General features: G+C 73.1%; 106 protein-coding genes and 3 pseudogenes (1 of these 109 only partly in view). 68 read left to right on the top strand and 41 right to left on the bottom strand.

Annotated features, from left to right (window positions below):
• Positions 1-1380 carry the 3' portion of a GAF domain-containing protein gene (locus V1634_RS12715; protein WP_331207975.1) on the top strand. Its footprint begins 345 nt before the window's first position, so the window shows 1380 of its 1725 coding nt (coding positions 346-1725); its start codon lies beyond the left edge, outside the window; its stop codon occupies positions 1378-1380.
• Between the two features lie 34 nt (positions 1381-1414).
• On the opposite strand, the gene V1634_RS12710 is transcribed toward V1634_RS12715, so the two are convergent.
• Positions 1415-2053, bottom strand: coding sequence for a response regulator (locus tag V1634_RS12710; RefSeq protein WP_203856750.1), 639 nt, complete (start codon positions 2051-2053; stop codon positions 1415-1417).
• A 165-nt stretch (positions 2054-2218) separates the two neighbouring features.
• Between V1634_RS12710 and V1634_RS12705 the strand changes: the two genes are divergently transcribed.
• The 10 genes and pseudogenes from V1634_RS12705 (at position 2219) to V1634_RS12665 (ending at position 8880) form a co-directional block, all read left to right on the top strand.
• Positions 2219-3247: an Acg family FMN-binding oxidoreductase gene (locus V1634_RS12705; protein WP_331207974.1), complete on the top strand. Its 1029-nt coding sequence runs from the start codon at positions 2219-2221 to the stop codon at positions 3245-3247.
• 328 nt (positions 3248-3575) lie between these two features.
• Positions 3576-4148 (top strand): hypothetical protein, encoded by a 573-nt coding sequence (locus tag V1634_RS12700; protein ID WP_331207973.1) that lies wholly within the window; start codon positions 3576-3578, stop codon positions 4146-4148.
• A gap of 131 nt (positions 4149-4279) precedes the next feature.
• Positions 4280-5080, top strand: a complete 801-nt coding sequence (locus tag V1634_RS12695) for an SDR family NAD(P)-dependent oxidoreductase (protein ID WP_331207972.1) — start codon at positions 4280-4282, stop codon at positions 5078-5080.
• A gap of 187 nt (positions 5081-5267) precedes the next feature.
• Positions 5268-5879: a dihydrofolate reductase family protein gene (locus V1634_RS12690; protein WP_331207971.1), complete on the top strand. Its 612-nt coding sequence runs from the start codon at positions 5268-5270 to the stop codon at positions 5877-5879.
• A gap of 41 nt (positions 5880-5920) precedes the next feature.
• Positions 5921-6214 carry a putative quinol monooxygenase gene (locus V1634_RS12685; protein WP_331207970.1) on the top strand — a complete coding sequence of 98 codons (294 nt, stop codon included), beginning with the start codon at positions 5921-5923 and terminating at the stop codon, positions 6212-6214.
• 81 nt (positions 6215-6295) lie between these two features.
• Positions 6296-6481, top strand: a pseudogene (locus tag V1634_RS35455) (DNA glycosylase AlkZ-like family protein); the annotation flags it as partial.
• An 11-nt stretch (positions 6482-6492) separates the two neighbouring features.
• Positions 6493-6684, top strand: a complete 192-nt coding sequence (locus tag V1634_RS12680) for a hypothetical protein (protein WP_331207969.1) — start codon at positions 6493-6495, stop codon at positions 6682-6684.
• Between the two features lie 82 nt (positions 6685-6766).
• The gene (locus tag V1634_RS12675; protein ID WP_331207968.1) at positions 6767-7237 is read left to right on the top strand and encodes a DoxX family membrane protein; all 471 of its coding nucleotides are present in this window, start codon (positions 6767-6769) and stop codon (positions 7235-7237) included.
• Positions 7238-7369: 132 nt separating this feature from the next.
• Positions 7370-7822 (top strand): YbhB/YbcL family Raf kinase inhibitor-like protein, encoded by a 453-nt coding sequence (locus V1634_RS12670; RefSeq protein WP_331207967.1) that lies wholly within the window; start codon positions 7370-7372, stop codon positions 7820-7822.
• 83 nt (positions 7823-7905) lie between these two features.
• Complete coding sequence (locus tag V1634_RS12665) at positions 7906-8880, top strand: GNAT family N-acetyltransferase (protein ID WP_331207966.1); 975 nt, start codon at positions 7906-7908, stop codon at positions 8878-8880.
• Positions 8881-8889: 9 nt separating this feature from the next.
• On the opposite strand, the gene V1634_RS12660 is transcribed toward V1634_RS12665, so the two are convergent.
• Positions 8890-10422, bottom strand: a complete 1533-nt coding sequence (locus V1634_RS12660; RefSeq protein ID WP_331207965.1) for a glycoside hydrolase family 43 protein — start codon at positions 10420-10422, stop codon at positions 8890-8892.
• Positions 10423-10679: 257 nt separating this feature from the next.
• Here V1634_RS12660 and V1634_RS12655 point away from each other — a divergent pair, with 257 nt between their 5' ends.
• From V1634_RS12655 to V1634_RS12645, 3 genes are all read left to right on the top strand, one after another.
• Entirely contained in the window at positions 10680-11702 is a 1023-nt protein-coding gene (locus tag V1634_RS12655; RefSeq protein ID WP_101366091.1) for a LacI family DNA-binding transcriptional regulator, read from the top strand.
• 310 nt (positions 11703-12012) lie between these two features.
• On the top strand, positions 12013-12318 hold the full coding sequence (locus tag V1634_RS12650) for a hypothetical protein (protein WP_331207964.1): 306 nt from the start codon (positions 12013-12015) through the stop codon (positions 12316-12318).
• 9 nt (positions 12319-12327) lie between these two features.
• Positions 12328-13824 carry a cupin domain-containing protein gene (locus V1634_RS12645; protein ID WP_331207963.1) on the top strand — a complete coding sequence of 499 codons (1497 nt, stop codon included), beginning with the start codon at positions 12328-12330 and terminating at the stop codon, positions 13822-13824.
• A 53-nt stretch (positions 13825-13877) separates the two neighbouring features.
• On the opposite strand, the gene V1634_RS12640 is transcribed toward V1634_RS12645, so the two are convergent.
• The 6 genes and pseudogenes from V1634_RS12640 to V1634_RS12615 all read right to left on the bottom strand — a co-directional run bounded on the left by V1634_RS12640 (position 13878) and on the right by V1634_RS12615 (position 19146).
• Positions 13878-14552 carry a hypothetical protein gene (locus V1634_RS12640; protein ID WP_331207962.1) on the bottom strand — a complete coding sequence of 225 codons (675 nt, stop codon included), beginning with the start codon at positions 14550-14552 and terminating at the stop codon, positions 13878-13880.
• A pseudogene (locus V1634_RS12635) lies at positions 14549-15256 on the bottom strand (FtsK/SpoIIIE domain-containing protein); the annotation flags it as partial. The pseudogene V1634_RS12635 and the gene V1634_RS12640, both read right to left, overlap by 4 nt.
• Before the next feature lie 147 nt (positions 15257-15403).
• A pseudogene (locus V1634_RS12630) lies at positions 15404-17380 on the bottom strand (FtsK/SpoIIIE domain-containing protein); the annotation flags it as partial.
• Positions 17373-18239: a hypothetical protein gene (locus V1634_RS12625; protein ID WP_331207961.1), complete on the bottom strand. Its 867-nt coding sequence runs from the start codon at positions 18237-18239 to the stop codon at positions 17373-17375. The gene V1634_RS12625 and the pseudogene V1634_RS12630, both read right to left, overlap by 8 nt.
• An 8-nt stretch (positions 18240-18247) precedes the next feature.
• The gene (locus tag V1634_RS12620; protein WP_107259179.1) at positions 18248-18508 is read right to left on the bottom strand and encodes a hypothetical protein; all 261 of its coding nucleotides are present in this window, start codon (positions 18506-18508) and stop codon (positions 18248-18250) included.
• 236 nt (positions 18509-18744) lie between these two features.
• The gene (locus V1634_RS12615) at positions 18745-19146 is read right to left on the bottom strand and encodes a PIN domain-containing protein (RefSeq protein ID WP_331207960.1); all 402 of its coding nucleotides are present in this window, start codon (positions 19144-19146) and stop codon (positions 18745-18747) included.
• Between the two features lie 112 nt (positions 19147-19258).
• Here V1634_RS12615 and V1634_RS12610 point away from each other — a divergent pair, with 112 nt between their 5' ends.
• The 3 genes from V1634_RS12610 to V1634_RS12600 all read left to right on the top strand — a co-directional run bounded on the left by V1634_RS12610 (position 19259) and on the right by V1634_RS12600 (position 22532).
• Positions 19259-21826, top strand: a complete 2568-nt coding sequence (locus V1634_RS12610) for an ATP-dependent Clp protease ATP-binding subunit (protein WP_331207959.1) — start codon at positions 19259-19261, stop codon at positions 21824-21826.
• Between the two features lie 191 nt (positions 21827-22017).
• Positions 22018-22182 (top strand): hypothetical protein, encoded by a 165-nt coding sequence (locus tag V1634_RS12605; RefSeq protein ID WP_331207958.1) that lies wholly within the window; start codon positions 22018-22020, stop codon positions 22180-22182.
• Entirely contained in the window at positions 22182-22532 is a 351-nt protein-coding gene (locus tag V1634_RS12600; protein WP_331207957.1) for a DUF3140 domain-containing protein, read from the top strand. The genes V1634_RS12605 and V1634_RS12600 overlap by 1 nt, the downstream gene beginning before the upstream one ends.
• Before the next feature lie 71 nt (positions 22533-22603).
• On the opposite strand, the gene V1634_RS12595 is transcribed toward V1634_RS12600, so the two are convergent.
• A complete protein-coding gene (locus tag V1634_RS12595; protein ID WP_331207956.1) occupies positions 22604-22840 on the bottom strand; it encodes a hypothetical protein in 237 nt (78 codons plus the stop codon).
• 375 nt (positions 22841-23215) lie between these two features.
• Between V1634_RS12595 and V1634_RS12590 the strand changes: the two genes are divergently transcribed.
• Entirely contained in the window at positions 23216-24481 is a 1266-nt protein-coding gene (locus tag V1634_RS12590; protein ID WP_331207955.1) for an MFS transporter, read from the top strand.
• Positions 24482-24559: 78 nt separating this feature from the next.
• Here the strand turns inward: V1634_RS12590 and V1634_RS12585 are convergent, their stop codons facing one another.
• From V1634_RS12585 to V1634_RS12575, 3 genes are all read right to left on the bottom strand, one after another.
• Positions 24560-25531, bottom strand: coding sequence for a LysR family transcriptional regulator (locus tag V1634_RS12585; RefSeq protein ID WP_331207954.1), 972 nt, complete (start codon positions 25529-25531; stop codon positions 24560-24562).
• 94 nt (positions 25532-25625) lie between these two features.
• Positions 25626-26306, bottom strand: coding sequence for a ThuA domain-containing protein (locus V1634_RS12580; protein ID WP_331207953.1), 681 nt, complete (start codon positions 26304-26306; stop codon positions 25626-25628).
• Between the two features lie 85 nt (positions 26307-26391).
• Positions 26392-27051, bottom strand: coding sequence for a hemerythrin domain-containing protein (locus V1634_RS12575; RefSeq protein ID WP_331207952.1), 660 nt, complete (start codon positions 27049-27051; stop codon positions 26392-26394).
• A 155-nt stretch (positions 27052-27206) separates the two neighbouring features.
• Between V1634_RS12575 and V1634_RS12570 the strand changes: the two genes are divergently transcribed.
• Complete coding sequence (locus V1634_RS12570) at positions 27207-28535, top strand: M20/M25/M40 family metallo-hydrolase (RefSeq protein ID WP_331207951.1); 1329 nt, start codon at positions 27207-27209, stop codon at positions 28533-28535.
• Between the two features lie 177 nt (positions 28536-28712).
• The gene (locus V1634_RS12565) at positions 28713-29381 is read left to right on the top strand and encodes a hypothetical protein (protein ID WP_331207950.1); all 669 of its coding nucleotides are present in this window, start codon (positions 28713-28715) and stop codon (positions 29379-29381) included.
• Positions 29382-29388: 7 nt separating this feature from the next.
• Here V1634_RS12565 and V1634_RS12560 read toward each other — a convergent pair whose 3' ends face one another.
• Positions 29389-29580, bottom strand: coding sequence for a DUF5703 family protein (locus V1634_RS12560; protein ID WP_101366076.1), 192 nt, complete (start codon positions 29578-29580; stop codon positions 29389-29391).
• Positions 29581-29658: 78 nt separating this feature from the next.
• A complete protein-coding gene (locus V1634_RS12555) occupies positions 29659-30630 on the bottom strand; it encodes an aldo/keto reductase (RefSeq protein WP_331207949.1) in 972 nt (323 codons plus the stop codon).
• A gap of 181 nt (positions 30631-30811) precedes the next feature.
• Between V1634_RS12555 and V1634_RS12550 the strand changes: the two genes are divergently transcribed.
• The 6 genes from V1634_RS12550 to mshC all read left to right on the top strand — a co-directional run bounded on the left by V1634_RS12550 (position 30812) and on the right by mshC (position 36512).
• Positions 30812-31864 carry an LLM class F420-dependent oxidoreductase gene (locus V1634_RS12550; protein ID WP_331207948.1) on the top strand — a complete coding sequence of 351 codons (1053 nt, stop codon included), beginning with the start codon at positions 30812-30814 and terminating at the stop codon, positions 31862-31864.
• 64 nt (positions 31865-31928) lie between these two features.
• Complete coding sequence (locus tag V1634_RS12545; protein WP_331207947.1) at positions 31929-32762, top strand: undecaprenyl-diphosphate phosphatase; 834 nt, start codon at positions 31929-31931, stop codon at positions 32760-32762.
• Between the two features lie 139 nt (positions 32763-32901).
• Positions 32902-33636, top strand: coding sequence for a histidine phosphatase family protein (locus V1634_RS12540; protein ID WP_331207946.1), 735 nt, complete (start codon positions 32902-32904; stop codon positions 33634-33636).
• A gap of 94 nt (positions 33637-33730) precedes the next feature.
• Positions 33731-34306, top strand: coding sequence for a DUF3090 domain-containing protein (locus V1634_RS12535; protein ID WP_107259165.1), 576 nt, complete (start codon positions 33731-33733; stop codon positions 34304-34306).
• 31 nt (positions 34307-34337) lie between these two features.
• Positions 34338-35156, top strand: coding sequence for an SCO1664 family protein (locus V1634_RS12530; protein WP_331207945.1), 819 nt, complete (start codon positions 34338-34340; stop codon positions 35154-35156).
• A gap of 117 nt (positions 35157-35273) precedes the next feature.
• Positions 35274-36512 (top strand): cysteine--1-D-myo-inosityl 2-amino-2-deoxy-alpha-D-glucopyranoside ligase, encoded by a 1239-nt coding sequence (gene mshC, locus V1634_RS12525; RefSeq protein ID WP_331207944.1) that lies wholly within the window; start codon positions 35274-35276, stop codon positions 36510-36512.
• Positions 36513-36560: 48 nt separating this feature from the next.
• On the opposite strand, the gene V1634_RS12520 is transcribed toward mshC, so the two are convergent.
• Entirely contained in the window at positions 36561-37352 is a 792-nt protein-coding gene (locus tag V1634_RS12520; RefSeq protein WP_331207943.1) for a GntR family transcriptional regulator, read from the bottom strand.
• A 227-nt stretch (positions 37353-37579) separates the two neighbouring features.
• Positions 37580-38449 carry a PAC2 family protein gene (locus V1634_RS12515; RefSeq protein WP_101366070.1) on the bottom strand — a complete coding sequence of 290 codons (870 nt, stop codon included), beginning with the start codon at positions 38447-38449 and terminating at the stop codon, positions 37580-37582.
• A gap of 317 nt (positions 38450-38766) precedes the next feature.
• Between V1634_RS12515 and metH the strand changes: the two genes are divergently transcribed.
• Complete coding sequence (gene metH / locus V1634_RS12510) at positions 38767-42267, top strand: methionine synthase (RefSeq protein WP_331208388.1); 3501 nt, start codon at positions 38767-38769, stop codon at positions 42265-42267.
• A 159-nt stretch (positions 42268-42426) separates the two neighbouring features.
• Entirely contained in the window at positions 42427-44550 is a 2124-nt protein-coding gene (locus V1634_RS12505) for a helix-turn-helix transcriptional regulator (protein ID WP_331207942.1), read from the top strand.
• A 46-nt stretch (positions 44551-44596) separates the two neighbouring features.
• On the opposite strand, the gene V1634_RS12500 is transcribed toward V1634_RS12505, so the two are convergent.
• Positions 44597-45745, bottom strand: coding sequence for an oxalate decarboxylase family bicupin (locus V1634_RS12500; RefSeq protein ID WP_331207941.1), 1149 nt, complete (start codon positions 45743-45745; stop codon positions 44597-44599).
• Positions 45742-45984 (bottom strand): hypothetical protein, encoded by a 243-nt coding sequence (locus tag V1634_RS12495; RefSeq protein ID WP_331207940.1) that lies wholly within the window; start codon positions 45982-45984, stop codon positions 45742-45744. The genes V1634_RS12500 and V1634_RS12495 overlap by 4 nt, the downstream gene beginning before the upstream one ends.
• Positions 45985-46269: 285 nt before the next feature.
• Between V1634_RS12495 and V1634_RS12490 the strand changes: the two genes are divergently transcribed.
• Positions 46270-47007: a neutral zinc metallopeptidase gene (locus tag V1634_RS12490; protein WP_331208387.1), complete on the top strand. Its 738-nt coding sequence runs from the start codon at positions 46270-46272 to the stop codon at positions 47005-47007.
• Between the two features lie 183 nt (positions 47008-47190).
• A complete protein-coding gene (locus tag V1634_RS12485) occupies positions 47191-47844 on the top strand; it encodes an HAD family hydrolase (RefSeq protein WP_331207939.1) in 654 nt (217 codons plus the stop codon).
• 144 nt (positions 47845-47988) lie between these two features.
• On the opposite strand, the gene V1634_RS12480 is transcribed toward V1634_RS12485, so the two are convergent.
• From V1634_RS12480 to V1634_RS12460, 5 genes are all read right to left on the bottom strand, one after another.
• Positions 47989-50538, bottom strand: coding sequence for an ABC transporter permease (locus tag V1634_RS12480; RefSeq protein ID WP_331207938.1), 2550 nt, complete (start codon positions 50536-50538; stop codon positions 47989-47991).
• Positions 50538-51320: an ABC transporter ATP-binding protein gene (locus V1634_RS12475; RefSeq protein ID WP_331207937.1), complete on the bottom strand. Its 783-nt coding sequence runs from the start codon at positions 51318-51320 to the stop codon at positions 50538-50540. The genes V1634_RS12480 and V1634_RS12475 overlap by 1 nt, the downstream gene beginning before the upstream one ends.
• Positions 51321-52026: 706 nt before the next feature.
• Positions 52027-52713 carry a response regulator gene (locus V1634_RS12470; RefSeq protein WP_107259156.1) on the bottom strand — a complete coding sequence of 229 codons (687 nt, stop codon included), beginning with the start codon at positions 52711-52713 and terminating at the stop codon, positions 52027-52029.
• Positions 52714-52756: 43 nt separating this feature from the next.
• Positions 52757-54019: a sensor histidine kinase gene (locus V1634_RS12465; protein WP_331207936.1), complete on the bottom strand. Its 1263-nt coding sequence runs from the start codon at positions 54017-54019 to the stop codon at positions 52757-52759.
• 65 nt (positions 54020-54084) lie between these two features.
• Complete coding sequence (locus tag V1634_RS12460) at positions 54085-55203, bottom strand: RecB family exonuclease (protein ID WP_407951778.1); 1119 nt, start codon at positions 55201-55203, stop codon at positions 54085-54087.
• 136 nt (positions 55204-55339) lie between these two features.
• On the opposite strand from V1634_RS12460, the gene V1634_RS12455 reads away from it, so the two are divergent.
• From V1634_RS12455 to prcA, 8 genes are all read left to right on the top strand, one after another.
• A complete protein-coding gene (locus V1634_RS12455; RefSeq protein ID WP_407951777.1) occupies positions 55340-56494 on the top strand; it encodes a M50 family metallopeptidase in 1155 nt (384 codons plus the stop codon).
• On the top strand, positions 56491-57435 hold the full coding sequence (locus V1634_RS12450; RefSeq protein ID WP_331207935.1) for a tRNA (adenine-N1)-methyltransferase: 945 nt from the start codon (positions 56491-56493) through the stop codon (positions 57433-57435). The genes V1634_RS12455 and V1634_RS12450 overlap by 4 nt, the downstream gene beginning before the upstream one ends.
• A 196-nt stretch (positions 57436-57631) precedes the next feature.
• Positions 57632-58204, top strand: a complete 573-nt coding sequence (locus tag V1634_RS12445) for a hypothetical protein (RefSeq protein ID WP_331207934.1) — start codon at positions 57632-57634, stop codon at positions 58202-58204.
• Between the two features lie 397 nt (positions 58205-58601).
• Complete coding sequence (gene arc / locus V1634_RS12440) at positions 58602-60383, top strand: proteasome ATPase (RefSeq protein ID WP_331207933.1); 1782 nt, start codon at positions 58602-58604, stop codon at positions 60381-60383.
• 296 nt (positions 60384-60679) lie between these two features.
• Positions 60680-62197 (top strand): depupylase/deamidase Dop, encoded by a 1518-nt coding sequence (gene dop, locus V1634_RS12435; protein ID WP_407951776.1) that lies wholly within the window; start codon positions 60680-60682, stop codon positions 62195-62197.
• 96 nt (positions 62198-62293) lie between these two features.
• Complete coding sequence (locus V1634_RS12430) at positions 62294-62509, top strand: ubiquitin-like protein Pup (RefSeq protein WP_101366062.1); 216 nt, start codon at positions 62294-62296, stop codon at positions 62507-62509.
• 273 nt (positions 62510-62782) lie between these two features.
• Positions 62783-63622: a proteasome subunit beta gene (gene prcB, locus V1634_RS12425; RefSeq protein WP_331207932.1), complete on the top strand. Its 840-nt coding sequence runs from the start codon at positions 62783-62785 to the stop codon at positions 63620-63622.
• 61 nt (positions 63623-63683) lie between these two features.
• The gene (prcA, locus tag V1634_RS12420; protein ID WP_331207931.1) at positions 63684-64544 is read left to right on the top strand and encodes a proteasome subunit alpha; all 861 of its coding nucleotides are present in this window, start codon (positions 63684-63686) and stop codon (positions 64542-64544) included.
• An 8-nt stretch (positions 64545-64552) separates the two neighbouring features.
• Here the strand turns inward: prcA and rfbD are convergent, their stop codons facing one another.
• Positions 64553-65491, bottom strand: coding sequence for a dTDP-4-dehydrorhamnose reductase (gene rfbD / locus V1634_RS12415; RefSeq protein ID WP_331208384.1), 939 nt, complete (start codon positions 65489-65491; stop codon positions 64553-64555).
• Between the two features lie 86 nt (positions 65492-65577).
• Entirely contained in the window at positions 65578-66591 is a 1014-nt protein-coding gene (gene rfbB / locus V1634_RS12410; protein WP_331207930.1) for a dTDP-glucose 4,6-dehydratase, read from the bottom strand.
• A 97-nt stretch (positions 66592-66688) separates the two neighbouring features.
• Here rfbB and rfbA point away from each other — a divergent pair, with 97 nt between their 5' ends.
• The 3 genes from rfbA (at position 66689) to V1634_RS12395 (ending at position 69261) form a co-directional block, all read left to right on the top strand.
• Positions 66689-67561 carry a glucose-1-phosphate thymidylyltransferase RfbA gene (rfbA, locus tag V1634_RS12405; RefSeq protein WP_331207929.1) on the top strand — a complete coding sequence of 291 codons (873 nt, stop codon included), beginning with the start codon at positions 66689-66691 and terminating at the stop codon, positions 67559-67561.
• A 110-nt stretch (positions 67562-67671) separates the two neighbouring features.
• Positions 67672-69030, top strand: coding sequence for a Pup--protein ligase (gene pafA, locus V1634_RS12400; RefSeq protein WP_331207928.1), 1359 nt, complete (start codon positions 67672-67674; stop codon positions 69028-69030).
• Positions 69031-69057: 27 nt separating this feature from the next.
• On the top strand, positions 69058-69261 hold the full coding sequence (locus tag V1634_RS12395; RefSeq protein WP_331207927.1) for a hypothetical protein: 204 nt from the start codon (positions 69058-69060) through the stop codon (positions 69259-69261).
• 19 nt (positions 69262-69280) lie between these two features.
• On the opposite strand, the gene V1634_RS12390 is transcribed toward V1634_RS12395, so the two are convergent.
• Entirely contained in the window at positions 69281-70363 is a 1083-nt protein-coding gene (locus tag V1634_RS12390) for a DUF3866 family protein (RefSeq protein WP_331207926.1), read from the bottom strand.
• 18 nt (positions 70364-70381) lie between these two features.
• Positions 70382-71314 (bottom strand): cation diffusion facilitator family transporter, encoded by a 933-nt coding sequence (locus V1634_RS12385; RefSeq protein ID WP_331207925.1) that lies wholly within the window; start codon positions 71312-71314, stop codon positions 70382-70384.
• Between the two features lie 104 nt (positions 71315-71418).
• Here V1634_RS12385 and V1634_RS12380 point away from each other — a divergent pair, with 104 nt between their 5' ends.
• The 6 genes from V1634_RS12380 (at position 71419) to V1634_RS12355 (ending at position 76258) form a co-directional block, all read left to right on the top strand.
• Complete coding sequence (locus tag V1634_RS12380) at positions 71419-72420, top strand: helix-turn-helix transcriptional regulator (protein ID WP_331207924.1); 1002 nt, start codon at positions 71419-71421, stop codon at positions 72418-72420.
• Positions 72421-72476: 56 nt separating this feature from the next.
• The gene (locus V1634_RS12375; protein WP_331207923.1) at positions 72477-73562 is read left to right on the top strand and encodes a helix-turn-helix transcriptional regulator; all 1086 of its coding nucleotides are present in this window, start codon (positions 72477-72479) and stop codon (positions 73560-73562) included.
• 10 nt (positions 73563-73572) lie between these two features.
• Positions 73573-73830: a hypothetical protein gene (locus tag V1634_RS12370; protein WP_331207922.1), complete on the top strand. Its 258-nt coding sequence runs from the start codon at positions 73573-73575 to the stop codon at positions 73828-73830.
• 168 nt (positions 73831-73998) lie between these two features.
• A complete protein-coding gene (gene tatA, locus V1634_RS12365; RefSeq protein WP_331207921.1) occupies positions 73999-74298 on the top strand; it encodes a Sec-independent protein translocase subunit TatA in 300 nt (99 codons plus the stop codon).
• Between the two features lie 15 nt (positions 74299-74313).
• A complete protein-coding gene (tatC, locus tag V1634_RS12360; protein WP_331207920.1) occupies positions 74314-75264 on the top strand; it encodes a twin-arginine translocase subunit TatC in 951 nt (316 codons plus the stop codon).
• A gap of 49 nt (positions 75265-75313) precedes the next feature.
• Entirely contained in the window at positions 75314-76258 is a 945-nt protein-coding gene (locus V1634_RS12355; RefSeq protein WP_331207919.1) for a diacylglycerol kinase family protein, read from the top strand.
• Positions 76259-76290: 32 nt separating this feature from the next.
• Here the strand turns inward: V1634_RS12355 and V1634_RS12350 are convergent, their stop codons facing one another.
• On the bottom strand, positions 76291-77067 hold the full coding sequence (locus V1634_RS12350) for an HAD family hydrolase (RefSeq protein WP_407951775.1): 777 nt from the start codon (positions 77065-77067) through the stop codon (positions 76291-76293).
• 86 nt (positions 77068-77153) lie between these two features.
• Between V1634_RS12350 and V1634_RS12345 the strand changes: the two genes are divergently transcribed.
• Positions 77154-79940, top strand: a complete 2787-nt coding sequence (locus V1634_RS12345; RefSeq protein ID WP_331207917.1) for a DEAD/DEAH box helicase — start codon at positions 77154-77156, stop codon at positions 79938-79940.
• A gap of 186 nt (positions 79941-80126) precedes the next feature.
• Positions 80127-81047, top strand: a complete 921-nt coding sequence (locus V1634_RS12340) for an MHYT domain-containing protein (protein ID WP_331207916.1) — start codon at positions 80127-80129, stop codon at positions 81045-81047.
• 96 nt (positions 81048-81143) lie between these two features.
• On the opposite strand, the gene V1634_RS12335 is transcribed toward V1634_RS12340, so the two are convergent.
• Together V1634_RS12335 and V1634_RS12330 are read right to left on the bottom strand one after the other, a co-directional pair.
• Positions 81144-82073 (bottom strand): 5'-3' exonuclease, encoded by a 930-nt coding sequence (locus V1634_RS12335; RefSeq protein WP_331207915.1) that lies wholly within the window; start codon positions 82071-82073, stop codon positions 81144-81146.
• Between the two features lie 218 nt (positions 82074-82291).
• Entirely contained in the window at positions 82292-82744 is a 453-nt protein-coding gene (locus tag V1634_RS12330) for a DUF6069 family protein (protein WP_331207914.1), read from the bottom strand.
• Positions 82745-82958: 214 nt separating this feature from the next.
• Here V1634_RS12330 and V1634_RS12325 point away from each other — a divergent pair, with 214 nt between their 5' ends.
• The 3 genes from V1634_RS12325 to V1634_RS12315 all read left to right on the top strand — a co-directional run bounded on the left by V1634_RS12325 (position 82959) and on the right by V1634_RS12315 (position 86022).
• Positions 82959-84071 carry a M24 family metallopeptidase gene (locus V1634_RS12325; protein ID WP_407951774.1) on the top strand — a complete coding sequence of 371 codons (1113 nt, stop codon included), beginning with the start codon at positions 82959-82961 and terminating at the stop codon, positions 84069-84071.
• Positions 84072-84198: 127 nt separating this feature from the next.
• Complete coding sequence (locus tag V1634_RS12320; RefSeq protein ID WP_331207913.1) at positions 84199-85338, top strand: acyl-CoA dehydrogenase family protein; 1140 nt, start codon at positions 84199-84201, stop codon at positions 85336-85338.
• Positions 85339-85497: 159 nt separating this feature from the next.
• The gene (locus V1634_RS12315) at positions 85498-86022 is read left to right on the top strand and encodes an Lrp/AsnC family transcriptional regulator (protein ID WP_331207912.1); all 525 of its coding nucleotides are present in this window, start codon (positions 85498-85500) and stop codon (positions 86020-86022) included.
• Here the strand turns inward: V1634_RS12315 and V1634_RS12310 are convergent.
• The gene (locus V1634_RS12310; protein WP_331207911.1) at positions 85952-86563 is read right to left on the bottom strand and encodes a histidine phosphatase family protein; all 612 of its coding nucleotides are present in this window, start codon (positions 86561-86563) and stop codon (positions 85952-85954) included. The genes V1634_RS12315 and V1634_RS12310 overlap by 71 nt on opposite strands.
• 239 nt (positions 86564-86802) lie before the next feature.
• On the opposite strand from V1634_RS12310, the gene V1634_RS12305 reads away from it, so the two are divergent.
• Positions 86803-86997: a CsbD family protein gene (locus V1634_RS12305; protein ID WP_331207910.1), complete on the top strand. Its 195-nt coding sequence runs from the start codon at positions 86803-86805 to the stop codon at positions 86995-86997.
• A 13-nt stretch (positions 86998-87010) separates the two neighbouring features.
• Here the strand turns inward: V1634_RS12305 and V1634_RS12300 are convergent, their stop codons facing one another.
• Positions 87011-88417: a KamA family radical SAM protein gene (locus V1634_RS12300; protein ID WP_331208382.1), complete on the bottom strand. Its 1407-nt coding sequence runs from the start codon at positions 88415-88417 to the stop codon at positions 87011-87013.
• 202 nt (positions 88418-88619) lie between these two features.
• Here V1634_RS12300 and kdd point away from each other — a divergent pair, with 202 nt between their 5' ends.
• The 9 genes from kdd (at position 88620) to V1634_RS12255 (ending at position 99232) form a co-directional block, all read left to right on the top strand.
• Positions 88620-89678, top strand: a complete 1059-nt coding sequence (gene kdd, locus V1634_RS12295; protein WP_456238613.1) for an L-erythro-3,5-diaminohexanoate dehydrogenase — start codon at positions 88620-88622, stop codon at positions 89676-89678.
• 4 nt (positions 89679-89682) lie between these two features.
• Positions 89683-91281, top strand: coding sequence for an amidohydrolase (locus tag V1634_RS12290; protein ID WP_331207909.1), 1599 nt, complete (start codon positions 89683-89685; stop codon positions 91279-91281).
• A gap of 21 nt (positions 91282-91302) precedes the next feature.
• On the top strand, positions 91303-92904 hold the full coding sequence (gene kamD, locus V1634_RS12285) for a lysine 5,6-aminomutase subunit alpha (protein ID WP_331207908.1): 1602 nt from the start codon (positions 91303-91305) through the stop codon (positions 92902-92904).
• Positions 92901-93704 (top strand): lysine 5,6-aminomutase subunit beta, encoded by an 804-nt coding sequence (kamE, locus tag V1634_RS12280; protein ID WP_331207907.1) that lies wholly within the window; start codon positions 92901-92903, stop codon positions 93702-93704. The genes kamD and kamE overlap by 4 nt, the downstream gene beginning before the upstream one ends.
• Positions 93701-94147 (top strand): 3-aminobutyryl-CoA ammonia lyase, encoded by a 447-nt coding sequence (kal, locus tag V1634_RS12275; RefSeq protein ID WP_331207906.1) that lies wholly within the window; start codon positions 93701-93703, stop codon positions 94145-94147. Before kamE ends, kal begins: the two co-directional genes overlap by 4 nt.
• Before the next feature lie 2 nt (positions 94148-94149).
• A complete protein-coding gene (locus V1634_RS12270) occupies positions 94150-95493 on the top strand; it encodes a glutamate mutase L (protein ID WP_331207905.1) in 1344 nt (447 codons plus the stop codon).
• Between the two features lie 764 nt (positions 95494-96257).
• Positions 96258-97832: an apolipoprotein N-acyltransferase gene (lnt, locus tag V1634_RS12265; protein WP_331208380.1), complete on the top strand. Its 1575-nt coding sequence runs from the start codon at positions 96258-96260 to the stop codon at positions 97830-97832.
• On the top strand, positions 97829-98635 hold the full coding sequence (locus V1634_RS12260; RefSeq protein ID WP_331207904.1) for a polyprenol monophosphomannose synthase: 807 nt from the start codon (positions 97829-97831) through the stop codon (positions 98633-98635). The genes lnt and V1634_RS12260 overlap by 4 nt, the downstream gene beginning before the upstream one ends.
• 60 nt (positions 98636-98695) lie before the next feature.
• Positions 98696-99232, top strand: coding sequence for an FxsA family protein (locus V1634_RS12255; protein ID WP_331207903.1), 537 nt, complete (start codon positions 98696-98698; stop codon positions 99230-99232).
• Between the two features lie 106 nt (positions 99233-99338).
• Here V1634_RS12255 and V1634_RS12250 read toward each other — a convergent pair whose 3' ends face one another.
• From V1634_RS12250 to V1634_RS12240, 3 genes are all read right to left on the bottom strand, one after another.
• Positions 99339-99680 (bottom strand): RNA polymerase-binding protein RbpA, encoded by a 342-nt coding sequence (locus tag V1634_RS12250; RefSeq protein ID WP_101366032.1) that lies wholly within the window; start codon positions 99678-99680, stop codon positions 99339-99341.
• Positions 99681-99911: 231 nt separating this feature from the next.
• Positions 99912-101069 carry a coiled-coil domain-containing protein gene (locus tag V1634_RS12245; RefSeq protein ID WP_331207902.1) on the bottom strand — a complete coding sequence of 386 codons (1158 nt, stop codon included), beginning with the start codon at positions 101067-101069 and terminating at the stop codon, positions 99912-99914.
• Positions 101070-101342: 273 nt separating this feature from the next.
• Positions 101343-102230 (bottom strand): SAM-dependent methyltransferase, encoded by an 888-nt coding sequence (locus tag V1634_RS12240; RefSeq protein WP_331207901.1) that lies wholly within the window; start codon positions 102228-102230, stop codon positions 101343-101345.
• 241 nt (positions 102231-102471) lie between these two features.
• Here V1634_RS12240 and V1634_RS12235 point away from each other — a divergent pair, with 241 nt between their 5' ends.
• Positions 102472-103182, top strand: coding sequence for a class I SAM-dependent methyltransferase (locus V1634_RS12235; protein ID WP_331207900.1), 711 nt, complete (start codon positions 102472-102474; stop codon positions 103180-103182).
• A 31-nt stretch (positions 103183-103213) separates the two neighbouring features.
• Here the strand turns inward: V1634_RS12235 and V1634_RS12230 are convergent, their stop codons facing one another.
• Together V1634_RS12230 and V1634_RS12225 are read right to left on the bottom strand one after the other, a co-directional pair.
• Positions 103214-104218, bottom strand: coding sequence for an NAD(P)H-dependent glycerol-3-phosphate dehydrogenase (locus V1634_RS12230; protein ID WP_331207899.1), 1005 nt, complete (start codon positions 104216-104218; stop codon positions 103214-103216).
• Between the two features lie 117 nt (positions 104219-104335).
• Positions 104336-104980, bottom strand: coding sequence for a TetR/AcrR family transcriptional regulator (locus tag V1634_RS12225; protein WP_331207898.1), 645 nt, complete (start codon positions 104978-104980; stop codon positions 104336-104338).
• A 94-nt stretch (positions 104981-105074) separates the two neighbouring features.
• On the opposite strand from V1634_RS12225, the gene V1634_RS12220 reads away from it, so the two are divergent.
• Both V1634_RS12220 and V1634_RS12215 read left to right on the top strand, forming a co-directional pair.
• The gene (locus V1634_RS12220; RefSeq protein WP_331208379.1) at positions 105075-107486 is read left to right on the top strand and encodes a PEP/pyruvate-binding domain-containing protein; all 2412 of its coding nucleotides are present in this window, start codon (positions 105075-105077) and stop codon (positions 107484-107486) included.
• A gap of 183 nt (positions 107487-107669) precedes the next feature.
• Positions 107670-108563 (top strand): endonuclease/exonuclease/phosphatase family protein, encoded by an 894-nt coding sequence (locus V1634_RS12215; protein WP_407951773.1) that lies wholly within the window; start codon positions 107670-107672, stop codon positions 108561-108563.
• 90 nt (positions 108564-108653) lie between these two features.
• Here the strand turns inward: V1634_RS12215 and V1634_RS12210 are convergent, their stop codons facing one another.
• Positions 108654-109604, bottom strand: a complete 951-nt coding sequence (locus tag V1634_RS12210; protein WP_331207897.1) for a helix-turn-helix transcriptional regulator — start codon at positions 109602-109604, stop codon at positions 108654-108656.
• A gap of 88 nt (positions 109605-109692) precedes the next feature.
• Here V1634_RS12210 and V1634_RS12205 point away from each other — a divergent pair, with 88 nt between their 5' ends.
• Entirely contained in the window at positions 109693-110127 is a 435-nt protein-coding gene (locus V1634_RS12205) for a VOC family protein (RefSeq protein WP_331207896.1), read from the top strand.
• A gap of 38 nt (positions 110128-110165) precedes the next feature.
• Here the strand turns inward: V1634_RS12205 and V1634_RS12200 are convergent, their stop codons facing one another.
• Together V1634_RS12200 and V1634_RS12195 are read right to left on the bottom strand one after the other, a co-directional pair.
• Complete coding sequence (locus V1634_RS12200) at positions 110166-111380, bottom strand: hypothetical protein (protein WP_331207895.1); 1215 nt, start codon at positions 111378-111380, stop codon at positions 110166-110168.
• A gap of 130 nt (positions 111381-111510) precedes the next feature.
• Positions 111511-112170 (bottom strand): GbsR/MarR family transcriptional regulator, encoded by a 660-nt coding sequence (locus tag V1634_RS12195; protein WP_331207894.1) that lies wholly within the window; start codon positions 112168-112170, stop codon positions 111511-111513.
• A 199-nt stretch (positions 112171-112369) separates the two neighbouring features.
• On the opposite strand from V1634_RS12195, the gene V1634_RS12190 reads away from it, so the two are divergent.
• The gene (locus V1634_RS12190) at positions 112370-113575 is read left to right on the top strand and encodes a cytochrome P450 (RefSeq protein ID WP_331207893.1); all 1206 of its coding nucleotides are present in this window, start codon (positions 112370-112372) and stop codon (positions 113573-113575) included.
• Between the two features lie 4 nt (positions 113576-113579).
• Positions 113580-113780 (top strand): ferredoxin, encoded by a 201-nt coding sequence (locus V1634_RS12185; protein WP_331207892.1) that lies wholly within the window; start codon positions 113580-113582, stop codon positions 113778-113780.
• A gap of 131 nt (positions 113781-113911) precedes the next feature.
• Here the strand turns inward: V1634_RS12185 and V1634_RS12180 are convergent.
• Positions 113912-114369 (bottom strand): response regulator transcription factor (locus V1634_RS12180; protein ID WP_331207891.1); only part of this gene is annotated, 458 nt, incomplete at its 5' end.

The following is a 114369-nucleotide window of genomic DNA, read 5'->3' as shown; positions in this document are numbered from 1 at the left end:
CACGGTCGGGGCGTCCTCGGCCTGCTCATCGCCGACCCCCGTCCCGTACGGATGCCGGACATCACCCGGCACCCGCAGTCGTACGGCTTTCCGCCGAACCACCCGCCGATGCACAGCTTCCTGGGCGTGCCGATCCGGATCCGCGACCAGGTCTTCGGCAACCTCTACCTCGCGGAGAAGCAGGGCGCGACGGAGTTCACCGACGACGACGAGGAGATCGTCGTCGCGCTCGCCGCCGCCGCAGGGGTGATCATCGAGAACGCCCGCCTCTTCGCCATGGCGCACCGTCGGGAACGCTGGCTGGCCGCCGCCGCCGAGATCACCGGAGTGCTGCTCGGCGAGGTGCGCCGCACCGACGCGCTGCGGCTGATCGCCCGCCGGGCCCGGGAGGTCGCCGAGGCGGACATCGCCCTGGTGCTGCTCTACGACGAGGGCGCCGGAGAGTTCACCGTCGAGGTCGCCGACGGTGGCCGGGCCGCCGCCGAGCTGGTCGGCGCGGTACTGGCCGCCGACGACACCGCCTTCGTCGAGCCGGTGACGCACCGGCGGCAGGCGGTGGCGGAGAGCCTGGCGAAGGCGGCACCCTGGCCGGTACCGCTCAGTGCCGGCCCCGGCCTGATCTCCCCGCTGATCGTCGGCGACGCGCTGCACGGCGTACTGGTCGTCGGCTATCCGGCCGGGGAGCAGGCGGGTACGGACGTCGAGGGCACCCTGCTGGCGACGTTCGCCGGGCAGGCGGCGTTGGCCCTGGAGCGGGCCCGGGCGCAGGAGGAGCGGGAGTTGCTGGTGGTCCTGGAGGACCGGGAGCGGATCGCCCGGGACCTGCACGACGTGGTGATCCAGCGGCTGTTCGCGATGGGGCTCCAGTTGCAGACGGTGGCGCCGCTGGCCACCCGGCCCGACGTGCGGCAACGGCTCAACGCCACCGTCGACGACCTCGACTCCACCATCCGGGACATCCGGCGGGCGATCTTCGAACTGCGTACCCCGATGAGCGCGGCGCTGCGTACCGAGATCCGGGACCTGGTCGCCGGCTCCGCCGAGGCGCTCGGCTTCCGTCCCGGGCTGGAGATGACCGGGCCGGTGGACAGCGCCGTGCCGGACCGGATCCGCCCCGACCTGCTCGCGGTGCTCGGCGAGGCGCTCTCGAACGCGATCCGGCACGCCCGGGCGACCCGGGTGACGGTCACCATCGACGTGCGCGACGGTGAACTGTGCGTGGGTGTCGCCGACGACGGGGTGGGCACCGACCCGGCGCGGGCCCGGGGCGGCCTGGTCAACCTGCGGGAACGCGCGGAGCGTTACGGCGGCAGCTTCGAGGTCGCCCGGACCGAGCCGACCGGGACCACGGTCGTGTGGCGGGTGCCGCTGCGGGACTGAGCGCTCGGCCGAGCCAACCCGGGGCCGGGGTCAGTCAGTGCCGTTCGCCGAGCAGCCGGGTGGCGAGCACCGCCGCCTGGGTGCGCCGCTCCAGGCCGAGCTTGGCCAGCAGGCTGGAGACGTAGTTCTTCACGGTCTTCTCGGCCAGGAACATCTTGCCGGCGATCTCCCGGTTGGTCAGCCCTTCGGCCACGTACTCCAGGATCCGGCGCTCCTGCTCGGTCAGCGACTGGAACTCCCGAGGCTGCTCGACCCCGGTGCGGATCCGGTCCAGCACCCGGGCGGTGACCGCCGGGTCCAGCAGTGACTGGCCGGCGGCCACCCGGCGGACCGCGTCGACCAGGTCGGTGCCGCGGATCTGCTTGAGGACGTACCCGGCGGCGCCGGCCATGATCGCCGCGAACAGGGCCTCGTCGTCCTCGTACGAGGTCAGGATCAGCCCCTTGATCGTGGAGTCGACCGCCCGGACGTCCCGGCACACGTCGATGCCGTTGCCGTCCGGCAGCCGCGCGTCCAGGATCGCCACGTCCGGGCGGAGTGCCGGGATGCGGCGCGCCGCCTCCTGCGCCGAGCCGGACTCGCCGACCACCTCGATATCGCCGTCGCTCTGCAACAGCCCGGCCAGGCCGCGCCGCACCACCTCGTGGTCATCGAGCAGGAAGACCCTAATCACCCGTCCTTCCTACCCGGCCGCCGCCCCGACTGCCAGGGCCGAAGGTCCCGAACGCCGGTCGCCGGAGCGGGGACAGGGTCCCGGCGGAACGGGACCTGCGGCCCTGCCGGCGCGCCCCGGCGGCGGCGCACCGTGGAGGGAGACAGCGTACGAGGAGGAACTGCGATGAGCCCCATCCGGAGCGACGCGACGACGCCCGCCGACGGAACCGCCGTACCCGCCGCCGAGGTCCGGGCCGCGTTCGCTGCGGCCGCCGGGTACGCGCTGCTGGCGCCCTCGGTCTTCAACACCCAGCCGTGGCGTTGGCGGGTCGGCCCCGGCGCCGTACTGACCCTGCGGGCGGACCGCTCCCGTCAGGTGCACAGCGTCGACGAGGCTCGACGGCTGCTGCTGGTCAGCTGCGGCGCCGCCCTGCACCACGCACGGCTGGCGCTCGCCGTGGCCGGATACCGCACCGAGGTCGTCCGGTTTCCGGACGACGCCGACCCGGACACGTTGGCCAGGATCACGGTGACCGGTCGACAGGAGCCGGACCCGGAGCGGTCCCGACTGCACGCGGCCGGGGAGCGGCGACGCACCGACCGGCGGGCCTTCGACGACCGTCCGGTCGCCGAGCCGACCCTGCGCCGGCTCCGCCGTGTCGTCGAGGCCGAGGGGGCGTACCTGCACCTGGTCCGCGAGGACCAGATGCCGATGCTGGCCGTCGCGACCGCCAACGCGGCCGCCGCCGAACTGGAGGACCCGGCGTACCGGGCCGAGTTGCGACGCTGGACCAACCGCCCGGCGGGCAGCCGGGACGGCGTACCGGCCGCCTCGGCGGTGCGCGCGGGGCCGCGCCGGGTGCCGATCCGCGAGCACGCGTTCGGCGGCACGCCAGGCCTGGAGGCCGGCGGCGGCATGGATCGGGGCGCCGCCTACGCGATCCTGTTCGGCAACAGCGACGCCCCTGCCGACCTGCTCGCCGGCGGTGAGGCGCTCTCCGCCCTGTTGCTGACCGCCGTGGCGGAGGGGCTGGCCACGGCACCGCTGAGCGAGCCGATCGAGCTGGACTGGCCGCGCTGGCTGATGCGCAACCTGCTCGCCGAGATCGGTGAACCGTACGTGGTGGTCCGGCTCGGCTTCGTCACCGACCCGAGCCCGCTGCCGCCGGTGCTCCGGCTGGACCCGACCGACGTGATCGAGTACGCCGACTGAGGCGGGTGGTCCGGTCCGGCGCCACGGCGGCCGGGCTGACGACCTGCCTGCACACGCGGGTGATCGCGGTGCCGGCGGCCCGGGAGCAGCTCCGGCCGGCGCTCGGGCGGTTCGGCAGACCGCGAATGGTGCTGCGGATGGTGCTGCGGATCGGGCGTCGACCGGCGCACTGGGCATGCCGCCAGCGGTGGCTGACCCGAACCGGGCGTCCCGGGAAGACGGGTCCAAGGTCCCGGCGGCGAGCGGTCCGTCGGCCCTGCCCCACCCGGTGGTGCACGGCGTCGAATAGAGACAGCCGCGAGGGACAGCGCGGACGACACGAGAGGACGTGACGACGATGACGGCGACCAGCAACCAGCCCGTCGCCCGCCAGACCGCTGCGGCGGCCGACCCGGTGGGTGCGGAGACCGGCGCCCAGCGGGCCGCCCGGTACGTTTTCGCCGGCATCCGGCTCGCCCTGGGCTGGACCTTCCTGTGGGCGTTCCTGGACAAGATGTTCGGCTTCGGCTTCGCGACCGAGAGCAAGGCCGCCTGGGTCAACGGTGGCAGCCCCACCAGGGGCTTCCTGGCGTTCGGCGCGGAAGGACCGTTCAAGGCGTTCTACCAGGGCATCGCGGGCGCGGCCTGGGCCGACGCCCTGTTCATGGTCGGCCTGCTCGCCATCGGCATCGCCCTGCTGGCCGGGATCGGCCTCCGGGTCGCGGCGGTGGCCGGCGGTCTGCTGTACGTGCTGATGTGGACGGTCGTGCTGCCTCCGGCCAACAACCCCTTCCTGGACGAGCACCTGGTAAACGCCGCGCTGCTGGCCGGCCTGGCCCTGGTCGGCGCCGGCGACACCTGGGGACTCGGCCGGGCCTGGGCGAGGCTGCCGATCGTGCGGCGGCAGCCCTGGCTCAGGTGACGCCAGTTTCCCTGCGGCGGGCATCACCCCCCGGGTGGTGCCCGCCGCCGTCGTCCGGGTACGGCACTACGGTCTGATCTGTAGGGATACGTGCCGGTCCGCCCGGACCGCTCACCTTCTGGGGGAAGCTCATGACCGTGCAGATCGACCTGACCGGCCGGACCGCGTTGGTGACCGGATCGACCCAGGGTATCGGGGCGGCCATTGCCACCGGGCTGGCCAGGGCCGGGGCGCGGGTGGCCGTCAACGGCCGTACGCCGGAGAGCGTCGCGCGGGCCGCGACCGCGCTGCGGGCCGACGTGCCGGACGCCGAGGTGGTCGAGGTCCCGGCCGACGTGGCCACCGACGACGGCACGGCGCGGGCCCTCGAAGTCCTGCCCAGCGTCGACATCCTGGTCAACAACCTGGGCATCTTCGCCGCCCGACCGGCGCTGGAGATCGACGACCAGGAGTGGCGGCGCTACTTCGAGGTCAACGTGCTGGCGGCGGTTCGGCTGACCCGGAGCTACCTGCCGGGGATGATGGAACGCGGCTGGGGACGGATCCAGTACATCGCGAGCGACTCCGCGGTGGTCATCCCGGCCGAGATGATCCATTACGGGGTCTCCAAGACGGCGCTGCTCGGCGTCTCCCGGGGCTTCGCCAAGGCCGCTGCCGGGTCCGGGGTGACGGTCAACTCGGTGATCGCCGGCCCGACCCACACCGGTGGGGTGGAGGAGTTCGTCTACCAACTCGTCGACCGGAGCGTGCCGTGGGAGCGGGCGCAGCGCGAGTTCATGCGACTGCACCGGCCGCAGTCGCTGCTGCAACGGCTGATCGAGCCCGCCGAGATCGCCAACATGGTCACCTACCTGGCCTCACCGCTCGCCTCGGCGACCACGGGCGCGGCCGTCCGGGTCGACGGCGGGTACGTCGACGCCATCGTCCCGTAGCCGGCGCACCAGGCCTCCGGCAGCGCGTCGCCGCCCTCTCGTTGCCATCGCCGACTTTCCAACGCCGACAAGAACTCTATCCTTGACAAATATAGTTGTCGGTGTGAGAGTTGCTGGCAGGCGCGACGAGTGCGCCGACAACGACGGTCCGCCGCACAGCGGGGGCCCGATGGAGAGGACACCGACAATGCGGAAGCTGGTCGTGAGCACCTTCCTGACCCTCGACGGGGTCATGCAGGCCCCGGGCGGCCCTGGCGAGGACGACGACAACGGCTTCGCCCACGGCGGCTGGATGGTCAACTACTGGGACGACCAGGTGGCCGAGGCCATGGCGGACCTGATGGGCAAGCCGTTCGACCTCGTACTCGGGCGCCGGACCTACGACATCTTCGCCTCGTACTGGCCGCACGCCTCGGAGGAGGAGGGCGCGGGGCCACTCAACCGCGCCACCAAGTACGTCGCCTCCCGGGGCCGCCCCGCACTGGACTGGGACAGGTCGGTGCTGATCGAGGGTGACGTGGCCGAGGGCGTCGCGGCGCTCAAGCGGCAGGACGGACCCGAGTTGCAGGTGCACGGCAGTGGCAACCTGATCCAGACGCTGTTGCGGCACAATCTGGTCGACGAGTTCCGGTTGCTGGTCTTCCCGGTCGTCCTCGGCTCGGGCAAACGGCTCTTCGCCGACGGCACCGTCCCGGTCGGGCTGAAACTGGAGCGGAGCACGGTCTCGCCGAACGGGGTGATGATCGGCAGGTACGAGCCGGCCGGCGAGGTCGTCGTCGGCGCGTTCGGGCCGGAGTGACCGGCCGCACCGATCGGACGGGAACGCGAAGGAAAGGTGTCATGGCCGAACTGCTGGTGGTCGCCCACTGGACGATCGCTCCGGGCGCGGAGGAACAGGTCCGTTCGCTGTTGCCCGAATTCATCGAGGCGAGTCGCGCCGAGCCCGGATGCATCTCCTTCGTCGGCTACCAGCAGTTGGACGACGACCGGACCGTGGTGCTGCTCGAACGGTACGCGTCCCGCGAGGCGTTCGAGGCGCACCGCGACACACCCCACTTCCAGCGGCTCGCCCTCGAACAGATCGTGCCGCGCCTTGCGCGCCGCGTCGTGCAGACGTACGACGTACCCGGTTGACGCCGGACGCGGGTCGGGCCGGGCGGACGAGGAGGCAGGACGGTCACCCAGACGCGTCGGGCGCTCGCCGGGGTCGGGCCGGTGCAGGTGGAGTTGGACGGCGGCACCGGGCTGCTGCTCTCCGACGACCTCGAACCGGTGCCTCCGGTCGAGCCCTGGGCGGCCCTGCTGCCCGGCCTGGACCCGACCCCGATGGGCTGGTTCCGCCGGGAGTGGTTCCTGGGCGGGCACGGCCCCCGGCTCTTCGACCGGAACGGCAACATCGGCCCGACCGTGTGGTGGGACGGGCGGATCGTCGGCGGCTGGCACAGCGCAAGGACGGCGAAATCGTCTACCGGCTGCTCGAGGACGTCGGTGCCGAGGCGGTCGGCGCGGTGCGGGCGGCGGTGGCGGAGCTGGCCGGACGGCTCGGCGAGGCGCGGGTCACGCCGCAGTTCCGTACCCCGCTGGAGCAGGAACTCGCCGGCTGACCAGCCGGGACGTACCCGGTGTGCGGGCGGACTATCCGGGTAGGCGGGCCCGGACAGCGGTACCGGCAGAGCGGAGCGACCGATGAACGTGTCCCATCTTCCGCTGCGCGTCGCGATCGGCGCGTTCGTCCTGAACTCGGGCGTCTCCAAGTGGAACCTGGAGGGGGAGGAGGCGGCCGGCATGCACGGGATGGCGTCCGGGGCGATCCCGCCGATCAAGCAGATCCCGCCGGACCAGTTCGCCCGGCTGCTGGCCGGCACCGAGGTGGCGCTCGGCGCCGCCCTGCTCTTCCCGGTGGTCCCGTCCGCGCTGGTCGGGCTCGGCCTCCTCGCCTTCGGCGGCGGCCTGATGCGGCTGTACTGGGCCACGCCCGGCATGCACGAGCCCGGCAACCCCCGGCCGACCCAGCAGGGCGTACCGATCGCCAAGGACAGTTGGCTGGTCGGGGCCGGTCTCACCCTGCTCCTCGACGACCTGCTCAGCCGAGCCGCCGGCAAGCGACGCGGCGTGGGCCGGAAGATCGCGCGCCGGTGCGGCAAGCGTCGCGGCTGACGTGCGACGACCGGGCCGGCGGCTGTTTCGCCCTGCCCACCCCGGGTACGCCGGGAAGAAGAGCAGCGGCACCACCGGCATGGTCGGCCGGTGGCGTCCGCACGGGGTCCGAACCGGGAGGACGGTGACGCCATGGCCGGGATTCTGATGCGCAGCCGCGCTTTCAACGACCACGACCGGCTGCCGGACCGGTTCTCCCGGGACGGCGGCAACATCTCGCCACCGCTGGAGTGGTTCGACGTACCGGAGGAGGCGACCGAGCTGGTCCTGCTGGTCGAGGACCGGGACGCCGGACGTACGCCGTTCCTGCACTGGCTGGTGACCGGGATCGAGGCGACCTCCGGCGGTGTCGACGAGGGGCAGACCCCGCCGGGCGGCCGGGTCTGGGAGAACGGCTTCGGCACGGCGGGCTGGGGCGGCCCGCATCCGCCGACGAACGACGACCCGCACCGGTACTTCTTCCGGCTCTACGCGGTGAACCGGCCGCTGGAGCTGCCCGGCGCGCCGCAGGCGTCGGACGTGCACGCGGCGGTGCAGAGGCTGGAACTGGCCAGCGGCAACATGGTCGGGACCTTCGCCCGCTGACCCCTGGGGAAACCGCCGACACCCGGGGGAGGCCGCGACACCTGGGGAAAAATCGGCGGCGGACCACGGCCGGCCGGGGTTAGATGCTCGACATGCCCCTGCCGCCCGGCTGGTCGGTGCGCCGGCCCCGCCTCGCCGACGTGCCGGCGATCCTGGCCGTCGTACACGCCAGCGACGTCGCCGCGCTCGGCCACCCCGACTTCAGCGCCGACGACGTACGCGAGGTGTTGACCGCACCCGACCTCGACCCGGCCCGGGACAGCTGGCTCGCGGTCGACCCGGACGGCGAGGTGCGCGGCTGGTCCTATCTGGAGGACTCGAACCGGGGGCCACGGGAGACCGTCGAGGTCTACGTGCACCCGGAGCGGGGACTGCCGGCCCAGGTCCCGCTGCTGGAGATGCAGCTCGCCCGCTCCGCCGAGCGTGCCGCCGAGTTCGGTTTCGCCGCGATGACGGTACGGGCGCTCGCGCTGCCCACCGAGGAACGCTGGATCGGGGTACTCCGCGAGGCCGGCTTCGAGTTCGTCAAGCGGTACGCCCGGATGCGCCGGCCGCTGGCCGGGGTGGCCGCCGAGCCGCCGCCCCCGCCGCCCGGGGTGCTGGTCCGGCCGGTCCGGTCGACCGACGACGCGGAGCTGCGCTCCTTCCACCGGATCCTCGACTCGGCCTTCCGGGACACCCCGGACTACCAGCCGGCGAGCTACGAACAGTGGCGGGCCCAGGTGGCCGCGCTGCCCAGCGTCGCCTGGGACGAGTGGTTCGTCGCCGAGGTGGCCGGCGAGCCGGTCGGCATCCTCCAGTCCGCCGACCAGACCCTCGACCAGAACGAGGGCTGGGTGAAGCAGCTGGCGGTGCTCCGGGAACACCGGCGCCGGGGCATCGGCGCGGCGTTGCTGGCCCGGGCCTTCGCCTGCTATGCCGGCAAGGGCCGGGAGTACGCCGGGCTCGGTGTCGACCTGGCCAACCCGATCGGTCCGGTCCGGCTCTACCAGTCGGTGGGGATGACCCCGCGCTACGAGGCGGTCGTCTTCGAGCGGAACGTCGCCGCCGGGGGATAGTCGGGCGGGTCAGGCGTCGACCAGGTCGTCGTCGACCACCTCGGTCCGGTCCAGCGAGCTCAGGACCCGGTAGTCGTACCAGTCGACGCCGACGGCGTCGGCGGTCGCGTAGCAGCCGATCACCCGCCCGGTGAAACCGCCGGCGACCTCGGTGGAGAGGTAGCGCCCGTCGAGTTCGGCGAGGACGACGAACTCGCCGCCCGGGGCCTCGTAGCCGAGCCGCACCACGTCCGGCTCCTGCCGGGGATGGTCCATGCCCGGCCCGGAGGCCCAGGTCTCGACGCGCAACACGACCGGACCGGTCAGCGGACGGCTGCCGATCCGCTGGCAGAGCGGCCCGATCCGGGCCCGTACCCAGACCTCGCCGTCGCCCAGCTCGACCGAGTAGTGGTGGGCCTCGTCGAGGCGTACCGCCAGGCCGCCCCGGCCGACGCCGGGATCGACCAGGGCGCGTACCCGGACGTCGTGTTGCTCCTGCCGGCGGCCGACGAAGGTCACCGTCGGCTCGTCGAGCGAGTTGCCCCGGGACCGCAGGGTCAGCCAGCCGGGGCGCTCGATCAGCGAGACGTCCTCCGGCGGCCGGGCCCGGACCGAGATCCACCGAGGGTGCAGTTCGGTGGTGTCGAAGTCGTCCCGCACCGGCGCGGCACCCACCGGCGCGGGGGACAGGGTGGGGGTACGCGGCACCGCGCCGACCGGCCCGACCACCGGCCAGCCGTCGGACCAGGTCACCGGGGCGAGGAAGGTCTCCCGGCCGAGTACGTGCCAGCCGGGTGTGCCGCCGCGGGCGCGTACCCCGAGGAAGACCAGCCACCAGGAGCCGTCCGCGGCCCGCACCAGGTCGCCGTGGCCGGTGTTCTGGATCGGGTGGTCGGTGCTGCGGTGGCTGAGGATCGGGTTGGCCGGGCAGGGTTCGAAGGGCCCGTCCGGAGCCGGGGCCCGGGCCACCGAGATGCCGTGCCCGCGTTCGGTGCCGCCCTCGGCGATCAGCAGATACCACATGCCGTCGACCTGGTAGAGGTGCGGCGCCTCCGGTGCCTGCGCACCCGGGGTGCCGGACCAGATCCGCTTCGGCCGGCTCAGCGCCGTGCCCCGGACCGGGTCGATCCGCAGTTGGTCGATCCCGGCGACGGTGCACCAGCAGGTGCCGTCGTCGTCCCAGGCCAGGTCGGGGTCGATGCCGAGGACGTCGGGCAGGTGCACCGGCTCCGACCAGCGGCCGGCCGGGTCCTCGGCGGTGACCAGCAGGGTGCCGCCGTGCGGGACGTTCGAGGTGATCAGCCAGAACCGGCCGTCGTGGTGCCGCAGGGTGGGCGCGTAGACCCCGCCGGAGGAGGGGGTGCCGGGTGGCAGGACGAGTTGGCTGGGCCGGTCGAGGACGTTGCCGAGCTGGGTCCAGTTCACCAGGTCCCGGCTGTGGAAGATCGGCACGCCCGGGAAGTACTCGAAGCTCGAGCAGGCCAGGTAGTAGTCGTCGCCGACCCGGCAGATGCTCGGGTCCGGATGGAAGCCGGGGATGACCGGTGCGCCGGAGGGCGCCATCAGGACTCGATCCGGGCCAGGTCACCGGTCGCCCGAGCCGGAGGGACCGTGGGCGCGGCGGGACGGGGCATGGACGATCCTCTCCGGCGTAAACTTTCCGGAATTGTTCCGTAACTCGTTCGGAACGTTATGGCCCACCGTGCGGTCAGTCAACCCCGGATCCTGCGGCAAAATACTGGGAGGGCACGTGACCGACGCCGGTGCACCCTCGAAAGTGTTTCGGTCGTAGGCTGAACCCTCAACGAAGGAGCTGCCTCGTGACGGTCGATGAAGGACGCAGGATCACGATCACCGCCATCGCACAGGAGGCGGGTGTATCGGTGCCGACGGTCTCCCGGGTACTCAACGGCCGCAACGACGTGGCGCCGCAGACCCGGGAACGGGTGGAGGAACTCCTCCGCCGGCACGGCTACCGCCGACGGGCCACCCGACCGCGGGCCGGGGCCAGCCTGATCGACCTCATCTTCAACGACCTGGACAGCCCCTGGGCGGTCGAGATCATCCGAGGGGTGGAGGACGTGGCGCACGCCTCCGGCGTCGGCACCGTGGTCTCGGCGATCCACCGCCGCTCCACCTCGACCCGGCAGTGGTTGCAGAACCTGCGGACCAGGGCCACCGACGGGGTGATCCTGGTGGCCAGCGACCTCGCCCCGCCGGTGCACGCCGAGCTGCGCCGGCTCAACGTGCCGATGGTGCTGGTCGACCCCGCCGGAGTGCCCAACCTCGACATCCCGACCATCGGCGCGACGAACTGGGCCGGCGGGCTGCGCGCCACCGAGCACCTGCTCTCGCTCGGCCACCGCCGGATCGGCTTCATCGCCGGGCCGCCGCGACTGCTCTGTAGCCGGGCCCGGCTCGACGGCTACCGGGCAGCCCTGGACGCCGCCGGCATCCCGCTCCGCGACGAGCTGGTCATGCCGGGCGACTTCTACCACGAGTCCGGCTACTCCGGCGGGGCCGCACTGCTCGACCTCGACGAGCCGCCGACGGCGATCTTCGCCTCCAGCGACCAGATGGCGTTCGGGGCGTACGAGGCGGTCCGGCGGCGGGGTCTGCGGGTCCCCGACGACGTGAGCGTGGTCGGCTTCGACGACCTGCCGGAGGCGCGCTGGGCCTCGCCGCCGCTCACCACCGTGCGCCAGCCGCTGGCCGAGATGGGGCTGCTGGCCGCCCGGACGGTGCTACGGCTGGCCGGCGGCGAGCCGCTGGACACGCCCCGGGTCGAACTCTCCACCGACCTGGTGGTACGGGACAGTTCGGCGCCGTACGCACGCCGCTGACCCCGACGCGCTTCCGGCAACCACCGGGCGAACTTCCGGGAGATTTCCGGTAGCTGTCGCGGGCGGTTGGCCAGGTCTTCCAGGCCGTTTCCTCCAGGGCCGTTCGTCGGCTGCGGACGGATACGCGATTTGTTCCGAACCGCGCCGCCTGCCGTACCGGGTGACCGCGAGCGCTGCGCTGGGTGCCGAGTCACCCCCGCACGGGAGCGGACCGGTTTGCCGGGTTAGAGGTGATCGGGTGCGGGGTACCACCACCCGCGTAGCGACGCCCGGCCGGCGCGGCGGGGCGCTGACCCGAGGGAGCAACCCGATGAGACTCGACGACGACGACATCCGGACCACGGGCGGCGGCGGTGGGGAGGGGCCGGCCGACGGCGGAGCCAACCCGCTGGGCCGGGACGGCGGCGCGGACGGCGGCGCGGAAGGCCCGGCCGATACCGGAGCCACCCAGGGGCAGCACGACGGCGGTGCCGACGGCAGCGCCGAGGGTCCGGCTGACGGCGGCGCGACCCCCGGGCAGCACGACGGCGGGGCCGACGGTGCCGCCGAGGGTCCGGCCGACGCCGGCGCGACCCCCGGGCAGCAGGACGGCGGCGCCGACAGCTCCGCCCGGTAGCGCTCGACGATGACCGAGTACGACGGGACGACCGGCACGGTCGCGGCCCGGCACCGGCCGGAGACTTCCCCGGCGGGCCTGCCGGACGCTTCCCGGGCGGGCCTGCCGGACGCACCGCCGACCGGGCGGTCGACCGGGACACCCCGACGGTCGACCGGGACACCCCGACCGGTGGCAGCGACCGTCGCGGAATCCGATCCGGCGACCGGGGCGGGCGGCGACGGTCGCCCGGCCCGGTCCACCGGCTCGGCGGCCCGGCCCGACCCGACCAGCGGATCGGCGCTGACCCGCTGCGTGGCGGTCGAACCGGCGAAGTTCGCCGCCGCGTACTGGGGACGGGCCGCGCTGCTGTCCCGGGCCGCCGAACTCGGCAACCCGGACGGCTTCCGGGACCTGCTCAGCCCGGACGACGCCGACGAACTGCTCAGCCGGCGCGGACTGCGTACCCCGTTCCTGCGGGTGGCCAGGAACGGCCAGGTGCTGCCGAGCGGGCAGTACACCGGCGGCGGCGGTGCCGGGGCCGAGATCACCGACCAGGTGCTCGACGAGCGGGTCCTCGCGCTCTACGCCGACGGCGCCACCCTGGTGCTCCAGGGACTGCACCGGACCTGGCCGGCACTGGTCGACTTCACCCGCGAGCTGAGCCGGGAACTCGGCCAGCCACTCCAGGTGAACGCCTACCTGACGCCGCCGGGCAACCAGGGCTTCGCCACCCACTACGACACGCACGACGTCTTCGTACTCCAGGTCGACGGGCACAAGCACTGGCAGATCCACGAGCCGGTACTGCCCGACCCGCTGGAGCGGCAGCCGTGGGGCGGCCGGGCCGACGAGGTCGCCGCGGTCGCCGACGGCCCACCGGCCCTGGACGTGGTGCTGGGCCCCGGTGACGCGCTCTACCTGCCCCGGGGCTGGCTGCACAGCGCCCGGGCCCAGGACGAGAGCAGCCTGCACCTGACCGTCGGAGTTCGGGCGCTCACCCGGTACGCGATGGTCGAGGCGCTGCTGGAGTTGGCCGCCGAGGATCCGCGACTGCGCGCCACGCTGCCGTTCGGGATGGACGTGGCCGAACCCGACCAGGTCGAGCCGGAGCTGACCGAGACCGTCGAGGCGCTGCGGGACTGGCTGCTGCGGGCGGATCCGGCCGACGTCGCCGCCAGGCTGCGGGCCCGGGCCTGGCCGGCGACCCGCCCGGCGCCGATCCGGCCGCTGGCCCAGGCGGCGGCGATCGCGGCGGTCGACGCCGACACCCGGCTGCTGCCCCGCGACGGCCTGCGCTGGCGGTTGACGAGCCAACCGGCCGGCGAGGACGGCCGCCCCGGTCGGGTCGTGCTCTCCCTCTTCGACCGCACGGTGACCTTCCCCGCCCAGTGCGAACCGGCGCTGCGGGCGTTCCTCTCCGGCGGGGTGGAGCGGGTCGGCGACCTGCCCGGGCTGGACGACGACGCCGACCGGATCGTGCTGGCCCGCCGCCTGCTCCGCGAGGCGGTAGCGGTACCGGTGTAAGGAAGGGCCCCCGCATATCGCTTTTTGTATATGCGGGGGCCCTTCCTTACACCTCAGCGGAGCAGGGTGAACAGGGCGGCGGTGGTGACGAGGCCGGCGACCACGACCACCAGCGCGGAGCGTACGTCCAGGCCGGCGTGCCGCCGGTCGGCGAGTACCCGGGCCGGTGCCAGCCCGACGACCGGGCCGAGCAGTGTCACCAGCAGCCCGAGTACCGGCATCGCCACCGCCAGGTCACCGCCGTACCGGTCGCCGACGGTCCGGGCGGCCAGCCCGAGGGCGTACGCGGCGGCCGCGCCGAGCACCCCGAAGAGCGCCAGCAGCGGTCGGGTGGCGCTCGGCAGCTCGCCCGGTTTCCGGGTCCGGTCCAGCAGCTCCCGGACCCCGTCGAGCAGCGCCTCGACGTCGGCCGGTACGCCCACGCCGTTGCGCGGCACCGGCGGTTCGCCGATCCGCCGGTCCGCCGCGCCGAACTGTCCACGCAGGATGCTCCACAGGTGGATCGCCTCGGCCTCGGTGCGGTCCACCTCCTGCTGGGCGGCGGCCACCTCCGCCTCGGCCCGGCGTACCGCCTGCTCCGCGTCGCGTACGGCCCGCTCGGCGGCGGCGCACTGCCGCTCGTACCAGGCGTCCGCCTCGGCGCGCTCCGCCTCGGCCCGGCCGGTCAGTTCGGCGAGCCGCCGGATCGCCTGCGCGTAGCCGGCCTCCCGTTCCAGGTCGCCGCTCATCGGGACGGTCCATAGGGGATGATCACTTGACCGGTCCGGTGCACCGAGCGGTCGAAGAAGAGCCCGCGCCACGGCCGGGGGTACCAGTCCGGGCCACCGCCCGCCCCGGGATAGAGCGCGGAGGTCAGCTCCGCACCCTGTACGTCGAGCGCGACCCAGGCGCCGATCTGGTCGGTACGCGACGCCGGGCCGCCGAGATCCGCCCGCAGCCGGGCCACCCCCCGCCACCAGGCCAGTACGTGGGTACGCCGCTCCGGCCCGTTGTGCAGCACGTGCCGCAGGTGGTCCAGCCCGGAGCGCCGCCCGATGACGGTGCCGAGCTGGCCGGCGGCGGCGTCGACGGCGTAGAGCAGCAGGTAGTGCGGCTCGCCGGGAGCGCCTCCGGAGCCCAGCCCGTCGGCGGTCTCGGCCATCAGCTCGCCGATGTCCTCCTCGGAGTACCAGGCGGCGTCGGCGCCGAGCGCCTCGTAGAGCGACCGGGCGGCGGTGTCGGCGTCCGGGTCCAGGCAGGCGATGGAGAACCGGGCGGTACCGGGCCGGTGCTGGCGGCGCAGCGACCGGGCTGCCGCGTCCAGCACCGCGCAGGCCTCGTCGACCCCGGTGCCCAGCACGGCCAGATTCCGGCCCGGTGCCCGGGGCAGCCGCATCCCGGCCGAGCGCGCCTGCACGTCGATGATCTCGCCGAGCAGTGCCACCGGCCCCCGGGCCCCGCCACCGGTCCGTTCCGGGCCGCCCGGCCGGTCTCCGCCGGCCTGCGCCGGTGCGCCGCCGTTCGGCGCTCCGCTCCGCTCCGGCCCGACCCCCTCGGGCCAGATCGCACCGCCGGCCGCCCGGTCCCGGGAGGCTCCGACCGGGGTCGGTTCGCCCGGCGGCCGCAGCGCGACGAAGTCCGGCGCCTCGTCCAGCCGGGGGATCGCGTCGCCGTCGAAAAGCCGGGCCGGGGCCGCGTCCGGCGGGCGCATCCGCCACAGCCGGTGCTGGAGGTCACTCCAGGTGCCCCAGTCGCTGGCCGCCGGGATCCGGGCCACCTGGTTGCCCTCGGACATCCCCGACTCGGCGTTCACGATCGCGTGGTGCCGGGGCAGCACCTGGGCGGCGTCGTTGCGCTCGGCCAGGATGCGCAGCGCCTTGGGCAGCGCGATCCGCAGGGTGAACTGGGCGACCAGCGCGGGCCGGCCCCAGAGCGCCTCGATGCCCCGGACGTCCTGCGAGGCGAGTACCAGGTGGATGCCCTGGGAGCGGCCCCGCCGGGCGAGGTCCTCCAGCAGGTCGGCGGCCTCCCGGGCCACCGCGTCCCGGCCGGCCAGCAGCATCTGGAACTCGTCCACCACCGCGACGATCCTCGGCCAGCGGCCGGTGGGGTCCACCGCGCGCAGTTCGGCCAGCTTGGTCACCTCGTGCCGCTTGGCGGCGTCCGCGCGGCGGCGCAGTTCCTCGGCGAGGAACCGCAGCAGGGCCAGCCCGAACTCCCGGTCGGTGTTGACGTTGATCCCGACCAGCCGCATGTGCGGCAGCCAGCTCGGGTCGCGCCGGCCCTGGGCGAACCGGGCGAACGACACCCCCTCCTTGAAGTCGAGCAGGTAGAACTCCAGCTCGGCGGGGGAGTACCGGGCGGCGAGCGAGCCGATCCAGGCGAAGATCAGGTTGGTCTTGCCGGTACCGGAGGGTCCGCCGATCAGCGCGTGCGGCGGATAGTCGCCCAGGGTCAGCGTCACCGGCCGGCCCTGTGGACCGTCCCCGATCGGCGCGACCAGGCCGGCGGCCGAGTCCTCCCGCCACATCTGGTCGACCGGCGGGAGCAGGTCGGTGAAGGGCGTCGGCGGCGGACCGGCGTTGACCCGGGTCGCCACCTCCCGGCAGGTTTCGGTGACCAGCGCGGCCGGCGGGGCCGGGTCCGGGAGCACCGGCAGGTCGGGGCAGGCGTCCAGCCAGGCGGTGCCGTCGTCGACCACCACCCGGTGCACGTCCGGCCCGTCGGGCAGCTCGACGCCGCGTACCACCAGGTGCACGCCGCAGGCGGCGCCGGTCCGGGCCACCCGGTCGAGCTGGCCCCGCTCGTGCCGGGAGAGTTCGTCGCCGCCGAGCAGCACCGCGACCCGCCACGGCTCGGGGCGCCGGCCGGTCGCCGCGGCCAGCTCGCGCAGCGAGGCGTACTCGCCGGCCAGCACCGTCTCGTTGATCCGGCGGATCTGGTCGACGAGGTCGTCGAGGAGCCGCGCCAGGCCACCCGGCCCGACGAAGGTGAGCAGCCCGGCGGTGGAGAGCGGGGCGAAGCCTGCCAGCCCGCCACCGAGGTGCTCCGGGTCGTAGCCGACCAGCCGGAGCGCGCCGGGATCGGCCCGGCCCAGCGCCCGGAGCAGCAGCGCGGCGACCACCGCGTCGCAGCCACCCCGGTCGCCCCCGGAAAGGTGTACGTGGCCGACGTCGAGCAGCGGCACCAGCGCCGGTACGGGCACACTGCCGTCGACCCGTACGGTGCCGATCCGCAGCGGTCCCGGTGCCTCGCCCCGGATCACCGGGGTCGGTTGCCAGCCGGCCCAGTCCGTACCGGCGGCACCGGGCGCCTCGCGGGCGGCGGCCTCGGCGGCCCGGGTGGCGAGCCGGCCGATCTCCGCCGCGTACCGGTCGGAGAGTTCCACCACCCGGCGGTCCCGTTCCGCACCGACCCGGCCGGGTACCCGGGCGGCGGCGTCCCGGATCCGGCGCAGCCGGTCCTGTGCGCCGCCGAGTTCGGTCCGCGCCGCCGTCAGCCGGGCCCGGGACGCGCCCAGGGCGTGCGACAGCATGGTGCGGACCCGGTCGACGAGCTGGGTCCGTAGGTCAGGCATGGGTGTCCCGGGGTGCGCGAGCGGTGACGGGGCGCTGGTCGAGGCCGAGGCGGCGCATCAGCAGTCCGGTGAGGACTCCGGCGGCGACCGCCGGGTCGGCCGGGTGCGGCTGTTCGACCGGTTCCTTCGGCGGCGGCATCCGGCAGAGGCGGCTCAGCAGGGTGTCGAGCACCCCCGGTGGCAGGTTGGGCACCAGGTCCTGGACCCCGCCGGTGACCTCGCGGCGCAGCCTCGGCAGGTCCGCCGCCCGGGGCGGGTGGCCGAGCAGGGTGGTCGCCAGGTCCCGCAGCATCGGCGGGGCGACCGAGGCGAGGCCCAGCCCGACGTTCGCCTCCACGGCGCGCAGTTCGGTGTGCAGCCGGGTCCGGTCGCCGGAGCGGACCCCGCTGGTAACCCGGCGCAGCAACTCCTCCGGGTCGGTGATCTCACGGTCCGGCTTGGGCGCCGGGGTGTCCCGCCGGTCGAAGAGTTCGGCGACCCGGACCGACCACCAGCCGCCGGTCGCGGCGGGAGCGGCCCGCCGGACCGGACCGGACGAGTCGGTCGGGCCCCGGGTGCCGGGACGCCCCGCCGGCCGCTGCGGACCGGCGGCGGGCGGGCCGTCTCGGCCCAGCCCGATCGCGGCGAGGTACGTCGCGAACTGGTCCTGGGCGAGCCGCAGCGCGTGCCCGGCCGTCTCCAGGTGTTCGGTGGCGGCGGAGAGTTCGGGTACGCCCATCGGGTCGGCCGACTCCTGCCGGACCCAGCGCAGCCGCTCGGAGGCGAGTTTCAGGTGGTCGAGTGCCTTGATGACCAGCTCGACCGGCAGCTCGTCGGAGGCGGCCCGGACCCGGGCGCCCAACTCCTCGATGATGGACATCCGCTGCTCTACAGCGTCGAGACGTAGAGCTGGGCGTGTTCGACGGCGGCGAGGGTCGCGGCGAGGCACTCCTCCAGCTCCTGGGCGGCCTGCGACAGCGACGCCTGCGCCGCGTCGACAGTGGAGTGTCCACTCCCCTCCAGCGCCCCGGCCAGGGTCTGCTGGGCCTCGGCGAGCTTGTCGCTGGCGGCCTGTACCGCGGCCTGGCCGTCGCCGATCTGCTGTAGTGCGGCGTCGATGGCCGCTTTCAGCTCGGCGACACTCGCCACGGCGAAACCTCCTGGGGGCGGGAAGGCTCTAATTAGAGCTTATCCCGATCAGCGCGCTGCGGCGCCCTGGGCGTTTGCTGCCCCGCTGTCCGTTCCCAGGTGGTCCCGCCGGACCGGGGCACCCGCCCCGCTTCCTCCCACTTTGTGTCACCGAACGATTACTCAGTCGGATCTCCGACAGTTGTCTGGCGGCCACCGGCGAGCCCAGCACGCCGCAACTTCCAGGCCGTCCGGGGTCAGTTCTCCGTCACCGGCTCCGGCGGCGAGGTCAACCAGCGCGGTCCGCGTACCTGCGCACCGAGCGCGGTGACGCGGTCCCGCAGCGCCCGGTCGGCGGTGACCACCACGCAGCTCCGGCCGGTGCCCTCCGCACCGACCAGGTCGACGATGGCGTCGTCGCCGGAGCCCTCCGCGGCGACCACCCGGACGCCCTCGGCCGGCTCCACCCGGCGCGCCGCACCCTCCACCACCAGCACCACCGCCACCGGCGGGGCCAGCCCGGGCAGGCCGTGCCGGGCGATCGGGGCGAGCCGGTCCCGCAACCGTGCCGTCGCCCCGGCCCGGTCCCGCCACCAGCCGTCCGGACGGGAACCCACCACGTTGGCGGCGTCCACGACGAGGAGAGGTTCGACTGCCACCCGCCCAGCCTGCCACCACAGCCGCCCCACCTGTGGTTAGGGCGCGTTTGTCGGGCCTTCCGCCGGGTAGCCGAGGTGACGCCAGTGCCCGCGCCCGTGAGGGGGACAAGAGATGACGCAGGGACCCGGCGACTTCGGCCCCGATCCGTGGGACGAGTTCCTCGCCCGCTACTTCGGCCGGGGAGAAAGCCGCCGGCAGGGGCAGCGGGTCGACATCACCAGGCTGATGACCGCGGACGCCCGGGAGATGCTCGCGGACGCGGCACGCCGGGCGGCACAGGCGAACAGCAGCGACCTGGACACCGACCACCTGCTCTGGGCCGCACTGCAACGGGAACCCCTGCGCGACCTGCTCAGCCGGGCCGGTGCCGACCCGGAGGCGCTGCTCGGGGCGCTCGGCGGCGAGCAGCGGGTGGAGCGGCCGGCCAAGCACGGCCAGGTGCCGTCGAACATGTCCCTCACCCCGGCGGCCAAGCGGGCGCTGCTCGACGCGCACCAGCTCTCCCGGGCGATGGGCGCCTCGTACATCGGGCCGGAACACATCCTGATGGCCCTGCCACTGAACCCCGAGTCGCCGGCCGGCCGGATGCTGGCGGCGGGCCGGATCCAGCCGCAGTCGTTGCAGGCGGCCAGCGCCAGCGGCGGCGGGAACGGCGGCGCCAAGCCGGACCGGGGCACCCCGACCCTCGACCAGTACGGCCAGGACCTCACCGACCTGGCCCAGGCCGACGGGATCGACCCGGTGATCGGCCGGATGGACGAGATCGAGCAGGCGGTGGAGATCCTGTCCCGGCGTACCAAGAACAACCCGGTGCTGATCGGCGAGGCCGGGGTCGGCAAGACCGCGATCGTCGAGGGGCTCGCCGAGCGGATCTGCGACGGTGACGTGCCGCAGACGCTGATCGGCAAGCGGGTGGTCCAACTCGACCTCGCCGGCCTGGTCGCCGGCACCCGCTACCGGGGCGACTTCGAGGAGCGGCTGAAGAAGGTCATCGACGAGATCCGGGCACACGGCGACGAGCTGATCATCTTCCTGGACGAGCTGCACACCCTGGTCGGCGCGGGCGGAGCCGGTGCCGAGGGCGGGATGGACGCCAGCAACATGCTCAAGCCGGCGCTGGCCCGCGGCGACATGCGGGTGATCGGCGCGACGACGCTGAACGAGTACCGCCGGCACATCGAGAAGGACGCCGCGCTGGCCCGGCGGTTCCAGCCGGTACTGGTGCCGGAGCCCACCGTGGACGACACCGTCGCCATCCTGCGCGGGCTGCGGGACCGCTACGAGGCGCACCACCAGGTCCGGTTCACCGACGAGGCACTGGTCGCCGCCGCCGAACTCTCCGACCGGTACGTCACCGACCGGTTCCTGCCGGACAAGGCCATCGACCTGCTCGACCAGGCCGGTGCCCGGGTGCGGCTGCGTACCCGGACGCCGGCCGGGGACGTCCGGGAGCTGGAACGGGAGCTGGAGGAGGTACGCCGGGAGAAGGACCAGGCGGTCGCCGACGAACAGTACGAGCGCGCCTCCGAACTGCGCGACCGGCTCCAGGAGATCCGCGAGCGGCTGCACGTGGCGAACGGCAACGGCGACCAGCCGGCGGTGCCCGAGGTGGGGCCGCAGGAGATAGCCGAGGTGGTCTCCCGGGCCACCGGCATCCCGGTCAGCCAGCTCACCGAGGAGGAACGGGACCGGCTGCTCCGGCTGGAGGGGCACCTGCACGAGCGGGTGGTCGGCCAGGACGACGCGGTGAGCGCGGTCGCCGAGGCGGTACGGCGGTCCCGTACCGGGCTGGCCGACCCGGACCGGCCGATGGGCAGCTTCCTCTTCCTCGGCCCTACCGGGGTCGGCAAGACCGAGCTGGCCCGGGCGCTGGCCGAGGCGCTCTTCGGCGAGCAGGACCGGATGGTCCGGCTGGACATGAGCGAGTTCCAGGAGCGGCACACGGTGAGCCGGCTGGTCGGTGCCCCGCCCGGGTACGTCGGCTACGAGGAGGCGGGTCAGCTCACCGAGGCGGTCCGGCGCCGCCCGTACGCGGTGGTGCTGCTGGACGAGATCGAGAAGGCGCACCCGGACGTCTTCAACATCCTGTTGCAGGTACTCGACGACGGGCGGCTCACCGACAGCCAGGGCCGGACGGTGAACTTCCGGAACAGCGTACTGATCATGACCAGCAACCTCGGCTCCGAGCTGATCACCGGTACCCAGCGCAGCGTCGGTTTCGGCGGCGGAGCGGAAAACGCCGCCGAGGAGGAGAACAGCGAGCTGCGGGACCGGCTGATGCGCCGGTTGCAGGAGCAGTTCCGTCCCGAGTTCCTGAACCGGATCGACGAGGTGATCATCTTCCGTCGGCTGGAGGCGCAGCAGCTTCGGCAGATCACCGAGCTGCTGCTGAACGAGACCCGCCGGCGGCTGCACGCCCAGGACATCGGGGTCGAGTTCACCACGGAGGGGGTGGACTGGATCGCCGAGCACGGCTACGAACCGCAGTTCGGCGCCCGGCCGCTGCGCCGGACGATCCAGCGGGAGGTCGACAACCGCCTCTCCCGGATGCTGCTGGACGGGACCGTGGAGCCGGGGCAGCGGGTCACGGTCGGCGCCGTGGACGGCCAGTTGACCTTCGACGTGTCGGCGGAGCGGCCCGGCGGACGCAGCCCGGCCACCGCCACGCACCGCCGATGAGCCGACGGCCGGCCGGCGGCTCGCCCGGAGCGCGGACCTGCCGGGCCGGTGGGCCCGGCCGGAAACCGCGCCCGCTGGCCGGCAGCCTGGGACCCGCGCCCAGCCACCGCACCGGACTCCCGATGACCGCAGACCCGGACCCGCCGGTACGACCCGCCGGCCGGGGTCCGGGACGAGAGGAGGAGAACGACGTGAGCCAGCCCGAGGAGAACCGCGAGAAGAGCGCGAAGACCGACGCGGTACTGCGACCGCCGGCCGCCGGAGGCCCGGCGCGTCCCCAGCCGCCGCGGGGGAACCGGAACCGTACCGAGGAGGAGCCGGACCGAACCGCGTCGCCGTCGGCGGAGGAGGCGTGATGGCGCGGCAGCAACGGGTGGAGCCGGAGGTGGAGCAGCTGTGGCAGGACTTCCACAGCTGCGTCAACGTCACCTCGGAGCAGCTTCGTAGCTGGCTGCTGACCCAGGGCTCCGGCGAGCAGGCGTTCGGCGCCGACCCGGATCTCGGACTGCCGGAACCCGGCCGGCAGATCCTCAAAATCCTGGGCAAGCGCAAGGTCGACCTGACCGACGGCGACATCCAGTTGATGCGGGAGACGGTCGGGGAGATCCAGGACCTGATCGACACCCGACCGCCGAACGGCGCGACCGACGAGCAGTGGCGGCGGGCCCTGCTGGACCTCGGCCACGACCCGCTGATCGAGCGGTAGTCGGTACGACCCGACCGACCACGCCGGTCGCCCTCACACGGAGACCGGCGCGGTGGGTCGTGCCGGGCGGACTACGCGCCGCCGATCGACGGCACGTTCAGTCCGGCCGCGTCGGCGGCGTCGGCCCGCTCGGTGCGCAGCGCCTCCTCCCGGGCCAGCAGCGCCGCGTACTCGGCGATGTCCTCGGGACTCGGCAGCGCCGGTACCCGGCGAAGGAACGCCTCCACGTCGCGGGAGGCGGCGGTGTGCGCGGCGGCGATCCGGCGTACGGTCTCCCGGTCGTCCTCGGGCGGGATCATGTCGGTCATGCCGGTACCGGTACCCGCTCCCGGCCGCTTCGCACCAGTCCGTCGCAGGTGGCGGTGCCGATCGCGGCCGGTCGGGCCGTACGCCGTCCGGCCCGGAACCGGACGGCGCACGGTGGCGGGTGCCCCGCCGACCGGGGGTCAGTCCCGCCGGCCGGGGCGATGTCGACGGCCGCCTCGGTACCGGTGGTTCTGGGTCGGGCAGGGCATCGTCAAGGTATCCGGCCACGATCGACCGGGGTATATCCCGACTAGCTCATACCGCCCCCTGCCGGTGGGCCGGACGGATCTTCCGCTCCGTGCCGGCGCCTCGTAATCTTGGGCGCCCGATCGAACCGTCGACGCGCAGCGTGCACCGCAGGCCGCCGAGGAGCCCCCTTGCCCGTCACCCGCCCCGCCCGGCGGCCGGTGGTCCTGCTGGCCTACGCCGCCTTCGTCCTGGTCGGCCTGAGCGCCGGGGTCGGCGGCGTGCTGCTGCCGGCCCAGATCGACGACTACGGGGTCGACAAGGCCACCATCGGGATCACCTTCTTCACCTTCTCCGCCGGCTTCCTACTGGCCGGAATCACCACCGGCGGCCTGATCCACCGCCTCGGTACCCGGGCCGCGCTGGCCGTCGGCGGCGGGGCCTTCGTGCTCGCCGCCCTCTACACGGCGCTCCGGCCGCCGTTCCTGGCCCTGGTGGCCGTCCAGGTGCTCGCCGGCTACGGCATCGGGGTACTGGAGTCGGTACTCAACGCCCACCTCAGCGAGTTGCCCGGGGCGACGACACTGTTGAACCGGCTGCACGCGTTCTTCGGCGTCGGTGCGCTGCTCGCACCCGCGCTGGCCGCCTGGATGCTGCGCTCGCTGCCGTGGACGGCGGTGTGGCTGGTACTGGCCCTGGCCGGACTGCCGCTGGTCCTCGGCTTCCTCTGGGCGTACCCGCGTGGGCGCGGCCCGGACCACGGCCCGGCGCCGACGGCCGCCGACGGTGCCGAGGCGGTCGACGGCGGTGCGGTGGCGGTCGACGGCCCGCCGCCCGGCGGTGCCGCTCCGCCCGATCGTCCCGGCAGCGGCGGACTGCTGGGCGCGGCGCTGCGGCAGCCGGCGGTGGTACTGGCCGCGGTCTTCCTCGCCGTCTACGTCGGACTCGAGATCAGCGTCGGCAACTGGGGCTTCAGCCTGCTGGTCGACGGCTACGACCAGTCGACGGTGCTGGCCGGCTACGCGGTCAGCGGCTACTGGCTGGGCCTGACCGCCGGACGCTTCCTGATCAGTCCGCTGGCCACCCGGGCCGGCCTCACTCCGGCGGCCACCAGCGCCGGCTGCCTGCTCGGGGTCACGGCCAGTGCCCTGCTCGCCTGGGCGGTGCCGGTCGCGGCGGTGGCGAGCGTCGCACTGGTACTGCTCGGCTTCTTCCTCGGGCCGCTCTTCCCGACCGCGATGGCGATGGTGCCCCGGTTGACCGCCAGCCGTCTGGTGCCGACCGCGATCGGTGTGCTGAACGGGGTCTCGGTGATCGGCGGGGCGGTCTTCCCCTGGCTGGCCGGCGCCATCGCCCAGCGGGTGGGTGTCTGGACCCTGCTGCCGTTCGCCCTGGCCCTGGCGGTCGGCCAGCTCGGGATCTGGTGGCGGCTGACCCGGCGGGTCGCCCCCGGCTGACCTGCCCGGCCGGTACCGGCCGACGGGCCGGCCGCCAGGCGTCACGTGGCGGCCAGGCGGTCCGGCGGCGGCCGGCGGTCAGGCGGCGGCCAGGTCCTGCGGGCCGAAGTTCGGGTTCCGGGCCAACCAGGCGAGGTAGTTCGGGTTGCGGGACAGCGAGTCGGTGTAGGCGGCGATGGCGTGCCCGAGCACCCGGTCGGCGATGCCGGCCGCCGGGGCGTCCGGGTGCCAGCCGAGCAGCAGCCGCCAGCGCAGCGGTGTGTTCGCCAGCGGGCGGGTGACCAGCCCGGAGACCGGCCGGAAGGTGGCCTGGGCGAGCGCGATCGCCTCGCCCGCCTCCACCAGGTCGATGCAGCTGCGGATGTCGGTCTCGTAGATCTTCGCCGGGGTGAAGCCGGCCCGGGCGCAGGCCGCCACGAAGCAGTCGGCGAAGCAGCCGTCTCCGGGTGCCGCCGCCCAGCGCTCCCCGGCGAGCGCCGCCAGGTGCACCTCGTCGTTGGCGGCCAGCGGATGCGCCTCCGGCAGCAGTACGAAGACGGCGTCCATCGCCACGGCCCGCCAGGTCAGCCCGAACTCCGCCGACGGTACGGCGTCGCCGCAGACCCCGGAGAGCACGAAGTCGAGCCGGCCACTGAGCACCATCTGGGCCAGCTCGTCCACCGACCAGGACGCGTGGGTGCTGATCTGCGCGTGTGGCTGGTCGGCGGCGAGCCGGTGCACCAGTCCACCGAGGATCGGACTGTTCACGCCGCCGAACCGGAACCGGGTCATCGTGGTGCCGGTACCGGCCAACCGGGCCGCCTCGTCCTGCAACCCCTTCATCGCGGGCAGCAGCACCCGGGCCCGGGCCAGCACCAGCTCACCCAGCGCGGTCGGTCGGGCGCCGCGTCGATCCCGCTCGAACAGCGGGCCGCCGAGAGTCCGCTCGATGCGCTGGAGCTGTGCGGTGAGCGCGGGCTGTGCCAGGCCCAGGGTCGAGGCCGCCTTCGTCACGCTGCCCGTCTCCGCGATCGCGCAGACCACCTTGAGGTGCCGCAGCTCCAGGTTCATAGCGTGACGGTAGGACCCGAAAGGGATTCACGGCTAGACCTTTGACTAGTGAAAGATCCCCCAAAGGAAACCCAAACTGCAACCGAACGGACACCTAATTCTGACGGGCGGCCCAGAGCATGCCCCGTTCGGTGATCGTCCGGATCGGTGGCAGGGTCAGGTCGTCGAGCTTGTGCCCGACCGTCGAGACGAAGACCCGGCCCGCGCCCCAGGACCTGGTCCAGACCGCCGGCAGGGTGACCGACCGGTCCCACGGGGTACGCTCCGCCGCCCTCACCTCCGCAACCGGCTCCGGCTCGAACGTCACCGTCGCGAGTACGTCGTTGAGCGGATCGGTCAGCACCCAGTACTTCTCGGTGTGCAGCCGTACCGTCCCGATGCCACGGACAATCGGATGGTCGGCCCGCTCCGGCAGCACCGTCAGCTCGTGGTCGAGGAAGCCCGGCGGATGGTGCACGAAGACGCCGCCGGTGAGCTGGTGATAGGCGTTGTGGTGGAAGGCGCCGACGATCCCGCCGTGCCAGCCGGCGAACCCGGTACCGGCCCGGACCGCCGCGATCAGCCCGGCCGCCTGCTCGTCGCTGACCGTCCCGATCGACCAGCACTGCACCACCAGGTCGGCGGCGGCCATCCGGTCCGGGTCGGCGTAGACGGACAGGTCGTCGTGGACCTCCACCGTGAAGCCCGCGTCCCGGAGGAACGGCAGGAACACCTCCGTCGCGGCCACCGGGACGTGCCCCTCCCAGCCGCCCCGGACCACCAACGCGTCTCGCACCGCCGCACCTCCGTCCGGTAACGCAGCCCGGCCCGACGCGGGGTCCGCGCCGGGCCGAGCAGGATCATGCCATTCCGCCGGAGGTTCAGGTCGCCGCCGGGGGAGTCGCCGTGGCCGCCGGTGGCGTCAGGTCCTCGGCGTACGTCGGCCGGCCGCTCACCGCGTCGCGTACCTTGTCGACCACGCCGAGCGCGGGTTCGACCACCCGGTTCCACGGCGGCGTCGTCGGGGCGTCCGGGTGCGGCCGGGTCGGCGCGGCCTCCTCGGCGATCTCCACCCGGTTGCCGAGCCGGATCAGTTCGGCGGCACTGGCCGCCGCCCGCAGCGCCGGGAAGATCTCCGTCGACGCGGTCGACGCGTGCCGGCGGAGCTGCCCGGTGACCTCGTCGGCGAGTTCGGCGAACCGGGGCTCGGTCGGCGTGACCTGCGCGAGTTCCCGCAGCGTACGCAGCACGTCGGTGTCCGCCGCCAGCTCCCGGTCGGCCAGCGGTCCACCGTCGGGCAGGGCGCTGCGCACTGTCGGGTAGAGGTACTGCTCCTCGCCGGAGAGATGCCGGGCGACGGTCGCGGTCAGCACCTCGGCGACCTGGCTGCGCCGCTCCGGCGCGATCTCCCCGGTCAGCTCCCCGCAGAGTGCCGCGATCTGGTCGTGTTCCTCGGCGAGCAGTTCCACCATGCTGCGCCCGCCGGGCCGGTAGTCCTCCTCGTCACCGGTCGGGGGCAGCGGCGGCAGTGGCACGCTCACGGTTGGCCTCCTCACTCCAGGTCCGCCGGTCCGGTCCATCCATCGACCGGCGCTGTTCGGCGGACACCCGCAGGTACCCGCCGGCCCAGATGGCGAAACCCGACACCGGGTGGGGGCGGGACGCGCGGAGCCGCCCGGCTGGTATGAAGAACCGCATGACTAGCGAGTCCGCGTCCACCCACCCGAGCGCCGCCGACGAGGTCGTCGAACTCTGCCGGGACCTGCTCCGGATCGACAGCAGCAACACCGGCGACCCCGAGACCACGGTCGGGGAACGGGCCGCCGCGGAGTACGTGGCGGGCAAGCTCGCCGAGGTCGGCGTCGAGTCCCAGCTGCGCGAGTCCGCGCCCGGCCGGACCAGCCTGGTGGCCCGGATCCCCGGCACCGACCCGGGCCGGGGCGCGCTGCTGGTGCACGGGCACCTGGACGTCGTACCGGCCGACGCGAGCGAGTGGTCGGTGCACCCCTTCTCCGGCGAGATCGCCGACGGCTACCTCTGGGGCCGGGGCGCCATCGACATGAAGGACTTCGACGCGATGGTCCTCGCGGTGGTGCGCCAATGGCAGCGCACCGGGGTACGCCCGCCCCGCGACCTGGTGCTCGCCTTCACCGCCGACGAGGAGGCCGGCGGCGAGTACGGCGCGCACTTCCTGGTCGAACGCCATCCCGAGCTGCTGGAGGGCGCCACCGAGGCGATCGGCGAGGTCGGCGGCTTCTCCTACACGGTCAGCCCGGACCTGCGGCTCTATCTCATCGAGACCGCCGAGAAGGGCCTGGAGTGGCTGCGGCTGCACGCCCGGGGTCGCCCCGGACACGGCTCCATGGTGCACGACGACAACGCGGTCACCGCGCTGGCCGAGGCGGTGGCCCGGGTCGGCCGGCACCGCTTCCCGATCGTGGTCACCCCGACCGTACGGGCGTTCCTGGAGCAGGTCTCCGAGGCGCTCGGCATCGAACTCGACCCGGACGACCCGGAGCTGGCGATCGCCAAGCTGGGGCCGATCGCCAACCTGATCGGCGCGACGGTCCGGAACACCGCCAACCCGACCCGGCTGGCCGCCGGCTACAAGGACAACGTGATCCCGAGCCGGGCCAGCGCCACCATCGACTGCCGGAGCCTGCCCGGCCAGTCCGAGCTGCTGATGGAGCAGTTGCGCGAGGTGATCGGGCCGGACATCGAGATCGAGCACGTCCAGCGGCAGCCGGCGCTGGAGACAAGTTTCGACGGCGACCTGGTCGACGCGATGGCGGCGGCGTTGCGGGCCGAGGACCCGGGCGCCCGGCCGGTGCCGTACATGCTCTCCGGCGGCACCGACGCCAAGGCCTTCGCCAAGCTCGGCATCCGCTGTTTCGGCTTCGCGCCGCTGCGGCTGCCGGCCGATCTGAACTTTTCCGCGCTCTTCCACGGCATCGACGAGCGGGTGCCGGTCGACGGACTACAGTTCGGCGTGCGGGTGCTCGACCGGTTCCTCCGGCAGAGCTGACCACCCGTCCGCCTGGCACATCCGGCGGCACTCGTCTACGGTTCCCCGGTTGATCCATCTACTTCCGGTTCCACCCAGTCCCGGTCCACCCAGCCCCGGCCGCGTCGGCGTATCGACTCTCCGCCCGCGCCGGGCTCGGCGGGCCGGTGACATCGCAGCGAAGGGACAGGCCACACCATGACCGACCAGCACGCCGAGCTGGACGCCGCCCTGGAGCGGGTCATCGAGACCGCCCGGGCGCACCTCGCCGCCGTCCGGGCCGCCGAGGGCCGGATCGACGACGACGCCGTCTGGCAGGCGTACGTCGAGCTCAACAACGCGTCGTACGAGTACGACGAGCAACTGCTCGACGCCTTCGGCGAGGTCACGCCGTGGGACGTGGAGGCGATCGACCCGGACGAGGCGGACGAGCGCTTCGGGGTGGGTCTGGGCGGTGTCGACGGCGCCGAGCCGAGCGACCCGCACCCGCTGGTCCTCTCGGTACGCCACCGGCGCGACTACCGGGTGCCGAGCGTCGCCGCCCTGCTCCGGGTGGCCCAGGCCGCCCGGCGGGCCGCCGTTCCGGAGGACGAGGAGTCGCCGGTGGTGGAGGGTGTCGGCGAGGCCGTGCTGGAGCTGTTGCAGACCGGGGACGGGTCGCTCGGCGCCCTGGACATCCCGGAGCTGGAGCCGCTGGACGGCGTGGTGATGGTCAGCGAGGTATCCGTCCCGCTCGACCTGGAGTCCTTCGACGACGAGGACAGCAGCGGACCGTTCACGCCGGGGGCCGACGACCGGCTCGTCGGTCGGCTGGACGAGCACCCGTTCCTGTCGGACGCCGACGAGGAGACCGAGCGGGCCCGGTAGGGGTGGTTCAGTAGGAGAGGCCCGGTTGCGACTGGTTGGCCACCCGGCGGCGCAGCACCACCTGTCGGGTGCCGTCACGGAACAGTCGCACCCGGGCCAGCTCCCAGCCGGAGAACTCGGCCTGGATCGCCAGTTGCGCCATTGCGGTCTTCCGGTCGACATTCGGCGGTAACCGCAATGGCGCGTATTCGTAGTCCATGTCCTCTATCCTGCCCACGCTCGCGGGGCGACACCAGTCCTTCCCCGCGGGTGTGGCGTGCGGTGTCCCCCTCCGGGGTCAGCTGTCCCGTTCCGGGTAGCCGACCGGGACGGCCGAGACGTCGTCGAGGGCCCGGGTGATCTCCAGCGGCAGCGTCATCCGCTCCACCTGGAGCGCGCCGAGCAGTTGCCCCACGGTGCGGGCGCCGAGGATCGGCGCGACCACTCCGGGCCGGTCCCGGACCCAGGCCAGCGCCACCTCCAGCGGTGACACGCCCAGGCCGCCGGCCGCGGTCGCCACCGCCTCCACGATGCTGGAGCAGCGCGGCTCCAGGTAGCGGGCGACGAAGGGTTCGAAGTGCGCCGAGGCGGCCCGGGAGTCGGCCGGGCGGCCGTGCCGGTACTTCCCGGTCAGCACCCCGCGACCCAGCGGTGACCAGGGCAGCACGCCGAGCCCGAGTTCCTCGCAGGCGGGCAGCAGCTCCCGCTCGATGCCGCGCTCGAGCAGTGAATACTCCACCTGGGCGGCGACCACCGGCGTCCGGCCGGGGAACGCCGCCTGCCAGGTGGCGGCCCGGGCGGTCTGCCAGCCGGAGAAGTTGGAGACGCCGACGTACCGGACCCGGCCGCTGGTCACCGCGTGGTCCAGCGCGCCCAGCGTCTCCTCCAGCGGGGTGGCCGGGTCGTAGCCGTGCACCTGCCACAGGTCGACGTGGTCGGTGCCGAGCCGGCGCAGCGAGGCGTCCAGGGTGCGCAGCAGGTGGCCCCGGGAGGTGTCCCGGCGGCGGCCGGGACCGGGCCGCAGCCCCGCCTTGGTGGCGATCAGCAGGTCGTCCCGGGGGACCAGGGTGCCGAGCAGCGAGCCGATCACCGCCTCGGCGTCACCGTCGCCGTAGACGTCGGCCGTGTCGACGATGTTGCCCCCGGCGTCCAGGTAACTCTTCAGTTGGGCGGCAGCGTCGTCCGCATCGGTGTCCCGACCCCAGGTCATGGTGCCGAGCGCGAGCCGGGAAACCGCCAGCCCGCTTCGGCCGAGCGGTCGCTGTTGCATGGTTGAACCTTATTCAGAACATCGCTCCGCCGATATCCTCGCTCCCGCCATCCCGTTGCGGGTCGAGAGGTACAAAAACGACGCCCAGGCACGGGTCCGGCATCGGCGGGTCAGCGGAGGGCGGTCCGGGGTCATTGCGTACCCTGATGCGACTTGCGCCACGGATGGGGGAGAAGAAGCAGTGCGACTCGGGCTCAGCCTCGGATACCAGACGGCGTGGAGTACTCCGGCGGACCATCTCGCCCTCGCCCGCGAGGCGGACCGGCTCGGCTACTCGGTGGTCTGGGCGGCGGAGGCGTACGGCTCGGACTCGCCCAGCATGCTCGCCTGGCTGGCCGGGCAGACCGAGCGGATCGACGTCGGCTCGGCGGTGATGCAGATCCCGGCGCGCAGCCCGGCGGCGACCGCGATGACCGCCGCCACCATCGACGCGGTCTCCGGCGGCCGGTTCCGACTCGGTCTCGGCGTCTCCGGCCCGCAGGTTTCGGAGGGCTGGCACGGGGTGCGCTTCGCCAAGCCGCTGGCCCGGACCCGGGAGTACGTCGACATCGTCAAGCTGGCCATCGCCCGCAAGCCGGTGGAGTACGACGGCGTGCACTACCGTCTGCCGCTGCCGGACGGCCCCGGCAAGGCGCTCCGGCTCGGCTTCCATCCGCCGCGCGAGGAGATCCCGATCTACCTGGCCGCGGTCGGGCCGAAGAACCTCGAACTCGCCGGTGAGATCGCCGACGGCTGGCTGGCGATCTTCTACGCCCCGGAGTTCGCCGCCGAGCAGCTCGGCGCGGTGACCGCCGGGCGGGCGAAGGTCGGCAAGGAACTCGCCGGCTTCGACGTGGTGCCGAGCGTGCCGGTGGTGGTCGGTGACGACGTCGCCGCCTGCGCCGAACTGGTCCGCTGGTACGCCGCGCTCTACGTCGGCGGGATGGGCAGCCGCGAGCAGAACTTCTACAACCAGCTCGCCACCCGGATGGGCTACGGCGACGCCGCCCGCGAGGTGCAGGACCTCTACCTGGCGAAGCGGCAGCGCGACGCGGCTGCGGCCGTACCGCTGGAGTTCATCGACCGCACCTCCCTGCTCGGCCCGAAGGAGCGGATCGCCGACCGGATGCGCGAGTACGCCGCTGCCGGCGTCACCACGCTCTCGCTGACCCTCTTCGTCGCCGACGCGGAGAGCGGGATCGAGACCCTGCGTACCTGCGCCGAGGCGCTGGACCTCGCCGGGGTCGGCGAGTGAGCGGGCGCGGCGAGCACGGGCCGGCGGCGCGGCGGCGGGGTACGGGGACGAGCGGGGTGCGCGGGTGAGCTGGATCGAGGCAATCGTCCTGGGGATCGTCCAGGGCCTCACCGAGTTCCTGCCGGTCAGTTCGTCGGGTCATCTGCGGATCACCTCGGCGATCTTCTTCGACCAGGACGCCGGGGCGTCGTTCACCGCGGTCACCCAGCTCGGCACCGAGGCGGCCGTGCTGCTCTACTTCGCCAAGGACATCTGGCGGATCACCCGGGTCTGGGTGGTCGGGATCTGGGACTCCTCGGTCCGGTCGAGTCTCGACTACCGGATGGGCTGGTACGTGATCATCGGCTCGATCCCGATCGGCGTCTTCGGCTTCCTCTTCAAGGACCAGATCCGGACGGCGGCCCGGAACCTGTGGCTGGTCGCCACCACGTTGATCGTCTTCGCCTTCGTGCTCGCCTTCGCCGAGTACTGGGGCCGGCAGACCCGCCGGCTGGAGAACTTCACCATGCGGGACGGCATCGTGATGGGCTTCGCCCAGGCGATGGCGCTGATCCCCGGGGTGTCCCGGTCCGGCGGCACGCTGACCGCCGGGCTCTTCCTCAACCTGACCCGCGAGGCGGCGGCCCGGTACTCGTTCCTGCTGGCCATCCCGGCGGTGGTGATGTCCGGGGTCTTCAGCCTTCCCGACGTCTTCGACACCAGCGGCGGCGGCTCGATCCCGACCCCGGCGCAGATGATCGTGGCCACGGTGATCGCCTTCGGGGTCGGCTACGCCGCCATCGCCTGGCTGCTGCGCTATGTCGCGCACCACACCCTCTACGTCTTCGTCCTCTACCGGGTGGCGCTGGGCAGCCTGGTCCTGGCCCTGCTGCTGACCGGTACGATCAGCGCCACCTGACCCACCCCCGCCGACGGCTGCCGGCGGCCGGACCGCCGGCCGCCACCCGAGTCCGGCCCCGGGCGGCGGCTCTCGGGTCCGGCCGGTGGACCTGGCGGCTCGCGGAGGCTGCCGGACGGCCGGAACGTAGGGTGTGGTCGTGGCGACCCTTCTGCTCCTCCGACACGGCCGGACCACGGCGAACGCCGACGGCGGCCTGGCCGGACGGCAACCCGTGGAACTCGACGAGACCGGCCGGGCCCAGGCGACGGCGGTGGGCGGCCGGCTCCGGGTGATCCCGCTGGCGGCGGTGGTGACCAGCCCGCTGATCCGGTGCCGGCAGACGCTGGAGCTGGCGCTGCCCGACGCCGTACCGGCGGTCGAGGAGGGGCTCGTCGAGTGCGACTACGGCGCCTGGCAGGGCCAGCCGCTGAAGAAGCTGGCGAAGGATCCACTGTGGCAGGTGGTGCAGCAGCACCCGAGCGCGGCGGTCTTCCCCGACGGGGAGTCGATGGCCGGGATGGCGGCCCGGGCGGTCGAGGCGGTACGCCGCTGGGACGCCCGGATCACCGCCGAGCACGGGCCGGACGCGGTCTGGCTGGCATGCAGCCACGGCGATGTGATCAAGGCCATCGTGGCGGACGCGATGGGCGTACACCTGGACCAGTTCCAGCGGATCGTGGCGGACCCGGGCTCGGTGACCGGAATCCGCTACACCCCGGTCCGTCCGTTCGTGCTGCGGCTCAACGACACCGGCGGCGACCTGACCAGCCTGGTCCCGCCGCGCCCCGCCCGGCGCCGCCGCGCCCGCGCGGTCTCCTCGGACGCGGCGGTCGGCGGTGGGGTGGGCGTGGCCGGCGCCGGATCGGGTCGTCCCGACGGGCGGCAGCGGTGACCGGGCGGCGCCCCGCAGCGACCGGACCGGGGCGTACGGTGATTCGGGTCGGTGGGCTGCACGGTGTGGTAGCGGGCCGGATAGGGTCGGGGGTATGACCCACCAGGTGCACGCATTCGAGCCGCCCGAGCGGTTCGTCGCCGGAACTGTGGGTCCGCCGGGTGAGCGGACGTTCTTCCTCCAGGCGCGCGGCGGCGGCCGGCTGGTCAGCGTCGCCCTGGAGAAGGTCCAGGTCTCGCTGCTGGCCGAGAAGCTGGAGGAGCTGCTGACCGAGGCGCACCGGCGGTTCGGTGTCGAGCTGCCCGAGCCGCCCCCGGTCACCTCCGACAACGAGCCGCTGGACACGCCGGTCGACGAGGAGTTCCGGGTCGGCACCCTCGGTCTCGCCTTCGACGTCGACACCGCGACGGTGGTGATCGAGGCGATCGCGGCCGGTGAGGCCGAGGCGGAGGTCGAACTCGGCGGCGAGGAAGAGGTCGACGAGGACGAGGAGGAGCCGGACGACGACCTCGACCGGCTCCGGGTCCGGTTGACCCCGCAGGCGGCCCGTGAGTTCATCGAGCGGGCCCGCCGGGTGGTGGCGGCGGGCCGGCCGCCGTGTCCGCTCTGCGGCCAGCCGCTCGACCCGGCCGGCCACCTCTGTCCCCGACACAACGGCTACCACCGGTGACGGTCGCCGTGCTGCCGCCGGGACCGCCCCGGTGACCTCCTCCGAACTGCGACCCGTGCTGGACGAGAGCGACGCGCTGCGCCTCCTGGAGGGGGGCGAATTCGAGCTGGAGGGTCGGCTGGTCGACGCCTCCAACACGACGCTGCGGGGGTTTCTGACCCTGGACGGGGTGACCGTCCGCTGCGTCTACAAGCCGATCCGGGGTGAGCGGCCGCTCTGGGACTTCCCGGACGGGACCCTGGCCGGCCGGGAGGTTTCCGCCTACCTGCTCTCCCGGGCCACCGGGTGGGACCTGGTCCCGCCGACCATTCTGCGGGACGGTCCGCTCGGCCCCGGCGCCTGCCAGCTCTGGATCGACGAGCCGGAGCAGGCCGAGCCGCTGGTCGGCTTCGTACCGGCCCGGAGCCTGCCGGCCCGGTGGTTCCGGGTCGCGGCCGCCCGGGACGAGGACGGCGCCCCGTACGCCCTGGCGCACGCCGACGACCCCCGGCTGGCCCGGCTGGCCGTGCTGGACGCGGTGATCAACAACGCGGACCGCAAGGGCGGCCACGTGCTCGTCGGGCCGGACGACCGGATCTACGGTGTCGACCACGGCGTCTGCTTCCACTTCGAGGACAAGCTCCGGACGGTGCTCTGGGGCTGGGCGAGCCGGGACCTGCCGCCGGACGCGCTGGAGATGCTCACCGAGCTGTCCCGGGGGCTGAGCGGCCCGCTGGGGGAGAGCCTGGCCGAGCACCTGACCCTCGGCGAGGTCGCCGCGCTGGCGCGCCGGGTCGACCGGCTGCTGGCGACGGCCCGGTTTCCGGAGCCCTCCGAGGAGTGGCCGGCCATCCCCTGGCCGCCGATCTGAGCCGCGCTCCAGCGTTCCCGTCCCGGGTTTCCGGCGGGTCGGGCGGCCCTGTCGATCTGATCACCCCCGCCGCCGCGCCGAGGATTCGCGTCGGTCCGGCTGACTAGGCTGGTGACCATGGAAACCTGGATGGGTCACGAGATTCCGCGGCTGCCGGGCAGGGGACCGCAGCTCGCGCTGTACGACTCGGCACGCCGCGGTGTGCACCCCACCCGTCCCTCCGGGCCGGCCACGATGTACGTCTGCGGGATCACCCCGTACGACGCGACCCATCTGGGGCATGCCGCGACGATGATCGCCTTCGACGTCGTACAGCGGGTGTGGCGGGACGGCGGCCATCCGGTCAGCTACGTGCAGAACGTCACCGACATCGACGATCCGCTGCTGGAGCGGGCCGAACGGGACGGCGAGGACTGGGTGGTCCTGGCGATGCGGGAGACCGCGCTGTTCCGGGAGGACATGGAGGCGCTGCGGATGATCCCGCCCGCCCACTACGTCGGTGCCGTCGAGTCGATCCCGGCGATCGCCGAGAAGGTCCGGGTGCTGCTCGACGACGGTGCCGCGTACCGGCTCGACGACGGCACCGGGGACGTCTACTTCGACATCTCGGCCGCGCCGAGGTTCGGTTACGAGTCGAACCTCTCCCGGGCGGAGATGCTCGGCTACTTCGCCGAGCGGGGTGGTGATCCGGACCGGGCCGGCAAGCGGGACCCGCTCGATCCGCTGCTCTGGCGGGGCGCCCGGGACGGCGAACCGGCCTGGGAGGGCGGTCCGCTGGGTCCCGGGCGGCCGGGCTGGCACATCGAGTGTGCGGTGATCGCGATGGCGCTGCTCGGGGAGACCATCGACGTCCAGGGTGGCGGCAACGACCTGGTCTTCCCGCACCACGAGTGTTCGGCGGCGCACGCCGAGCGGCTGACCGGGGCGGAGCCGTTCGCCCGGCACTACGTACACGCCGGGATGATCGGCCTGGACGGCGAGAAGATGTCGAAGTCGAAGGGAAACCTGGTCTTCGTCTCCCGGCTCCGGGCCGACCACGTGGACCCGATGGCGGTGCGGCTGGCGCTGCTCGCCGGCCACTACCGCAGCGACCGGGAGTGGACCGACGACCTGCTCAAGGACGGCACCTCGCGGCTGGCCCGGTGGCGGGAGGCCGCCGCGGCGCCGTCCGGGCCCGCCGGCCCGGAGCTGCTGGCCGGGGTACGCGAACGGCTCGCCGACGACCTGGACACGCCGGGCGCGTTGGCCCTGGTGGACCGCTGGGCGGATGCGACGCTGGCCGGGTCCGGTGCCGATCCGGCCGCGCCGGACCTGATGGCCGCCACCGTCGACGCGCTGCTCGGCATCAAGCTCTGACCGCCCCCGAGGTCCCCTCCGTTCCGGGAGGGGACCTCGGGGCACCGCTCAGCCGAGCACCAGTCCCGGGTCCGGGTCGGCCTCCGGCGCCGGGCCCGGGACCTGGTACTGCTCGGTCAGCGTGGTCATCGGGCCGGGCCAGGTCGCCTGGGCCACCTCGATCGGCCGGTGGCTGGCGTCGTAGGCGACGTGCAGCAGGTGCAGCACCGGCGTGTCGGGGCGGATCTGGAGGATCTCCGCCTCCTCCCGGCTCGGCTGCCGGGCGCTGATCTGGTCGGTCGCCGAGACGTAGCGCCGGCCGATCGCCTCCTCGGCCTCCTGGTAGAGCGGCCGGCCGTACGCCTCCATCCGTTCCAGGCTGGTCCCGGCGGCGTCGTCGGTACGGAACCAGGAGGCGCCGACCTCCACCGGCACCTCCTCGGTGCGGACCAGGTGCCGCCGGACGACCAGTTCGGTGCCGTCGGGTACCCCGAAGGCGTCGGCGACCTCCGGCGGGGCCGGTGCCCGGCCGACCTGTACCAGTTGTTGCCGGTACCGGGCGGCCAGGTCGGCGTGGTAGCCGCGGTGACCGCCGTACCGGCCTCGGGAGAGCCGGTTGAGCCGGCGCCGGGTTCCTCGGACGTACGTCCCGGAGCCCGGTTTGGTGATCAGCACGCCCTCCACCCGGAGCTGGTCGATGGCGCGCTGCACGGTCTGCTTGGCCACCCCGAACATCTCGGCGATGGCGGGGATGGAGGGGAGCCGTTCACCGGCCGCCCAGTCACCCGCCCGGATCCTCGCCCGCAACTGGCCGGCGATCTGCCGGTGGGGGAACTCGGCCGCTCCGGGGTTGATCTGCACCGCTCCTCCGTCCAGGACATGATCCGGCGATAACGCTAGGTTCCTAGGATGCCGTACGGGGTGTGCGCCGGGCAACCGGCACGCGGAAAGGTCACGCCGAAAACGGAGATCTCCGGTCGGTGGGATTTCCGAGGGCACCTGGCCCGGCCGGCTCACCGATGGCGGACCGTCGGCGAGCCGGCAGCGGTCACCAGGGACCCGAGGTGTTCACCGGGAGCTGGCGGTGGTCACCAGGAACCGGCGGTGGGGCCGGCGGAGCCGCCGCGCCGGCGCAGGTACTTCTCGAACTCCTGGGCGATCTCGTCGCCGGTCAGCGGCTGGATGCCGGCATCGCCGACCCGTTCCTCCAGCTCTCGGACGTACTCGCCGAGTTCGGCGTCCTGCTCGGCGGCGGTGCGGACCCGCTGCTCCCACTCGGCGGCCTCCTCGGCCAGCTCCGACATCGGGACCGGCAGGTCGAGCACCTCCTCGACCCGGTGCAGCAGGGCCAGCGTCGCCTTCGGGCAGGGCGGGTTGTTGGCGTAGTGCGGCACGTGCACCCAGAACGAGACGGCGTCGACCTCGGCCCGGGTGGCGGCGTCGTGCAGTACCCCGACGATCCCGGTCGGGCCGTCGTAGCGGGTCGGGGTGAGCTGGTAGCGCTCGGCGGCGTCCTTGTCCGAGGCGCTGCCGCTGATCGGCAGCGGCCGGGTGTACGGCACGTCGGCGAGCAGCGCGCCGAGCAACACGATGCGGTTGATTTCGAGGCTGTGGCAGAGTTCCAGCACCTGCTCGCAGAAGGTGCGCCAGCGCATGCTCGGCTCGATGCCCCGGATCAGCACGACGTCGCGGTCCGTACCGTCCGGGCTGGCCCGCATGAACCGGGTGGTCGGCCACTCGACCCGGCGGGTCTCGCCGTCGGCCATCGTGATCGTCGGTCGGCTCACCTGGAAGTCGTAGAAGTCCTCGGGGTCCAGCTCGGTGATCTGGCGCGCCTGCCACACCTGTTCGAGGTGCTCGACCGCCGCGGTGGAGGCGTCGGCCGCGTCGTTCCAGCCCTCGAAGGCCGCGATCGCGACCGGCGAGCGCAGCTCGGGCAGCCCGTCGAACTCGGTCACGCCCTACCCCCAGCGTGCGTGCCACGGCTGAGCCGGGCGGTCCGGAGCCGCGCGGTGGTGCCCCCGATGTGCCTGGTGCTGCCGTCCCTGTTGTCCCTCACGTCCGTCAGCCTACGTCCCTGACTCGGATGCGGCCCGCCGGCCGCGCCGGCTCGGCCCGCCGGGGGAGCGGTCCGGCAGGTCGACCGCCATCGGACCGGCCCGGACAACCGGGACAGAAAGGGCGATTGCCCGGCGGACCGTACGTTGGGCAATGGTACGCCCACGACCGGTTGGCGGGGCCCCTCCCGGACTAGCCTGGAGTCGTGCCGACTCCGCTGCGTGACGCCCTGGGCGGCCGGGTGCTGGTCGCCGACGGCGCGATGGGGACGATGTTGCAGGCGGCCGAGCTGACCCTGGACGACTTCGAGGGGCACGAGGGCTGCAACGAGATACTCAACGTGAGCCGGCCCGACGTCGTCCGGTCGGTGCACGACGCGTACCTCGCCGCCGGGGCCGACTGTGTCGAGACAAACACCTTCGGAACGAACCTCTCCGCACTGCGCGAGTACGGCATCGAGCACCGGATCACCGAGCTGGCCGAGGCCGGCGCCCGGCTGGCCCGGCAGGCCGCCGACGCGGCCGGTACTCCGGACCGGCCCCGGTACGTGCTCGGGGCGATGGGACCGGGGACCAAACTGCCGACCCTGGGCCACCTCCGCTACGCCGAACTGCGCGACGCCTACCAGGCCAACGCGGCCGGGCTGGTCGCCGGCGGCGCGGACGGGCTGATCGTCGAAACCTGCCAGGACCTGCTCCAGGTCAGGGCGGCCGTCATCGGAGCCCGGCGGGCGCTGGCCGAGGCCGGCCGGGAGCTGCCGGTGATCTGCCACGTCACGGTCGAGACCACCGGCACCATGCTGCTGGGCACCGAGATCGGCGCGGCGCTGACCGCGCTGGAGCCGCTCGGCATCGACCTGATCGGGCTCAACTGCGCCACCGGGCCGGCCGAGATGACCGAGCACCTGCGCTACCTGTCCCGGCACGCCCGGATCCCGCTGTCGGTGATGCCGAACGCCGGGCTGCCGGAGCTGACCGCCGACGGGGCCCGCTATCCGCTGACCCCGCAGGAGTTGGCGGAGGCGCTGGCCGGCTTCGTCGACGACTACGGGCTGTCCCTGGTCGGCGGCTGCTGCGGTACCACGCCCGCGCACATCCGGGCGGTGGTGGACCGGCTGGGCGACGCGGCGGTGCGGCCCCGGGCGCCCGAGTCGGAGCCGGGGGTGGCCAGCCTCTACCACCAGGTGCCGTTCGCCCAGGACGCCAGCGTGCTGATGGTCGGCGAGCGCACCAACGCCAACGGCTCCAAGGCGTTCCGGGAGGCGATGCTGGCCGGGGACTGGCAGGCGTGTGTGGAGATCGCCCGGAGCCAGGCCCGGGACGGGTCGCACCTGCTCGACCTCTGCGTCGACTACGTCGGCCGGGACGGCGTACGCGACATGCGGGAGATCGCCGGCCGGTTCGCCACCGCCTCCACCCTGCCGATCGTGCTCGACTCGACCGAGCCGGCCGTGATCGAGGCCGGTCTGGAGATGCTCGGCGGCCGGTGCGTGGTCAACTCGGTGAACTTCGAGGACGGCGACGGCCCCGACTCCCGGTACGCCCGGGTGCTGCCGCTGGTCCGCGAGCACGGCGCCGCGGTGGTGGCACTGACCATCGACGAGGAGGGTCAGGCCCGGACCGCCGACTGGAAGGTACGGGTGGCGTCCCGGCTGATCGACGACCTCACCGGCCGGTGGGGGATCGACGTGCGGGACATCCTGGTCGACTGCCTCACCTTCCCGATCGCCACCGGCCAGGAGGAGACCCGCCGGGACGGCATCGAGACGATCGAGGCGATCCGGGAGATCGGCCGCCACTATCCCGGGGTCAACTTCACGCTCGGCGTCTCGAACGTCTCGTTCGGGCTGAACCCGGCGGCCCGGCAGGTGCTCAACTCGGTCTTCCTGCACGAGTGCGTGCAGGCCGGTCTGACCAGCGCCATCGTGCACGCCAGCAAGATCCTGCCGATGGCCAGGATCCCGGACGAGCAGCGCGAGGCGGCGCTGGACCTGGTCTACGACCGGCGCCGGCCCGGCCACGACCCGGTGCAGCGCTTCATCGAACTCTTCGAGGGGGTGGACGCCGCCTCGGCCCGGGCCACCCGGGCGGAGGAACTGGCCGCGCTGCCGGTCGACGAACGGCTGAAGCGACGGGTCGTCGACGGCGAGCGCAACGGCCTCGAAGCCGACCTCGACGAGGCGCTGACCGGCCGGCCGGCGCTGGCCATCGTCAACGAACTGTTGCTGGACGGGATGAAGGTGGTCGGCGAGCTGTTCGGCGCCGGCCAGATGCAGCTGCCGTTCGTGCTCCAGTCGGCCGAGGTGATGAAGGCGGCGGTGAGCTACCTCGAACCGCACATGGAGAAGTCCGACGACGGCGGCAAGGGCCGGATCGTGCTCGCCACCGTCAAGGGCGACGTGCACGACATCGGCAAGAACCTGGTGGACATCATCCTGACCAACAACGGCTACGAGGTGGTCAACATCGGCATCAAGCAGCCGATCGCGGCGATCCTGGAGGCGGCCGAGGAGCACGCCGCCGACGCCGTCGGGATGTCCGGGCTGCTGGTGAAGAGCACCGTGGTGATGAAGGAGAACCTCGCCGAGATGGCGTCCCGGGGGGTCGCCGGGCGCTGGCCGGTACTGCTCGGCGGTGCGGCACTGACCCGGTCGTACGTCGAGGACGACCTCCGGTCGACCTACCCCGGCGAGGTGCACTACGCCCGGGACGCCTTCGAGGGACTGTCCCTGATGGACCGGCTGATGGCGGCGAAGCGCGGCGGCGCCCCGGTGGTGGACGCCGAGCGGGAGGCGGCGCTGGCCGCCCGGCGGGCCCGCCGGGACCGGCAGCGGAGCCGGGTGGCGGCGGCGCTGCCGGAACTCTCCGACGCCTCGGTCCGCTCCGACGTGGCGGTCGACGTCGAGGTGCCGGCGCCGCCGTTCTTCGGCACCCGGGTGGTCAGGGGCATCCCGCTGGCCGACTACGCGGCACTGCTCGACGAGCGGGCCACCTTCGCCGGCCAGTGGGGGCTGCGCGGGTCGCGCGGCGGCGCCGGGCCGAGCTACGAGGAGCTGGTGGAGACCGAGGGACGGCCCCGGCTGCGTTCCTGGCTGGACCGGCTCGCCGCCGACCGGGTGTTGGAGGCGGCGGTGGTCTACGGCTACTTCCCGGCCTACTCCGACGGCAACGACCTGGTGGTGCTCGACGAGGACGGCGGCGTCGAGCGGGCCAGGTTCAGTTTTCCCCGACAGCGGCAGGAGCGCCGGCTCTGCCTGGCCGACTTCTTCAAGCCCCGGAGCGATCGGCTCGACGTCGTCGCCCTGCAACTGGTCACCGTCGGGCAACCGATCGGCGAGTACGCCGCGAAGCTCTTCGCCGGGGACGAGTACCGCGACTATCTGGAGGTGCACGGGCTGTCGGTGCAGCTCACCGAGGCGCTCGCCGAGTACTGGCACCGCCGGATCCGGGCCGAGCTGACCCTGCCGGACGGCCGTACCGTGGCCGACGACGACCCGGACGACCTCGCCGGGCTGCTGCGTACCGACTACCGGGGCTGCCGGTACGCGTTCGGTTATCCGGCCTGCCCGGACCTGGAGGACCGGGCGAAGCTGGTCGAGCTGCTCGGCGCGGAACGGATCGGGGTCCGGCTCTCCGAGGAGTTCCAGCTCGTGCCGGAGCAGGCGACCGACGCGATCGTGGTGCACCACCCGGACGCCGGCTACTTCAACGCCCGATAGCCGGCCGTCTCGGCGCTCGACAGCCGGCCGGCTTGGCCCGGGTAACCGGCCGGGGTAATTGCGGGCGAACTCCGGCACGGCCGGTAACGCGCTGGATAGCCTCCGGGTGGAGGCCGAATCCGTCTCGGGTCCGGGCGCGGTCGCCGCCGAGGGGGTGCCATGGCCACGTCGTTCACCCTGGACCGGCCGGGCGGGCTGGCGGCGGACGGGCTGCCGGTCGCCTCCGCGGCCCAGCGGTGGATCCTCCGGGCGGTGGCGATCTGCGAGGAACGGTGCCAGATCTGGTTCCTGGAACGGATGACCGACCGGTCCGGCCCGGGGCTGCACGACGACGTCGAGGCGCTGCTCGCCCGGGGTGCGCTGGCGGACTCGCCCGCCGGCCTGCGGCCCGGCTCGGTCGAGCTGCGCGACGCCGTCCGCCGGGGCATCCCACCGTCGCTGCTGGCCGCGCTGCACCACCGGGCCGCCGGCGTACTCGTCGAAGCGGCGCGCCCGGCGGCGGCCGCCGAGCACCTGCTCCGGGTGCTGGAGGTGGCCGGGCGGGTCGACGTACCCCTGGTCTCCCGGCTGGTCGCGGATCCGGCGGTCGACCCGTCGACGGCGGCCGACCTGCTGCTGGCGGCCCGGGACGCCCGGGATCCCGCGCTCGGTCCGGAACTGCGCCGCGACTGGGCGCTGGCCGCGGTCGACCACCTGATGCTGGCCGGGCGGGTCGAACCGGCACTGGCGATCCTGGGCGACGAGATCGCGGCCGACCGGGCCGGGGCCGGACACCGGGCGCTGCTGCTGGGCCGGCTCGGCGCCTGGTACGCCAGCTGCCGGCCGTCGCTGGCCTTCGACTACCTGGACCGGGCGCTGGCCCAACCCGACCTGCGGCCCGGTCACCGCAGCTGGCTGCTGGGCACCCTGGCCGCCGTGGCGGGCCGGCTCGGCCGGCCGGGCTTCGAGTCGCTGCTCGCGGCGGCGGACCGGGCCCAGGCCGACGCGCCGTCCCCGGACGGCGGGATCCGGCTGGCGCTGGCCCGGGCCGGGAACGCCATGGCCGGCGGCGACCTGCCGGCCGCCCGGCGGCTGCTCGGCCGGGTCGACCCGAGCGACCCGGCAGCCCGGGCACAGGCCCCGTTCCTGCGGGTCGAGCGGATCGCCTGCCAGCTCGCCTGCGGCGACCACGAGGAGGCCGGCACCGCGCTGCGGTTCGCCGAGGTGGATCTGGGCACCCTGGGCGGGGCGGCGCAGCCGATGCTGGCGGCCCTGGACTGCCGGCTCCGGGTCTGTGCCGGCGACCTGCCGGAGGCGTCGGCCCGGGCCGGCCTGGCGCTGCGACACCACCCCGCCGGCCGGCTCCCCGACGAGGTCCATGCCGAACTGCTGGCGGTACTGGTGGAGGTGTCCTTCCGGCAGGGCCGGCCGGAGAGCGCCCGCGAGCTGCTGGCCGGCGTCGAGACCCCGGTGGACTGGCCCGACGCGCTGCCCTGGGTACGGCTGGCCGGTGCCGCCGCCCTCGACCCGGAGCCCGGCCGGCACGCCGCGCTGCTCCGGGCCGCCGTCGACGTGCTGGACCGGTCGCTGCGCCCACTGCTCCTCGTCCCGCAGCAGGCACCGGCGCTGACCCGGGCGGCGCTGCTCCTCGGCGACCAGCAGCGGGCGCACCAGCTCGCGGAGCATCTGGTCCGGATCGCGGAGCGGGTGGACAGCGGTCTGTGGTGGGGCGTCGCGCAGCACGTCGCCGGCCTGGTGGAGCGGGACCCGGGGCTGCTGCGTGGTGCGGTGGGACAGTTGCGGGCCACCTCGGCCCGGCCGGTGCTGGCCGACGCGCTGCACGACCTGGCCGGTACGCCCGGCACCGGGGCGGCCCAGGCCCGGCGGGCCGCCGAGGAGGCCGCCGCCCTCTTCGGCCGAATCGGCGCCGCGGGCGACCAGGAGCGGGCGGTGCGCCGAGGGCGTGCCCTCGTGGCGTCGGAGCGCCGGAACCGGGGCGGCGCCGACGGTGCGACGGCGACCGAGGGAGACCGGCGGAGCCGGCACGGCGCCGGGTTCGACGCGTTGACCGCCGCCGAGACCCGGGTCGCCGAACTGCTGGCCGGCGGTGCGACGAAGCAGCAGGCGGCGGCGAGCCTCTTCGTCTCCTTCCACACCGTCGACGCCCAACTCCGGGCCGTGTACGCGAAACTGGGCGTCCGGAACCGGCTCGAGCTGGCCCGGCTCTGGGCCGCCCGCACCCCGACAACGGAGGATCCGACCCGCCCGGCCCCGGAGTCGGACGGGCCGGCGCGAGCCGACTGACCAGACCCGTGCCCGCCGCGCCGGGCGGGGCGGGGCGGATCCCGGCTCAGGAGGCGATCGGCCGCTTCGTCCTCGGGATCGACTCGACCAGCGAACGGGGCAGGTGGAGGGTGTCGGCGGCGACCTGCGGCGGGGTGTTCGCCATCCACTGGGCCAGCGAGATGTCCTCGAAGCGCGGGTTGCGGAACATCTCCAGGAAGACCAGCGGCTCGGTGCCGGTGTTCTCGATGTAGTGGCCGTAGGCGAACGGCACGTAGCCGACGTCGCCGGACCGGTAGTCGAAGGTCCGGTTCACCCCCGAGCTGGCGAAGACGCCCATCCGGCCGGAACCGGAGATGTAGTACTGCCACTCGTCGTCGGTGGGATGCCAGTGCAGTTCGCGCATCGCACCCGGCTCGACCTCCACCAGCGCCGCGCAGATGGTCGTCGAGGCGGCGAAGTTGCTCACGTCGGCGATCCGTACCGTGCCGCCGTCGAAACGCTCGGGCGCCTGGGCGTGCAGCCGGTGCTTGAAGGTACGCGGTACGTCCCCGGTGGGGCTGACCACCCGGTCGGACTCCAGCGGCGGCGGCACCTGCCCCGGGAAGATGTACCGCTCCTTCGCCGGCAGGTCGGCGAGCTGCTCCGTACGCCAGCCGAAGTTCTTCGCGATCACCTCCTTCGGGGTGTGTGCGAAGAAGTCGCTGATCAGGAAGGTGGAATTCTCCGAGAAGGCGCCGTCGTCGAAGACGAGCAGGAACTCCACGCCGTCGTCGAGGGCCTGGATGTGGTGCGGTACCCCCTTGGGGAAGAACCAGAGGTCACCCTGGGAGACGTCGTCGAGGAAGTTGCGCCCCTCCTGGTCGACGGCGCCGATCCGGCAGCTTCCGGCCAGCACGTACGCCCACTCGGCCTCCTTGTGCCAGTGCAGCTCCCGGTAGGCGCCGGGTCGGAGCGCCATGTCGACGCCGGAAAGCGTGCTGGCGACCGGCAACTCGCGCTGGGTCACCTCCCGGGTCCAGCCGCCCTCCTCGATCCGGGTGTGCGCGTTGGAGAACGAGAACTTCAGGTTGGGCACCGTGCCCCGGTCGGTCGGCGGCGGTACCAGCAGGTCCGGGTTCTGCCGGTCCAGCCCGAGGTTGCGGGGCCCCAGGTCGGGGCCGCCCGCGCTGCCACGGATCGGTTGGGGCAGGTCGTTGCGGGATGTCCGGCTCATACCAGTCCCTCCTCTCGTCGGCGGAGATCGCCGGTTCGGGTCCGCGGGCCGGTCCCGCCGAGCAGCAGCGTCCGCACCAGCGCCGGGCCGCCGTGCAGGCCGACGGCGGCCGGGATCGCGAGGCAGGTCAGGGCCAGCACCAGTACCGTCCAGCGTGGTGCGCCGGTCAGTGCGGCACCGACGGACAGCACGGTGAGGGCGCCGAGGTTGCGCCGGGTCCGGCGCAGCGGCACGATCATGGGAACTCCTTCCGGACGGTGGTGTGGACCGGACGACGGATCGGGCGACCGGCCGGTGCCGGATCCGGTGGTGGCCTCGGCCGGCGACGTCGGCGGACCGGTCGGGCTCCGCCCGTCCGGATCCGGGGTCGGTCGTCGTCACGCCCTTCGGTCTAGCCGGGAAGCGCGCAGACAATCTCACGTGATCGCGGGAAATGTCCCCGGCGCCGGGCCCGACCGGGCGGGGGGTTTGACCCGGTGAGCACGCTGGGAAGTGTTCTGGTCGTCGACCTGTGGGAGGCCATGATGCGCCCGTTGCGCCGAACCGGCCGGTTCTGGCCGCTGCTCGCGCTGATCGTGACGCTGGTCGTCGCGGGAGCCTGCTTCGTCGGCGGCACGGGCGCAGGCGGTCCGTCGGCACCGGACGATCCGGGCACGTCCGGCGCGAACGGCACCGGCGAGGCCGACGGCACGATGACGGTGGACGAGTTCCGGCGTGACATCGGCGGTGCGGTCCGGGTCGCCGAGGAGTACTGGACGGCGCGGTTCAAAGCGTCGGGGGAGCGGTTCCAGCCCATCCGCCGGATCACCGCGTACCAGCGCGAGGGCGAGGTCGCCTGTGCCGGCCAGGCGCTGCCGCGCAACAACGCCGTCTACTGCTCGGCGGGTGACTTCATCGCGTACGACGTCAACTGGGCGGTCGCCGCGTTCCGGCAGGTCGGCGACGCGTTCCTGTTCTACCTGCTCGGGCACGAGTACGCGCACGGCGTGCAGGTGCGGCTCGGCATCCGGTACGACTTCACCATCCAGCAGGAGTTGCAGGCAGACTGCATGGCCGGGGCGTACCTCGGGGACTCGGTGCGGTCCGGGGCGCTCACCATCGACGACGGCGACCTCGACGAGCTGAGCCGGGGCCTGCGGGCGGTCGCCGACGAGCCGGGCCAGCCGTGGTTCGCCGAGGGGGCGCACGGTACCGCGGAGCAGCGCACCGAAGCGTTCTTCGGCGGTTTCGAGCGGTCGCTGGACGCCTGCGACCTCCGGTGAGCCGGCCCGGGATGCCGAGCGGCACGGCATCGACCCCGGCCCGGTGATCCGGCGACCCGGCTGAGGGCTCCGCCACACTTCGGGGCCGACACCGGGAGATCGTCGGGCGGCGTTGGCAGGATCGTAGCCGGCAGCTCGCGTCCGATCCGGGAGGACATCCTGAACACCCAGCATCTCGCCGCGGTGCTCTTCGACATGGACGGCACGCTGGTGGACAGCGAGCGGTTGTGGGACATCGGGCTCCAGGAACTCGCCGCGCACTACGGCGGCACCCTGTCCGAGGCGGCCCGGCTCGCCATGGTCGGCACCAGCATGGGTGTCTCGATGGAGATCCTGCACACCGACCTCGGGCAGCCGTGGCGGGACCCGGCGGTCAGCGCCGCCTGGGTCGACCGCCGGGTCGGCGAGCTGTTCCTGACCGACCTGAAGTGGCGGCCGGGGGCGCTGGCCCTGGTGACGGCGGTACGCGCCGCCTCGGTGCCGGCCGCGCTGGTCACCTCGACCCGGCGGGCCGTGGTGGAGATCGCGTTGGAGACGCTCGGCCGGGACACCTTCGACGTGGTGGTCTGCGGTGACGAGGTGGCCGCCACCAAGCCGGACCCGGAGCCGTACCTGACGGCGGCCCGGCTGCTGGACGTGCCGATCTCCCGCTGCGTGGCGATCGAGGACTCGCCGACCGGGGTGGCGAGTGCGCTCGCCGCCGGAGCCGCCGTACTCGCCGTGCCGCACGCGGTGCCGATCGACCCGGCCGACGGCGTACGCCTGCTGGAGACGCTGACCGGAGTCGACCTGGACCTGCTCTCCGGCCTGCTCTCCCCGCTCGACGTCTCCCGCTGACCGCCGCCGCGCCGCCGCCCCGGCCGGCCCGCCCGCGACGCCGACCGCCGCCCCGGCCCGGAACGTGGCCGGGGGCGGCGCCCGTCCCGACGCCGCCCCCGGCCCTGCTGCCCACGGCCATCCCCACGGCCGCGGGCCGGCCCGCTACTCGTGCGCGATCGCGCCGAGTACGTTCAACCGGGCGGCGCGGATGGCCGGCAGGACCGCCGCGACCACCCCGACCACGGCCGCCAGGCCGAGGAAGACCCCCATCTCGGTCCACGGCAGCACCAGGTCGGTGATGCCGTCCTCGCGCAGCGCCCGGACCACGGCGGCGCCGAGGCCGGTGCCGACCGCCACCCCGAGCAGGGCACCGAAGACCGAGATCACCACCGCCTCGACGGTGATCATGCGCATGGTCTGACCCCGCCGCAGGCCGATCGCCCGCAGCAGGCCCAGCTCCCGGGTCCGCTCCAGCACCGACAGCGCCAGCGTGTTCACGATGCCGAGTACGGCGATCACGATCGCCAGCGCCAGCAGGATCTGGATCATCGTCAGCAGGCCGTCGAGCTGGCTGGTCTGCTGCTCGATGAAGTCGGCCCGGTCGGCGACCGACACCTCGGGGCTGTCCGCCAGCAGCGTCTCGACCCGCGGCATCACCTGGTCGACCGAGGCACCCGGCGCCAGCTTGAGGTACGCCTGCGTCGGCTGCGGCACCGCGAAGTTGGCCGCCGCCGAGGCCGGGATGACGAACCCGCCGAAGAGTTCGGACTCGGCGTAGATGCCGCTCACCGTGTAGGTCCGGGCATCACCCCGGGAGAGCTGCACCGGCACGGTGTCTCCGACCGAGAGGCCCCGGTCCTTCGCGGTCCCCGAGTCGACCAGGAGCTGATCGGGGCCGAGCGAGTCGATGCTGCCGGCCGTCGGGGTCGCCCGGTAGATCTCCCGCAGCGCGGGCACGCTGCTGGTCGCGGTGATCCAGCCCTGCTTGCCGCCGACCACCGCGCGGTCGCCGTACAGGCCGGCGACCATGGCCACGCCGGGCAGCTCGGCGGCCCGGTCCAGCACCGCCGGGTCGAAGCTCGGCGGCCGGGGGCCGGTCTGCGCCCCGGAGATGACCAGCTCGGCCGCGATGGTGTCCTCGGCCAGCGCGGTGAGGCTGCTCTTGGCCGAGTCGAGGATCACCGTCACGCCGGTGACCAGGGCGATCCCGACCATCAGCGCGGCGGCGGTGATCGCGGTACGCCGCGGGTTGCGGCCCGAGTTCAGCCGGCCCAGCTTGCCCGGCACCGACCAGGAGAAGAGCCGGCCGAGCAGCCCGACCACCGGGCGGCTGATCAGCGGGGTCAGCAGGGCCACCCCGACGAAGCAGAGCAGCACGCCGCCGAGGATGGTGAGCAGGGTGTTGTCCCCGGTGTTGCCGCTCAGCCCCAGCGCCATCAGGGTGCCGCCGAGCGCGGACACCACCGCACCGGCGGCCGAGATCTTCGTCAGCGGCCGGTCCGGCGTCGCCACGTCCTGCATGGCGGCCACCGGAGGGATCCGGGCGGCCCGCATCGCCGGGAGTACCGCCGCGATGACCGTGACGACCAGGCCGACCGCGAAGGAACTGATCACCGCGGCCGGGGGTACGCCGAGCCCGGCCAGTTGCAGCCCACCGGCGCTCTGCCCGAAGACGTACGCCAGCAGCGCGCCGATGCCGATCCCGGCGCCGAGCCCGAGTACCGAGGCGACCAGGCCGATCGCGACGGCCTCGACCAGCACCGAGCCGATCACCTGACGGCGACCGGCGCCGATCGCCCGGAGCAGCGCGAGTTCCTTGGTGCGCTGCGCGACGATGATCGAGAAGGTGTTCAGGATCAGGAAGATGCCGACGAAGAGGGCGACCCCGGCGAAGCCGAGCAGGATGTTGTTGAAGAAGGCGAGTCCCTCCTTCAGCCCGGCGGAGGCGTCCTCGGAGAGCTGCTCGCCGGTCTTGACCACGTACCCGTCGCCGAGCGTGGCGGCGATGTCGTCGCGCAGCTTCGCCGGGTCGACCCCGTCGGCGGCCTTGACGCTCAGCTCGGAGAAGACGCCGGGCTTGCCCAGCATCAGCTCCTGGGCGACCCGCTCGGTGAACGCCACCTCCTGGGCGCCGCCGAGGCTGTCCCGGTCGCCGCTGTAGCCGTAGATGCCGACCACGGTGAACTCGCGCTTCGGTTGCAGGGTGAGTACCCCGACCCGGTCGCCGACGGCGAGCTTGGCGGCCTTGGCGACCCCCGCGTTGACCGCGACCTCGTTGTCGGCGCTCGGGCCCCGGCCCTCGCGCAGCTCGACCTGGCCGCTCTCGCCGGTCCAGTTGGCGCCGATCTGCGGCGGGCCGACGGAGGTGAGCACCTTGCCGTTGCTGCCGATCACCCGGGCGCCGTCGGCGGCGGCCAGGCCGGTGGCGCTGGCCACCCCGGAGACCCCACGGACCTGCTCCAGGGTGCTGGCCGGGAAGGTGGCGGCGACCTCCATGCCCTCCATCTCGCTGACGTCGATCTTCGGCTTGGCGGAGACCCCGACGTCGGTGCCGGCGTACGCGTCGCTGAAGACGGTGTCGAAGGACCGGCCCAGGGTGTCGGTGAGGACGAAGGCGCCGGAGACGAACATCACGCCGAGCACGACGGCCAGGCCGGAGAGGACCAGCCGGACCTTGCGGGCGAGCAGGCTCTTCAGGGTCGCGCGCAGCATCAGAGCCCCGCCTCGGTGAGACCCGCCTCGGCGAGCCCGTCGAGCTTCTTCATCGTGTCCAGCACGGTCTCCGGGGTCGGTTCGATGAGTTCGGAGACGATCTGGCCGTCGGCGAGGAAGATGACCCGGCCGGCGTAGGAGGCGGCCACCGGGTCGTGCGTGACCATCACGATGGTCTGCTGGTATTCGGCGACGGAGCGGCGCAGGAAGCCGAGCACCTCGGCGCCGGCCCGGGAGTCGAGGTTGCCGGTCGGCTCGTCGGCGAAGATCACCTCGGGCCGGGAGGCGAGTGCCCGGGCGCAGGCGACCCGCTGCTGCTGCCCACCGGAGAGCTGGGCCGGCCGGTGCCCCAGCCGGTCCCGCAACCCCACTGTGTCGATGACGGTGTCGAGCCATTCCTTGTCGGGCTTACGACCGGCGATCGAGAGCGGAAGCAGGATGTTTTCCAGCGCGGTCAACGTGGGCAGCAGGTTGAACTGCTGGAAGATGAAACCGACCTTGTCCCGGCGCAGTTTCGTGAGACCCGCGTCACCGAGTCCGGTGACTGCGGTGTCGCCGATATGGATCGTCCCCCGGGTCACCGAGTCGAGGCCGGCGAGGCAGTGCATCAGGGTGGACTTACCGGATCCGGACGGTCCCATGATGGCCGTGAACCGGGCCCTCTCGAATTCCGCGTTCACCCCACGCAGCGCGACAACCTGTGCCTCACCGCTGCCGTACACCTTCCACACGTCGTTGGCCCGGGCGGCCATCTGGGCATCTCGGGCTAGCGTCGCGGTCACTTTCATCTCCCCCTAGACATTCTTGGTCCGGCCGGACCACCTGGCCCGGCCGGCAGCATCCATCGTCGGCGACCCGGGCAACCCGGGCGTCCGTCCCGCGATGGAGTTCGACGCGGAAAATCTGCTGCGGGTGGGCCCTGACGGTCGAATCAGGGTTGCCCCTGAGTGATATGTGTTCCGCGCCCGCCGATCGGGTGAGCGTGTCGCGATCGGCTCGGAATTCGACGCCAGCGATTCCCACCGGGGCGAATACCTTTGATTGCGCCCGCTCTCCGGCACCGGCCGGATCACGCGCGGGTCGTATCAGTCTGTCATGATCCGCTTGCGCTGTGCGTCGATCGCCGGAACGCCGGCCCGGTCCGCTCCGGTACCCCCGTCGTCGCGGTCATGCCGCCCCCTCTGCCCGTCCGGCGGCGGAACCTCCGCGCCCGTCGTCGTACCTGCGGAAAACGGTAGGCGCGGGAAGCCGGCGGGCCGTCGTGCGCCGGGATGGTCTTCGGGTACGCCCCGAGCCCCGGCCCGGTCCTCCGACCGGACGACTCCGCGTCGTGCGGGTCGTACGCCCTCCGGGTCGTCGGGCCTACTTCTCCGGGGGTGCTGAGAGGGCGCCGACTCCGCCCGTCGGAGGGTCTGCCCCCGGGGACGACTCAGGGTCGCTGGTTCGACCCGGCGTCGCCCGCGGTGATGAGGAGGAGGGGTGCTGCCGTCAGGCGCCGGGCCGGACCAGCCCGGTCTCGTACGCCAGCACCACCGCCTGGACCCGGTCGCGGAGGCCGAGCTTGGTCAGCACGTGCCCGACGTGGGTCTTGATGGTCGTCTCGCTCACCGAGAGCACCCGGGCGATCTCCGCGTTGGAGAGCCCCCGGGCCACCTGGACCAGCACCTCCCGTTCCCGCTCGGTGAGTACGCCGATCGCCTTGGGCGGGGTGGCGTCCGGGTCGGGCAGGGTCTCGGCGAACCTGTCCAGCAGCCGCTTCAGGATCCGGGGCGCCACGACCGCCTCGCCGGCGGCGACGGTGCGGATGGCGGTGACCAGGTCCTCGGCGGGTACGTCCTTGGCCAGGAAGCCGCTCGCACCGGCCCGGAGCGCGCCGACGACGTACTCGTCGAGATCGAAGGTGGTCAGGATGAGCACCCGGACCGGCAGCCGGGCATCGATGATCGCCCGGGTGGCGGCGACCCCGTCCATCCGGGGCATCCGGATGTCCATCAGCACCACGTCGGGGAGGAGTCGCCGGGACAGGTCGACCGCCTCGACGCCGTCGCCGGCCTCGCCGACGATGTCCAGGTCGTCCTCCGCGCCCAGCACCATCCGGAAACCGGTGCGCAGCAGCGGCTGGTCGTCGGCGAGCAGCACGCGTACCGGCCGGCTGGACTCCCTACCGTCGCTCATGCCGACACTCCGCTCCGCCGACCGTCTCGTTCGCCGCCCTCGGTCATGCCGCTCCCTTGTTGATCGGCGCACCCAGTTGCTCCATCGGCATCTTGGCGTACACGCGGTAGCCGCCGCCGGGACGGGGCCCGGTACGCAGGGTTCCACCGTAGAGGGCCATCCGTTCCCGCATTCCCACCAGCCCGTGCCCCAGCCGCCCGCTCTCCGGGGCCGGTCCCCGGCCGGTGTCGGCGATCTCGACGATCAGCCAGTAGACCCCGAAGCTCAACCGGACCTGGGCGGTCGCCGCGCCGGCGTGCTTGAGGGTGTTGGTGAGCGCCTCCTGCACGATCCGGAACACGGTCAGCGCCACCCCCGGGTCCAGCGGGCCCGGTGTGCCGTCCACCCGCAGGGTCACCGGCAGCCCGGCCTCCCGGACCTGCTCCACCAGCGCCTCGATGCCGGCCAGGCCGGGCTGTGGGGAGAGCTCGGCGGCCGGCTCGGCGTCGGTACGCAGCACGTCCAGCAGCCGGCGCAGTTCGCGCAGGGTCGTCCGGCTGGTCTCCTCGATGGTGCCCAGCGCGCCGTCGGTGGCCGCCGGGTCCCGGGACAGCACCCGGCGTGCCCCGGTGGCCAGTACGCCCATCACGCTGACGTGGTGCGCGACGACGTCGTGCAGCTCGCGGGCGATCCGCCGGCGCTCGTCGGCGACCGCCTGGTCGGCAAGGGACCGCTGGTTCTCCTCGGCCACCCGGGCCCGCTCCTCCAGGGCCAGGATGGTGGCCCGCCGGGCGTGCACGGTACGGCCGACGAAGAAGCAGACCAGCGCGAGCAGTACCTGGGTGAAGACCAGGTACGCGGGGGAGGGTTCGGTGAAGTCGGGCGGCGGCGGCTCGGCGAGGGCGACGGCCACGGCCGGTCCCCAGACGGCCCCGGCGGCCAGCGCCGCCTCGCGCAGCGGCAGCAGCGCGGCGGTGGTGTAGGTCAGCAGCACGAAGGTGGCGGCGGCGGTGACCGGCTGCGCGCCGGTCAGGGCCGAGCAGACGAAGATCGGGACTGCCAGCAGCACCGCCCACCACGGGGCCACCCGGCGCAGGGTGATCGGTGCGGCGCAGAGGACGCTCCAGAACGCCCACCCGGGCCAGCCCCACGGGGCGGTTCCCGGCGGAGCGGTGCCGACGAGCATCGCCTCCACCGCGACGGCGGCGACCGCGAGCAGCCCGTCCCGGGCCAGCCATCCGCGCTGCCGGGGATCGGGCCGGAGGCGCCGCCAGTTCCCCCGGATCCGGCTGGAGGCCGGCGTCGCGGGGGTATCGGTAGGGGTCATGCTGGCGACGCTAGCCGCTGCATGGCGCGACAGGTCATCGCCAGCGGCGACCCTGCGCTCCTCCTTCAGGAGGAGCCGTGCTCCTCCCGGAGGGAGCCGACCCCGAGCCCTGGCGCCGCACCACCGGCCCGGTCCGGCCCGGTCGACTGGCTCGGCACCGCCGGGACGTCCGATCCCGCCCCCGTCGCCGATCCCGCCCCCGTCGCCGTCGCCGTCCCCGCCGTCGGTCGCGGCGCCGAAGCCGGGCCCGGAGCCGAGCGGGCGCCGGGCCGGGCCGGTGGCGGGATCGGAGCGGTCGGGTCGACCGGCGCGGTCGGCTCCGGAAACGGTGGGGGAGTGCCGCCGAAGGCCGGGCAGTGCGCCTGGTAGCTGCACCAGTCGCAGAGCCGGCTCGGCTTGGGCCGGAAGTCGCGCGCCCGGGTGGCCTGCTCGATGGCCCGCCAGAGCGCCAGCACGGTGCGCTCGAACCGGACCAGTTCCTCCGCGTCGGGGGTGTAGTCACAGACCTCCGCGTCCCGCAGATAGAGCAGGCGCAGCACCCTCGGCACCACCCCCCGGGTGCGCCACAGCACCAGGGCGTAGAACTTGAGCTGGAACAGCGCCCGGGCCTCGAACGCCTCGCGGGGCGCGCCACCGGTCTTGTAGTCGACCACCCGGAGGGCGCCGTCGGGCGAGACGTCCAGCCGGTCGATGTAGCCCCGGATCAGCAACTGGTCGTCCACCACCGTGGAGACCAGGCTCTCCCGCTCGGCCGGCTCCAACCGGCGCGGATCCTCGACCGTGAAATAGCCGTCGAGCAACTCGCGGGCCGAGGCGAGGAACTCGGCCGGGCCGGCGAGGTCGCCAGCGGTGAAGATCTCGGCCAGCTCCGTCTGCTCGGTCACCAGCCGGTCCCACTGTGGCGCCACCAGGTCACCGGCGGCGGCCGGCGTCCGCTGCTCGGCCGGCAGGTCGAAGAGGTGTTCCAGCACCGCGTGCACCAGCGTGCCGCGGGCCTGCTCGACGCTCGGCCGCTCCGGCAGCCGGTCGATGCTGCGGAACCGGTAGAGCAGGGGGCAGGTCTTGAAGTCGGCGGCCCGGGACGGGGAGAGCGAGGCGGTGACCCGCGCCGCGGGCGGTTCCCCGGCCGGGGAGTCCGCCAGGCCGCCCGTGGCTGTCTGCGATGTCACCGTCTCCGCCGTCATGTCCGGAAGGCTATGTCACGGGTACGACCGAACCCGGCCCACCCGCCCCGGCATGCGTACCGGCCCCGATCGTCCGCGGCCACCCCGGCCGAACCGGCGGGGTCACCCGGAGGGTTGTTCCGTAGCATCGGAGGAGATGGAGCGAAACTCGCGACCGCGACGCGGCGCTGACCGGCGGCCCGGCGTCACCGTCGGCCGGGTGTTCGGCGTGCCGGTCTACCTCAACCCCTCCATGCTGCTGCTGGTGGCCCTGATCACCCTCATGTACGGCGAGTTCGTCCGGCACCAGCTCGGGCTGTCGCAGCTCACCGGCTATCTGGTCGGGCTGGTCTTCGTGGTCCTGCTGCTCGGCTCGGTACTGCTGCACGAGTTGGGGCACGCGCTGACCGCCCGCCGGTTCGGCATCGGGGTGCGCGGCATCACCCTCGAACTGCTCGGCGGCTACACCGAGATGGAGCGGGACGCCCCGACACCCCGGGTGGACCTGTTCGTCTCGCTCGCCGGCCCGGCGGTCTCACTGGTGCTCGGGCTGGTCGGGGTCGCCGCCACGCTCGCCCTGCCGGACGGCACCCTGGCCAACCAGTTCGCGTTCCAGCTCGCCGCCAGCAACGTGCTGGTCGGGCTCTTCAACATCCTGCCCGGACTGCCGCTGGACGGCGGCCGGGCGTTGCGGGCCGGGGTCTGGGCGCTCACCCGGGACCGGCACCTGGCCACCGAGGTGGCCGGCTGGTCCGGCCGGGTCGTCGCGATCGGCACCGCCGTGGTCTTCACGCTGCTGACCTGGCTGTTCGGGCTGCCGTGGCTGGGCCTCGCGCTGGTGCTGCTGGTCGCGTTCACCCTCTGGCAGGGCGCCGGTCAGACGATCCGGGCGGCGCGGATCAGCCGGCGGTTCCCGCTCATCGACCTGGCCCGGCTGGCCCGGCCGGTCTTCTCGGTGCCCAGTGGCACCCCGCTGGCCGAGGCGCAGCGGCGCGGGGCGGACGCCGGACCTCCCGGTTCGACGCTCGGCGTGGCGGACTCGTCCGGCCGGCTGGTGGCGCTGGTCGACCGGACGGCCGCCGAGGCCGTACCGGCGGAGCGTCGGCCCTGGGTGGCGGTGGACGCGGTGGCCCGGGGCGTGGACGCCGTACCCAGTCTCGCGGTCGGGCTCGGCGGGGAGCAGGTGGTGCACGCGGTGCAGGCCCACCCGGGCGCGCAGTACCTGGTGACCTCAGGCGAAGATGTGGTCGGTGTTCTGCACGTAGCCGACCTGGCGCAGCTCCTGGAGCCGAACCGAAAGATGACTCAGTGACCGCACAGCCCACCGCCGTCCCCGCCGCCCCGACCGCTCCGGTGCCGGCGCACCGAGGGCCGTTCCGCCCCGGTGACCGGGTCCAGCTCACCGATCCCAAGGGTCGGATGCACACCATCAAGCTGGAGCCGGGACGGTCGTTCCACACCCACCGTGGCGCGCTGGAGCACGACGCCCTGATCGGGTTGCCGGACGGGAGTGTGGTCACCTCGACCGGCGGGACCGCCTACCTGGCGCTGCGTCCGCTGCTCGCGGACTACGTGCTCTCCATGCCGCGCGGTGCGCAGGTGATCTATCCCAAGGACGCCGCCCAGATCGTGGCGATGGGTGACATCTTCCCCGGCGCGAAGGTTCTGGAGGCCGGTGTCGGGTCCGGCGCGCTGACCTGCTCGCTGCTCCGGGCCGTCGGGCCGGAGGGCGAACTGCATTCCTACGAACTGCGCGAGGACTTTTCCGAGATCGCCCGCAGAAATGTGGAATCCTTCTTCGGTGGACCGCATCCAGCCTGGAATCTCCGGGTGGGCGACGTGGCAGACTGCCAGGAGTCCGGTTTCGACCGGATCATCCTTGACCTCCTCACCCCCTGGGAGGCGCTCGACATGGTCGAACGCGCGCTGGTCCCGGGTGGAGTCTTCATCGGTTACGTCGCCACCACGCCCCAGCTCTCCGAACTCGTCGAGGCGCTGCGTGAGCGGGGCGGGTTCACCGAGCCACGGGCCTGGGAGTCGCTGGTCCGGGACTGGCACGCGGACGGGCTCGCCGTGCGCCCGGACCACCGCATGATCGCGCACACCGCCTTCCTGGTGTCGAGCCGGCGGCTGGCGCCCGGGGTCACCGCGCCGCCGCGCCGGCGCAAGCCCAGCAAGGGTGCCGAGGCGTACGCACTGCGCCGCCAGGCGCGGCAGGAGGCCGAGGCAACCTCCGGGAGGGCCGCGGAATGACCCTTCCCGCCGGAGTCGACGCATCAGCGGGCGTGCCGAGCACGGCGAGGAGACGGCATGACTGAGCGCAGCGGGCGAGTCGGCCAGCTCGGCTCCGAGCAGCCTCGTGACGGTACGCGGCACGGCGGCGGTCCGACGGTTCCGTTCCGGAGGCGGAGCGGAGTGCCGGGATGAGCGACCGGAACGAGGCGACGGCGTGAGCCGGCCGGCATTCGGTGGGGGAGACCTGCCGGCCGTGTTCCCCGACTGGTCGCCGTACCGCGATCTGGAGTCGGCCGCCCGGGCGTACCTGCGCGACCCGGACGTCGCGATGGAGGCGCTGACCGGGGTGCTGAACGGCGCCTCGGTGCTCGGCTTCACCCTGGAGCGCTTCGTCAACGAGGTGAACGGGGTCTGGCAGGAGGTCGCGATCTGCGACGGCAGTCGGTTGATCCTCTGGCACGGCGAGGACGTGCCACCCGACGACGGTCCGGCCGGCTCCATGACGTCGTCGTTGCGGGTGGTGCCGGTCTCGACGGTCAGCGAGGTGGGCTGCCGGCGGCGGTTGAGCCGTACGCCGACCGGTCAGATCCGGGTCGACAGCATCGACGTCTACCTGCTGCTCAGCTCTCTGGACGAGGGTGTGCCCGGCGACGAGGCGCACGTACCGCCCCGGCACGACGCGCTGCGGTTCGGCAAGACGCTGGACGACGGTGGTGCGGGGCAGATCGCCCGACTGGAGGAGTTCGCCCGACTGGTCGCCTCGGTGGTCGGTCGTCCCACCCTGTGAGCACCGGTGCGAGGAGAAATGTCCTCGTCGTCGCCGGTGGGAAGCCTCCCCGTCCTCACGGGTGAGAAATGTCGCCGCCGCGCCGAGGCGTTCGGCCCGGTGGATTGACCTTCACCAGCCTCGGCGCCGATCCGGTGCCCGACCGCGGTCGGCTGGCGTCGCGACAGCCGGTTCGTACGGCGGCGTCGCAGCGCCGGCAGAGCATGTGCTGAGGCCCGGAGTCCCTGGTCAGCCGTGTTCCCAGACCGTGCGGAACCGTCCTCGGACGCGGTCGCCGGAGCACCGGCCGGTCGACGAAGTGATCAAGCTTCGGCGACGAGGGTGTTGCGTGGAACCGAATCAGCGTCATAGCGGTTAGTGTTAGGGCAGAACGTTCAAGCCCCCGGGGAGGTGGGACGTGGCACGCAGCGACGACGCGGACTCGCGCGCCGCACGGTGGGAGAAGGAGGCCCACGATCTCTCCACCCAGGTCGCGTTTCTTCAAGAGGAACTCGCTCTGGTGCGGCGCAAGTTGACCGAAAGCCCTCGACACGTCCGGCAGCTGGAGGAACGGCTGGCGGCGACACAGGCGCAGCTGGCTCGACTCACGGAGAACAACGAGCGGCTCGTGAACACCCTCAAGGAGGCACGCGCCCAGATCGTCACGCTCAAGGAGGAGATTGACCGGCTGGCGCAACCGCCGAGCGGTTATGGTGTCTTCCTGGCCAAGCACGACGACGGTACGGTCGATGTCTTCACCGGCGGTCGCAAGCTCCGGGTGGCGGTGTCACCCTCGCTCGAGGTGGCGGAGCTGCGCCGTGGGCAGGAGGTCCTGCTCAACGACGCGCTCAACATCGTCGACGCGTTCGGCTACGAGCGGGTCGGCGAGGTCGTCATGCTCAAGGAGGTGCTGGACGGCCCCTCCGGCGGCGCAGGCGACCGGGCACTGGTGATCTCCCACGCCGACGAGGAACGGATCGTCCACCTCGCGGAGACTCTCATCGGCGCGCCGCTGCGGGCCGGTGACTCGCTCATGATCGAGCCCCGCTCGGCGTACGCGTACGAGCGGATCCCGAAGAGCGAGGTCGAGGAACTGGTCCTGGAGGAGGTGCCGGACGTCGATTACGGCGACATCGGCGGCCTGCAGGCCCAGATCGAGCAGATCCGGGACGCCGTCGAGTTGCCGTTCCTGCACGCCGACCTCTTCCGGGAGCACCAGCTCCGGCCGCCGAAGGGCATCCTGCTCTACGGTCCGCCCGGCTGCGGCAAGACGTTGATCGCCAAGGCGGTGGCCAACTCGCTGGCCAAGAAGATCGCCGAGCGGCGGGGCGAGGAGAAGCACACCAGCTTCTTCCTCAATATCAAGGGCCCGGAGCTGCTCAACAAGTACGTCGGCGAGACCGAGCGGCACATCCGGCTGATCTTCCAGCGGGCTCGGGAGAAGGCCGGCGAGGGCACCCCGGTCATCGTCTTCTTCGACGAGATGGACTCGGTGTTCCGGACCCGGGGCTCCGGCGTCTCCTCCGACGTGGAGAACACCATCGTTCCGCAGCTGCTCAGCGAGATCGACGGTGTCGAGGGCCTGGAGAACGTGATCGTGATCGGTGCCTCCAACCGGGAGGACATGATCGATCCGGCGATCCTCCGTCCCGGCCGGCTCGACGTGAAAATCAAGATCGAGCGGCCGGACGCCGAGGCGGCCAAGGACATCTTCTCCAAGTACATCCTCACCGGGCTGCCGTTGCACCCGGACGACCTGGCCGAGCACGGCAACGACCCGCAGTCCACGGTCGCGGCCATGATCGAGGCGGTCGTGCTGCGGATGTACTCGGAGACCGAGGAGAACCGCTTCCTCGAGGTCACCTACGCCAACGGCGACAAGGAAGTCCTCTACTTCAAGGACTTCAACTCGGGCGCGATGATCCAGAACATCGTCGACCGGGGCAAGAAGATGGCGATCAAGGAATTCCTCTCCTCCGGGCGCAAGGGGCTGCGCCTGCAGCACCTGCTCGACGCCTGCGTCGACGAGTTCCGGGAGAACGAGGACCTGCCCAACACGACCAACCCCGACGACTGGGCCCGGATCTCCGGCAAGAAGGGTGAGCGGATCGTCTACATCCGTACCCTCGTCTCCGGTGGCAAGGGCGCGGAGGCCGGCCGGTCCATCGAGACCGCGAGCAACACCGGCCAATACCTGTAAATCCACGACCGGCATCTGTGGGCGCCGCGAAACGCGGCGCCCACAGTGCTGTCCGGGGGACCTGCCACCGGTGACTCGCCGCCGGAAACCCCCGGTGCCGAACCGGGCGAAGAGGCGGTGAAGGCGTACCGTGGCCGTGTCGACACACCGGGCGAGCAATCCGGCGACGGCGCGGACTAGGCTCAATGGCATGGGCAAGCGGAGCGAGGCGGCGGCATGAGCGAGCGTAGCGAGCGAATCATCAAACCCAGGATGGTTGTGCCTCATGGTGGCGCCGAGCGGAGCGAGGCGGCGGCATGAGTGTACGGCGGATCATGGGCACCGAGGTGGAGTACGGCATCTCCGTGCCCGGGCAGGCCGGAGCCAACCCGATGGTGACCTCATCGCAGGTGGTGAACGCCTACGGCGCCCGCCCGGAGCTGGCCCGGGGCGGCCGGGCCCGGTGGGACTACGAGGAGGAGTCTCCGCTGCGGGACGCCCGCGGCTTCACCTACTCCGGTGCCGCCTACGACCCGGCGGAGGCGCTGGCCGACGAGGATCTCGGGCTGGCCAACGTGATACTGACCAACGGCGCCCGACTCTACGTCGACCACGCCCACCCGGAATACTCCACGCCCGAGGTGACCAACCCGATGGACCTGGTCCGTTGGGACAAGGCGGGTGAGCGGGTGATGGCCGAGGCGTCCCGGCGGGCGGCCACCATCCCGGGCACGCACCCGATCCACCTCTACAAGAACAACACCGACAACAAGGGTGCCAGCTACGGCGCGCACGAGAACTACCTGATGCGCCGGCAGACCCCGTTCGCCGACATCGTGGCGTACCTGACGCCGTTCTTCGTGAGCCGGCAGATCGTCTGCGGCGCCGGCCGGGTCGGCATCGGCCAGGACGGTTCGCAGCCCGGTTTCCAGATCTCCCAGCGGGCGGACTTCTTCGAGGTCGAGGTCGGCCTGGAGACGACGCTGAAGCGGCCGATCATCAACACCCGGGACGAGCCGCACGCGGACGCCGACAAGTACCGGCGGCTGCACGTGATCATCGGTGACGCCAACCTGTCGGAGATCTCCACCTACCTCAAGGTCGGCACCACGGCGCTGGTGCTCACCATGATCGAGGAGAAGGCGCTCAGCCCCGACCTGGCGATCGCCGACCCGGTGGGCGAGCTGAAGGCGGTCAGCCACGACCCGTCGCTGTCGCACCGGATGCGGCTGCGCGACGGCCGCCGGCTGACCGCGCTCGACCTCCAGTGGGCGTACCTCGAACGTGCCCGCTCCTTTGTGGAGGACCGGTACGGCGACGACGTCGACTCCGACACCGCCGACGTCCTCGACCGCTGGGAGAGCGTGCTCGACCGGCTCGGCCGGGACCCGATGCTCTGCGCCGGCGAGCTGGACTGGGTGGCGAAGCTGCGGCTGCTGGAGGGTTACCGGGAGCGGGAGAAGCTCGGCTGGGCCTCGCACAAGCTGCAACTGGTCGACCTGCAGTACTCCGACGTACGTCCGGAGAAGGGCCTCTACCACCGGCTGGTGAGCCGGGGCTCGATGGCGACGCTGCTGCCCGAGGAGCTGACCCGCTCGGCGATGACGGAGCCGCCCGAGGACACCCGCGCCTACTTCCGGGGCCGCTGCCTCGCCCAGTACGCCTCCGAGGTGGTGGCGGCGAGCTGGGACTCGGTCATCTTCGACGTCGGCCGGGAGTCCCTGGTGCGGGTTCCGATGATGGAGCCGGAGCGGGGCACCCGCAAGCACGTCGGGGCGTTGTTCGACCGGTGCGCGAGCGCCAAGGACCTGCTGGAGACGATCACCGGTGGCTGACCCCGGGCGGCGTGCCGGCGGCAGCGGCGGTGGCGGAGGATTCGTCGCCCATCCGAGGTAAGTTTTCCCCAGGCGATCGTGGAGGAGGCAGCAGAGATGGCTACCCGTGACACCGGCGGTCAGTCGCAGTCCGGCAAGGCCCGCCGGGACGAGGAGGTCGACGAGGTCGCGACCGAGGCGAACCCGGAGGTCGCCGAGCGGCACGCGGAAATCACCGAGGACGTCGACGACCTGCTGGACGAGATCGACTCGGTGCTCGAGGAGAACGCCGAGGAGTTCGTCCGGGGTTACGTCCAGAAGGGCGGACAGTAGCCGTACCCGGGCCGGGTCGGGCGTGGTCCGCCACGCCGAACCCGGCGCGGTGCGCGGCGGCGGGCCGGACCCACCGGGCCGGCGCGACCGCCGACCGTGGATCCCGGGCGGTTCCGGCCGGCGCTGTCGGGAGTGGCGCAACACGGCGACGACGATCATCGCACCGGGGAGATCCGGGGGATACTCTGCTTCAACCGCAACGGTGGCCTCGCCCGGTTCCCGCGCTGACGCGGGGGATCCGGGCGACGTGATGAGAGAGCTGAGAGGGAGCACGTGGCAGCGGCTTTTGATCCAACCGGGCGTCTACCAGACGTGTTCCTCAACGTGGGGACGTCCTCGTTCACCCAGTTCCTGAGCACGGCAGCCCCCGATCTGCTGCCCGGACGCCGGCCGCTGCCGCCCGGGTCCGCCAGCGCGCTGGCCCCGCACGCCACCACCATCGTCGCGCTGACCACCGCCGACGGGGTGGTGATGGCCGGCGACCGGCGCGGCACCATGGGCAACCTGATCTCCAGCCGGGACATCCGCAAGGTGCACCCGGCCGACGAATACTCGCTGATCGGCTTCGCCGGCACCGCGGGCATCGCCCTGGAGATGGTGCGGCTCTTCCAGGTGGAGCTGGAGCACTACGAGAAGATCGAGGGGGCGATGCTCTCCCTCGACGGCAAAGCCAACCGGCTCGCCGCGATGATCCGTGGCAACCTCGGCGCCGCCATGCAGGGTCTCGCGGTGATCCCGCTCTTCGCCGGCTACGACCTGGCCGCCCCCGACCCGGCCAACGCCGGCCGGATCTTCAGCTTCGACGTGGCCGGCGGCCCCTACGAGGAGACCGGCTACGACGGCATCGGCTCCGGCTCGCTCTTCGCGAAGGCGGCCCTGAAGAAGCGGTACCGTCCCGGGCTGAGCACCCCGGACGCCATCCGGCTCGCCGTCGAGGCGCTCTACGACGCCGCCGACGACGACAGCGCCACCGGTGGCCCCGACCTGAGCCGCCGCATCTATCCGGTGGTGATGACGGCGAGCGCGGAGGGCACCAACCGGCTCTCCGACGCCGAGGCGGCCGAGGTCGCCGAAGCGGTGGTCGCCGCCCGGATGGAGAACCCGGGCGGCTGACCGCCCCGCACCACCCGCAACCCCGCCGTCGTCAGCAGAACCGGTTAGGAGAACCGCCGCCGTGGCCATGCAGTTCTACGCCTCACCCGAGCAGATCATGCGCGACCGCTCGGAGCTGGCCCGCAAGGGCATCGCGCGCGGTCGGAGCGCCGTGACGCTCAGCTACTCCGGCGGGGTGCTCTTCGTGGCGGAGAACCTCTCCAGCGCCCTGCACAAGGTCAGTGAGATCTACGACCGGGTCGCCTTCGCGGCGGTCGGCCGGTACAACGAGTTCGAGAACCTGCGCCGCGCGGGCGTCCGGATGGCGGACGCGATCGGGCTCAGCTTCGACCGGCGGGACGTGACCGGCCGGGCGCTGGCGAACGCGTACGCCCAGACGCTGGGGGCGATCTTCACCGAGCAGTCCAAGCCGTTCGAGGTGGAGATCTGCGTCGCCGAGGTCGGCAGCACGCCGGAGGCGGACGAGCTCTACCGGATCACCTACGACGGGTCGGTCAACGACGAGCCCGGCCGGATGGCGATGGGCGGGCAGGCGGAGGCGGTCACCGGGGCGCTGCGCGAGGAGCACCAGCCGGACATGTCGCTGGACGCGGCGGTCCGGCTGGCGGTCCGGGCGCTGGGCAGCGTCGGTGGCGAGGGCGGCGCGCCCCGGACCATCGCCGCCAGCCAGCTCGAGGTGGCGATCCTGGACCGGCGGCGGGTCGGGCGTACCTTCCGGCGGATCACCGGTGCCGCCCTCGTCTCGCTGCTGGACGGGACGCCGGCCAAGGCCGACGGCGGCGAGGCACCTGCCGCCGAGCCGAAGGCCCCGGCACCCGGCCCGGACAAGCCGGCCGAGTCCGCCGGCTCGGCTGACCTGGAGAGCAAGCCGAAGCGGACCGGCGGCGGCAAGTCGAGCGGCAGCGGGGAGAAGTCGGAGTAGGGACCGGGCTATCGCGACCCGGAACTGATCCGCTGCTCGCTAGCGTGGCCCGGTGCCGGTGCCGGTGCCGGTGCCGGTGACCGGCGAGCGGTGCGAAGCGTCCCGTCCGGTCGTAGCGCGTCGGTGAGCATCGTCCGCCAGTCCGCCATCGGGGCCAGCCCGGCCCGGGACCACCCGGCGTGCCCGAGCACGCTGTAGCCGGGCCGGCGCGCCGGCCGGGGAAACCGGTCGCTGCTGGTGGGACGGATCCGGTCCGGGTCGAGTCCGGCCAGGGTGAAGACCTCCCGGGCCAGGCCGCACCAGGTGGTCCGGCCGCTCGCCGTGCCGTGGTAGACGCCGGCCGGTGCGGCTCCGTGGTGTGCGGCGGCGCCGAGGTCGGCCAGCCGCTCCGCGAGCGCGTACGACCAGGTGGGCTGGCCGAGTTGGTCGTCGACCACGTCGAGGTCCCGGCGAACGGCTGCCAGCCGGAGCATCGTGGCGACGAAGTTGGGGCCGTGTGCGCCGTACAGCCACGCGGTGCGCACCAGGTATCCGGTCTGCGGGAGCAGCCGGGCGACGGCGAGTTCGCCGACGAGCTTGCTGCGCCCGTACGCGTTGACCGGGGCGGTCGGGGCGTCCTCCGGGTAGGGCTGGTCGGCGTCGCCGTCGAAGACGTAGTCGGTCGAGACGTGCACCAGCCGGGCGCCGGCCTCGGCGCACGCCGCCGCCAGGTTCGCCACCCCGGTGCCGTTGACGGCGGTGGCCGCCGCCTCCCGCTGCTCCGCACCGTCCACGTCGGTCCAGGCCGCCGCGTTGACCACGATGCCGTGTCCGGCCACCGCCGCGCGGACGGCTGCCGGGTCGGTCAGGTCGACCTCGGACCGGGTGGCGGCGGTGACCCGACCCTGCCGCCGGGCGGTGAGCACCGCCACCAGGTCCCGGCCGAGCATCCCGCCGGCCCCGGTCACCAGCCAGCTCGGCGGCTCGACGTCCCGCCGGGCGTTCGGCCCGGTCTCCTGCCGGGCGTTCGGCGGCTCGACGTCCCGCCGGGCGGTCACCGGGCCGGCCCGGGGCGCCCGATCTCCTCGCCGCCCAGCCGTGCCTTGAGCGGTTCCCACCAGGCCCGGTTCTCCCGGTACCAGGTGACCGTCTCGGCGAGTCCGCGGTCGAGGTCGATCCTGGGGGCGTACCCGAGTTCTTCGCTGATCTTGGTGATGTCCAGTGAGTAGCGGCGGTCGTGCCCCATCCGGTCGGCGACCGGCCGGACCCGGTCCCAGTCGGCGCCGCAGGCGGCGAGCAGCCGGGCGGTCAGCTCGCGGTTGGGCAGCTCGGTGCCGCCGCCGATGTGGTAGACCTCGCCCGGCCGCCCCTTGTCCTGCACCAGGGCGACACCGACACAGTGGTCGTGCACGTGCAGCCAGTCCCGGACGTTACCGCCGTCGCCGTAGAGCGGCACGGTGCCGCCGTCGAGCAGGTTGGTGACGAAGAGCGGGACGACCTTCTCCGGGAACTGGTACGGCCCGTAGTTGTTGGAGCAGCGGGTCAGCACCACGTCCATCCCGTAGGTGCGGTGGTAGGCCAGGGCGAGCAGGTCGGAGCCGGCCTTGGCGGCCGAGTACGGCGAGTTCGGCGCCAGCGGGGTGGACTCGGTCCAGGATCCCTGCTCGATCGAGCCGTAGACCTCGTCGGTGGAGACGTGCACGAACCGGCCGGTACGGTGCCGCAGCGCCGCCTCCAGCAGGGTCTGCGTGCCGAGCACGTTGGTGGTGACGAACGGGGCGGCCCGGTGGATGGAGCGGTCGACGTGGGACTCGGCGGCGAAGTGCACCACCACGTCGTGCCCGGCCATGACCTCGTCGACCACGGTCGGGTCGCAGATGTCGCCGACCACCACCCGCAGCCGGGGATCGTCGCGTACCGGGTCGAGGTTGGCCAGGTTGCCGGAGTAGGTCAGCTTGTCCAGCACCGTGACGGCGCTCGGCGCGAGCCGCGGACCGGTGCCGGTCAGCAGCATGCGTACGTATTCAGAGCCGATGAATCCGGCTCCACCGGTCACGAGGATCCTCATGAATTGGAAAGTCTACGCGTCGACCGGCGCCTCCGGTCCGAGGTGTTTTGTCGGCGAGCCGACTCTGTCGACCGCCGCCCGCCGGTAGCCTGCGCGAATGCGCGGAATCCTGCTGGCGGGCGGCACGGGCTCGCGGCTGTGGCCGATCACCCAGGCCGTCTCCAAACAACTCATGCCGATTTTCGACAAACCAATGATCTATTACCCGCTCTCCACTCTGGTCATGGCGGGAATACGGGAAATCCTCATCATCACCACCCCCGGCGACCAGGGTCAGTTCCGGAAACTACTGGGTGACGGCTCCCAGTGGGGCCTCCGGCTGGAGTACGTCGCACAGCCGAGCCCGGACGGAATCGCGCAGGCGTTCCTTCTCGGCGAGGAGTTCCTGGCCGGGGATTCGGTCGCGCTGATCCTCGGGGACAACATCTTCTACGGCGCCGGACTGGGGCGGAGCCTGGCCCGCAACGGTGACCCGGACGGCGGCCGGATCTTCGCCTATCCGGTGGCGAACTGCGAGGGTTACGGAATTGTCGAGTTCGATTCCGACGGGCGGGCGCTGTCGATCGAGGAGAAGCCGGAGAAACCCAAGTCGCGCTACGCGGTGCCGGGCCTCTACTTCTACGCCAACGACGTGGTGGAGATCGCCAGAGGGCTGACTCCGAGCGACCGGGGCGAGCTGGAGATCACGGCGGTGAACCAGACCTACCTGGCGGCAGGCCGGCTCCAGGTCACCGCCCTGGACCGGGGGACCGCCTGGTTGGACACCGGCACCTTCACCTCGCTGGTCCAGGCCGGCGAGTTCGTCCGGGTGATCGAGGAGCGGCAGGGCCTGAAGGTCGGCTGCATCGAGGAGGTGGTCTGGCGCAGCGGGCTGATCTCCGACGAGCAACTCCGCGAGCTGGCGCAGCCGCTGAGCCGCAGCGGCTACGGCGAGTACCTCTTCGGCATCCTCGAGGACCCCGGCCGGTGAGCGGGGCACGGCGACCGGTGACCGGCGATTGCCGGCCTGCCGGCGGAGTTCCCGCACAACGCACGCTCCGACAGTGACCAACTCGGGCTCCGGGCGACTAATCTCCAAGCATGGAGCGGCGAATCTTCGGCCTTGAAACCGAGTACGGTGTCACCTGCACCTACCGCGGCCAACGGCGGCTGTCCCCGGACGAGGTCGCCCGTTACCTCTTCCGCCGGGTGGTCTCCTGGGGGCGCTCGAGCAACGTATTCCTGCGCAACGGTGCCCGGCTCTACCTCGACGTCGGGTCCCACCCGGAGTACGCCACCCCCGAGTGCGACTCGGTCTCCGACCTGGTGGCACACGACCGGGCCGGCGAGCGGATCCTGGAGGGCCTGCTGGTCGACGCGGAGAAGCGGCTGCACGACGAGGGCATCGCGGGCGAGATCTACCTGTTCAAGAACAACACGGACTCGGCCGGCAACTCGTACGGCTGCCACGAGAACTACCTGGTCTCCCGGCACGGCGAGTTCGGCCGGCTGGCCGACGTGCTGATCCCGTTCCTGGTCACCCGGCAGCTCATCTGCGGTGCCGGCAAGGTGTTGCAGACCCCGCGCGGCGCCGTCTACTGCCTCTCCCAGCGGGCCGAGCACATCTGGGAGGGCGTCTCCTCGGCCACCACCCGCAGCCGGCCGATCATCAACACCCGGGACGAGCCGCACGCCGACGCCGAGCGGTACCGGCGGCTGCACGTCATCGTCGGCGACTCCAACATGAACGAGGTCACCACGCTGCTCAAGGTCGGCAGCGCGGACATCGTGCTGCGGATGATCGAGGCCGGGGTGGTGATGCGCGACCTGTCGCTGGAGAACCCGATCCGGGCGATCCGGGAGGTGTCGCACGACGTCACCGGCCGGCGCAAGGTCCGGCTCGCCTCGAACAAGGAGATCAGCGCGCTGGAGATCCAGCAGGAATACCTGGCCAAGGCGACCGAGTTCGTCGAGCGGCGGGGTGGGGACCAGACCGCGAAGCGGGTGGTCGAGCTCTGGGGCCGGGTGCTGCGCGCGGTCGAGACCGGCGACCTGGACCCGGTCTCCCGGGAGATCGACTGGGTGACCAAGCTCCAGCTCATCGAGCGGTACCAGCGCAAGAACGACCTGCCGCTCTCGCACCCCCGGATCGCCCAGATGGACCTCGCCTACCACGACCTGCGGCGGGGCCGCGGCCTCTACGGGCTGCTGGAGCGGCGCAAGCAGGTGGACCGGATCGCCACCGACCCGGAGATCTTCGAGGCGAAGGAGACCCCGCCGCAGACCACCCGGGCCCGGCTGCGCGGCGAGTTCATCCGGCACGCCCAGGAGAAGCGCCGGGACTTCACCGTCGACTGGGTGCACCTCAAGCTGAACGACCAGGCCCAGCGCACGGTGCTCTGCAAGGACCCGTTCCGGGCGTACGACGAGCGGGTCGAGCGGCTGATCGCGAGCATGTGAGGCCGGGCAGTTAGGCTGGCCCCCGCTATGACGCATCCAGAGGGTCGTGACCACGACGAGCACCGCCGCCCCGAGACGATCCGGCAGAACCGGGTGGAGCGGCGGCGCGCCAAGATCAGGGAGGAGATCGAGCGCAACCGGCGGGGCGAGTACACCGTCCCCACCTGGGTGCTCACGCTCGTACTCGTCCTGGTCGTGGCCGGCTGGCTGGCGCTGGTCTTCCTGAGCTGACCCGACGCGCGGCGCGGGCTCAGCCCAGCCCGGCGGCGTACCGGCCGGCGGCGGCCGCGGCCAGGAAGTAGGCGTGCTCCTCGGCCAGCCCCCGGCCCATCGTCGATAGCGGCACCGGGCTGGCCAGCAGCGCCTCGTCGAGCCCCTCGACCGGCACCCGGACGATCCGGTGCCGCCGCGCCAGCTCGGCCACCGCCGGCTCGACCAGCGCGGCCAGCTCCGCCGGCAGCTCGGCCGGCAGCACCAGGTCGGCGGCGGCGAGCGCGACCCGGCCGTACGCGGTCACGCTGTGGTGCGACAGCCCCCGGTGCCGGTCCCGCAGGTCGGCGCCGGAGATCCGCAGCGAACCCACCGGCCGCCCACCCAGGGTGGCGACCGCGTTGACCGCCTCCCCGACGGCGACCCCGGAGAAGCCCCACCGGGTACCCGTGCCGAGATTGCCCGGCCCCTGCGCCACGACCGCCACGTCGGCCCGCAGCACCCACCGGGCGGCGAGCAGCCCGCTGTGCAGGTTCGTCGCCTCCAGGTCGCCGCCGAACGCCTGCCCGACGGTGACCGTGCCGGCGAGCTCGTCGCGCAGGCCGTGCAGGGTGCGGGAGAACCAGGCCGGCAGCGCGCCGCCGTCGGTCATCAGGTAGGCGATCCGCGCTTCGGGCGCCCCGGCCCGGATCCCCGCCACGATCGCCGGCAGCGCGGAGTGCAGGTCGGCGGTGACCACCGGCAGTCCGCCGAGGTCGTCGGCGTCGGCCAGTGCGGTCCGGTGCGGCGAGGCCTCCTCGTCGACGCCGAGCAGGATCGGTTGCAGCGGCGTGTAGCGGGCCTTGACCAGGTGTCCGGCGTCACGGGTGTCGACCGTCTCGGGCGGGTCCGCCGGGAGCCGGTCCGGCAGCGCCACCACCAGGGCGTACCCGCCGGTGCCGAGCCCCATCAACAGCGCGCCCACGTTCAGCAGCACCCGGTCGCCCGGCTCGGGGGTGCCGACCAGTTCCGGATAGGCCAGCGCGCGTACCGGCGCCCCGTCGGCCTGCCGGACGTCGAGTTCGACGGCGCCGTGCCAGCTACGCCGGACCGCCGTGACCGTCCCGGACCGCCATCGCACCATGGCCGGCAGGGTAACCGGCTACGGGCGGCCGCTTCGGGTCGGGTCGAGGAAGACGTACCGGACATGCGGGAAGCGGGCGACCAGCCGGCGTTCGGCCTCCTCGGCGCCGGCCTCGATCTCCGCGCCGGTCGCCTCGTCCCGGAAGTCGACCTTGGCCGCGACCAGGATGTCGTCCGGGCCCAGATGCATGGTGAGCAGGGTGTCCACCCGGTCCACCGTCGGCAGCGCGGAGAGTTCGCGGTGGATCTGGTCGTGCATCGGCCGCGGTACGGCCCGGCCGACCAGCAGCGAGATGTTGCTCCGGGCCAGGACGGTGGCGACCACCAGGAGCAGCAGCCCGATCAGGATCGAGGCCAGCCCGTCCCAGAACTCGGTGCCGGTGAAGTGGGACAGCGCGAGTCCGGCGGCGGCCAGGGAGATCCCGACCAGCGCGGCGGTGTCCTCCAGGAAGACCGCCTTGACCGTGGTGTCCGCGGTGCCCCGCAGGAACCGGGCCGGGCTGATCCGCCGCTCCCGGGACGCCCGGCGGATCTGCCGGACCGCCCGGGCCAGCGAGACCGACTCGATCAGGAACGAGACCGCCAGGACGACGTAGGAGACCAGGAACTCGCCGGTGTGCTCCCCGTCACGGATGGTGTTGACGCCGTGCGTGATCGAGAAGCCGGCGCCGACCACGAAGGTGAAGACCGCCGCGATGAAGGCCCAGACGTAGCTCTCCTTGCCGTACCCGAACGGGTGCTCGACGTCGGCGGGCCGGGCACCCCGGCGCAGCGCCGTGAAGAGCAGCACCTCGGTGGCGGTGTCGGCGATCGAGTGGGCGCCCTCGGAGAGCATCGCGGCCGAGCCCGAGATCACCCCGGCGGCCAGCTTGGCCAGCGCGATCGCCAGGTTGGCCACCCCGGCCACCACGACGGTGAGGACGCTCTCCGAACTGTCGGCCCGCTCCGGCATACCGCCAGGGTAGGAGCGGTCCGGCCGGCCGGCACCCGGACCGGGCAGGGCGGGTGCCGCGCGGGGTACCCGCTTCGTGATCCGACACTGCTAGCGTCTGTGTCGTGTCGCGGACCCGTACCGAACGCCTGGTCAACCTGGTGATCTGTCTGCTCTCCACCCGACGGTTCCTGACCGCCGCGCAGATCGCCGCGACCGTGCCGGGCTATGAGCATGATCCGGACGACCCACGTGACCACGAGGCCTTCCAGCGCAAGTTCGAGCGGGACAAGGCCGAGCTGCGTGAGCTGGGCGTACCACTCGAGACCGGCACGGCCAGCGCCTTCGACGCCGAGCCGGGCTACCGGATCGCCCGCCGGGAGTACGCGCTGCCGGACATCCCGCTGGAGCCGGACGAGGCGGCGGCGGTGGGGATCGCCGCCCGGCTCTGGCGGCACGCCGGGCTGGCCGCGGCGGCCTCCTCCGGGCTGGCGAAGCTGCGTGCCGCCGGTGTCGACGTCGACCCGCAGGCCACCCTCGGGGTGGAGCCGGTGGTCACCGTCGACCCGGCGTTCGGGCCGCTGACCACCGCGGCCCGGGAGCGGCGCACCGTCAGCTTCGACTACCGGGTGCCCGACGGCGACGCCCCGACCAGCCGCCGGCTGGAACCCTGGGGCGTGGTCTGCTGGCGGGCCCGGTGGTATGTCGTCGGCCACGACCTCGACCGCGACGCGGCCCGCTGTTTCCGGCTCTCCCGGATCGTCGGCGGGGCCGTCCGGATGATCGGCGGGCCGGATGCCTTCTCCCCACCGGTCGGCGTCGACCTGATCAGCCACGTCGCCAAGTGGTCCGGTCCGGTGGAGCGCTCCGGCCGGGCCACCGTGCTGGTCGCACCGGGCCGGGCGGCCGGACTGCGGCGGTGGGCCCGGGAGGTGACCAGCGGCCCCGACGGCGACCGGCTGGTGCTGCCGTACGCCGACGCCGAGTCGCTCGCCGGTAGGCTCGTCGGCTACGGTCCCGATGTCCGGGTGCTCGAACCGCCGGAGATCCGGGATGCCGTGATCCAGCGGCTCAAGGAGATCACCGCCCGGCACGACGAGATGGCGACCGCCCGGGCGTCGGGGTAACGCGGGGGCGGACCGGGGTCGGGGGCCCCGGAGACTGACCAGAGGGGGGAGCCGGCGTGACTCGTCCGGCGCAACGGTCCGGCGGCGGGGCGCGGGCCTCGGCCGACCGGCTGGCCCGGCTGCTGAACCTGGTGCCGTACCTGCTGGCGCGACCGGGGATCGAGCTGTCCGAGGCGGCCGCCGACCTCGGGGTGACCGAGCGGCAACTGCGGGAGGACCTGGAGCTGCTCTGGGTCTGCGGCCTGCCCGGGTACGGGCCGGGCGACCTGATCGACATGGCCTTCGACGGTGACCGGGTCACCATCACCTACGACGCCGGGATCGACCGCCCGTTGCGGCTCACCCCGGACGAGGCGTTGGCGCTGGTGGTCGCGCTCCGGATGCTCGCCGAGACGCCCGGGATGGCCAACCGGGACGCGATCGAACGCGCCCTCGCCAAGATCGAGAACGCGGCCGGCGAACTTGCCGACGCGCCCGTCGCGGTGCGGATGCCGGGCGACAGCGACCGGGTGGCGGCGCTGCACGGCGCGGTGCAGCGCGGCCGGGCGCTCCGGATCACCTACTACGCCGCGACCCGGGACGAGACGACCGAACGCACCGTCGACCCGATCCGGGTGTTGATGGTCGGCGGCCTGGCCTACCTGGAGGCGTGGTGCCGGCGGGCGGAGTCGGTGCGGCTGTTCCGGGCCGACCGGATCGACGCGCTCGTCGAGCTGGACGAGGCGGCCGCACCGCCGCCGCAGGCCCGGTTGCACGACCTCAGCGCCGGCATCTTCCGCCCCGACCAGGACCTGCCGCTGGTGACCCTGCGGGTCGGCCGCTCCAGCCGGTGGATCACCGAGTACTACCCGTGCGAGCGGGTCGAGCCGGATCCGGCCGACGCCGACCGGGCCGGCCGGGAGTGGCTGGTCTCGCTGCGGGTCACCGACCTCGACTGGGCCCGGCGGTTCGTGCTCGGGCTCGGGCCGGACGTCACGGTGGTCGCCCCGGCGGAACTCGCCGACCAGGTACGCGACCGGGCCGCCGCCGCGCTGGACGCGTACGCCACGCTGCCACCGGACGGCGCAGCGGGGCCCGCCCCGCACCCGGACGTCGCACTGGTGCCCGGCGCCAGTCCGGCGGCAACGGCCGGGAGCCACTAGGCTGGCCGACGTGGTGAAGTGGATCGTGCTCGCGGTCGTTCTCGTCGGGCTCCTGGTGCTGGGGCTGGCGGCCCGCCGGGTGCTGACCCGGCTGCCGCGCCTGCACCGGGCAGCCCGGGGCCTGCAACGCCGTCAGGAGCAGGCCGAGGACCTCCAGCGGGTCGCGCTGGCGGTGCAGGATCGGGCGGAGGCCATGCAGCAGCAGGTCGAGACGCTCCAGCAGCGACTCGTGCTGATCCGCGCCAAGCGCGGCGGCGAGGAACAGTAGCCCCTGGTCAGGGCCGTTGATCTTCCGGTTGACGGATGCCCGGCGTTGGTCAAGACTTCACCCGCCGGCCGCAAAGTCACCAGCCTGGCGGGTGGCACTCCTTCCCGACGCACGTACGATGGGCCAGGACACACCCTTTGCTGGACAAAACATCGAACTGGAGCTTCCATGGGCGTCCTCAAGCCGTGGCACATCTTCGTACTCGTGGCTGTGCTGGTCCTGCTGTTCGGCGCGAAGCGGCTCCCGGACGCGGCCCGGTCACTCGGTCGTTCGCTGCGGATCATCAAGGCCGAGACGAAGAGTCTCGCCGACGACGACAAGGACCTGGCCGAGAAGGCCGACGCGCAGGCGGGGCGGCAGCCGCTGCCGGGTGACACCGTGCACCCGACCAGCGTGCACCAGCCCGGTTACCAGCCGCCCACGGCGCCGCCGGTCAACGACCCGGTGCAGCGCGTCCGCGACAACTGACCGGGGCCCGTACCCGTGGCCTTCGCCCTGCTGCGCCGGCGCGGCCCGAGCAACTTCGAGCGGGCCGCCGACGGCTCGATGACGCTCATCGAGCACGTCCGGGAGTTGCGTAACCGGCTCTTCAAGGCGTCCCTGGGCATCGTGGTCGGCTTCGGCCTCGGCATCTGGCTGGCCCAGGACGTCCGGCACCTGCTCCAGCAGCCGTACTGCGAGCTCGACGGTTCGACCGTGGACGGCAAGTGCCAGTTCGCCCAGCTCGGCCCTGCCGACGTGCTCCTGCTCGACCTGAAGATCGCGCTCTGGGTCGGGCTGATCGTCGCCGCTCCGGTCTGGCTCTACCAGCTCTGGGCGTTCATCGCCCCCGGGCTGCACCGGCACGAGCGCAAGTACGCCTACATCTTCACCGCGCTCGCCGCCCCGCTCTTCGCGGCCGGCGCCGTACTCGCGTTCTTCGTGGTCGCCAAGGGACTCGAGTTCCTGGTCGGCCTGGCCGGCGAGGACGTCACCAACACCCTGGAGATCACCCGCTACATCTCCTTCGTCACGAACATGATCCTGATGTTCGGGGTCGCGTTCGAGTTCCCGCTCATCGTCCTGATGCTCAACTTCGTCGGGCTGGTGAGCGGCCGGAAGATGCTCGGCTGGTGGCGGATCGCCGTCTTCGTCTTCTTCCTCTTCGCGGCGATCGTCACGCCCACCCCGGACCCGTTCGGCATGACCGCGCTGGCCATCTGCCTCTGCGCGCTCTACTTCGCGGCGGTCGGGGTGGCGATGCTCAACGACCGGCGCCGGGGACGCGGCAAGGAGATCTACGCCGGGCTGGACGACGACGAGGTCTCGCCGTTGGACCTGGAGGCGGAGCCGGTCACCGCCGGTGAGCGGGTCGAGACGGTCGCACCGGTCTCCGCGCCGGATCCGGTCCCGGCGCCGCAGCCGATCGACCGGCGCTACGACGACATGACCTGAGTTCGACTGCGCTGTCGGAGGCGGCACGGCGGGCGGTACGGTGCTCGCCGTGACCGCCGACGATCAACTTCCGGGGCCCGGCGCCGCCGGCCGGCTACCCGACGGCCACCTCGCGGTACTGGCCAACCCGACCGCCGGGCGGGGCCGGTTCCGAGGGCTGCTGCCGGCCGTACTCGACCGGCTCGGCGCGGTGGGCCGGCCGATCCGGCTGTTGGAGGCGGGCAGCGCCGCGCAGGCGAGCGCGGCCTGCCGGGCCGCGGTCGCGGACGGCGCCGCCGCCCTGGTGACGGTCGGCGGCGACGGCACGGTCCACCTGGCGCTCCAGGCGGTCGCCGGTACCGGTGTCGCCTTCGGCCCGGTCCCGGCCGGCACCGGCAACGACTTCGCGGTCGGCACGGGTTACCCGGCCGATCCGCTCGCCGCGGTCGAGGTGATCGCCGCGGCGGTTGCCGCCGGGCGGACCCGTCCGACGGACCTGGCCCGGATGACCGGCCCGGACGGGACCGTGCGGTGGTACGGCGCGGTGCTGGCGGCCGGTTTCGACGCGCTCGTCAACGAGCGGGCCAACCGGATGTCCTGGCCGCGCGGGCCGCGTCGCTACGATCTCGCCATCCTGGTCGAGCTGGCCCGGCTCCGGCCCCGCCGCTACCTGCTCCGGCTGGACGGGGTAGCCCGGGAACTGGACGCGGTGCTGGTGGCGGTCGGCAACTGCCCGAGTTACGGCGGGGGGATGCGGATCTGCCCGACGGCCGACCCGACCGACGGGCTGCTCGACGTGGTCTACGCCGGCCCGGTCGGCCGGACGACGTTGACCCGGATCAAGCCCCGGGTCTACCGGGGCACCCACCTGGCGCATCCGATGGTGCACACCCAGCGGGCCCGTACGGTCGAACTCGTCGCCGAGGAGATCGTCGGGTACGCCGACGGTGAACGGGCACTGCCCCTTCCGGTGACCGTCACCGCGGCTCCCGGCGCCGTACGCCTGCTGCGCTGAGCACGCAGGTCACGGCGGCGAGGGCACCCAGGTCAACGGCCGTTCGACACCGCCAGGTCCACCGCGGCGGTCAGCCCGTTCACCTGCCCCGGCTCGGCGGCCGGCAACACCAGCACGGCGCAACCGGCGCGTACCGCCCCGGCGTCGGCGGGGGTGTCCCCGACCATCAGGGTCCGTTCCGGGTCGACGCCGAGCAGGCCACAGGCCCGGTAGAAGATCGCCGGGTCGGGCTTGCAGCGCCCGACCTCGTAGGAGAGCACGAACGCGTCGACCAGGTCGGTCAGCTCCCAGGCCTCGAAGATCGGCCGGAGGTCGAATCCGATGTTGCTCACCACCGCCACCGGCACCCTGGCCGCGCGCAGCGAGCGCAGCGTCGCCGCGGTGTCCGCGTACGGGAGCCAGCCGTCGGGGAGCAGGAGGCGGTCGTAGAGGGCCTCGGCCAGCCCGTTCACGCCGCTGTTGACCGTTTCGGCCAGCCCCACGAAGGCGGCCCGGTGGGCGGGGCCGTAGAGGTCGCGTTCGGCCCACACCTCGGCCAGGTGCGGGGGGACCCGGGCCGGCAGCGGTCCACCGGCCCGCCCGGCGGTGACCAGGCGGTCGGCGAGTGCCGTCGCCCGGGCCCGGTCCAGCGTCGTCCCGCAGGCCGCCGCGGCGGCGGTCACCCAGGCCACCGGCTCCTCCACCTGGGCGAGGGTGCCGTGGAAGTCGAAGAGCACCGCGTCCACCGGGCGGCGCGGTGGCGCCCCGGGGGCGGAGTCGGCGGTTCCGCTCGACGTACGAGGCATGGGCGGTTCGGCATGATCCGGCACGTCGTGCACCCTACCGACCGGCTCTTCGGGGCCCGCTCTACGGCCTGCCGGCGTGCGACCACCCGCTACGCATTAATCTTGGATTCATGTCGAGCCCCGCCGAGCGGTACGCAGCGGCGCGCCGCCGGGCCACGCAGGCCAGCATGTTCCCCGCGCTTGACGAGTTCGCCCAGCAACTGGGGTTCGATCTCGACGACTTCCAGCGGGAGGCGTGTCAGGCGCTGGAGCGGGGCAGCGGTGTCCTGGTCTGCGCCCCGACCGGCGCCGGCAAGACGGTCGTCGGCGAGTTCGCGGTACACCTGGCGCTGCGCACCGACGTCGGAGCCGAGCCGGGCGGGCCGACCCGGAAGTGCTTCTACACGACTCCGATCAAGGCGTTGTCGAACCAGAAGTACCACGACCTGGTGGACCGGTACGGCTCCGACCAGGTCGGGCTGCTGACCGGGGACAACGCGATCAACGGCGACGCGCCGGTGGTGGTGATGACCACCGAGGTGCTGCGCAACATGCTCTACGCGGGCTCGTCGACCCTGGCCGGGCTCGCCTACGTGGTGATGGACGAGGTGCACTACCTCGCCGACCGGTTCCGGGGCGGCGTCTGGGAAGAGGTGATCATCCACCTGCCGGAGTCGGTGACCCTGGTCTCGCTCTCCGCCACGGTCTCGAACGCGGAGGAGTTCGCCGACTGGCTGATCACCGTACGCGGCGAGACCGAGGTGGTGGTCAGCGAACACCGTCCGGTGCCGCTCTGGCAGCACATGCTCGTCAACCGGCGGATGTTCGACCTGTTCCACGACGCCGACGCGGCCCGCAAGCACGACGTGCACCCGGAACTGCTCCGCTACACCCGGGAGATGCTGCGCCGCCTCGAACTCGGCGACGGCCGTACCCACGGGCCGGGGTGGGGGCGCGGCGGTCCCCGGGGACCACGCTGGCGAGGGCCGCTGCGGGCCGACATCGTCGAACGGCTGGACCGCGAGGGTCTGCTGCCGGCGATCCTCTTCATCTTCAGCCGGGCCGGCTGTGACGCCGCCGTGCAGCAGTGCCTGGCCGCCGGGCTGCGGCTGACCACCCCGGACGAGCGGGCCGAGATCCGCGAGGTGGTGGAGAGCCGGATCACCAGCGTCCCGGGCGAGGATCTCGCCGTACTCGGCTACTGGGAGTGGCTCGACGGCCTCGAGCGCGGCCTCGCCGCCCACCACGCCGGGATGCTGCCGGCGTTCAAGGAGGTGGTCGAGGAGCTTTTCGTGCGCGGGCTGGTGAAGGCGGTCTTCGCCACCGAGACGCTGGCGCTCGGGATCAACATGCCGGCCAGGTGCGTGGTGCTGGAACGGCTGGTGAAGTTCAACGGCGAGGCGCACGTCGACCTGACGCCGGGGGAGTACACCCAGTTGACCGGGCGGGCCGGGCGGCGGGGCATCGACGTCGAGGGGCATGCGGTCGTGGTCTGGTCGCCGGAGGTCGATCCCCGGCACGTGGCCGGGCTCGCCTCGACGCGTACCTATCCGCTGCGGTCCAGCTTCCGGCCGTCGTACAACATGGCGGTCAACCTGGTCGGTTCGGTGGGTGCGGCGCCGGCCCGGGAGCTGCTGGAGTCGTCGTTCGCGCAGTTCCAGGCGGACCGCTCGGTGGTCGGCCTGGCCCGGCAGGTGCAGCGCAACGTCGAGACCATCGAGGCGTACGGCGCGGAGGTGCGCTGCCACCACGGCGACTTCGACGAGTACTTCGGGCTGCGGCTGGCGATCGCCGACCGGGAGCAGGCGCTGGCCCGGCAGGGGCAGTCGCAGCGCCGGGCGGCGACCCTGGCCGCGCTGGAGCGGCTGCGGGTCGGTGACGTGATCCGGGTGCCGTCGGGCCGGCGGGCCGGACTGGCGGTGGTACTCGATCCCGGCGTCGGCGGCTTCGGCGAGCCCCGCCCGCTGGTGCTGACCCAGGATCGCTGGGCCGGCCGGATCACCCCCGGCGACTTCACCACCCCGGCCGAGGTGCTGGCCCGGATCCGGGTGCCGAAGCACTTCAACCACCGTTCCCCGGCGGCCCGCCGGGACCTGGCGGCGGCGGTCAGCGGGACCGGGCTGGATCGGCACGCCCGGCGGGGCGGCCGGTCCCGGGGCGGCGCGGGTGAGGACGAGCGACTCAGCCAGCTCCGGGCCGAGCTGCGCCGGCATCCCTGCCACGCCTGCCCGGACCGGGAGGAGCACGCCCGCTGGGCGGAGCGTCGCCGCCGGCTGGAGCGGGACACCGCCGAGCTGCGGCAGCGGGTCTCCGGGCGTACCGGGTCGTTGACCCGGACCTTCGACCGGGTCTGCGGGATCCTCACCGCCCGTGGCTACCTCTCCGAGGCGGGCGAGGTCACCGACGCGGGCCGGACGCTGGGCCGGATCTGGACCGAGGCGGACCTGCTGGTCGCGGAGTGCCTGCGGCGGGGGGTCTGGGACGGGCTCTCCCCGTCCGAGCTGGCCGCCGCCGTCTCGGTGGTGGTCTACGAGGCCCGGCGGGACACCGACGAGCGGGCCTCGGTGCCCCGGGGGCCGGTCTCGGACGCGGTGGGCGAGACCCTGAAGATCTGGGCGGAGCTGGAGTCCGACGAGGCGGCCCGAGGGCTGGAGGCGACCCGGGAGCCCGATCTCGGCTTCGTCTGGCCGGTGTACCGGTGGGCCCGGGGCGAGGCGCTGGCGAAGGTACTCGCCAGCGGTCACAACCTGGACGGCGACATGCCGGCCGGTGACTTCGTCCGGTGGGCCCGGCAGGTGGTGGACCTGCTCGGGCAGGTCGCGGACTCGGCGGGTGCCTCGGTCGAGCTGCGCGGCACGGCGCGGCAGGCGATGGGGACGATCAACCGGGGCGTGCTGGCCTACCACGGCGCGACCTGACGGCCCGATCGAACCGGGCTCGGCTGTTCAGCCAGCCGGCGTCTTCCGTCAGGTCAGCTGACGCTCCTCCGGTGATGATCTTTACGGCCACCCTGCCCACGGCCCGTCGGCGGGCAGATGCGCCCGAACGCACCGTTGTGGCTGGTCGGACGGCAAGTGATCATCATCCGCGGGCGCGGAACCGCCGTGCGACGGCGCGAGGAGATCACCGACATGGGCACCATCGACCACTTTCAGTACGGCTGGGTCACGCCCGCGCTGAGCTACGGGCTCTCCGTCCTCGGCTCGTTCCTGGGGCTGCTCTGTGCGGTACGGGTCCGGGAGGCCCGGACGACCGGGCGTCGGGTCTGGTGGCTGCTCCTCGCCGCCTGGGCGATCGGCGGTACGGGGATCTGGACCATGCACTTCACCGCCATGCTCGGGTTCAGCGTGACCGGCACCCCGATCCGCTTCGACGTGGTGGTGACCGTGGCCAGCGCCCTGGTCGCCGTGCTGACCGTCGGGATCGGGCTGGTCGTCGCGGTCTTCGCCGGGCGGGTCTCCTGGCCCCGGATCATGCTCGGCGGGTTGCTCGCCGGGCTCGGCGTGGCCAGCATGCACTACATGGGCATGTCGGGGATGCGGATGCGCGGCCGGATGGACTACCAGATGTCCCTGGTGGCGGCGTCGGTGCTGATCGCGGTGGTCGCCGCGACCGCGGCGCTCTGGCTGGCCGTCAACGTCCGTGGCACCCGGGCGGTGACCGGTGCTGCCTTCGTGATGGGCTTCGCGGTCACCGGGATGCACTACACCGGGATGGCGGCGATGTCGGTGCATCCCCAGCCGGCCGCCCCGGCACCGACCGGTGCCAGCGGCGCCAGCCTGTTGCTGCCGATCATGCTGATCGTGATCTTCGTGGCCTTCGTGCTCTTCTACGCCCTGCTCGCCACCCCCACCGAGGCCGACCGGGCCGCCTCGGCGTACCTGGCCGACCGGGCCGCGGAACGGCTCGAGGCCGACCGGGCCGCCGAGCGGCGTGCCGAGGAGCGGGCCGCCGAACGCGGCGCGGAGCGCTCCGCTCCGTCGACCGGGCCGGGCCGACGCTTCCAGACCCGCCAGCCCTTCTGAGGCCGCGCCCGGACAATTGCGCGCCGAGTCCTCCGTCCACCGCCCCGGCCTCTCGAACGGCCGGGTGACACCCGAGGGGGCGCGGGCGGACCGAGGTCAGGCGGGGACGGCGTTGCCGGCCAGGGCGTCGACCAGCCGGCGGCACGGGCCGGCGAGGTTCCACTCTTCGGCGAGCCCGAGCAGCCGCTCGGCGTCGACCGGCGCCGCCGGCAGGGTGGCGTCCAGCGGCGGAAGCGGCACGTCCAGGGCCACCCGAACCACCTTCGGCGCGACCGCCAGGTAGTCCCGGGCCGCGTTCAGCTTGGTCCGCAGGCCGGGCGCGAAGCCGGAGGAGGGGTCGTCGAGCGCGGCCAGGATGCCGGCGAGGCTGCCGTACCGGTCGACGAGCCGGGCGGCGGTCTTCTCGCCGACCCCGGTCACCCCGGGCAGCCCGTCGCTGGGGTCGCCCCGCAGCGCGGCGAAGTCGGCGTAGCCGGCGGCCGGTACGCCGTACTTGGCCCGGACGGCGGCGTCGTCGCAGTCCTCCAGTTTCGCCACGCCCCGGCCGCAGTAGAGCAGCCGCACCGGCCGGCTGTCGTCGATGAGCTGGAAGAGGTCCCGGTCGCCGGAGGCCACCTCCACCGGTGCCGGCGCGGTGGCGGCCAGCGTGCCGAGTACGTCGTCCGCCTCGTAGCCGTCCACCCCGATCGCCGGGATGCCGATCGCGGCCAGCAGTTCGAGGATCAGCGGTACCTGTGGGGAGAGGGTGTCCGGCACCACCTCGCCACCTTCCGGCGCCACCCGGTGCGCCTTGTACGACGGCAGCAGCGCCACCCGCCAGGCGGGGCGCCAGTCGTAGTCCAGGGCGCAGACCAGCCGGTCCGGCCGGCGGGTCCGGATCAGTGTCGCCAGCATGTCCAGGAAGCCCCGGACGGCGTTGACCGGGCTGCCGTCCGGCGCCTTGGCGGCCGATTCCGGAATGCCGAAGTAGGCCCGGAAGTAGAGGCTCGGTGCGTCGATGAGGAGCAGGGGGCGGCTGTCGTTCACCCGGACAGCCTGGCACAGCGCCGCCCGCCCCGGCCGTAGGCCCCGCGGCGGCGGGTCGGCGGTGCCGCTACGACCGGCCGCCTCCCGGGGACCGGACCGGTGACGGCGGCGTGCGGTACGCCGACGGAAGCGGCCCGGATCCCACCGCTGGGGGTACCAGCCGTCGGATCCGGGCCGCTTCCCGTGCGGGCGAGCCGCGGCGGGCAGGGGCGGTCGGTTCAGCGCCGTACCGGGGTGCGGCGCAGCATCGGGAAGAGCGCGGCGGCGACCACCAGGTGCATCACGCCCAGCAGGACCTTGGTGTCGACGGTGGCCAGTTCGATGCCGAGCGGCACGTAGGACAGGGCCAGGACCACGGTGGCCAGGACGGCCCAGATCTGCCGGCCCCGCCGGGTGAAGCGGGTGAGCAGGGCCAGGCTGCCCCAGCCGAGCAGTCCGAACACCGCGGTGATGACGGCGATCTCGGCCACGATCAGGGGGTGCGGCACCGGGTTGCCGGGGTCGGTCAGCACGAAGTCGGTGCCGAAGGCGCGCCCGCCGAGGTAGATCGCGCTGTTCACCAGCCCCGCGGCGGCGACGGCACCGAGCCGGAGCGTCCGGGTCCGGGCCCTGTCCCGACTGGCGGCGGTGACGATCGGGGTGAGCGGCTGGGTGGTGGTCATGGTGGTCATCTCGGAACTCCTCGGTCTGGTGGAGGTTCGGCTTCCGGCTCCCGGTGGCGCCGGCCGTACGAGAACTCTCTCACCGACAACTTTTGTTGTCAAGACACTTCGTCTTGTCGGCTCCACGATCGTCGACGCAACGGTCGGGAACGCGCCAACCAGGGCCGGCTCCCGGTGCGGTCCCGCCGGCCAATTCCGCCCGAACGACCGTTAAGCTATTCAGGTGTGTGACGCAGACCTCTATCCGCCGAACCGGTTGGCGGCGGCCCAGAAAGCCACCGCCGAAGCCGGCCTGGACGCCCTGCTCATCCCGCCGGGCTCCGACCTGCGCTACCTGACCGGCTACCACGCGCACGCCCTGGAACGGCTCACCTGCCTGGTGCTGCCGGCCATCGGCGAGCCCACCCTCGTCGTACCGACGCTGGAACGGCCGGCCGCCGAGGCGTCCCCGGCGCCACGCACCGGGGTACGCATCGTGGACCACCCGGACGGCACCGACCCGTACCCGCTGGTGCTGCGGGCCCTCGGCGGGCCCGTCGGTGCGGTCGGGCTCGGCGACCGGATGTGGGCCGAGCAGGTACTCGCGCTGCGCACCGTGCTCCCCGGCGCCACCCAGCGGCTCGCCGGCGAGGTATTGCGGGGGCTGCGGCTGCGCAAGTCACCGGCCGAGGTGGCGGCGCTGCGGGAGGCGGGTGCCGCGATCGACGCGGTGCACGCCCGGATGGCCGAGTGGCTGCGCCCCGGCCGGACCGAGGCACAGGTCGCCGCCGACATCTCGGTCGCCATCCGGGAGGCCGGACACGCCACCGCCGACTTCGCGATCGTCGCCGCCGGCCCGAACGGCGCCAGCCCGCACCACGGCACCTCCGACCGGGTGATCGGGGTCGGCGAACCGGTGGTCGTCGACATCGGCGGGACCATGCCGTCCGGCTACTGCTCGGACTCGACCCGCTGCTACGTCGTCGGCAGCCCGCCGTCCGACTACACCGACTACTACCAGGTGCTGCACGCGGCCCAGCAGGCCGCGGTCGGGGCGGTCCGGCCCGGGGTCAGCGCGGCGGCGGTCGACTCGGTGGCCCGCGAGGTCATCGCCGACGCCGGCTACGGCGCGGCCTTCCTGCACCGCACCGGGCACGGGATCGGGCTGGACGGACACGAGGACCCGTACCTGGTCGCCGGCAACGAGCTGCCGCTGGAGCCCGGGATGGCGTTCTCCATCGAGCCGGGCATCTATCTGGCCGGCCGGCACGGCGCCCGGATCGAGGACATCGTGGTCTGCACCTCCGACGGGGTGGAGCGGCTCAACACCGTCTCCCGGGCGTTGGTGCGGCTGTGACCGGGCCAGCGCTGCCCGGCGGAGTTCCGGGGCGGCTCCGCGAGACCGGCCGGGGACTCCGGGCGACCCCGGCAGAGCCGGCGGGCCAGGCGTGCCATGCCACCGACGAGCGGAGGGGGAGAGCGCGATGACCGTCGACCGGATCCTGCCCACCGACGAGGCGTACGAGTTGCTCGAACTCGTCACCGAACTCGCCGACCGGGAACTCGTGCCCCGGGTGGCCGACTTCGAGCAGCGCGGCGTCTTTCCCCGGGATGTGCTGCGTACCCTCGGCCGGGCCGGACTGCTCGGCCTGCCGTACCCGGAGGAGCACGGCGGCGCGGCGCAGCCGTACGAGGTCTACCTCCAGGTACTGGAGATCCTGGCCAGCCGCTGGCTGGCGGTGGCCGAGGCGGTAAGCGTGCACACCCTGTCCTGCTACCCGGTGGCGACCTACGGCGGCGAACAGGTACGCAAGCTGCTGCCGGACATGATCGGCGGCGAGCTGCTGGGCGCGTACTGCCTCTCCGAGCCGCAGGGCGGTTCGGACGCGGCGGCGCTGACCACCCGGGCGCGACGGGACGGCGACGACTACCTCGTCTCGGGCACCAAGGCCTGGATCACGCACGCCGGCAACGCCGACTTCTACAACATCTTCTGCCGCACCGGCGGGCCCGGCGCCCGGGGCATCTCCTGCCTGCTCGCCGATGCCGGCACCGCCGGCATCGTCCCGCAGACCCCGGAACGCACCATGGGGCTGCGCTCGTCGCCGGTCGCGCAGATCGCCTTCGACGACGCCCGGGTCCCCGCCGACCGGCTGGTCGGCGCCGAGGGGGAGGGGTTCCGGATCGCACTGTCGGCGCTGGACAGTGGCCGGCTGGGCATCGCCGCCTGCGCCGTCGGGCTGGCCCAGGCGGCGCTGGACTACGCGGTCGACTACGCCCGGCAGCGGGAGCAGTTCGGTCAGCCGATCATCGACTTCCAGGGGCTGGGCTTCCTCCTGGCCGACCTGGCGACCCAGGTGTCGGCGGCCCGGGCGCTGACGCTGGCCGCGGCCCGGTTGCGGGACGCGGGACGGCCGTACTCGATCGAGGCGGCCAAGGCGAAGCTCTTCGCCACCGACACCGCGATGCGGGTCACCACCGACGCGGTGCAGGTGCTCGGCGGGGCCGGCTACGTGGCGGACCATCCGGTCGAGCGGTACATGCGGGAGGCGAAGGTGTTGCAGATCGTCGAGGGGACCAACCAGATCCAACGGCTGGTGATCGCCCGCTCGCTGGCCCGCTGACCGGGGAGCGTCCGCCCCGCCGACCACGGCAGCCGCGCTGGTCGGCGGGGCGGTCCGTCGGCCGTCCGGATGGCTGCCAGCTGTCGACCTGATAACGCGCGGCGGGACGCGGCCGGCTCGGCGTCGTCCGGAGCACCCTTTGCGGGTAGGTTGCAGGCCGTGGAGGAGACCGATCGGGCCATCGTGGCGGCTCTGGCCGCCGACGGCCGGCTGTCGTACACGGACCTGGCCGAGCGGGTGGGGCTGTCGGTGTCCGCGGTGCACCAGCGGGTCCGCCGGCTGGAGCAACGCGGTGTGATCAAGGGGTACGCCGCCCGGATCGCGTTCGAGGCTATCGACCTGCCGTTGAGCGCGTTCGTGGCGATCCGGCCGCTGGACCCGTCGCAGCCGGACGACGCACCGGACCGGCTGGCCCACCTGCCGGAGATCGACTCGTGCTACTCGGTGGCGGGGGAGGACTTCTACCTGCTGCTGGTCCGGGTGGCGAGCCCGGTTGACCTGGAGCGGGTACTCCAGGAGATCCGTACCGCCGCGAACGTCACCACCCGGACCACGGTGGTGCTCTCCATCCCGTACGAGAGCCGCCCGCCGAAGCTGCCGGTGGCGCCGAAGCTCAGCGCGGACCCGGGGACGGTCCGGCTGCGGGCGCTTCCGCCCGACTCGACGAGTTCCAGCGCAGGATGACCCGGCGGCCGTGCTCGTAGCCGAGCGCGGAGACGGTGGCGGTGTCCAGGCGCAGCCGGCCGCCCCCGCTGGGCGGTAGCTCGATCCAGCGTGCCCCGGCCACCCGCAGGCTGTGCCCGTGCGCCACCAGGGCCACGTCACCGGTGTCGAGCAACGCGGTCGCCCTGGCCAGTACCCGGTCCAGTCGCTCGCCGACCTGTTCCGGGGACTCGCCGCCGGGGCAGCCGTCGGTCCAGAGCAGCCAGTCCGGGCGTTTCTGCCGGATCTCGTCGCTGGTCAGCCCCTCGTACTCCCCGTAGTTCCACTCGCTGAGGTCGTCGTCGACCTCGGTGACGCGCAGTCCGGCGAGTTCGGCGGTGCGCAGGGCCCGCCGCCGGGGACTCGACAGCACGGCGGCGAAGCTCCGACCGGCGAGTTCGGTGGCCACCTCGCGGGCCTGGCGCTCGCCGTTCGCGGTCAGTTCCAGGTCGGTGTATGAGGTGTGCCGGTGGCTGGCACTCCAGGTGGTCTCGCCGTGGCGGATGAGGATGATCTCGGCCATCCGTCCAGTCAACCATCCCAGCCGCAGATCAGCCCCAAGCTAGTGTCCTAGGATGCCTTACGGGATGTGGCACGCCGCTCAGGGCACAACCCGAAGAGACCCCGAGGGCACAAGCCCTTGCGGCTTTTGTCGAAATAAAAACCTTGCGAGGTGATTAGGCAGGTTTCACTGCCGGCTGTCGGGCAACTCAGCTAACGGCCAGCCGCCCCGAGCGGAGCCACCGAGGTGAGGAGTGCGACATGAGTGCCATGGACAAGATGCGCAACAAGGCGGAGGAGTTGAAGGGCGCCGCCAAGGAACGGATGGGCGACCGCACCGACAACGAGCAGATGCGCGGCGAGGGCGCCTCCGAGCAGACGCAGGCCAAGGCGAAGCAGGCCGGCACCAACGTCAAGGAAGCCGGCCGCAACGCCAAGGACGCGTTCGACCGTTGACGGTCGCCCGTCCTCAGTGATCGGTCTGAGTGCCGTGCCGGGCCCACCAGGCCCGGCCGGCCTCGGGCAGGGTGTCGATCGGGTCGTAGTAGGCGTACCGCCGGTCCAGCGCGGCGAGGTCGTCCGACTCGATCGACGTACGGTAGTTCTTGGTCCAGTACGAGATGCCGCGTTCGCGGTCGTACTCGGTGACCATGTGCACCCAGCGCTTGCCGACGAAGGGCACGTCACAGACGATCCTCGGGGTGGCGTAGCCGGGCAGGTAACCCATCATGTCGTGCTGGAGCCGCTGGGCGTGCCAGACCGGCACCCGCCAGTGTTCGGCGTTGGGGATCATGTCGCACATGTAGAAGTAGTACGGCAGGATTCCCGCTTCCCCCTGGAGCGTGAAGCAGAGGTCGAGCAGGTCGGCGGTGGTCGCGTTGACGCCGCGCATCAGTACGCCCTGGTTGCGTACGTCGCGGACGCCGACCTCCAGCGCGGTCTGGGCGGCCCGGGCGACCAGCGGGGTGAGCGACTGGACGTGGTTGACGTGGGTGTGGATGGCGAGGTTGACGCCGCGTCGGGCGGCGGTCCGGGCGACCCGTTCGAGCCCCTCCACCACCTCCGGCTGGAGCCAGTGCTGGGGGAGTCCGGCGAGTGCCTTGGTGGCGAGCCGGATGTCCCGGATCGTCTCGATGCCCAGTAGCCGCATCAGGTACGACTCCAGGTTCCGCCACGGCACGTTGGCGACGTCGCCGCCGGAGACCACCACGTCGCGGACGCCGGGGTGGGCGCGCAGGTACGCGATGTGCGCGTCGTACCGGTCGACGGGCTTGAGGCTCAGTCGCAGTTTGTCGACGGTGGGGGTGGAGTTGCCGACGAGGTCCATCCGGGTGCAGTGCCCGCAGTACTGGGGGCAGGTGGAGAGCAGTTCGGCGAGGACCTTGGTGGGGTAGCGGTGGGTGAGGCCCTCGGCGACCCACATGTCGTGTTCGTGCAGCGAGTCCCGGGTGGCGTACGGGTGGGAGGGCCAGTCGGTGCGCCGGTCGGTGACGAGCGGCAGCATGTAGCGGCGGATGGGGTCGGCCCGGAAGGCGTCGGTGCTGATCGGTCCGTCCGGCACCATCGTGTTGAGCATCTGCGGTGGGACCAGCATCGACATGGTGGCCTGGGTGGCCTGGTCGGCGGTGAGGTCGGCGTAGCAGTCGTCGTCGACGGTTTCGCCGAGGACGGCGCGGAGCTGTTTGACGTTCTTGACGCAGTTGGCGCGCTGCCACTGGGCGGATTCCCACTCTTCGCGGGTCACCTGGCGCCAGCCGGGGAAGCGGGTCCAGTCGGGTTCGACCAGGGGGCGGCGTCGGTATTCGTACGGTTGGCCCGTGGCGGCCTCGGCCGGGTGGGGGTGCGCCGGTCCGGTCGGGTTGCGGGGGGCGAGCACGGCGGTTGCCGGTTCGACCTGGGTCACGGCGCCTCCTCCAGGTTCGGGTGCCGGGTGGGTCTCGGGCGGGGCCGGTGGGCCTCGATCTCGAACGCTACTGGAAGATTTCCCGTCTAGGAAATATCCTGCCGTAAGTTTTCCTGCACATGGCGGGTCTGAATGATTGATGACCCGCCTGGCGGGCGGTCGGAGGGAGGCGGCGGTGGGGGCGACACCGGGAGGTGCGGCGGTCACGTCGGCGGTCGGGCTGCGCCGGGTGCTCGAACCGGCCGGGGTACTGCCGCAGGCGGCGTACCGGCTGGACGCCCGGAGTGGGATCTCCGCCGACGAGGTGCGGGTCCGGGTGGAGCGGTTGAACCTGGACGCGGCGAGCTTCCGGCAGTTGTCGGAGAAGCACGGCGGGGACGGGGCGGCGGTCCGGGCCGAGGTGCTGAAGATCATCCGTGAGCGCGGCAAGATGCACAATCCGGTCACCGGTTCCGGCGGGATGCTGGTCGGCACGGTCGTCGAGGTCGGTCCGGAGTCACCGCTGCCGGTCAGGCCGGGCGACCGGGTGGCGACGCTGGTCTCGCTGACCCTGACCCCGCTGGCGGTCACCGACGACCTGGCCGGCTGGGACGGCCGCTCCGAGCAGGTGCCGTGCGCCGGGCACGCGATCCTGTTCGCCCGCTCGATCGTGGCGGTACTCCCGGACGACCTGGATCCCCGGCTGAGCCTGGCGGTCTTCGACGTCTGCGGCGCGCCGGCGCTGACCGCGCGGACGGTGCGCGGCTACCCGGCGCCCCGGGTGGCGGTGCTCGGCGGTGCCGGCAAGAGCGGTTCGCTGGCCCTGGCCGCCGCCCGGCAGGCCGGGGCCGCCCGGAGCGTCGGCGTGGTGCCGGTCGCGGCCGAGCGGGACCGGCTGGTCGCCGCCGGGCTCGCCGACGAGGTGGTACTCGCCGACGCCCGGGATCCGGTGGCGTTGGCGGCGGCGGTGACCGGTGCGCTGGGTGGGCCGGCGGACGTGACGGTGGTCTGTGTCGACGTGCCCGGCTGCGAGCACGGGGCGATCCTGGCCACCGCCGACGGGGGGACGGTGGTGTTCTTCTCGATGGCCACGAGTTTCGCCTCGGCGGCGCTCGGCGCGGAAGGGCTGGCCGCCGACGTGACGATGCTGATCGGCAACGGCTACCTGCCGGGGCATGCCGAGTACGCGCTGTCGCTGCTGCGTACGGTGCCCGGAGTGCGGGCGCTGTTCACGGACCGGCTCGCGGCAGACTGATGGCATGACGAACCCCTCGACTCTCTACCGTGCCGGCCGGTTGTACTGTCCGGCGGATCCGCGGGCGACCGCGCTGCTGGTCCGGGACGGCCGGATCGACTGGCTGGGCGCCGACGCCGACGCCCCGGCCGCCGACCGGGTGGTGGAGCTGCACGGCGCGCTGGTGACGCCGGCGTTCGTGGACGCGCACGTGCACGCCACCGACACCGGGCTGGCGTTGTCCGGGCTGGACCTGTCCGGGGCGCGGTCGGCGGCCGACGTCTGCGCCGCGGTGGCCGGGTTCGCGGCGGGGCTGCCGGCCGACGCGGTGGTGCTGGGGCACGGCTGGGACGAGTCGGGCTGGTCGGACCGGCGGGTGCCGGAGGCGGCGGAGCTGGACCGGGCGGCCGGTGGCCGGCGGGTGTACCTGTCCCAGGCGTCGATCCATTCCGCGCTCTGCTCGTCGGCGCTGCTGGCGGCGGTGCCGGAGGTGGCCGGGGTGCCCGGCTACGACGCGTCGGGCTGGCTGCGCCGGGATGCCCACCACGTGGTGCGGGAGTTGGCGTTGGGTTCGGTGACCGATGCCCAGCGGCGGGAGGCGCAGCGGGTGGCGTTGCGCCGGGCGGCGTCGTTGGGGATCGCGGCGGTGCACGAGTGCGGCGGGCCGGAGATCTCCAGCGAGGCGGACTTCACCGCCGTGCTGTCCCGCTCCGGTGTCGACGGTCCGGAGGTGTACGGCTACTGGGGCGAGCTGATGGGTGCGCGGCGGGCTCGGGAGCTGGGTGCGGTCGGTGCCGGTGGTGACCTGTTCGCGGACGGTGCGCTGGGTGCGCGTACGGCGCACGTGTCGGTGCCGTACGACGACGGCGAGCCGGGGGCGTGCGGGCACGGCTATCTGACGGCGGAGCAGGTTCGGGACCATCTGTTGGACTGTGCGGAGCACGGGGTGCAGGGCGGGTTCCACGCGATCGGGGACGCGGCGATCGACACGGTGTTGTCCGGGTTCGCCGGTGCGGCGCGGGTGCTCGGGGTGGAGCGGTTGCGGGCGGCCCGGCATCGGATCGAGCATGCCGAGATCATGGACAAGCGGCTGATCGCCGGTTTCGTCGAGTACGGGATCGTGGCGAGCATGCAGCCGGCGTTCGACCGGTTGTGGGGCGGCGAGGAGCGGATGTACGCGTCGCGGCTGGGTGTGCGGCGGTCGCTGGAGTCGAATCCGATGGGTGCGATGCACGGGGTGGGGGTGACGCTGGCGTTCGGTTCGGATTCGCCGGTGACGCCGCTGGATCCGTGGGGTTCGGTGCGGGCGGCGGTGGCGCACTTCAATCCGGCGCAGCGGATGAGTGTGCGGGCGGCGTTCGCGGCGCACACCCGGGGTGGCTGGCGGGCGGTGCCGGCGGGGGCGGGTGGCCGGGATCCTCGGCTGACCGAGGGGGTGTTGGTGCCGGGGGCGGCGGCGACGTTCGCGGTCTGGTCGACGCCGGCCGGGGTGGACGGTGGGCTGCCGGTGCTGGTGTCGGCGAGCCCGGAGGAGCGGGGGCCGGACGATCCGACGCCGTTGCCGACGTGTCGCCGGACGGTGCTGCGCGGTGCGGTGATCTACGACGGGGAGGACGCGTCGTGACGGGATGGTTGGGGGTCGCCGATGACGTCGGGTAGCGGGACGGGCAAGCTGGCGTTGGATCCGGTGTTGGTGGGCCGGGCGCGGGAGTTGGCCCGGCGGGCGGGGCAGCCGGTGGTGGAGTTGGCCCGGGGCCACACGACGGTGTCGGTGGAGCGGGCGTTGTTGCGGCTGGCCGGGGTGACCGGTGCGGATCCGGACGGGATTCCGTGGGTGAACCGGCTGGTCGACGCGGTGGTCGCCGACGTGGGGCTGGCGCACGGGGTGGCGGTGCCGGTCTTCGACGCGCTGCTGCGGGAGCTGGGTCCGGCGCCGGCCGGTCGGGACGTCGGGGCGGCGGTGACGTTGCTGGCCCAGAAGGCGGCGGCCGGGTCGGTGCGGTTCGAGGTGCCGGCGGGCCGGGCGGCGAGGTCGGCTCGGGCGGCGGCGCGGCGGGCGGTCGGCGCCGGGCTGCGCCGGATCGACCGCCGTCGTTCGGAGCGGGATCGGATGGTACGTCGGCACGGCGATCCCCGGCAGCGGCCGTGGATCTATCTGATCGTGGCGACGGGTGACATCTACGAGGACATTCCGCAGGCGCAGGCGGCGGCGCGGGCGGGCGCGGACGTGATCGCGGTGATCCGGTCCACGGGGCAGTCGTTGCTGGACTACGTGCCGGAGGGGGCGACCCGGGAGGGTTTCGCCGGTACGTACGCGACGCAGGAGAACTTCCGGCTGATGCGGGCGGCGCTGGACGAGTCCTCGAAGGAGTTGGGCCGGTACGTCCGGCTGACGAACTACGCCTCCGGGTTGTGCATGCCGGAGATGGCGGTGCTGGCCGGCCTGGAGCGGCTGGACATGATGCTCAACGACTCGATGTACGGGATTCTGTTCCGGGACATCAATCCGGTGCGTACCTTCGTGGACCAGCGGTTCTCCCGGCAGGTGCACGCCCGGGCGGGGATCGTCATCAACACCGGTGAGGACAACTACCTGACGACGGCGGACGCGGTCGACGAGGCGCACACGGTGACGGTGTCGCAGCTGCTCAACGAGTACTTCGCGCACGAGGCGGGGTTGCCGGACGCGCAGTTGGGGCTCGGGCACGCGTTCGAGATCGACCCGGATCTGCCGGAGTCGTTCCGGCTGGAGTTGGCGCACGCGCTGCTGGCCCGGGAGTTGTTTCCGGACGCGCCGCTGAAGTGGATGCCGCCGACCCGGCACATGACCGGGGACGTGTTCCGGGGCAATCTGCTGGACGGCTTCTTCAACCTGGTCGGTGCGATGACCGGGCAGGGGATTCTGCTGGTCGGGATGATGACCGAGGCGGTGGTGACGCCGTGGCTGTCGGACCGGGACATCGCCCTGCAGAACGTCCGGTACGTGCTGGGGGCGGCCGGTGGGCTGCACGAGGATTTCGTGCCGGCGCCGGGCGGGTTCATCCAGCGGCGGGCGGCGACGGTGCTGACCGAGGCGGTGGCGTTGCTGGAGCGGATCGCCGACGGCGGGTTGTTGCCGGCGATCGCGGACGGCACGTTCGGGATCACGAAGCGGCCGGCGGATCGGGGCCGTGGCCTGGATGGGGTGGCGGCGCACGCCGACGACTACTACAACCCGGCGACGGAGTTGCTGGAGGCGGGGACGTGAGCGCTGGCCCGGTGGTGCGGCCGTACGGGGATGCGACCGGTGACGGGATGGTGCAGGTGTCCTTCACCCTGCCGGTGCCGCACGACAAGCGGGCGGAGGGGGCGGCGCTGCAACTGGCGGCGAAGATGGGGCTGGAGCCGGCGATGCTGGTGCACAGCAGGCAGATGGGTGACGGTTTCACCTTCTTCGTCGTCTACGGCCGGGTGAACCATCTGGTGGACCTGTCGGCGGTGCGGGTGGTGGAGCGGGACTATCCGCTGCTGTCGGCGAAGGAGGTCAACGCGCTGATCCGGCGGCGGCTGCGGCGCAAGCTGTCGGTGGTGGGTGCGTGCATCGGTACCGACGCGCACACGGTCGGGATCGACGCGATCCTGAACGTGAAGGGGATCGCCGGGGAGAAGGGCCTGGAGTACTACCGGGAGTTGCGGGTGACGAACCTGGGCGCCCAGGTGAGCGTGCCGGACCTGGTGGCGGCGGCCCGGGCGGAGCGGGCGGACGCGGTGCTGGTGTCGCAGGTGGTGACGCAGCGGGACGCGCACCTGCACAACACCCGGGAGATGTCGGCGGCGTTCCGGGAGGCGATGCCGGCGGGTCGGCGTCCGCTGCTGGTGGTCGGCGGTCCCCGGTTCGACGAGTTGATGGCCGGGGAGTTGGGTGTGGACCGGATCTTCGGTCGGGGAACGACGCCGGGCGAGGTGGCGAGCTATCTGGTGCACCGGCTGGTGGCCGGCGCCGGCCCGGCGGCGCGGGGTGATCGGGATCGGTCAGCGGGCCGGGGAGCGGAAGGGGTGGACGGATGACCACAGGCGACGGGGCGGCGGATCCGCGGCTGGGGCTGACGGTGCTGCACCGCCGGTACGTGCCGTACTCGCACGCGCACTACGCCGGCGACCTGGTGGACGGGGCGTACGCGTTGGGGTTGTTCGGTGACGTGGCGACCGAGGTCTGCATCCGGACCGACGGTGACGAGGGGCTGTTCGCCGGCTACGCGCAGGTGCGGTTCCAGGCGCCGATCCGGGCCGGTGACGTGCTGGAGGTGTCGGCGACGGTGACCCGGGTCGGCAGCCGTAGCCGCACCTGCGAGTTCGAGTGCCGGGTGGTGTGCCGGGGGCGGCCGGACCGGGGCGGGTCGGCGGCCGAGGTACTCGATCCGCCGCTGGTGGCGGTGACCGCGATCGGCACGGTGGTGGTGCCGTCCGGTGCCGCCACGCCGGCTGCACCGGCTGACGCCGGGCCCTGGTAGCGGTGCCCTCGTACGCGGTCTGCGCCGACGTCGGTTCCACCTGGACGAAGGTGGCGGTGGTGGATCTGGCCGACGGCACGTTGCTCGCCTCGGCGTCGGGCCGGACCACGGTCGGTACCGACGTGTTGTACGGCCTGGACGCGGCGGTGGCCGAGGCGACCGCCGGGCTGTCCGGGGTGGGCTCCGCGCCGTGGTACGTCTGCTCGTCCGCCGGTGGCGGGCTGCGGCTGGCGGTGCTCGGCTACGAGGAGCTGATCACGGCCCGGGCCGGTCAGCAGGTGGGGCTGTCGGCCGGGGCCCGGGTGGTGCACGTCGGCGCCGGCCGGCTCGACGGGGTCGGACTGGCGGCGTTGCGGGCGGCCCGGCCGGACGTGGTGTTGCTGGTCGGCGGGACCGACGGCGGCGACGCGGAGGTGTTGACCGGGAACGCGGAGCGGCTTGCCCGGGCCCGCTGGCGGGTGCCGGTGGTGGTCGCCGGGAACGCGGTGGCGGCTCCGGCGGTCCGGGAGGTGCTGGCCGGGCGGGGGGTGCCGGTGACGGTGGCGGAGAACGTGCTGCCGTCGATCGGGGTACTGGCGGCGGGGCCGGCCCGGGCGGCGATCCGGGAGGTGTTCCTGCGGCATGTGATCGGCGGGAAGCGGCTCTCCCGGGGTCCCCGGTTCGCCCGGCTGGTCCGGGCGGCGACCCCGGACGCGGTGTTGACCGGGGTGGAGTCGCTCGCCGACCTGCTCGGCGGGGATCTGCTGGTGGTGGACGTCGGTGGGGCGACCACCGACGTGTACTCGGTGCTGGTGCCGGACGAGCGGGCCGGTGGCCCGGGGCGGCCGGCGGCGGGGACGCTGTGGCGGTCCCGGACGGTCGAGGGTGATCTGGGGGTGCGGTGGAGCGCGCCGGGGGTGGTGCGGGCGGCGGTGGCCGAGCGGCTGCTGTCGCCGGGTGAGGAGGGCCCGTTGACGGCGGTGGCGGCGACGCTGGCGGCCGAACCGGGCCGGTTGGTGGTCGGGTTGCCGGAGCGGGCTGCGGAGCGGCGGATCGCGGCGCTGGCGGCCGTGGTGGCGGTACGCCGGCATGCCCGGGGCGGTGGTGTGGCGGGGCAGCCGGGGCGGGATCTGCGTGACGTGCGGCTGCTGGTCGGTTCCGGCGGGGTGCTCCGGCATGCCGGGCCGGTGGCCGGGGCGGGGCTGCTCGACGGGGTGTCGACCGATCATGCCGGTGGCTGGGCGCTGCCCCGGTCGGCTCGTACGGTGGTCGACGCCAGGTACGTGCTGGCGGCGGCCGGGCTGTTGGCGGGGCCGCAGCCGGTGGCCGGGGCCGGGCTGCTGCGCCGGCACCTGTTGGCCGGCTGAGCCGGTCACCGGGCGGTGATCGGGGCGGCTTGGGCGGGTGTCCGGCGGGCGAACGGGAGACGAACCGGCGGTGTCGCGGCGCGCCGAATCCGACACGCCGCATCGAACAGCACGACTGGCCGGGGGGCGGTTGACAGTGCCCGGGGGGTACCACGTACCGTCTTTGAGTCCTACAACGGGAAGTGGCTGTTGTTCGCTTCGTCCCTTCGTCCGCTGGCCGAGCGGCATGTGTTCGTGTCGTCGCAACGGCCAGGTCCAGCGGGCGGGGGTCGGCGGGGCGGCGCGAACCGGCTGCGGTTACCGGTGTTCGGGCAGGGTTTTGCAGGCGGCCAGTAGACAACGGCCCGACGGGAACAGCCAGTTCACGTCCGGTCGGTCCGAAGGTCGTGTTGCGGCGCCCTACCACACCGGCCGGGGAGGGCCTGGGAGCATCGGGGCGCGGCTTGTCGGCCGCGCCCCGATTTTCGTTCCCGCCCCGGCGCGCCGTCGACCTCTTCGGCCGGTGCCTGCGACCTCTCTGCGGTGCCTGCGACCTCCGCACCGTGTTTCGCACCCCCGGGCGGGTTCCGCCCGGGGGTGCGGCCCCGGATCGGCGCGACTGCGGATCCGGGCGGTCGGGCCGGTAGCCTTCCGCAGGTGGGTCGCGCCGGCGCCGGGGCCGGTGGCGTTCGAGAAGACGTGAGGCGCGCGTGACAGTGGTGACGGCCGAGCCGCCGGAGACTGCCGAGGGTGGGGACCCGCCCGCCGAGCCGGGTGCGGCACCCCTGCCGTGGTGGTTGGCCCTGCCGGCCGCGGTCGGCGCCGGGCTGGTGCTGCTGCTGGCGTTTCCGCCGTACGGGGCGTGGTGGCTGGCGCCGGTCGGGGTGGCGCTGCTGTCGGTGGCCGTACACCGGCGGCGGTTGCGGGCCGGGTTCGGGTTGGGCACCCTCGCCGGGCTGGCGCTGTTCCTGCCGATGCTGAGCTGGACGAACCTCTACACCGGTAACGTGCCGTGGCTGCTGCTGTCCGGGTTGCAGGCGTGCTATCTGGGACTGCTGGGGCTGGCGCTGGCCTTCACCGGCCCGCTGGTGGACCGGTTCCGCTGGTCGTGGCCGCTGGTCACCGGGGTGCTGTGGGTGGCGCAGGAGGCGCTGCGGGACCGGACGCCGTTCGGCGGGTTCCCGTGGGGGCGGCTCGGATTCAGCCAGGGTGACTCGCCGGCGTTGCGGCTGGCCGCGTACGGGGGTGCCCCGCTGGTCACCTTCGTGGTCGCGGCGGCCGGCGGACTGCTGGTGGTGGCGCTGTGGCGGCCGTGGCGGGCGCTACCGGCTGCCGGGTGGCTGCGCGGGGCGGGCTTCGTCGCCGGGGCGGTGGCGCTGCTGGCGGCCGGGCTGCTGGTGCCGTTGGCCGGGGCCGGTTCCGACACCGCCCGGGTGGCGATCGTGCAGGGCAACGTGCCCCGGATGGGGCTCGACTTCAACGCCCAGCGGCAGGCGGTGCTGAACAACCACGTCGAGGCCACCGTCGAGCTGGCCCGCCAGGTCGCGGCCGGCGAGGCGGAGCAGCCCGACCTGGTGGTCTGGCCGGAGAACTCCAGCGACGTCGACCCGACCCGCAACGCGTCGGCGGGGCAGCGGATCTCGGAGGCGGCGGACGCGGTCGGGGCGCCGATCCTGGTCGGCGCGGTGCTGCTCGGCCCGGGCGAGGGGCAGGTGCGCAACGCGGGGCTGGTGTGGCTGCCCGGTACCGGCCTGGACCGGTCGCAGATGTACATCAAGCGGCATCCGGTGCCGTTCGCCGAGTACGTGCCGTTGCGGGACGTCGCCCGGATGGTCAGCAAGGAGGTCGACCGGGTCCGCAACGACTTCGTCGCCGGCACCGAACCGGGGGTGCTGCGGGTCGGCGGGGTGACGCTCGGCGACGTGATCTGTTTCGAGGTCGCCTACGACGAGGTGGTCCGGGACACCGTGACCGGTGGGGCGCAGGTGCTGGTCGTGCAGACCAACAACGCCACGTTCAACGTGGCGGAGGCGGAGCAGCAGTTGGCGATGGTGCGGCTGCGGGCGGTGGAGCACGGCCGGGAGGCGTTGATGGCCTCGACGGTCGGTGTTTCCGGGTTCGTCGGGGCCGATGGGCGGGTAACCGGGGCGACCGGGTTCAACACCAGGGCGGTGGTGACCCGGCAGATGCACCTCGGGGAGACCCGTACGGTCGCCACCCGGGTCGGCCTCTGGCCGGAGGTGGCGCTGCTGGCCTTGGCTGCCGTGGCGCTCGCCGCCGCGTTGCTGACCCGTCGGCGTCCGCTTCCCGGGGTCGGTACGGCGACGGCCGGCGACCCGGCGGATGCGGAGGAGCGGTGAATGAGTCGACGGGTGAGCCCGGGAAGGGCTATCCGGGGGTGGGGCGGGTGCTGGTGGTGGTGCCCACCTACAACGAGGCCGACAACATCGGGGTGATCGTCGACCGGGTGCACCGGGCGGCTCCGTCGGTGGAGATCCTGGTCGTCGACGACAACAGCCCGGACGGTACGGGGGCGATCGCGGACCGGATGGCGCGGGCCGACGGGCGGGTGCACGTCCTGCACCGGCCCGGTAAGCAGGGGCTGGGTGCGGCGTACGTGGCGGGGTTCGGCTGGGCCGCCGGGCAGGGTTACGACGCCGTGGTGGAGATGGACGCCGACGGTTCGCACGCGCCGGAGGAGTTGCCCCGGCTGCTGGACGCGGCCCGGGACGCGGACGTGGTGATCGGCTCCCGCTGGACGCCCGGCGGTCAGGTGGTGAACTGGCCGTGGCACCGGCAGTTGCTGTCCCGGGGCGGCAACCTCTACACCCGGGTGGCGTTGGGGATGCCGCTGTCGGACGCGACCGGCGGGTTCCGGGTGTACCGGGTGCCGGCGCTGGCCCGGCTCGACCTCGACTCGGTCGCCTCGCAGGGGTACTCGTTCCAGGTGGAGCTTTCCTGGCGGGCGCACCGGGCCGGGCTGCGTACGGTCGAGGTGCCGATCACGTTCGCCGAGCGGGAGCGGGGGGCGAGCAAGATGAGCCCCGTGATCATCGGTGAGGCGCTGTGGCGGGTCACGCTCTGGTCGGTGGCGGACCGCGGGCCGGTGTCGGGCCGGGCGCGTCGGGGCGGTACCGGCGACCATCGGCTGCGCTGGCCGTGACCGGGGGCGTGTCATGCTGGACGTACGGGCTTTGTGGGTCCGACATCCGGATGGGGTGACATGCGCCGAGGGTTGAGGTTCGTGCCGCTGGCACTGCTGCTGACCGGGATCGTCGAGATCGCGGTCTTCGTGTTGCTCGGGCGGTGGATCGGGTTCGGCTGGACGCTCCTGCTGGTGCTCGCCGCCTCGCTGCTGGGGCTGGCCCTGCTGCGCCGGGAGGGGATGCGGGCCTGGCGGGGGCTGCGGGCCGCCGTCGAGGGTGGCCGGCCGCCGGGCAGCGAGGTCAGCGACGGGCTGGTGGGGCTGCTCGCGGGGCTGCTGTTGGCGATTCCCGGCCTGCTCACCGGGGCGGCCGGGCTGCTGCTGACGATACCTGCGCTGCGTCGGCTGGTCCGGGGGCAGGTGCAGCGGGTGGCCGAGCGGCGGGTCTCCGCCCAGGTCGCCGGGGACCTCTTCGGGCCGCGTCGGGTGCGGGTCCGGCGGGGCCAGCCGCGACCGGATGCCGGGCCGGGGCCCGCCGAGAGCGCACCGACACCGCCACCGGCCGCCCCGGGTGGGGCGATCGAGGGCGAGATCGTCGAGCCGCGTCGGCCCTGACTCTCCCGTCAGCCCGACGCCGCGGGGCGGTGGGCGCGCGGTGGTGCCGGAGACGGCACTGCCCCCACGGCGTCGCCGTGGGGGCAGTGGTGTGCTGTCCAGGCGGTCAGGCCCGGCCGCGCCGGGTCCGGACCTCTTCGAGCCGCTCGGCGAGGATGCTCTCCAGCTCGGCGATCGAGCGGCGCTCCAGCAGCATGTCCCAGTGGGTACGCGGCGGCTTGGCCTTCTTCTGCTCCGGCTCGCTGCCGTCGACCAGCCGGGCGACGCTGCCGTCGAACTTGCATTCCCAGGTCATCGGCACTTCGGCATCGACGGCGAAGGGCACCTCGAACTGGTGGCCCTTGGCGCAGAGGTACTCTCGGGTCTGTCGCGGGGCAAGCTCGGTGTTGCGGTCGGATTCGTAGCTGACTGCTCCCAGACGGCTCCCGCGCAGCATGCGCTCGCCCATGATCGGCTTTCCCCTCGGTCGTGATGCTTTGTTCTTATCGGTGTAACGACAGGTGCCGGGTGGGCGATTCCCGCCGCCGGCAGAAACGTACAAGTGGTCAAACGCTCCGAGCGTAGCCGGATCTCCTCGCAGGTGATCGGGATCACCGGTGTCGGTAGTGAATTGCCGGGATATGTCGCCTTGCGCCGGCTGTCCGGTCCGGGTCGACCGCAGCGGGGACGGTACCGGAGGTCACGGCTCGGGTGCCGGGCCGGCAGGCTGGGCTGCGGTGGCTGCCGGTCGGCCGGTCGACGCGTCGGCGACGGCGCGGGCGCTGAGCCCGGCCAGCGCGGCGGCGAGGTCGCTGACCTGGGTGGAGAGCTGACCGGCCCGCTCCCGGGCGGCGTCCCGGTCGGCTTGCGCCGCTGACAGGCGTACGGTCAGCGCGTCGAGCCGGGCCTCGGCGGCGGCCGCGGCGTCCCGCGCGGCCCGCAGGTCGCCCCGGGTCCGCTCCAGCTCGGCTGCCGCGGCGGCGGCGGTGGCGCGGGCCTCGACGGCGTCGGCTGCCGCCCGCTCGGCCTCGGCGCGGACCCGGGCCGCCTCCTCGGCCGCCCGTTCGGCGGCGGTCCGGGCCTCGGCCGCCGTGGCCCGGAACCGTTCCGCCTGCCCGACCGCCTCGGCGGCCGACCGGGTCGCCCGCTCCGAGGCGGCCCGGGCCGCGTCCCGGTCCCGGGTCGCCTCGGCCAGTTCCCGGGCCAGCTCGGCCAGCCGCCGCCGGTCCGCGTCCGCCTCGGTGCGCAATGCCCGCAGCTCCCGGCGGGCCGCGTCGCGGTCCTGCTCGGCCTGGGTACGCAGCGCGGCGGCCGCGCTGGCCGCCTGCTGGGCCGCGTCCCGGGCGCCGAGCGCGGTGGCGGTCTCGGCCCGGGCCAGTTCGGCGGTCCGGGTGGCCCGCTCGGTCTCGGACCGGGCGGCGGCCCGCTCGGCGACCGCCGTGCTCGCCGCCTGCTGGGCCTGGTGCAGGGTGACCGCCGCCGTTTCGGCCTCCCGGCGCGCCTCGTCCCGTTCGGTCTGCGCCGCCGCGATCTGGCTGGCCGCCTCGGCCCGCACCTCGGCGAGCCGGCGTTCCACCCCGGCGGGGGAGAGTTCGGCGTGCAGCGCCTCGGCGAGCGCCTCGGTGACCTGGTCGAGCCGGTCCACGACCTCCCAGGTGCGGGCCACCTGGCCGGCCAGCCCCGGCGCGTTGCGGTGCCGCATCCGCTGGTTGCGGGAGGCCCGCTGGCAGGCGCCGTCGTTGTCCCGGCAGTACCGGAACGGCCGGCCCGCCGCCGCCCGCTGCGGTACGGGGCGTCCACAGTGGGCACACGGCCGGGTCTCGGCCGGCGGCTCCGGGGTCAGGTTCTGCTCGTCCATCGCCGGGGAAGTCTAGTGCGGGCCGTCGCCGGTGCCGGCACACTCCCATTCCTTCGGCCACCAGCGACCAACGGGGTCAACAGCGACCGTCTGACTCCACCCACCATCGGGACTTGACTCGGCATGACGTCTACTGGACCGCCCCGGTGCCACCTCGCAGCGCCCGGTCCCGGTGGGTACTGCGCTGGCCCGCCTTATCCTGCGGCCTGGCCGGCGATTGGGTGCAATCTCCTGCGTTCCCGCTTGCCCGGCGTCGGCTGAGCCGCCGGCCGTTTACGCCTGTTCGAGCACTAGCAGGCGGTACTCGATCCAGCGCTGCGACAACCCGGCCTGCAGCGCCGAGCCACCGATCATGTTGGCCCAGAACGGTTTCTCGACTAGGCGATCGTGAACCCCGGGCAGCACACCCGTGGCGCCCACGACTAGGTCGATCACCCGGTCGCGTGGCCGGCCCAGGCGCAGGTACGGGGTGAGGTCCAGGTCTTCGAGCAGGCGCAGGCCCGCAATCTCGGACATGGCGGAGAACTCGGCCACCGTGTGTAGGCTGCCAATGCGCCACCCGGCGCGGAACTGTTCCAGGCACCGCTCGCGGGCGGGAAGTCCCTGATCCTTGTCGGTCATCCAGTCGTCGCAGACGACTATGCGGCCACCTGGGTGCAGGCGGGTGGCCAGGGATGTGATCAGCTCCCCCAGCGACGGCGAGTGCACCAGGGATTCGATGCCGACCATAGCGTGGTAGCGGGGCTCCGCGGGCAGGTCGGCGAAGTCGGCGCAGAGGACGTGACAGCGCTCGGTCAGTTCTTCGGCCACGAACCGCTTTGCGGCGATCTCGGCCTGCACCGGGCTGATGGTCACGCCTGTCACCGTGGCGTCCATCGCCGTGGCCAGACGGGCCATCGTCGCACCCACGCCGCAGCCGACGTCGAGGATCCGTCCCTCGCCTTCGGGCAGGTGGCCTCGAAGACGGTCGAGCACCATGCGGTTGACCATGTCTGCGGCATCGGCCGTGGTCGTGGCGTCCGGCGTCCACACGCAGCGATGGATCGCGTCGCTGCTCGAATTCTCGCCGAAGCGGAGGAAGCGTCGCGTGTTGGCGTCGTAGTAGTTGGCAACGCGAGTGACGTGCTCGGCCACGGCGCTTCCGGGGGCGGGCGAATCCATCGACGCACAGTAGCAGGGTGGATTCCGCGTCTGTCGCGGGTGGACGGCCGGCAGGTATCGACGGCGGTCGGCGGGGGCTGGTAGTTGGGGGCTGGTAGTTGGGCGGTTCGATCGTGACCCGGGACCGGCGGGGTAAATGTGGTGCCCGGCCCGGCCGTGGCGGCGATACTGACGCCCCGCCCCGGGTACGGCGGCGCCGGACCGTCGCGCCCCCGGGCGCAGGCCCCGCTGGAGGAGACGGATGAGCGCGGAACACCCCGACTGGTGGCTCGACGAACTGGCACACGCCGGGCCGGAGCACCTCGACCCGGCGTACGTCGACGGCTACGACCGCAAGGCCGGACACGATCCGCTGGCCGATCTGGATCTGCTGCGCCGGCACGGCCTGGACAGCGACGCGACCCTGGTCGACCTCGGTGCCGGTACCGGCCGGCTCGCCCTGGCCGCCGCACAGCACTGCCGGCGGGTGGTCGCGGTGGACGTCTCGGCGGCGATGCTGGCCCGGCTTCGGGCCGGCGCCGACCGGGCCGGGTTGGGCAACGTCGAGGTGGTCCGCGCCGGGTTTCTCAGCTACCACCACCAGGGCCCGCCGGCCGACCTCGTCTACAGCCGGCACGCGCTGCACCAGCTACCGGACTTCTGGAAGGCGGTCGCGCTGACCCGGGTCGCCGGCCTGCTGCGGCCGGGCGGGATCCTGCTGCTGCGTGACCTCGTCTACACCTTCGAGCCGGCGCAGGTGGCGGAGCAGTTCGAGACCTGGCTGGCCGGGGCGGCCGGTTCGGCCGCCGACGGTTGGACCCGCGAGGAACTCGCCACCCACATCCGGACCGAGCACAGCACCTTCAGCTGGCTGCTCGAACCGATGCTGGTCAGGGCCGGTTTCCGGATCGTCGAGGCGACGGCGAGCCGCGACCCGGCCACGTACGCCAGCTACGTCTGCGTCCGGATCTGACGCCCGGAGCAGAGGTGCGGACCGGGGGCGGTCAGCGCCGCTCCGGCTTCGCCGAGCGGGCCATCAGCTCCTTCACCACGACCTGCGGCGCCTTTCCGCCGCGTACGATGTCGACGACCATCTCGGCGATCGGCATCTCGACGCCGTGCCGGCGGGCCAGGTCGAGCACGGACTCGCAGGAGGTGACACCCTCCGCCGTCTGCCGGGTCGCCGCGACCGTTTCGGCGACCGTCATGCCGCGCCCCAGGTTGGTGCCGAAGGTCTGGTTGCGGGACAGCGGCGAGGAGCAGGTGGCGACCAGGTCACCCATCCCGGCCAGGCCGGCGAAGGTGAGCGGGTCGGCGCCCATCGCCAGCCCGAGCCGGGTGGTCTCGGCCAGCCCGCGGGTGATCAGCGAGGCCCTGGTGTTGTCGCCGAGGCCGAGACCGCCGGCGATGCCGACCGCCAGCCCGATGACGTTCTTGACCGCGCCGCCGATCTCGCAGCCGACCACGTCGGTGTTGGTGTAGGGGCGGTAGTAGCCGGTGTGGCAGGCGGCCTGGAGGCGTCGGGCGACGGTCTCGTCGCGGCAGGCCACCACGCTGGCGGCGGGCTGGCGGCGGACGATCTCGGGGGCGAGGTTGGGGCCGGAGACGACCGCGATCCGGTCCGGTCCGGCGCCGGTGACCTCCCCGACGACCTGGCTCATCAGCTTGGCGGTACCGAGTTCGACGCCCTTGATCAGGCTGACCAGGACACTTCCCGGTGGGATCAGCGGCGCCCAGGCGGTGAGGTTTGCCCGCAGGGTCTGTGACGGCACCGCGAGCACCACGAACTCGGCACCGTCGACTGCCTCGGCCGGATCGGCGGTGGCGGTGATGCCGGCCGGCAGCGGGACCCGGGGGAAGTAGTCGGGGTTGGTGCGGGTGCGGTTGACGGCGTCGACGAGGTCGGGGCGGCGTCCCCAGAGCGTGACCCGACAGCCGGCGTCGGCGAGGATCATCGCGAAGGCGGTGCCCCAGGAACCGGCGCCGAACACGGCCAGGCGGGTGGTCACCGGGCGGCCTCCCTCTCGCGGCGCCGCCGGTGTGCGGCGCGGGTCCGCTCGTAGCGTACGTGGCCCGCGGCGTCGTCCCGGACGGCAGAGCGGGTCGACAGTGCGGGCGTACCCGGGTCACCCGGTGCCGGTGGCGGGCGCGGTGTCGTTCGACACGGCCGGTGTGGTGCCGAAGAGCAGCCCGAGGTAGGTGTCGAGGACGGCGACCGCCTCGGCCCCGGAGTAGTGCCCGCTGAGGACGTGGATGCCGAGCCCGTCGACCAGGGCCAGCAGGGCGGTGGCCGCGTGCGTCGGGTCGACCGGTGGCGCCGTCCCGCTCGTCGCCTGTACGGCCCGGATCTGGTCGGCGAGGAAGCTCCGCATCTGGCCGGAACTTTCTCGCAGTCCTTCGGCGATGGCCGGCTTCACGGCGGCGTAGGCGAGGAAGGCCAGGGTGACGTGCCCCTCCAGTCGTCGGGGTTCGTCCAGTGGCAGGATCTGGACCATCAGCGTCCGGACGAGTTCGGCGGGGGCGAGGACCCGGCCGGCAACGGTCGCCTCGGCGGTGACCCGCCGCTCCGCGTCCCGCATCACCATGTCGAGGGCGAAGGTCATCATCTCGTCCTTGGTGCGGAAGTAGTGCTGCACCATGCCGGTGGAGACCCCGGCCTCGGCGGCCACGTGCCGGAGGCTGACCGCCTCCAGGCCCTGGGTGGCGGCGAGTCGCATCAGGGCGTCGGCGAGCTGCCGGCGGCGGGCGTCGTGGTCGGCTCTCCTGGGCACCCGACCACTTTACATTGCAGTCGTATTGACGTGAGGTCGCCGAGCCGGTTACATTGCAGTCGTATTGAAATGGTGGAGGGAGTCCGGGGTGCACATGATCACGTTGGCCGAGACGTCCGCCGGCATGGTGGAGCTGGTCGGTGGCAAGGCCGCCGGACTCGGCGAGCTGATCAGGCTCGGCGAGCGGGTGCCGGACGGGTTCTGCCTCACCACCGCCGCGCACGACCGAGGCGTCATCCCGGAGGCGGAGCTGGCGGCGGCGTACCGGGCGCTGGGCGGCGGTCCGGTCGCGGTCCGGTCCAGCGCCACCGCCGAGGACCTGCCGCAGGCGAGCTTCGCCGGCCAGCAGGACACCTTCCTCGGCGTCACCGGCGTCGACGCGCTGCACGACGCCGTCGCCAAGTGTTGGAGTTCGCTGCACACCGAGCGGGCCGTCGCCTACCGCGAGGCCAACGACATCGACGGGCGTACCGTCCGGATGGCGGTGGTGGTGCAGCGCATGGTCGACGCCGCGGTCGCCGGGGTGTTGTTCACCGCCAACCCGCTCACCGGTTCCCGCGCGGAGATGGTGGTCGACGCCGCCCCCGGTCTCGGCACCGCCGTGGTCGACGGCACCGGGCCGGCCGACCACTACCTCCTCGACGGCACCCGCTACGACGATCGCGGCTGCCTCACCCCCGACCAGCTCGCCGAGCTGTACCGGGCCGGCGAACGGATCCAGGCCCACTTCGGCGCCCCCCAGGACATCGAGTGGGCGATCGACTCCGACGGCACGCTCTGGCTGCTCCAGTCCCGGCCGATCACCACACTCTTCCCGCTGCCGCCACCGACCGACCGGCCGCAGCCCCGGATCTACCTGGAGTTCGGGCACGTGCAGGGAATGCTCCGCCCGGTCACCCCGATGGGGATGTCCGCGCTGCGGGTGCTCCTGGCCGCCATGCTCGGCTCCTTCGGCATCAAGGCCGAGATCGTCGACATCGGCGGACGCCTCTACGGCGACCTGACCGACCTGGTCCGCGATCCCAGGACCCGCAAGCGGCTGGTGAAGCTGATGGCGGTCGACTTCGGCCCGCGTGCCCAGGCGGTGGTCGAGCACATCCTGACCGACCCGCGCTTCTCGCCCGCGCCCACCCGCCGGTCCGGCCCGGGCGGCGGCCTCGGCCCGGCACTGCGGACCGCGCCCCGGGCCGTCGCCGGAATCGTGGGCGCGCTGGCCCGGCCCGAGGCGGCCCGGAACCGGCTCTTCGAGGAGATCGACCAGCTCCGGCAGCGGGCCGCCGCCGGACCCGCCGGGCTGAACACCGCAGCCGAACGCCTCGACTACGTCGAGGCACAGGACCACACCACCCGGTACGACCGGATCATCTGGCCGATCGTCGCCGGCATCCTCACCACCGCCCTGCCGGCCGGACTGCTCAAGGGGATCGCCAGCCAGGCCGAGATCCACACCGTGCTCGGCGGCATGCCGCACAACGTCACCATCGAGATGGACCTGGCGCTGTGGCAGCTCGCCCAGCGGGCCGAACCGCATCGCGAGCTGCTCTCGACCACACCGCCGGAGGAACTCGCCGCCCGTTACCTCGCCGGCACGCTGCCGGAGACCGGACTGTCGGCGTTCCTCGACACGTACGGGCACCGGGCCGCCGCCGAGGTCGACCTCGGCGTGCCCCGCTGGGCCGAGGACCCGACCCCGGTCTTCGCCTCGATCGCGAACTATCTGCGGGTCACCGACCCCGAGCAGGCCCCCGACCGGCGGTTCGCCCGGGCCACCGCCGAGGCCGAGGCGAAGCTCGCCGAACTCGTCGTACGGGCCCGTCGCCGCCGACCCGTCCGGGGCCGGATCGCCGGGTTCCTGCTGCGCCGCGCGCGGGTGCTGGCCGGGCTGCGCGAGTCGGGCAAGTTCGCCGGACTGTATCCGCTGCGGGAGAGCCGCCGGCAACTGCTGCTGGTCGGCGCGGAACTGGTCGACGGCGGGCTGCTGGAGCGGGCCGACGACATCATGTTCCTGACCCTCGCCGAGGCGCGGGCAGCCGTACGAGACGGGGTCGACCGTCGGGACCTGGTCGCCGACCGGCGGGCCACGTACCGGCGGGAGTTGCGCCGTCGGCACGTACCCGTCTCGGTGCTCTCCGACGGCACCGACGTCGAGGCGGTGCTCGCCCCGGACGCCGCCGCCGCACCCGGCGCGCTGCGCGGCGTCGGCGCGGCCCCGGGCACGGTGACCGGCCCGGCCCGGGTGGTGCACGATCCGGCGACCGCGCATCTCGAACCCGGCGAGATCCTCGTCGCCCCGACCACCGATCCCGGCTGGACGCCGCTGTTCCTGACCGCCGGGGGCCTGGTGACCGAGACCGGCGCCCCGATGGCGCACGGCCCGACGGTGGCCCGCGAGTACGGCATCCCCGCCGTCATCTGCGTCCTCGGTGCCACCGATACGATCAGAACCGGTCAGGTGGTCACCGTCGACGGTGCCGCCGGTACGGTGACCGTGCACCAGGGACAGTAAGCTCACCCGGCCCGGCCCGCCGGGTTCGGCCAGCGGACGGGTGCCGCGCGCCGGGCCGGTGGCAACAGCGGGGAGGAGCCGATCCTGGAGGACGAGCCGACGGCGCCGCGTACGGTCCACCGCCCCTGGGGTGTCGACGGGCGCGGCCGGTCGACGTGGCGACGCGGGCGGGTTCTCGCCGCGTTGGCCGTGCTGGTCGGCGTGCTGCTGGCCGGGCACGCCCTGCTGCCCGCCGGGATCGGCCGGTTGGGCAGCCTGGTGCAGACCTTCCTGCCCTGGCTGGGCCTGGCCGTCCCGGTCCTGCTGGTGCCGGCGGTGCTGCGCCGCTCGGGCACCGCCCTGGTCGCGCTGGCGCTGCCCGGGACCGCCTGGCTCGGCCTGTTCGGCCCGGCGCTGCTGCCCGGCGGGGACGACCGGGCGGGCGACCTCACGGTGGTCCAGCACAACGTCAGCGACACCAACGCCGATCCGACGGGTACGGCCAGGGCGCTGGCCCGGGTCCGGCCCGACCTGATCGGGGTGCAGGAACTGACCGCACCGGCCCTGCCGGCGTACTCGGCGGTGCTGGCCGGGGAGTATCCGTACCGTTCGGTGCACGGCACCGTCGGGCTCTGGTCGCGGTATCCGCTGGTGGACGACCGGCTGCTCGACATCAGGCCGGCCGGGTTGGACCCGGACTGGAACCGGGGGTTGCGGGCCACCGTCCGGATGCCCGGCGGTGACGTCGCGGTCTACGTGGCGCATCTGCCGTCGGTCCGGCTCGGCCTGCCGGACGGGTTCGGCACCGCCCGGCGCGACGAGAGCGCCAGGCTGCTGGCCCGGGCGCTTGCCGCCGAACGGCTGGCGACGGTGATCCTGCTGGGTGACCTGAACAGCACCGTGCACGACCGGGGGCTGGCACCGGTCGGCGACCTGCTTCCGTCGACCGGGCCGGCCTTTCCGTTCAGTTGGCCGACGGTGTTGCCGGTCGCCCGGATCGACCAGGTGATGGCCCGCTCGGCGAGCGTCACCGAGCTGTGGGCGTTGCCGGCCACCGGCAGCGACCACCTGCCGATCGCCGCCCGCCTCAGGCTCTGACACCCGCACCGGCGCTGTTCGAGATGAGCGGGCAGCCACGCCGGGACGGCGCGGGGACCAGGCGACTGCGGCGCGTGGCCCGGCCTGCTCTCAGCTGCCCTCGGGATAGCGGCCGACCAGTTCGGCGCCGATCCGGGCCAGCTCGGTCCGGACGGACCGTGGCGCCACCACCTCGACCAGCGCGCCCCAACCGGCCAGGTGCCGGGCGATGTCGACCGGGGTGGGTGCGCCGAGCCGGACCCGGATCCGCCCGTCCGCCGGCTCGCCGTCGGGATGGCAGTGCCGGCCGAACTGGTCGCGCAGCACCGGCAGGTACCTGGCCTCGACGAGTACCGTCGCCCAGGTCCGGGACCGCCGCTGCTCCACCTCGTCGACCACCTCCCGCCACGCGGCGGCCAGGGTGAAGTCGTCCGGCCGCTCGGCGGGCCGGTCGGTCGGCTCGGCCTCGACGATCCGGTCGACCCGGAAGGTCCGCCGCCCCCGCTCGGTGCCGGCCAGCAGATACCAGACGTCGTCCTTGTCGACGAGTCCCCACGGGTCGACCAGCCGTTCGGTGCGCCTGCGGCCAGTGCCGAGGTAGCTCAGCCGGACCTGGCACCGGCGGATCACCGCCGCCTGCAACAGGTCGACCAGGGCCGGCCGGGACCGGTCCCGGCCACTCCACCGGGTCGCGTCGACCATCGTGGCCCCGGCCGCCGCCTCGGCGTCGGCCCGGAAGGTCTGCGGCAGGGCGCGGACGAGCTTGCGCAGCGCGGCCCGGGCCTGGTCCGAGCCGGCCGCGGCCGGCCCGACGAGCAGGAACAACGCCCGCGCCTCCGTCGCGGAAAGGCCACTGAGATCGGTACGGGCACCGCCGACGAGCGACCAGCCGCCGTTGCGGCCCGGTTGCGGGTAGACCGGTACGCCGGCCGTGGAGAGCGCCGCCAGGTCGCGGCGGGCGGTGGCCAGTGACACCTCCAGTTCCTCGGCCAGCTCGGCGGCGGTCACCCGGCCCCGGGCCTGCATCAGCAGAAGGACGGCGACGAGACGGTCGGCACGCATCCCAGCAGACTGCCGGAAAAAGTGCTCAATTGGTGAGCACTTCAGGGCCGAGGATGGGAATCGACACCGACCGGAAGGACGAAATCCCATGTTGCGTGGTCTCACCACCGTCAGCCTCTTCGCCGACGACGTCCCGGCCGCCCGGACCTGGTACGCGGAACTGCTCGGCGTCGAGGCGTACTTCGTGCGCCCGACCGAGGGCACCCCCGCGTACGTCGAGTTCCGGGTCGGCGACTACCAGCACGAACTCGGCATCGTCGACAGCCGGTACGCCCCGCACGGCCGGCCGGAGCGAGTCGGTGGCGCGGTCGTCTACTGGTACGTCGACGACGTCCGGGCCAGCTTCGACCGGCTGCTGTCGCTGGGCGCCACGGTGCACGACAAGCCGGTCGAGCGCGGCTCCGGATTCGTCACCGCGTCCGTCGTCGACCCGTTCGGCAACATTCTCGGCGTGATGGAGAACCAGCACTACCTGGAGGTTCTCCGGTCGCGGACGGCGGCCGGCAACCCGGATCAGCGATAGCGGCGCGACGGTGCCAGGGCCGGCCGGACGCGGTCGGCTCAGTCCAACCAGCCGAGCTGCCGGAGGACCTCCCCGGCGATGTCGGGCACCGTCCGGCCGTCCGTGTCGACCCGCATCTGCCCGAGTGCCGCGTCCTCCAGGGCTTCGGCCTCGGCGGTCGCGTCGGCGGTGATCTGGCGCAACCGGGCCGCCGGCTGCCCCCTCAGGTCGTCACCCGCGATCAGCGGACCCTGGCCCCGTCCCCGGAGCACCACCCGCTCGGCGATCGAGTCCCGGCCGGCGTGCAACCGGCACAGTGTGATGCGCACGGACGGCAGCGCCTCCCGGTACGTGCGTACCGCTTCGGCGTCGTCGGCCGGGCCGACCACGACCAGGCGGCGCAGCCCGGTGGCCCGGAAGGTCTGCCAGACGGCGGCGAGGTTGCCCGCCCGGAGCCGATGGTTCCGGGGCGTCGGCGGGCCGGCGGGCCGGTAGAACCCGAGCTGGCCGAGGTCGACGAACGCGGCGTGGCGCCCGGCGCTGCGGAGGGTGGTGTAGACCTGCCAGCCGACCGTGGACTTGCCGACGGCGGTCGCACCGCAGAGCCAGAGGATCTCGCCAGGGCCGGCGGGGTAGCTGGGGTACGGCCCGGTCGTTGCGGTACGCGGACCGGTCAGGGCCGGCCAGCCGCCGGTTCCGGCCAGCACCAGCTTGGCGACCTCGGTGACGCTGCGCCCGGTCGTGTCGACGCAGAGGTCGGTCGGATGGTTACGGTCCAGCGCCGCCGCGTACGCCAGTACTCCGTCGACCGCCTCGTCCCCGGCCCTGGCCCGGCCGGCCAGCCGCTGCCGCAGCTCGGACGGCTCGCCGCGCAACCGGCGCGCCGTCAGGGCCGCCTCCGGCAGCAGGTCGACGTCGATGCCCCGGACGGCGTCGACGACTCCGGAGGCGACCAGACAGCGGGCACCGGCGGACCGGACGTTCGCCGCCAGCAGGTTGAGGTTGCGGGTCTGCCGCCGGTGACGCCCCGGATCGGAAGCCGGCTCCGGTGCCCAGTTGTCCGGGGTCGGCGCGCCGTAGCACATGCCCAGCTGGTCGAGATCGACATAGGCGGTGGGAATCTGGCGGGAGAGCCGGGTGAACAACTCCCAGGCGACGGTGCTCTTCCCGACGGCGGGCGGCCCGTAGAGCCAGAGCACCGGCAGCGGTGCCGTGCCCGTCGCCTGTGGACCCACCGACGCGTCCGCGGGCGGTGACATCGGGCCCGGAGTCATGGCCGTGAGTATGGTCATCGACGCCTGGCGGGGCGATCGAATAATCCGGCATCCGGGCCCGCATCGGCGCCGCTCCGGAGCCGGCCGGTAGCACGATCAGGAACTGAGCCCGTGGTGGGGCTGGCAGCCGTCAGCCCAGCAGGGTGCGCCAGCGTTCGGCCGACTCCATCATGTCGAGGCTGACCCGTTCCAGGAACGCCCCGGCCCTGGCCAGTCGCTGCCCGACCGGGCTGTCGGGTCCGGACGTCTCCGCGGCGGCCATCGCGGCCTGCGCCGATTCGAGGGTGTACCGAGTGCTGATCATGACGGAGTGGTACCAGGCCTGGTCGTCGACCACGTAGACGTCGCGACGTCCCTGCGGATCGCGCTCGCGCCGGACGTAGCCGTGCTGGACGAGATAGTTAACGGCGACGGAGACGGAGGCCGGGCTGACCTTCAGCCTGCGGGTCAGCTCCGCGGCGGTACGCCTGCCGTCCTCGGCGAGCAGCAGGTCCACGTGTACGAGTGCCGTCATCCTCGGCAGCCCGGTCCGGACCGCCAACTCGATGATCTCCGATCCCGCCGTGCCACCCGGTGGTCCGCCCGCGCGGGAGGGTGCCGGTGTGCCCCGCCGCGCGCGTTGGGCGGTCGCCCGGTGCGCCTGCTGGGGTCGGTAGCTCCCCGGGCCGCCGTTGCGTCCGACTTCCCGGCTGATCGTCGAGGTCGGCCGGTCGAGCCGTCGCGCGATCTCGGCGTAGGAGAGCCCGTCGGCGAGTCCGGTCGCGATGCGCTGGCGCTCCTGCTGGGTCAACCGGCCTCCTGGCATGCCGCCAGTATTGCCTTCGTCGTCATTCATTGCAACGACGCGTTGCATTTGAGTCCAGTGTCATTGCATCAATTTAACGCTCTCTACCTGCCATAACTCCCGTTCCCCGATTGACGATTACCTTGAATGCAACGTAGCGTTCAGTCATCACCGAACACGTACTATCGCGAGACGAGGAATGAGCATGGGGGAATCTCCGCACGCCGTGGCGACGATGCCGACGGCGCGCCAGCCCGGCTGCCCCTTCGACCCGCCGGCAGAGCTGGTCGAGGCCCGCCGGCACGGCCCGATCAGCCGCTACACCTTCCCCGGCAACAGACCGGGCTGGCTGATCACCGGATACGACCTGGTCAGGTCGGTGCTCGCCGACTCGCGGTTCAGCTCGCGCAAGGAGCTCATGCTCCATCCGACCATCGACTACGGGGACATCCAGATCCCCCCGGCGCCGCCCGGCGAGTTCCTCCTGATGGACGAGCCCGAGCACAGCCGCTATCGCAAGCCGCTGATGGGCAAGTTCACCGTACGGCGGATGCGGCTGCTCACCGACCGGGTCGAGCAGGTCACCGCCGAGCACCTGGACGCGATGGCGAAGGCCGGGCCGCCGACGGACCTGGTGACGGCCTTCGCCCGGCCCATCCCGGCGATCATGATCTGCGAGCTGCTGGGAGTGCCGTACCAGGACCGGGGATCCTTCCAGGAGCAGGTCGACTCGTTCATGAACGGAGAGACGAGCGACGAGGACCTGATAGCGGCCTACACCGCCACCCAGGACTACCTGGCGGGCCTGGTGGCCGCCAAACGCGCGAACCCCACCGACGACGTGCTCAGCGACCTCACCGACAGCGATCTGACCGACGAGGAACTGAAGGGGATCGCCCTGATCCTGCTGGCGGCCGGGCTAGACACCACCGCGAACATGCTGGCCCTCGGCGCCTTCGCGCTGCTGCGCAACCCGGCGCAGCTCGCCGCGCTGCGTGCCGATCCCGCGCTCGCCGACCGGGCCGTGGAGGAGCTTCTGCGCTACCTCAGCGTCGCCAAGACGTTCATGAGGACGGCACTGGAGGATGTCGAGGTGGGCGGGCAGACCATCCGGGCCGGCTCTCGGGTGATCCTGTCCTACCACACCGCCAACCGCGACCCCGAGCGTTTCACCGACCCCGACACACTGGACCTGAGCCGGCAGGAGGGTGGGCACCTGGCCTTCGGGCACGGCATCCACCAGTGCCTGGGCCAGCAGCTGGCCCGGGTCGAGATGCGGGTCGCGTTCCCCGCACTGGTCAACCGGTTCCCCACGTTGCGCCTGGCCGTACCGCCCGAGGAGGTGGCCCTGCGCCCGGAGACCGCGGACATCTACGGCGTGAAGAGCCTCCCCGTCACCTGGGACGCGTGACCGAATGAGGATCACCGTGGACACCGAGCGCTGCATCGGCTCCGGGATGTGCGTGTTGACGGCCGGCGAGGTCTTCGACCAGGGGCTGGACGACGGCAGGACGGTCGTCCTGCAACCCGAACCGCCAGCGGAAACGTGGCACTCGGTTCGCGAGGCAGTCGGCCTGTGCCCTGCCGCGGCGATCGTCCTGTCGGGCGACCGCTGATCCTGGAGGTGGGCACGGAGGCTTTCGCGGGGATGTGGCCGGGCCGGCCACTCGGCCATACTCCCGAGCGGGCGCTCTGCGGCTCCACCTCTGCCGGGATGGGCCGGGAGCAAGCCCAGGTCGAAATGTGGTTACGACAGGCCGGCCTGGTGGGCGAGGACGGCGGCCTGGACCCGGTTCTGTGCGTCGAGCTTGATGAGGATCGAGCTGACGTGCGCCTTCACGGTTCCCTCGACGACGTGCAGGGAGCGAGCGATCTGGCCGTTGGAGTGTCCGGTGCCGAGCAGCGCGAGTACCTCGCGTTCCCGCTCGGTCAGCGACCCGACGCGCCGCGCCGCATCGGCGGCCCGGCGGCGGTGGCTGTCGCGGTAGGTTGCGATGACCTGCCGGGCGATGGCCGGCGAGAGGAAGGCGGCTCCGTCGCTGACGGCGTGCACCGCGGCGATCAGTTCGCGCGGGTCGGCGGCCTTGAGTAGGAACCCGGCGGCACCACCGCCGAGCGCCCGGGCGATGTACTCCTCCTCGCCGAAGGTCGTGAGCATCACGATGCTGGTGGTCGGTACCGTGCCGGCGATCTCGTCGGCCGCGG

This window comes from Plantactinospora veratri, from assembly GCF_036421995.1.
In the GTDB taxonomy this organism is placed as follows: Bacteria; Actinomycetota; Actinomycetes; order Mycobacteriales; family Micromonosporaceae; genus Plantactinospora; species Plantactinospora veratri.
Note: the sequence above shows the minus strand (reverse complement) of the source record. Positions and strands in the feature narration are given on the sequence as shown.

What these genes read in the sequence shown, in the direction of transcription:
- V1634_RS12705 (WP_331207974.1), top strand. Translation starts at nt 2,219, where the DNA reads ATGAGCCCCATCCGGAGCGACGCGACGACGCCCGCCGACGGAACCGCC.
- V1634_RS12695 (WP_331207972.1), top strand. Translation starts at nt 4,280, where the DNA reads ATGACCGTGCAGATCGACCTGACCGGCCGGACCGCGTTGGTGACCGGA.
- V1634_RS12690 (WP_331207971.1), top strand. Translation starts at nt 5,268, where the DNA reads ATGCGGAAGCTGGTCGTGAGCACCTTCCTGACCCTCGACGGGGTCATG.
- V1634_RS12685 (WP_331207970.1), top strand. Translation starts at nt 5,921, where the DNA reads ATGGCCGAACTGCTGGTGGTCGCCCACTGGACGATCGCTCCGGGCGCG.
- V1634_RS12675 (WP_331207968.1), top strand. Translation starts at nt 6,767, where the DNA reads ATGAACGTGTCCCATCTTCCGCTGCGCGTCGCGATCGGCGCGTTCGTC.
- V1634_RS12670 (WP_331207967.1), top strand. Translation starts at nt 7,370, where the DNA reads ATGGCCGGGATTCTGATGCGCAGCCGCGCTTTCAACGACCACGACCGG.
- V1634_RS12665 (WP_331207966.1), top strand. Translation starts at nt 7,906, where the DNA reads ATGCTCGACATGCCCCTGCCGCCCGGCTGGTCGGTGCGCCGGCCCCGC.
- V1634_RS12660 (WP_331207965.1), bottom strand. Translation starts at nt 10,422, where the DNA reads ATGGCGCCCTCCGGCGCACCGGTCATCCCCGGCTTCCATCCGGACCCG.
- V1634_RS12650 (WP_331207964.1), top strand. Translation starts at nt 12,013, where the DNA reads ATGAGACTCGACGACGACGACATCCGGACCACGGGCGGCGGCGGTGGG.
- V1634_RS12645 (WP_331207963.1), top strand. Translation starts at nt 12,328, where the DNA reads ATGACCGAGTACGACGGGACGACCGGCACGGTCGCGGCCCGGCACCGG.
- V1634_RS12640 (WP_331207962.1), bottom strand. Translation starts at nt 14,552, where the DNA reads ATGAGCGGCGACCTGGAACGGGAGGCCGGCTACGCGCAGGCGATCCGG.
- V1634_RS12625 (WP_331207961.1), bottom strand. Translation starts at nt 18,239, where the DNA reads ATGTCCATCATCGAGGAGTTGGGCGCCCGGGTCCGGGCCGCCTCCGAC.
- V1634_RS12610 (WP_331207959.1), top strand. Translation starts at nt 19,259, where the DNA reads ATGACGCAGGGACCCGGCGACTTCGGCCCCGATCCGTGGGACGAGTTC.
- V1634_RS12600 (WP_331207957.1), top strand. Translation starts at nt 22,182, where the DNA reads ATGGCGCGGCAGCAACGGGTGGAGCCGGAGGTGGAGCAGCTGTGGCAG.
- V1634_RS12595 (WP_331207956.1), bottom strand. Translation starts at nt 22,840, where the DNA reads ATGACCGACATGATCCCGCCCGAGGACGACCGGGAGACCGTACGCCGG.
- V1634_RS12585 (WP_331207954.1), bottom strand. Translation starts at nt 25,531, where the DNA reads ATGAACCTGGAGCTGCGGCACCTCAAGGTGGTCTGCGCGATCGCGGAG.
- V1634_RS12570 (WP_331207951.1), top strand. Translation starts at nt 27,207, where the DNA reads ATGACTAGCGAGTCCGCGTCCACCCACCCGAGCGCCGCCGACGAGGTC.
- V1634_RS12565 (WP_331207950.1), top strand. Translation starts at nt 28,713, where the DNA reads ATGACCGACCAGCACGCCGAGCTGGACGCCGCCCTGGAGCGGGTCATC.
- V1634_RS12560 (WP_101366076.1), bottom strand. Translation starts at nt 29,580, where the DNA reads ATGGACTACGAATACGCGCCATTGCGGTTACCGCCGAATGTCGACCGG.
- V1634_RS12555 (WP_331207949.1), bottom strand. Translation starts at nt 30,630, where the DNA reads ATGCAACAGCGACCGCTCGGCCGAAGCGGGCTGGCGGTTTCCCGGCTC.
- V1634_RS12535 (WP_107259165.1), top strand. Translation starts at nt 33,731, where the DNA reads ATGACCCACCAGGTGCACGCATTCGAGCCGCCCGAGCGGTTCGTCGCC.
- mshC (WP_331207944.1), top strand. Translation starts at nt 35,274, where the DNA reads ATGGAAACCTGGATGGGTCACGAGATTCCGCGGCTGCCGGGCAGGGGA.
- V1634_RS12505 (WP_331207942.1), top strand. Translation starts at nt 42,427, where the DNA reads ATGGCCACGTCGTTCACCCTGGACCGGCCGGGCGGGCTGGCGGCGGAC.
- V1634_RS12500 (WP_331207941.1), bottom strand. Translation starts at nt 45,745, where the DNA reads ATGAGCCGGACATCCCGCAACGACCTGCCCCAACCGATCCGTGGCAGC.
- V1634_RS12495 (WP_331207940.1), bottom strand. Translation starts at nt 45,984, where the DNA reads ATGATCGTGCCGCTGCGCCGGACCCGGCGCAACCTCGGCGCCCTCACC.
- V1634_RS12490 (WP_331208387.1), top strand. Translation starts at nt 46,270, where the DNA reads ATGCGCCCGTTGCGCCGAACCGGCCGGTTCTGGCCGCTGCTCGCGCTG.
- V1634_RS12480 (WP_331207938.1), bottom strand. Translation starts at nt 50,538, where the DNA reads ATGCTGCGCGCGACCCTGAAGAGCCTGCTCGCCCGCAAGGTCCGGCTG.
- V1634_RS12470 (WP_107259156.1), bottom strand. Translation starts at nt 52,713, where the DNA reads ATGAGCGACGGTAGGGAGTCCAGCCGGCCGGTACGCGTGCTGCTCGCC.
- V1634_RS12465 (WP_331207936.1), bottom strand. Translation starts at nt 54,019, where the DNA reads ATGACCCCTACCGATACCCCCGCGACGCCGGCCTCCAGCCGGATCCGG.
- V1634_RS12460 (WP_407951778.1), bottom strand. Translation starts at nt 55,203, where the DNA reads ATGACGGCGGAGACGGTGACATCGCAGACAGCCACGGGCGGCCTGGCG.
- V1634_RS12455 (WP_407951777.1), top strand. Translation starts at nt 55,340, where the DNA reads ATGGAGCGAAACTCGCGACCGCGACGCGGCGCTGACCGGCGGCCCGGC.
- dop (WP_407951776.1), top strand. Translation starts at nt 60,680, where the DNA reads ATGAGTGTACGGCGGATCATGGGCACCGAGGTGGAGTACGGCATCTCC.
- V1634_RS12430 (WP_101366062.1), top strand. Translation starts at nt 62,294, where the DNA reads ATGGCTACCCGTGACACCGGCGGTCAGTCGCAGTCCGGCAAGGCCCGC.
- rfbB (WP_331207930.1), bottom strand. Translation starts at nt 66,591, where the DNA reads ATGAGGATCCTCGTGACCGGTGGAGCCGGATTCATCGGCTCTGAATAC.
- rfbA (WP_331207929.1), top strand. Translation starts at nt 66,689, where the DNA reads ATGCGCGGAATCCTGCTGGCGGGCGGCACGGGCTCGCGGCTGTGGCCG.
- pafA (WP_331207928.1), top strand. Translation starts at nt 67,672, where the DNA reads ATGGAGCGGCGAATCTTCGGCCTTGAAACCGAGTACGGTGTCACCTGC.
- V1634_RS12395 (WP_331207927.1), top strand. Translation starts at nt 69,058, where the DNA reads ATGACGCATCCAGAGGGTCGTGACCACGACGAGCACCGCCGCCCCGAG.
- V1634_RS12390 (WP_331207926.1), bottom strand. Translation starts at nt 70,363, where the DNA reads ATGGTGCGATGGCGGTCCGGGACGGTCACGGCGGTCCGGCGTAGCTGG.
- V1634_RS12385 (WP_331207925.1), bottom strand. Translation starts at nt 71,314, where the DNA reads ATGCCGGAGCGGGCCGACAGTTCGGAGAGCGTCCTCACCGTCGTGGTG.
- tatA (WP_331207921.1), top strand. Translation starts at nt 73,999, where the DNA reads ATGGGCGTCCTCAAGCCGTGGCACATCTTCGTACTCGTGGCTGTGCTG.
- V1634_RS12345 (WP_331207917.1), top strand. Translation starts at nt 77,154, where the DNA reads ATGTCGAGCCCCGCCGAGCGGTACGCAGCGGCGCGCCGCCGGGCCACG.
- V1634_RS12330 (WP_331207914.1), bottom strand. Translation starts at nt 82,744, where the DNA reads ATGACCACCATGACCACCACCCAGCCGCTCACCCCGATCGTCACCGCC.
- V1634_RS12320 (WP_331207913.1), top strand. Translation starts at nt 84,199, where the DNA reads ATGACCGTCGACCGGATCCTGCCCACCGACGAGGCGTACGAGTTGCTC.
- V1634_RS12310 (WP_331207911.1), bottom strand. Translation starts at nt 86,563, where the DNA reads ATGGCCGAGATCATCCTCATCCGCCACGGCGAGACCACCTGGAGTGCC.
- V1634_RS12305 (WP_331207910.1), top strand. Translation starts at nt 86,803, where the DNA reads ATGAGTGCCATGGACAAGATGCGCAACAAGGCGGAGGAGTTGAAGGGC.
- V1634_RS12290 (WP_331207909.1), top strand. Translation starts at nt 89,683, where the DNA reads ATGACGAACCCCTCGACTCTCTACCGTGCCGGCCGGTTGTACTGTCCG.
- kamD (WP_331207908.1), top strand. Translation starts at nt 91,303, where the DNA reads ATGACGTCGGGTAGCGGGACGGGCAAGCTGGCGTTGGATCCGGTGTTG.
- kal (WP_331207906.1), top strand. Translation starts at nt 93,701, where the DNA reads ATGACCACAGGCGACGGGGCGGCGGATCCGCGGCTGGGGCTGACGGTG.
- V1634_RS12255 (WP_331207903.1), top strand. Translation starts at nt 98,696, where the DNA reads ATGCGCCGAGGGTTGAGGTTCGTGCCGCTGGCACTGCTGCTGACCGGG.
- V1634_RS12250 (WP_101366032.1), bottom strand. Translation starts at nt 99,680, where the DNA reads ATGGGCGAGCGCATGCTGCGCGGGAGCCGTCTGGGAGCAGTCAGCTAC.
- V1634_RS12245 (WP_331207902.1), bottom strand. Translation starts at nt 101,069, where the DNA reads ATGGACGAGCAGAACCTGACCCCGGAGCCGCCGGCCGAGACCCGGCCG.
- V1634_RS12240 (WP_331207901.1), bottom strand. Translation starts at nt 102,230, where the DNA reads ATGGATTCGCCCGCCCCCGGAAGCGCCGTGGCCGAGCACGTCACTCGC.
- V1634_RS12235 (WP_331207900.1), top strand. Translation starts at nt 102,472, where the DNA reads ATGAGCGCGGAACACCCCGACTGGTGGCTCGACGAACTGGCACACGCC.
- V1634_RS12220 (WP_331208379.1), top strand. Translation starts at nt 105,075, where the DNA reads ATGATCACGTTGGCCGAGACGTCCGCCGGCATGGTGGAGCTGGTCGGT.
- V1634_RS12210 (WP_331207897.1), bottom strand. Translation starts at nt 109,604, where the DNA reads ATGCGTGCCGACCGTCTCGTCGCCGTCCTTCTGCTGATGCAGGCCCGG.
- V1634_RS12205 (WP_331207896.1), top strand. Translation starts at nt 109,693, where the DNA reads ATGTTGCGTGGTCTCACCACCGTCAGCCTCTTCGCCGACGACGTCCCG.
- V1634_RS12200 (WP_331207895.1), bottom strand. Translation starts at nt 111,380, where the DNA reads ATGACTCCGGGCCCGATGTCACCGCCCGCGGACGCGTCGGTGGGTCCA.
- V1634_RS12190 (WP_331207893.1), top strand. Translation starts at nt 112,370, where the DNA reads ATGGGGGAATCTCCGCACGCCGTGGCGACGATGCCGACGGCGCGCCAG.
- V1634_RS12185 (WP_331207892.1), top strand. Translation starts at nt 113,580, where the DNA reads ATGAGGATCACCGTGGACACCGAGCGCTGCATCGGCTCCGGGATGTGC.